We start from the raw sequence: 111582 nt of genomic DNA, 5'->3' as shown, positions 1-111582 counted from the left end.
CGAGACCGTGCGTATCGCGACGGGCGGTATAGTGCCCGAGAATGCAGACTGCATCGTGATCCAGGAAAATGTCCGGAGAAGCGAGGAGCAGATTCGTGTGGAGGTAGCGCCGACGCGGGGAGAGTTCGTTCGGCCCGCCGGCTGCGACTTTGTGGCGGGAACTGTGCTCGCCCGCAGCGGCGAGGTATTGACGCCGGCGCGGCAGGCGCTCGTGGCAGCTGCCAACGCGGGTAAAGTCGCCGTGCACCGGAAGCCGAAAGTGGTCGTCGTGCCGAGCGGAGACGAACTGCGGGAGCCTGGCGGTCCACTGGAGCCGTGGCAGATCGCGAATTCCGCCACGTATGCAATACTCGATCTGGCGCGGCGCTGGGGAGCGGATGCGCACCGCAGTGACATCTTGCCGGATGACAAGGTGGCTGCACGAGCAGCCCTGAAGAATTGGCTCGAGGCGGATGTCGTGGTGACGATCGGCGGGGCTTCGGTAGGCGATCGCGATGTCTTGCGTCCGTTGATAGTCGAACTTGGAGCTGAGCTGTTGTTCGACCGGATCGCGCTTCAGCCCGGAAAACCAGCCTGGCACGCCCGCTTTCCCGATGGGCGCCTCGTACTTGGCCTTCCTGGCAATCCCGTGTCCGCCTACGTCTGCGCGCATCTGTTGCTGAAGCCCCTTCTCCACGCACTTCTTGGCCGAAACGTCGATGCGAAGCTTGAGACGGTTCGAGCACGCCTTGGGGCTCGCCTTCCAAAAAGTGGCCCACGGGAGACCTTCGTCAGAGCTGAGCTCGCCGTTGATGCGGAAGGAAGCCTCATCGCGGCCCCAGAACCCCGCCTCGACAGCAGTTTGCTGGTTCCGCTGGCAGCCGCAAACGCGCTCGTCCATCGCAACCCGTATTCGGCCAAAGCGGAATCCGGTGAGCTCGTAGACATTCTGGTTCTAATTGAAACTTTCTGACAATCGCCGTGGCGCGCGCTCGGCGCTACAGTTCGGCGAATGGCAGACGCGCCCTGATGCGCGCGTCGCGCCGAAAGCAGGGGCACCGCTCGCGCCCCTCAGGAGAGCGCTCGCCCTCCTCGGGAGTCCGACAGCAAAAGATCGTTCCCGCTACGTACGATAAAAGAGGCCAACAGAGATTAATCTCGGAGAGCGCGGACAATCCTACAGCTACTTTAGTTAAGCAAGTCGATGCCGAGAGCTATAACTCTACGAGGCACAGATGGATTGTCTGATAGCACTTGCGTCAGAGCCCGAGCCCATCCCCGAGCCCCGGTTCGATTTTAATGCCTCCAAGCTTGGCTTGCGATGAGTTCCGTGGCCTATAATGGCCTCAAAATAGCAAAATGGCGGAGCGGGAGGGATTCGAACCCTCGATACGGTTTTGCCGTATACTCACTTTCCAGGCGAGCGCCTTCGACCACTCGGCCACCGCTCCGCATGCTCTGGAAGAAGGGCCATCTAGTGGCCCCCGAAGCGGAGGGCAAGTAAGCGGTGAAGGGCATGCGCTTTTGTCCGTGAGAGGGCGCGACGGCCCCGCCTCTGGACTCCAGGCACGGCGGCGCTAGCATCCCTCCAAAGCATAGGAGGCGGGGATGCGGCATGTGGCGATAATCGGCTCGGGTCCCGCCGGCTATTACAGCGCGGAAGGCCTGCAGAAGGAATTCGGAAGCGACATCTGCGTCGACATCATCGACCGATTGCCGGTGCCGTACGGCCTCATTCGTTTCGGCGTCGCGCCCGATCATCAGTCCATTAAAGCGGTGTCGAAGCGCTACGAGAAAGTGGCGCTGAGCGATAACGTCCGCTTCGTCGGCAATGTGATGGTGGGGCGGGACATCTCCATTGCCGAGCTGATGGACCTTTATGACGCGGTCATCCTCGCCACCGGCGCGCCCGCGGACCGCACACTCGACATTCCGGGCGGCGATCTTCCTGGGGTGATCGGCTCCGCCGCTTTCGTCGGCTGGTATAACGGCCATCCCGATTTCGCCGAATTGGATCCGCCGCTGGACGTGGAGGCGGCGGTGGTGATCGGCAACGGCAACGTCGCGCTCGACGTGGCGCGAATATTATCGAAGACGCCCCGCGAGTTCGAAGGCTCCGATATCGTGGCGCAGGCGCTGGACGCGCTTTCCAGGAGCAGCATCCGCACCATTCATGTGCTGGGGCGGCGCGGCCCGCACCAGATCGCGATGACGCCGAAGGAGCTTGGCGAACTTGGCCACCTCGAGGAGGCAGCGCCGCGGGTCGATCCCGCCGACTTCCCTCCGGAAGGCGACGATGCGCTGCTCGAGCCCGGCATGCGGAAGTCCGTCACGCATCTGCGCGACTTCGCGTCCGCGGGCGGAGCGAAGCGGAAGACGATCAACTTCGACTTTTTCGCCATGCCGGTCGCGGTAGAAGGGAATGGCGAGGTCGAGCGGGTGGTCGTGGAGCGCACCGCGCTCGATGCGGACCTGCGTTCGATCGGCACCGGAGAAACCTACGAAATTGCTTGCGGGCTGGTGGTGAGCTGCATCGGCTACAAGACGCCGCCGATCGAAGGTGTGCCGTACGAGCATGGCCGCGGCCGCTTCGCCAATTCTGAAGGCGTGATCGCCGATGGCCTCTACTGCGTCGGCTGGGCCCGCCGTGGGCCGACCGGCACGATCGGCACCAATCGTCCGGACGGGTTCGAGATGGCGGAGAAGATCGCCGCCAAATATCGCGGGGGCAGCAGCACCAAATTCGGACGGGCAGGGCTGGACAGCCTGCTGGAGGGTCGCGGTGTCGACATAGTGACGTTCCGCGACTGGCAGAAGATCGAAGCCGCCGAGGCAGCCCGCGCCCGTGCCGGCTCTCCCCGGGAAAAGTTCACCCAGATCGAAGAAATGCTGGCGGCGGTGCCGCGAACGAAAAGCTGAGCGGGAGCAGCGGATGGCGGCTTGCGCTCCTACCAAGCCCTCCCTATAGACCCGCCACCTGTCTCCCGGTTGGCGTTCGCGCCGGACGCACCGGTCGGGGAGTAGCTCAGCCTGGTAGAGCACTGTCTTCGGGAGGCAGGGGCCGGAGGTTCGAATCCTCTCTCCCCGACCATTTTCTTGCTTCATTGTCAGATTGACAGCGGCCCGCGCTTGATCGAGCCTCCCCGCAAAGGGAAGGATGATGATGCATAAGGGCAATGTGCTTCTTGCAGCAGCGGCGGTGGCGCTGATCGGGTGCGTGAGCGTGGCGGACGATGACACCCAGATCGTCTCCACCACCCCTTCCCCGGCGGAGATCGTGGCGGCGCGGCAGGCGGCCTTTCACATGTCGGGCGCGGCGATGGGCAATATCAAGGGTACGCTCGACCGCGGCGGCGATCCGACTACGCAGGCTTATGCGGCGCGGGGCGTCGCCCGCTGGGCACGGACCCTCCCCACCATGTTCCCCGAAAGCACCGCCACGATCACGCCGACGCGGGCTAGACCGGAAATCTGGAACAACAAGGCCGACTTCAACGCCAAGGCCGCCGCATACGCCGCGGCCGCAACGCAGCTGGCCGAAGCTGCCCAGAGCGGCGACAAGGCCGCTTTCTTCGCGGGTTGGGATGCGACGCGGAAGACATGCGCCGCCTGCCACGATCTTTACCAGGTTCCGCAATCCTAGTTGCCGGCGAGCTCCCTCTCTTCCAGCTGATCGAATGCAAGGCCAATCGCGTCGATAAGCACTTGGTTGGCGAATGGCTTTTCCAGAAATTCGAGAGCGCCGAGCTTCATCGACTGCACGGCCATGTCGACGTCCCCAAAGCCGGTGATAGTGATGACGGGCATCTTATTGCCGCGCGCGTTCAGGTCCGCCTGTACTTCCAGGCCGTTCTTCCGCGGCATCCGCATGTCCAGCAGGATGCATCCCGGCTGCAGCTCATCCAGCGCAGAGAGGAGATCGTCGCCGCTTTCAAAACCTCTGACAGCGAGGCCCGCATCCTCACCCACCATCACAATGAAGTCGCGCAAACCAACATCGTCATCGACGACATATACAGGAAACGGCCGTGGCACGTGGAAACTCCTTCACGAACGACCTATGCCGTAGCGGACAATCATTAAACAAATAACGTTGTTTCGCTAGCGCAATAAACCCAATTCCTGTCAAGTCACCGCAACAGGTGCTTCTGAACCTTACCTGCGGCAGTTCTCGGAAAATTCGGCACGAACGCGAAGCCTTGGGGCACCTTATAAGGTGCAAGCCGCGCGCGGCAAAATTCTTCCAGCTCCTCTCGTGAGGGTTGGGAATTGTCCTCCGCAAGCATGAGTGAGGCATACCCCACCTCGCCCCACTTTTCGTGCGGCACCGGGACCACCGCGGCCTCCACCACCGCAGGATGCGAGCAAAGGACATTCTCCACTTCTGCAGGATAGACATTCTCTCCCCCGGAGATGAACATCTCCTTCTCCCGGCCCGCGATATAGTAGAAGCCTTCGTCGTCGCGCCGCGCGAGGTCGCCTGATCGCAGCCAGCCATCTTCAGTGAAGGCTTCCCGCGTGGCCTCTTCGTTGCGCCAATAGCCCGGTGTGACGCCCGGCCCTGCAAAAAGAAGTTTGCCGACGATACCGTCCGTGACGTCCCGGCCGTCATCATCGACGATGCGAACGCTCGAAAGAAGCTGCGGCTTCCCGACAGAGCCGATCTTGTCCCATGCATCCTCGGGCGCAAGCAGGAAGGCGGTCGGGCCGGTCTCCGTCATGCCCATGCCGTTACAGACGCGAACACCGAGCTGCCGGTACCGCTCTGCAACGGCATCGGGAAGCGGGGCTCCGCCGCAGCCCCAGTGCCTTACATGGTCGAGCGGCCCGGCTGCGAAGCGGGGCTGATCGAGAAGGTCCTGATAGACGGTCGGAACGGCGAAGAAGGTGTCGAACCGCCGCTCCTCAAAGAGCGTCACCAGGGTTTCCACCTCGACACTCTCTATAAGCGTGACGCGCCCGCCTGCCATCAGTGTCGGAAGCGCGTGCAGGTTGATGCCGGCGGTATGAAAGAAAGGAAGGAAACTCGCGGTCACGTCGTTTCGGCGCAGATCGATGGCAGAGCCGATGTTGACGTAATTGGCGACCGCCATACCGAATGTGTAGATCACGCCCTTCGGCCGACCGGTCGTTCCCGATGTGTAGAGCAGGTACCAGATGTCTTCGGCCGGCCAGAACAGCCGCGGCTCCAACGGCTCCAGCGTTTCGATCCGCCGCTCATAATCTCGATCGAGTGAAATGGCCGGCGGCGGGTACATCAGTCCTTTCGACGTCCGCTCCTCCTCCCGGCCGTAGAAGAGCAATTTCGGGGTGCAGTCGGTCAGGAGCTGGTCGAGCTCGGCTGGCGGCATGCGCCAGTTGAGTGGCACGCAGATGGCCCCAACTTTGGCGCAGGCGAACAGAAGCTCAAAAAAGGCGGCGCAATTGCGGCTAAGGATCGCCACCCGGTCGCCCGCTTCGACGCCGCGCCTGTTCAGGAGTGCAGCCGCCTGCCCGGCCCGCCGGTTCAGCTCAGCATAGGTGAATGTGCGGCCGGTAGCATATTCTTCGAGCGCGATCCGCTCCGGGGCAAGCGCGGCCTGCTTGGCGGCGATATCCGGCAGGTCAGACAGCATCTAGCGCCCCTTGAGGCCTTCCGAGACGAGCGTGATCGCAATGTCAGCGACCTCCTGCGGCGAAAGATCCTTGTCCCAGACGCCGTAGCGCATGCCCAGGAAAACGCTCATGCCGATCAGCGCCCAACCCCGGGTCTCATCGGCACCGGCGACAATTTCGCCGCGCTCCGCGGCGGCGGCAAGATTGCGGCGATAACCGTCGACGAAGGTCAGGTAATGCTGCCGATATTCATCCGGCGCGACGAACTGCGCCTCCTCGATGATGCGGTAGAGTTCGGGATGCTTGCGCACGAAGGCGATGAATGCGGTGAGGCCGGTTCGCTCGGCCGCCAGCCGGTCGGGCGCGTCCTTTACGGCCTCCGCGACATGTTGCCGAACGGAATGGCTCATGTCCCTTACAAGTGCCCGGAACAGCTCCTCCTTGCTGTCGAAATAGGTGTAGAAGGTGCCAAGAGCGACACCAGCCCGCTGGGTGATGCCGGTAATCGCGGCTTCGTGATAGCCGCGCGTCCCGAATTCTGCCGCTGCGGCTTCTAGAAGGCGGCGCAGTGTGTTTTGCCCGCGCGCAGTTCTGGGCGCCTTGGCGGCTAAACCGTCTACATTCACTTGAGCCCGCTCCCATCCAAGCTACGCACCAGCCGCTTTGCTCTTACTCAGAGTGCCTTCGTCCGATGTCGAGCGCAACTTGAACATTGACTCAGGTTTCATAGGAGTGCACCTTCGCGCCAGATCTCCCGGAGAGGAGACCGCCCTCGGGGGAGGATCACTTGCGTTTTTTCACCGCACCGGATGGTGCGCGGATCACCTATTACGAGACGGGCGCCGGACGGCCGCTGCTGCTGTTGCACGGGCTGATGGCGCATGGCGGCTTCTTCCGGTTTCAGGACGAGCTTGCCGACAGCTTCCGCCTCATTAACGTCAATCTTCGCGGCCACGGCGGCTCCGAAGCGCGGCCCGAGATCACGGTAGAGCGCCTCGCATCTGACATTACCGCGCTCGTGGACGCTCTCAACCTCGAAGATGCGATCGCCGTCGGCTGGTCGCTAGGCGCCACAATCCTCTGGCATGTACTCGCCGGCTCCGCATCGCACCGGTTCGCCGGATCGATCATCGTCGACATGACGCCGAAGGTGCTGAACGAAGGCGATTGGCATCTCGGCCTTTCCGAAGACGTTTGCGCTGCGCGTAGCGCCGCCATTCGCGATGACTACCGGTCGCTCGCGCTTACTGCGGGGCAGGCCATCTTCTCGCAGCCGCTGAATGATACTACCCGGCCGCTGGCTGATTGGGCGGGCGAGGAGTTTGCCCGGAACGACCCCAAGGCGATTGGCCGTCTGTGGGAATCGCTGGTCGCTCAGGACCTTCGGCCCCTGCTTCCGCGCGTCCGGCAGAAGTCGCTCGTCCTTCGGGGCGCGCACAGCCAGCTCTATGGGCCAGGCACTGCCGGCTACCTTGCTCAAACCCTGCCGGACGCGAGCGCCATCGAGTTCAGCCGCTCCGCCCATGCCCCTCATCTCGAGGAGCCGGCGCTTTTCAACAGCATCATCCGGGAATTCGCGGCCGGCCTGCCGCACTTGCCGCACATCGAAACTGCACACTCATAGGAGAGGACCCATGGCTAAGACCAAGTTGATGACAATCCTGCATCTCGGCACCGCTGCCGCCGCCCTGGTCGCGGCAGCCCCACTTCATGCCCAAGACGCTCCGGCGGCGCCGGCGTCGGAAGAGGAGGAAGCCGCTGCCGCCAACGAAGCTGCCGATCAGGAATCGGCCGAAGGCGCTGCCGACGGCGAAATCGTCGTCACTGCGCGGAGACGCGCCGAGAACCTTCAGGATGTTCCGATTTCCGTTACCGCCCTTGATGGCGAAACATTGGAGGATCAGGGTGCCGTCGATCTCACCGCGGTGATGCAGCGGACACCGAACACCACGTTGCAGATCGCACGCGGCTCCAATTCGACGCTGATCGGCTTCATCCGCGGCGTCGGTCAGCAGGATCCGCTCTGGGGCTTCGAGCCAGGCGTCGGTCTTTACCTCGACGACGTCTACGTCGCCCGCCCGCAGGCGGCGGTGCTCGACATTTTCGACGTTGAGCGGATCGAGGTGCTGCGCGGACCGCAGGGAACGCTTTACGGCCGGAACACGATCGGCGGCGCCGTGAAATATGTGACGCGGCGGCTCGGCAACGAGTTTGAAGGCCGCGTCCGCGCCTCCTATGGTAGCTACAACCAGCTCGACCTGGTCGGATCGCTAACCGCGCCGGTTACGGACACGCTGAGCGTTGGCGGCGCGGTCGCGCGGCTCACGCGCGACGGTTATGGCGAAAATATCAACACCGGTAACGAACATTACAACAAGGAGGTGTTCGCCGCCCGACTTTCCGCCGAATATGCACCATCCCAGGATCTCTTCTTCCGCCTCGCTGGCGACTATGTTCGGGACACATCGAACGCGCGTCACGGGCATCGGGTCTCAGGCTTCAACAACCTTCCCGCCTATCAGCCGCTTGAGGATGAATACGACACGGCTGCAGGCGCGGGCGACGACAATGAAGTGGAAACCCGCGGTATTTCCTTCACCGGCGAATGGAATGCGAGCGACGCCATCACGCTGAAGTCGATCACTGCCTATCGTGATGGTGAGACCAACGGCCAAATCGATTTCGACGGGACCCCTAACCCGACGCTCGACATCCCGGCATTCTACGAAGACAATCAGTTCAGCCAGGAATTTCAGCTCATCTACGAAAGCGATCTGCTGCAGGGTGTCGCCGGTCTTTATTACCTGGATGGCTATGCGGCGGGCGCATTCGACACGGTGCTCCAGAATCTGGGCGTTACCATCCAGTCGGCGGGTAATGTCGATACGAAGAGCTATGCAGCCTTCGCCGACTTCAGCGTCAATCTGTCTGACCAATGGCGTCTGTCGGCGGGTGCCCGCTACACGATCGACAAGCGCGCTGCGGAGGTTCAGCGGCTCACTTACGCAGGCCTCATCTCACCCTTCTTCGGTGGAACCCCGCGCACGCCGATCGTCACGAATACCGACTATACAAACGACCGCACCGACAAGCAGTTCACGCCGCGAGTCAGCCTGAGCTATCTGCCTACTCCGGACATGACTCTCTACGCGTCATATTCCAAGGGCTTCAAGTCGGGCGGGTTCGATATGCGCGGCGATGCGCGGCTGACGCCTGAAACCGTCAATGGCTTCGAACCCGAGACCGTGGATGCCTATGAAGTCGGCATGAAGACCTATGCGCTGAACCGCGCCTTCTACTTCGCGCTTGCCGGCTTCTATTCGGACTACAAGGACCAGCAGGTCACCATCCAGGTGCCGACGACCACCGGCATTGCAAGCTTCGTCAACAACGCCGCCGATTCCCGCATCTGGGGCTTCGAGGCGGAAGCTCGCGCGAACATGACCGACAATTTCTCGATCAGCGGCACCTTCGGCTACACCGATGCGGACTTCAAGCGCGTCATCACCACCGACCCGATTACCCGTCAGCCGATCGACGTGTCTAATGTTTGGGATTTCCAGAACACTCCGACCGTGAACTTCTCGGTTTCGCCGAATTACGTTCACAATCTAGGCGACGGCAGCACGATCAGCTTTACGCCGACGCTTTCGCATCGTTCGGAATATCAGCAGTTCGAGGTGCCGAACGCGCTGCTCGACGAGGACGGCTATACGCTGGTGGATGCTGCGATCGTGTGGACGTCCGCAAACCGACGTTACCAGATCTCGGCGGTGGGCCGGAACCTTGCCGACGAGCGTTACCGGATCGGTGGCTACAATTTCCCGGGCGCCGTGTTTGGCAATTCGATCGTGGCGTTCTACGGCCCTCCAAGAACGTTCACCATCACCGGCGAAGTGAGATTCTGATATGAGTGAGGCGAGGAGCAGCGAAACGGTCCCGAGCGGCGGACGAGTCCTCGGGATCCTGCTCCTCGCCTACATCTTCAATTTTCTCGACCGACAGATCCTTTCCATCCTGCAGATACCGATTAAGGCGGAACTGGGGTTAAGCGACCGCCAACTCGGACTGATGGGCGGAGTCGCCTTCGCCCTTCTCTATTCCGGTCTTGCCGTACCGGTGGCCTGGCTGGCCGACCGCTACAACCGCGCGAAGATCATCGCGGTCAGCCTCGGCGTCTGGAGCGCCTTCACCGCCCTTTGCGGGGTTACGCAGAATTTCTGGCAGATCTTCCTCTTCCGGATGGGCGTCGGCGTCGGGGAAGCGGGCGGCGTCGCGCCTGCCTATGCGCTCATCTCCGATTATTTTCCGCCGGAGCGGCGCGCGCGGGCGCTGGCGATCTTCTCGCTCGGCATTCCCTTGGGTTCCGCGCTCGGCATCTTCTTCGGCGGGTGGCTGGCGAGCAGCATCAACTGGCGCGTAGCTTTCATCGTCGTCGGCCTTATGGGCCTGCTGCTCGTCCCGCTCGTTCTTCTCGGTATCAAGGAGCCGGGCCGCGGCCACTTCGATCGGGCGGAAGGCGCTGCGGCCGAGCCCGCGCCGCCGTTCAAGACGGTGGCCGGAACGGTCATGCGCAAGCCCACTTTCTGGTTCCTGGCCTTCGGCGCTTCGTCGGGGTCGATCCTCGGCTACGGCATGGGCTTCTGGGTGCCCGCCTTCCTGTCGCGGAGCCGCGGCCTCGATCTCATGGACATCTCCTGGTACGCGGGCTCGATCGTTCTGGTCGGCGGCAGCATCGGCATCTGGCTCGGGGGCGTGTTTGGCGACCGGCTCGCCCGGCTTCGGCCCGCCGGATATCCGTTGATCCCCTGCATCTGCTTCCTGCTCGCGGCGCCGGTGTTCGCGGTCGGGATCTCCGTCGAATCCCTCAGCGTCGCCTGGATCATGTTCACCATCGGCTGGGCGCTCGGCCTTGCCTGGCTCGGGCCGGTGATCGCCGCCGTCCAGCATATCGTTCCGCCGAACATGCGCGCGACGGCGTCCGCGGCCTTCCTGCTGCCGAACAATCTGATCGGCATAGGCTTCGGCATCTACATCATTGGCGAGATTTCGCAGCAGCTTGCGCCGACTTTGGGCGACGACTCATTGCAGCAGGCGATGCTCTACTGTCTAGGTTTCTACCTGCTGAGCGCCCTCTTCTACGGCCTTGCCGCCTGGCGCATCGACCGCGACTGGTACCGCCCTCCGGCCTAGGTCGCGAAGCTCGGGTCGAGGCGGTAGGCCTTCCGCAGAAGCGCCGGCCAGGCGAGCGCGCCGGCGGCGAGCTTCAGGCCCATCTTGCCTTGCTGCGCAGTCACTTCCGGCGAACCTTGCGGCGGGTTGTTGATGTTCCCCTCGCCTGCCGACAACGCATAGATCTGCGCCTCGCAGGCACGCTCCAGAAAATACATGCGGATGAAGGCTTCGCCGACCGTCTCGCCCACCGTGAGCGTGCCGTGATTGCGGAGCAGCATAGCGCCCTTATCGCCCATGTCGGCGATGATCCGCTCGCGCTCGTCGAGGTCGACCGCGACGCCCTCATATTCGTGAAAGGCGACGTCGCCGCGGATCAGCATCGCCGTCTGGGTCAGCGGCAGCAGCCCTTCGGCATGGGCGGACACCGCCTGCCCGTGCGGCGTGTGGAGATGCATCACCGCATGCGCATCCTCCCGCGCCATGTGCAGCGCGGAATGGATGGTGAAGCCTGCAGCATTGGTGATGAACGGCGTCTCGCCGACCGGGTGACCGTTCATGTCCACCTTGACGAGGCTTGAGGCAGTCACCTCCTCGAACATCAGATTGTACGGGTTTAAAAGAAAGTGATGTTCCCGCCCGGGGATGCGGGCGGAAAGGTGAGTGAAGATAAGATCGTCCCATCCGTAATAAGCCACCAGCCGGTAAGCCGCGGCGAGGTCGACGCGGATCTTCCACTCCTCTTCGCTCACCTTGCCTTCGAGGGAGGGGATCTCAACCGAACTCAGCGCGGCGACGTCCGCCATTTCCCTGCCGATCGCATCCACACGTCCCATCCGCGCGACTCCTTTACGTTTGCGTCAGCTTAGCGCCTTCAGGCAGCGGGCGCGACCCTGTCCGGGTGCGCGGCCGCGAAGGCTTCGTTCGCGGCGGCCTCGGCATCGACCCGGGTAAGCAACGGGAAATCATCGAGCGGCACATGGAAGCGTCGCGCATTGTACATTTGCGGGACGAGGCAGAGGTCGGCGAGGGTCGGCGTGTCGCCGAGCAGGAAGCGGCCAGCGCGCGGCGCGGCCATGGCTTCGAGCGCGGCGAAGCCCTCGGTAATCCAACGCGCAATCCAGCGGTTCTTCTCCGCCTCGTCCTGGCCGAGCGGCCCGGTAAGATATTTCAGCACCCGCTGGTTGTTGAGCGGGTGAATGTCGCAGGCGACGGTAAGCGCCATCGACCTAACATGCGCGGCATCGGCGGGATCGCTGGGCAGCAGCGGCGGCTCCGGCCTCGTCGCGTCGAGATAGGCGATGATTGCAAGGCTTTGCGGAATGCGAAGGCCGTCCACCTCCAGCAGCGGCACCAGGCCCTGCGGATTGACCTCTCGATAAGCGGGCTCCTTCTGCGCGCCTTCGAGCAGGTTAACCGGCACGCTTTCATAGGCGATGCCCTTGAGATTGAGCGCGATCCGCACCCGATAGCTTGCCGAGGAGCGGTAATAGTCGAACAGGCGCGGCGTCATGACGTCATCCCGATGTTGCTCTCGATCCCGCGCTAGCAAAGTCGCGGAGTTCAAGCGACCGGCAATCAGCCTAGCCGGCTGCGAACCTCGGAACCATATTTGCGGCCGACCCGGACCGCGCGCCCACATTCGAGCTGAAGATCGAGCGCCGCATAAGGGCCGCGCCGTACCGCCCGGACACGGTCCAGCCGGACGATGGCGGAACGGTGCACGCGCATGAAATGCTTGGGGTCGAGCCGCTCGGCAAGCGCGCCGATCATGCCGTGGAGCAGATAGGAGCGACCCCCCGTGTGAATGCGGACATAATCCTTCTCCGCCTCGATCCAGTCGATCTCGCCTGCGGGGATACGCACCATCTCGGAGCGCTGCTGCGCCCAGATTTCCTTTTCATAGCCATCGCTATCGTCCGTTTCGGTGCGGCGCAGCGTTGCCACGACCTGTTGCAGCTCGGCCAGCTTCCGCTCGGCATCGCGCGTCGAGATATCGCGCCGCGCCTGGGCCAACGCCGCATGCAGCCGCTCCGCAACCACCGGCTTCATCACGAAATCCACGGCACGCGCCTCGAACGCCTTCACTGCATAAGCGTCGAATGCGGTGACGAAGATCACGGCCGGCGACACATTGTCCGGCAGGTGACCAAGCAGATCGAAACCGTTGATCCCGGGCATTTCGATGTCGAGCAGCAATATGTCGGGGCGGACGGCGCCGATCGCCTCAAGCGCCTGGCGGCCGTTCTCGGCCACTCCGGCGACTTCGAAATCCGGTTCTTCCTTGATCAGACGCAGAAGACGCCGCGTCGCCAGCGGCTCGTCCTCTACGATCATGATCCGCAGTCGGCGCTGCATCCCCTTTTCCCCTCTTTGGCGAACCTAAGCAGCCAATCTTTCCGCTGGATGAACGGATTTGCTGCCCGCAGTCTATCGCTGCTAGCCGTTCGTCGAAAGTGGGGGGATTGCGGGCCCGCTTGCTTCATAGTGAGGCTGGGGCATCAGAACCAGGGAATAAAGTGACCACCGATCCACATGCGCCTTCCCAGGAAAAAGCCGCCAACCGCAGTCTGCGGATCGGCGCCTGCCTACTGATCGCGATTTTCTGGGTCGTGCATTTTCTGATGCTGAGCTTCCGCGCGAGCGTGAAGAATCTCGGCGATCCCTTTACGCTGGGTGTTCGCCGCGCCGCACTCGCCTCGTTCGGCGCGCTCATGTGCTATGGCATCTATTATGTTCTGACGCGACTGCGCGACCGGCCCTTCAGTCATCAGGCGATTGTAGCGGCATTGCTTTCCGCCGCCGCGGCAGCCGCGCACGCGGCGCTGAACACGCTCGCTTTCTATGATATTAGCCCAGCGCCCGAAATCCTCACGGACCTCAGCCACTTTCTCTATACTTCGACCTATTGGTACTGGTTCTATTTCTCCTGGACGACGGCGTTCCTCGCTCTTTCCTACAGTTTCACCGTTCGGGAACAGCAGCGGCGTGCCTCGGCCCTCCAGAGCGAGGCGCATTCGGCGCACATGCGGGCGCTCCGCTACCAGATCAATCCACACTTCCTGTTCAACACCCTGAATTCGATCGCAGCTCTCATCGAGGAGGACAAGGAACAGGCCGAACGGATGGTACTGAACCTGTCCGACTTCTTCCGCTCAAGCCTCGCCGTGGATCCGCTGGACGACGTGCGCCTCGCCGACGAGATCGGCATCCAGAAACTTTACCTGGAGATAGAGCGCGTACGTTTCCCCAACCGATTGAATTTCGAGGTCGACCTGCCTTCGGACCTAGAGGGCGCGAAAGTCCCGAGCCTGCTCCTGCAGCCGCTCGTCGAGAATGCGGTCAAGCATGGCGTCGCCCGTTCGGAGGGAGCGACGACGATAAAGATCAAGGCGCGGCAGATCAGAAGTCGGCTGTGCCTCAGCGTCACCGACGATGCGGAGGCGAACGAGATTCCCGCGATCTGCAACGGAACCGGCGTCGGCCTCAGCAATGTGCGCAACCGCCTCGCCGCGCGATATGGCGACGAATACGCCTTCGACGTTTCGAAGCCTGACCGCGGCGGCTTCGAAAACCGGATCGAAGTGCCGCTCCGCTTTTAGGCTTTGGGCGAAGCCATCCGCTACACCTGCGACATTCGTCGAATGCGCTTAGCCGCTCGTCGATTGGGAGCGGACTTCAGGCCGCTGGCGCGCTCCAGAGCAAAGCATGAAGAAGGGGAGTCATATGCGTAATCCAACACGAGCAATCCTGATGGCCGGTGCCGCCCTGATCGCAGCCCCCGCGGCGGCGCAGCGCGCCGGCGAGAATGCAGTGGCTTCGGCAGCGGACGCATTCGGTAGCAGCGTCGGTAACGAACGGGTCGGCCTTTACAATCCTGGCGGCGCTCGTGGTTTCAGTCCCATCCAGGCAGGCAACGTCCGGATTGAGGGGCTGTATTTCGACCTCCAGGCGGATTTGAACGATCGCCTCACCGATGGCTGGGCAGTCCGTGTCGGCCTCACGGCCCAGGGTTATCCTTTCCCTGCACCCACGGGTGTCGCCGATTTCTCGCTACGGCAGGCCGGAAACGAAGCCGTGCTTAGTACTTTCGTCGGCGTTGGTCCCTTTGGCGGCGTACGTCTTGAGCTGGACGGTCAGCTTCCGGTGAACGAGCAGCTCGGCCTAGCCGGAGGCATCGGCTATAATCGCGAAGAGTTCTATTACGGCGGCAGCCGACAAGTTATCTCCGCCGCGATAATCCCGCGCTGGCGACCAACGGACGGCGTCGAGATCATGCCATTCTGGAGCGTGGCAGACAGCAGCGGCGGAGAAGCGCAGCCGCTCATCCGCACCGAAGGGAATGCCTTTCTGCCCCCTCGCCTCGAGCGGAGGAAATATTTCGGGCAGTCATGGGCGGAAAACGAAAATCGGCACACAAACTACGGCCTCCTTTCCTCAGCCCGCCTCAGCGAGAACTGGATGTTGCGCGGCGGCATCTTCAGATCGCTGATCGAAAGCGACAAGAATTTCGTGGACATTTCGGACAAGACGACGCGGGAGGGCATCGCCGACCGCTACGTCCTTGCAGAAGCAGACAGGCGCTTCGGATCCGTCTCGGGCGAGGTACGCGCTTCCGGCAGTTTCGTGGAAGGCGACAGGCTGCATATCGTCCATCTTGCCGGGCGCGCACGGCAGCAGAAAAGGCGCTTTGGCGGTGGCGAACTGGTTTTCATCGGGCGGGGCCGCATCGATGAAGTCATCAAGGTGCCGGAACCTGACTTCAACTTTGGACCGCAAACCCGTGATCAGGTTCGGCAATTCACCGGCGGTATCGGATATGAAGGCAGGTGGCGGGATGTCGGGGAACTCAGCCTCGGTATTCAGAAGACGAACTATCGAAAAACGGTGGAGACGCCGACCGGACCCCGCCCCGCCAGCAAGGACAGCCCCTGGCTGATGAACGGCACGGTTTCGATCTTCGCCTCAAAAGCTCTCGTATTCTACGCCGGCTATACGAAGGGGCTGGAGGAAAGTCCGGTCGCGTCGGAGCTTGCCCGCAACAAGGACGAAGCACCGCCGGCTATCATCACCGAGCAGATGGATGCCGGTTTCCGCTACGCCTTCAACGATAACCTTCGGCTCGTGGCAGGCGTCTTCGACGTGAAGAAGCCTTATTACGCCCTCGACAATACTCTCCTTTTCAGAAACTTGGGAACGGTCCAGCACCGCGGCGTCGAACTCTCCCTGGCAGGCCAGATCGCGAAGGGCCTGAACGTCGTCGCCGGCACAGTCTTCCTAGACGCGAAGCTCAGCGGCGAGGAAGTCGAGCAAGGGAGGGTCGGCAAACGACCGATCAACGCAATCGGGCGCGTCAGTAGTGCCGCGGCCGAATATCGACTCCCCTGGATCGAGGGGCTTTCCGTCGATGTTGCCTATGAAAGCACCAGCAAGCGCACCGCCAATACCCGGAATACACTGTTCATCCCCGCGCGTTATGTGTGGTCGCCCGGCTTCCGCTACCGCTTCCGGATCGGCGACAAGCCGGCAACCCTGCGCGGGCAGATCGCAACCGCCAACAACGTCTATGGCTACAATCTGATCGGCGAAGGCTTCTACTACAACTTCCCGCGCAGATACCTGCTGAACCTGATCACGGACTTGTGAGGAAGTTGAGGAAGGTGGTGCCGCTTGGGGGACTCGAACCCACGACCCCATCATTACGAATGATGTGCTCTACCAGCTGAGCTAAAGCGGCATTCCCGAAGGAGCGGGCGCATTATCAGCGGCTTGCGGCGAAGACAAGCGCCTCTGCCGCTCCGCCTCCAGGCCGTAGCTTTTTAATCCTTTCTCAACCGTGCCCGCCCATGCTGCCGCACATGGACGGATTCCGGCGGTGGGAAGAAGAGTACGAAGGCGCTCTGCTGGCCTATGAGCCGGCTGTCGAAGCGCCGACGGGGCCTGTGCTCGACGATCGCCGCACCTATGTCCGCGCCTTCAATCAGTGGGTGGCGCGTCTCGGCGACCGCCCCTGTCCGGACATCAGGGATCTTGAGCCGGACTGCCTTGAGGGGTCAAACAGCCTTCTGCTCGATCTCCGGGGTGATGCCGAGGACCCGAAGATTAATTTCACGGGCAAGGCGCTGCGCAAGGAATGCTGGCGCGGCGGGATCGGGCGCTTGAGCCAAGTGCCAGAGGGTTCGATCCTGCGCTGCCTCGCCGCTCATTATCGCGCAGCGATGGAGACGGGGCAGCCGATCGCTTTCGACGGCGAGCATGTTCGGCCTGCGGGCCGAACGGCCATGTATCGCGGCATCCTTCTCCCCTACACATCTGGCTCCGGAGCCGTCGATCTGATCCATGGCATGATCAACTGGCGGGAAGCGGCGGATGTGGAAGTGGCCGCCGGCATTGCTTTCGAGATGGGCCGGGCTCTCGCTTCAGCCTCTCCAATCGGAAGCGGCGCGCTGCAGATGGCCCTGCCCGACGCCGCGGCTCTCGTCCGTGAAATGGCGCATCCAGAGCTGCCGCTCGCCCGATAAAGGCGGATTTCGGCTGGGCTCAAGCCTTGCCCCTCACCTCGTGCCCTGTCTATAGCCCCGGCGGAAGCTGGCGGCCTCCTCCGGCCGCGATCCTGGGAGCCAGAGATATATGACCGCGGACAGCATCGTTGCGGAAGGCGGAACCGCAGACCGGCGCATGGTGGACGCAATCGCCGCGGCCCTGGTGGGCGGCGCACTACCCGGCGAAATTGCGGACTTTTCGGACGAGAACAGGTTCGCGGCGGCCGCTTTTGTCGCCGATGCAGTAGGCCGTCGCCTGCCGGGCGACCCTCTGGTTCGGCTTGAATCGACCGGCGGCGGGGTCGGCCAGCGGCGGATGCGGCTCTGCATCGTCAACGACGACATGCCCTTCCTGGTAGATTCCGTCGCTTCGGCGATCGCGTCTCGCGACCTCATCATCCATCGGCTTCTCCACCCGGTCGTCTGCGTCGAACGCGATGCCAATGGCGACCTTCAGAAGGTCGAGCCGCTTTGCGACGACCGCCATCGCCGCGAGTCCATCATGTATATGGAGATCGACCGGGCGGATGCACGCGAGCGGCGCGAACTGGTGGCCGAACTCTACCGCGTGCTTGCCGACGTGCGCGCAGCGGTCAGCGATTGGGAAGCGCTTCAGGCGCGGATGCGCGCCGATGCGGCGCAGATGAACGAGGAAGAAGGCGCGGCCCTCCTCAACTGGTTCGCCGACGGATCGATGACGTTACTCGGCCATGAAATGCAGTGCACGGCCGACGCCGCCGAAGCGCCGCTCGGCCTGCTGAAGCTTCCGGGCGAGCCGCTCTGGACGGAAGATGCCTGCGGCAGCGCGCTTCGCTACTTCAATGACGGCAATCCGGCGCCGCTGATCATCAAGTCGGACCGTATTTCGACGGTGCATCGGCGCGTGCCGTTCGACCTCGTCATCCTGCCGGTTTACAATGGGAAGACGCTCGCCGGCCTCTCCGTTCATGCGGGGCTTTGGACGAGCCAAGCGCTGACCGCGCCAGCCGAAGACGTGCCGCTGCTCCGCCGCCGCCTGACCGCACTCGAGGAAAGCTTCGGCTTCGATCCCAAGGGTCATGCCGGCAAGGCGCTTCGCCATTCCGTGGTGTCGCTGCCGCGCGACTTGCTCGTCGGCCTGCAAGCGGACGCGGTGAAGCAGCTTGTCACGACCGCCATGTCGCTGGCCGACCGGCCGCGCCCCACGCTGATGTTGCTCCAGAGCGTGCTGAAGCGGCACGTTTTCGCCTTCGTCTGGCTGCCGCGCGATGAGCTGACGACGCAGCGGCGGATCGCCATCGGCGCCATGGTCGAGCAGGCGACGGCGGGGCAGATTACGAATTATTCGGTGGAGCTGGGCGAAGGCGACCTTGCCCTCATCCGCTACATGCTGGACGTGAAGGACGGCGCCTCCGTTCCCGACGCCACTGCGCTCGACCGGAAGCTCGTCGACATGGTGCGCGGCTGGGAGCCGGCGGTCGAAGAAGCACTGGGCGAGATGGTGGGAACGCCCCGCGCCACGCGCCTGACGCTCGGCTACCTCGAAGATTTCCCGGAAACCTACCGGACGCGCACCAGCCCGGCCGATGCGGCGCGGGACGTGCTGCGGATATCGGAGCTGCAGGGCGCCAAGGCGCGCGACGCGCGGCTCTACCATGCGGAGGGCGATGCGCCCGATCGCCTGCGCCTGAAGACGTACCGCCTTGCCGGTATCATCCCGCTGTCGGACGCGGTGCCGGTGTTCGAGAATTTCGGCTTCCGCGTGCTGGAGGAGCAGCCATTCGCGCTCGACGAGGGGCGGCTCGCCTATATTCACGACTTCGTTCTGGAAACGCCCGGCGGCATCAAGGCGGACGGCGTGCTGCAGCGCTTCGGACTGATCGAGAAGGCGATATCGGCGGTACTCGAGGGGCGGGCGGAGAACGACGTTTTCAATCAATTGCTCGTGGCGGCGGCGCTCAGCGCCCGCGACGTGGTGCTGTTCCGCGCTTGGTTCCGCTATCTGCGCCAGACCGGCGTTTCCTATTCGATGATGACCGTGGTGGACGCGCTCCGCCGTGCGCCCGAGGTGACCAAGGGTCTTATCGCCCTGTTCGATGCGCAGCACGATCCGACGGTGGAAGGGTCTCGCGCGGATGCTGCGAAAGCGGCCGAAGCGGCTATTTCGGAAGGTCTCGCACGTGTGGCCGCGATAGACGAGGACCGCATCCTCCGCCTCCTTCGCGGCGTCATCACGGCGACGCTCCGCACCAACGCATTCGCGCCCGCGGGCCGGGAGGCGCTCGCCTTCAAGCTCGATTCAAGCCTCGTCCCCGGCCTTCCGGCGCCGGTGCCATGGCGCGAAATCTGGGTCTACAGCCCTCGTGTGGAGGGTATCCACCTCCGCTCGGGTCCCGTTGCGCGTGGCGGCCTTCGCTGGTCCGATCGACGCGACGACTTCCGCACCGAAATCCTGGGTCTCATGAAGGCGCAGGTGGTGAAGAATGCGGTGATCGTTCCGACCGGAGCGAAGGGCGGCTTCTATCCGAAGCAGTTGCCCCCGAGCAGCGACCGGGACGCCTGGCTCGCCGAAGGCACCGAATCCTACCGCATCTTCATCCGGTCGCTCCTGTCGGTGACGGATAACATCGTCGAGGGCGAGATCGTACATCCGGTCGACGTCACCACCCGCGACGGCGATGATCCCTATTTCGTGGTCGCCGCCGACAAGGGCACGGCCGCTTTCTCCGACGTCGCGAACGGCATTGCCCTGTCGCGTAAGTTCTGGTTGGGTGACGCTTTCGCTTCGGGCGGAAGCCAGGGCTACGACCATAAGGCGATGGGCATCACCGCCCGCGGCGCCTGGGTGTCGGTGCAGCGCCACTTCGCCGAAATGGGCATCGACGTGCAGACCCAGCCGATCAACGTCGTCGGCTGCGGCGACATGTCCGGCGACGTGTTCGGCAACGGCATGCTGCTGTCGAAGGCGATCAGGCTGGTGGCGGCGTTCGACCACCGCCACATCTTCATCGATCCCGATCCCGACCCGGCGAAGAGCTGGGAGGAGCGGAACCGCCTCTTCAACCTCTCCCGCTCGAGCTGGGAGGATTACGACAAGGCGCTGATCTCGCAAGGCGGCGGCGTTTTTCCGCGCAGCCAGAAATTGATCCCGCTGACGCCGGAGATGAAGGCGGTGCTTGGCATCGATCTTGATGAGACCGATCCCGCCACGCTCATCAGCGCCATCCTTAAGGCGCCGGCCGACCTCGTCTGGTTCGGCGGCATCGGCACCTACATCAAGGCCAAGACGGAGAGCCATTCGGAGGTGGGCGACCCCACTAATGACGCGCTCCGCGTAAATGCGGCGGAAATCCGCGCGAAAGCGATCGGTGAGGGCGCGAACCTCGCCATCACCCAAGCCGGCCGGATCGAGTTCGCTCAAGCCGGCGGGCGCATCAACACAGACTTCATCGACAATTCGGCCGGCGTCGACTGCTCGGACAACGAGGTTAACATCAAGATCCCCCTGAACCAGGAAATGGCTGAGGGACGCCTAAGCGAGGAAGACAGGAACGCGCTGCTCCTCGAAATGACCGACGAGGTCGCGGCCATTGTACTGGAGGACAATCGTCTCCAAACGCTCGCGCTCTCCATCGCCGAACGCGGCGGGCCGCAGGCGCTTCCGTCGCAGGTGCGCGCGATCGAAATCCTCGAGGAGCTTGGCCGCCTCAACCGCTCGGTTGAGGGGCTCGATACGAACGAAGAGCTGCTGCGGCGCGCGCAAGACAATCGCGGTCTTACCCGACCCGAGCTCGCCGTTCTTCTTTCCACCAGCAAGATGGCGCTGCAGGCCGCGATCGAGAGCGGCAAGCTGACCGAGGATTCGACGCTGACGCCGGAGCTGTGCGACGCTTTCCCGAAGCGGATGCAGGAGCTCCATGGCGATGCTATCCTGAACCACCGCCTTCGTCGCGAAATCATCGCCACCAAGATTGCCAACCGCTTCGTGAACCGGCTTGGCATCACCGCCCTCTTCTCGCTTACTGAGGAAGAAGGCGCATCGATCGGTCAGGCCGCGGCGGCGTTCGTCGCCGCCGAACGGCTGTTCGGGATGGACGAATTGTGGCTGGAGCTGGACAAGGCTCCCATCCCTGAGCAGGTCCGTCTGGAACTGTTCGACCAAGCCTCGCGGTCGCTCCAGCTCCACATCGCCGACATTCTCCGCACCATGCCGGCCACGGCAAAAATCGAGGAGATCGTCGCCACCATCCGGCCCGGTCTCGCCAAGCTCAACGAAGAGGTGGAAGGGCTGCTCCGCGAGGAGGCCCGCACGCAGGCCGCGGCGATCCGCGGGCGCCTGAAGACGCTCGGAGCGCCCGACCATATCGCCGACCGGATCGTACGCCTGTACGAACTTAACGGCGGCATCGGCATCGCCGTGCTCGGCCAGAAGATCGGCATCGACGAAGTCGCCCTCACCCGTGCCTATACGAAACTCGGCGAAGCGCTCGGCCTCGACTGGGCGCAAAGCGCGGCCAATCGCTTCCAGGCGACTGACCAGTGGGAGCGACTGCTGACGGCGGGCCTCGCCCGCGACTTCGAGCAGCTCCGGCTCGACTTCCTCGAACGGCGGAAGAGCAAGGATCCAAAGGCCACAGTCGACGAATGGGTGAAGGCGCAAGGGCCGCGCATCGATCAGTTCCGCCGCATCGTCGACCGCGCGCGTACTGCTCCCGTTACCACCGCGCCTATGCTTGCGCAGATCGCCACCCAGGCGCGGGTACTGCTCGCCCGCTAGCGGAAAGAGAAAAGGCGCCCCGGCTGCTTACGCACCGGGACGCCTGTTCCGAGGGGATCTGCTTCACTTGGCGGCTTAATAACGTAGGTTAGGGGAAGCCGCTCCGTCGAAGGCGACGAGCCGGTGCAACGCGTCGGTAAAAGGCGCGTGGAAACAAGCGCTTCTGCCGATGGTTCAGCGGCCATGGCAAAGAAGACGAAGAAAGCGGCCGAAGCGGTGCTCAAGGCCGATGCGGCAGTGGCCGAAGCGGCCGAGCCCTATCGTGAGAGCCGTCTCGTCAATGCGGCGTCGCTGCTTTCAGAGGTCGGCGATCAGCCGCCGATGCGGGCGGTGTGCCTATCCACTCTGGCGCTGGGCCTCGTCGGCAAGTCGCCGCGCATGGTTCGAGCCGGCGCGCGGATGATCGTCGCGCACACGCTCGCCACATGGGCCAAGGATTTCGTGAAGACTCATGTGGATCGGACTCGACCCCGATCGAAAAAAGGTCTGAACGGCCATATGCCGAAGCCCGGCCGCCGCACGGACAAGGAATCAACCAGCTTTCCCTCGGGTCATAGCGCCGGCGCCATTGCCGTCGCGCAGGCTTATGCCCGGGAGTTTCCCGAGCATAAGACCGCTGCGCTTGCGGGGGCCGGGGCGATTGCGCTCGCCCAGATCCCCCGTTGCGCCCATTATCCAACCGACGTCGGCTCCGGGCTCGCCATCGGGCTTGCCGCCGAGGCGCTGGTCGACAGGCTGGTCGACGCGTTCCAGCTGTCCGGCGATCCGGCGGACGAATAGCTGCCAGAGCCGGTGCTGAGCGGCCGGTAGAAGAGGAGGATCTCGCGCCGGTAGTCAGCGTCGAACTCAGGTTCGTTATTGGCTTCGAAGCGCGGCGCGTTCGCCATCTCCTCCTTCGAGATGTCGAGCATGTATCCGCCCGCCCTCTCATCATAGTCGAGCACGGGCCAGGGGAGCGGGAACAGGCTTGCGCCGAACCCCATCGTTCCGCCGAAGCTCATCACGGCATAGGCGACGCGGCCTGTATATTTGTCGACCATGAAGCTGGAGATCGTGCCGATCTTCGCGCCGTCGCGGTCGACGACATTGGTGCCTTCCACCTTCGACGAGGAAATGAGGCGGAGATTCTCGTCCGTCTCCAGCCGTAGCTCGAAGTCGTCTTCCTGCCGGCCCGAGGAGCGGCGGCCGGAATTGAAGTAGCGGGTGGCGGCAAGGGCAGCGCCGGCGACGGCGGCAACGCCCAGCGCCGCAGCGGTAACGTTGCGGGACGGTGCGACCCGGTTCCAGCTCCAGGGCATGCCCTTCATGCGGCGGAGCTTCGCCTCGGTATAATCCTCGCCCAGGGTGCCAGAAATGTGATCGCCATGACTCAGCAGGGCTTCATGGCGCGTGCAGACTGCCTCGAACATTTCCATGAAGTTGCGGAATTCGGCGGTCCATTCGGCGCTGCCCTTGTTCGGGCGATCGAGCGACGAAAGCTCGCGGCGCAGCTCCTTGTGGCGCGCCTTGACGTCGGCGCAGGCATCGGCCGCATCGGGATCCTTCTTGAGCGGCGTCAGCAGCACCTCTTCGACTACGGCGAGGTGCCGGCGCATCTGGATGTCGTAAAGGTCGAACTGGTTGTCCCGCCCGGCGGCGTCGCTGCTGTCCATCGCCTTCAATATGTCCTGCCCAAGCGAGCGGAGCCCGGCATGATCGTTATGCATATGGCTCAGTACGTCCATAAGGTCCTCCTCTGTGTGAAACGGCGCTTCAACGGGAGCCTTTGCGCCTCCGTTCCGGCTGCGGAGGCGGGCCGTGCGGAACGGAGGACGCGGCGCTCCGTTGCTTCATCCGCAGCCCGTGGGTAAGCGTGGCTGGACCAATTCACAGAGGTTTGTATGTCCAAGCGTTCCCTTGCTTTCTTGCTTACCGCAGCCTTCCTGACAGCCTGCACGGCGCCGGGCGGAGAGGTAGTTCGGACAGGGGCTTCGGCCGAGCGCATGACGGCGCCGGTTCTGCTGACACCAGACGCCAAAGACGTCAGCAGCTACGCCCGCCCGGAGATCGCGCGCGTCACCCATGTGGCGCTCGAGCTCGCCGCCGACTTCGCGGCGAAGCGGATGGCAGGCACTGCGACCCTGGACGTCGCCGCGACAGGCGAGGATCTGGTGCTCGACAGCAAGGGTCTCGAAATATCGGCCATCACCGATGCGGCCGGGCGGCCGCTGCAATGGGCACTCGGCGGAGCCGACGAGGAGAAGGGCAGTCCGCTCACGATCAAGCTCGCCGGTGCAAGGAAGGTGCGCATCGCCTATCGGAGCGCGCCCAATGCCGAGGCGCTGCAGTGGCTGACGCCGGAGCAGACCGCCGGCAAGAGACAGCCCTTCCTGTTCAGCCAAGGACAGGCGATCCTCAATCGTAGCTGGATACCGACGCAGGACAGCCCCGGCATCCGCCAGACCTGGGAAGCGCGCATCACCGTTCCCGAGCCGCTGACGGCAGTGATGAGCGGCCTTCGCCTCACGCCCGAAGGCGAAGCCGCAGGCCCAGGCCGCCGCGCCTTCCGCTTCAGCATGGACAAACCGGTCGCGCCGTACCTCATCGCCATAGCGGTCGGCGATCTCGCCTTTCAGTCGCTTGGACCGCGGAGCGGCGTCTATGCCGAGCCTGCCACCATTCAGCGCGCTGCGGCCGAACTCGTCGACACGGAAAAGATGATCGACGCCGCCGAGGCGCTGTACGGTCCCTATCGCTGGGGCCGCTACGACATGATCGTTCTTCCCCCCGCCTTCCCCTATGGCGGCATGGAAAATCCGACGCTCACCTTCCTGACACCGACCTTCATCGCCGGCGACCGCAGCCTTAACGGCCTCGTTGCGCACGAGCTTGCGCACAGCTGGTCCGGCAACCTCGTCACCAACGCGGTGTGGCCGGATAGCTGGCTGAACGAAGGCATCACCTCCTATTTCGAGAACCGGATCATGGAGGCGCTTTACGGCACCGGCCGCGCCTCGCAGGAAGCGACGCTTTCCTGGGCCGACATGGAAGCCTCGTTCACCGAACTTGGCCGCGACGCGCCGGGAACCCGGCTGCACGACCCGAGCGGCGCAGATTCAAGCGGCATCGTCTACGACAAAGGCTCGGTCTTCCTTCGCACGATCGAACGCACCGTCGGGCGGGAGCGGTTTGACCGCTATCTTCGCTCCTATTTCGATCGGCACGCCTTTCAGCCGATGACCTCAGCCCGCTTCCTCGCCGACCTCCGCGCCAATCTGGTGCGCGGCGACAGGGCAATCGAAGAGCGGCTGATGCTCGACCAGTGGGTGTATCAGCCGGGCCTGCCTTCCAACGCGGCGCGGCCCGATCCGCAGGCTTTCGCCCGCGTCGATACAGCGCTGGCGGCGTTCAACGGCGGCGGCGCGGCGTCTGCTTTGCCCTATTCCGGCTGGACGACGGCGGAGCGCCTGCGTTTCCTCAATGCCTTACCGCGGGAGCTCAGCACCGCCCGCCTTCAGGAACTCGATCGCACGCTGGGCCTCACCCATAGCGGCAATTCGGAAGTGCTGTTCGCCTGGCTTCAGCTTGCCCTCGCCAACCGCTATGAGCCTGCGGTTCCGGCCGTGGAGCGCTTTCTGATGTCGATGGGCCGCCGCAAGTTCGTTGCGCCGCTGTTCGAAACATTGATGGCGGAGGGCGACTGGGGCCGCCGCATCGCGATGCGTACCTATGCCAAGGCGCGGCCGACCTATCACAGCGTCACCACCGGCACCGTCGATCGCACGATGAAAGGCGGATCCGGTAGTTAACAGGCCAGGTAAAAAATGATTCGGAGGGAGAGGCACCTAGAGACCGCTCTTTTCGCGGCTTTAACAGCATCTTAGCCGCGGAGGAGCATCGAAGCGCCTTAACCTGCGTCACAGTGCATTTTAACCGTCCATCAAGGCTCTGCGCTTACCACGATGCGCTGAGACCAGTTTGTGGATATCGATGCACTACGCGCCTGTTCAGCCTGACATTCAGGATGAGGTCCTTGAGGAGATTGCGGACGTAGAGGCCGCGGTCGACGGCGCGCATCTGAGGCTGCGCGACGCCCACCTCCATACGGGCCAGACCCGCACGCGCGCCGCCTTCGCCTCCTTCTTTGCAATTACCAACGTGCTCGCTGCCTTGCTGGTCGGGGCCGCGATGTACGGCCAATTTCCCTTTCCGCTGATCGCCGGCTGGCTTGTCGCAGTGATGGCTGCCAATTGGGCGTCCCGTGGCTACGCCGTACGCGCGGACAATGGCGACGCGCCGCGCCTCGGGCAAAAGTGGGTTGCTCCGCTCGAGTCAGTTGGCCTCGCCGTCCTTTGGTCATCGCTTCCAACCTATGCCTTCGCCGCGCAGGCGCCCCAGGCGCAGGTGGTGATTGGCGGCGCGATGGGCGTCATGATCGTGACGGCGGTTGGCCTCGCCGCGAAACCGGCGGCGTCGCTCGCTTGGATAGCCACCCTGACCGCCGCCTTCTGCATCGCGGTGTACCTCGGCAGCGAAACGTTGCCGCTGGAACTCATCCTTACTTTTGTCGGCATGGCGGCAGTCGCCGTTTATATCGTCGGCAAGATCACGCGCTGGACCTCGGAACAGCTCGAACTGAACGCTAAATTCCGGAGCGAAGCGGAGTCGGTCCGCATGCTCCTGCGCGAATATGAGCATCACGGCGTCGGGTGGCTGTGGCAGGTCGATGCCGAGAACCGCATCGTCTACATATCGTCCCGCATGAGTGCTCTGCTCGGGCGCCAGAACCGCCAGATCAAGGGTGCCTCATTCCCTTCCGTGCTCGGCGGCAGCGGCCATTTGGGTCAAACATTGCTCGCTCGCGCACCCTTTTCCAATCTGGAGCTGGAGCTTCGCACGCGGCAGGGCACGCGCTGGATGGCGCTGTCGGGCGATCCGGTCATCGATGTAGGCGGCGAATTCCAGGGCTTCCGCGGCGTCGGTACCGACATCACCGATGTTAGGAAGACGCAGGAGCGCCTTACCAATCTGGCGCAGATGGACGTTCTGTCCGGCCTTCCCAACCGCGGCAAGGTCCGCCAGCTTCTCGGGGAGGCCTTGTCAGGGGCGCAGGCCGGCGGCGCCCCTTGCGCGATCATGTTCCTCGACCTCGACAGCTTCAAGCCGGTCAACGACACGTTCGGCCATCCAAAGGGAGACGTCGTCTTGAAGGGCGTTGCCCAGCGCCTAGTGAAGGAGGTCGGCAACAGCGGCCACGTGGGACGCATGGGCGGCGACGAATTCGCCGTCGTCGTGGGCGACGTGCGCGACCGTAACACGGTCGAGATACTCGCCCGCCGCATCATCAACGCGATCGCCGAACCCTTCATGATCGACAAGGCGGAGATTCGCATCGGCGTGTCGATCGGCTGCGCCTTCGGTCCTTCGGACGGCACTACGGTCGACGATCTCATCCAGAAGGCCGACCTCGCACTCTACCAGGCCAAGGCGCAGGGCCGCAGCACCTGGTGCTGCTTCGATGCCCACATGCAGAACGAGGCCGAAGGCCGGGCACGTATGGAAAAGGACATGCGCGAAAGCCTCCGCACCGGCCAATTCCGGCTCCTCTACCAGCCGCTGGTCAATTCGAAGACGCAGACGTTGATGGGTTTCGAGGCACTCATCCGATGGCACCATCCGGTCCGCGGCATGGTCTCACCGGTCGAATTCATCCCGCTCGCCGAAGATACCGGGATCATCATCCCGATGGGCGAATGGGTGATTCAGGAGGCCTGCCGCGCCGCAGCGCAATGGCGAAGCGACATAACGGTGGCGGTCAATCTCTCCGCCCGGCAGCTTACCTCACCCTCACTTCCGGGCGCGGTCCGCGAGGCCCTTTCCAGGTACAAGCTGCCCGCCGACCGGCTGGAGATGGAAGTCACCGAAACCGTCTTCCTCGGCGACACCGACGGCGCTCTCGAGGTGCTGAAGCGGCTTCGCGCCCTTGGCCTCGGCATCGCGCTCGACGATTTCGGCACCGGCTATTCGTCATTAGGCTATTTGAACAAGGCCGTCTTCCACAAGCTGAAGATCGACGGCAGTTTCGTCCGCGAGGCCGCCAAGAACCAGGAGACGGTCGCGATCATCCAGTCGATCGTCGCGCTCGCCAAGAGCTTCCGCATGACGGTCACGGCGGAGGGCGTGGAGACAGCCGAGGATTTCGCCCGTATGCGCGATCTCGGCTGCCACCAGATCCAGGGTTATCTCTTCGGACGACCGATGAGCTTTGAGGACGCGACCGCCCTCGTTAATCGCGGCCAAGCGCAGGTCGGGGCGTAAGCGACCGAAGCCGCTCAGCTCTTTTTCGACTTGTCCTCCAGCAGCGCCCCACCCTGCTTCCTCAGCAGACTTTCGATTTGCTTACCGAAGAAGCCGAGCATGCCGGGAAGAAGCACCTCCACCCGCACGAACGTTTCTTCCACGTCGATCTTGGCGCTGACCTCCTGCCCCATCGCCTGGAGGTTGAGGTTCATCCGATCCCCCTCCCAGCCCGACTTCACGTCGGCCGATCCGCCGGGTATATGATCTTTCAGCTTGCCGACATTGTTCGCAATCCGCCGCTTCGCTTCCTCAGCGCCAAGATTGTGGGGAAGATCGACGGAGATGGAGCTGCTCATCAAGTCACTTTAGCGCTGCGGTTGGTCGGACGCCACGCCTAAACCTCGTTAACCATCTCGCCTAACTGGCGATAAACCCTGAGCGCCTATTTCCCGTCCACTGAACAGCTTTGTCTGTCGGAGGAAATAGCATGCAGCTCCTGAAGCGGCTTTACCAGGACAAAAAGGGAAACGTTTTGATGATTGGCGCGGCGGCGATGCCTCTCGTCATCGGATCGGCTGCCCTTGCCGTGGATACTATCCAGGCAAGCCTTCTCCGCCGCCACCTTCAGCGAGCGGCGGACTCCGGGGCGCTTGCAGGGGCATACGCCCAGGCTCAATCCGAAGATATCGACAGCGCCGTCGATGATGCTCTGGCTTACAATGACGCCTTTCCGCTCACAGATGAGCCTACCATCACCCTGGGAGAAGATGGAAGATCGGTTAACGTCAGCCTCAGGGCGACGCGTAGTTTGCCTTTCTGGTCCTTCTTCGGGGAGGAGCCGGATATGCAAGTGCAGGCCACTGCTGCTCTGGTCTATTCCGGAAAATACTGCATGGTCTCGTTGGACGAGAGCACCGACACGGGCATCGACTTCAGCGGTTCGGGCGAAGTCGACTTGAAGTGCGGCGTCATCGCCAATTCCAGAGGCAATGCAGCTGTTTCCGCAGGCGGCAACGGTAAAGTCATAGCGTCACCTGTAGCCGCGGGCGGCAATATTGTCGAAAATCCCGATCCAGATAAGGGCTTTATGACTCCGACCATAAAGCTTCCTTATTCTATGAAACAGGAAGATCCCTACGAGGATGTGCCAGAACCTGTTCTTCCTAATCCTTGTAGTGGCGGAGCATTGGACGCCGCGAACAGAGCTATTGTTGTCAAATATCCTGGTTGCTACTCCGCATCTACCGTTCAAGGCACACTGTTATTAAAGCCGGGAACGTACTATATCACAGGCGCCGTGAATTGGCATGCAGACGCACTGATCAAAGAAGACTCCCCGGCTGGATCGGAGCAAGGGATAACATTGATATTCATGAACCAACCATCAATATCAATCAATGCCAAAACTACAGTGAAGCTTACTCCCCCAGCAACCGGCGACTATGCCGGCCTTATCATGTACTATTATGATCCTAATCCAACGTCGGTGCAGAACTTCGGCATAAATGGATCGAGCACCTCCGCCTACACAGGTGGCATTTACTTCCCCACCCACAAGCTGACCTTTAATGGCAACGCGACGATGAATACGACTTGCATCAAGCTCGTCGCTAAGAAGTTGGTCTTTCTGGGCAACGTGAAGGTGGAGAATACCTGTCCGACCGACGATTATGACACCAGGTTCGACGCCGAATGGGTGCGGCTGGTGGCATGATATCAAGCAGCCGCCTCTTCAACCGCATTGGGCGCAACTGCCGCGGCACGAGCGCGATCGAATTCGCGCTGCTCGCCCCGGTTCTCGCAGCCATGACCGTTGGGATCGTGGATCTGGCAAATGGTCTCGCTCGCAAATACTATCTGGAACAGGCTAGTTACAGGGTCCTTGAACTTATGACGGCCGGCTCGCTTCGAACGGACTACGAGGATTATGCCGGAGACGAAGTGGCCGCCATCCTTGGCGACGACGCGGATGATGTCACTGTTACAGTCACTCCGCGTCTGTACTGTGACGACGAGGAGAAGTCGTTCTCCAGGGAATATTGCACTGACGTAGAACTGCCCATACCGGCAAACACTGATCCCGACGAAGGCGTCAAAGTGGAGAGATACGTCACTGTCACATTGGTGCAGGATTTCAGCCCGCAATTTGCCTATATCGCTGACCTGATCGGCGGAGACGACGGCAAAGTCACCTTGACCGCCCGTTCGACTTTACGGGTGAAATGACGATGCGTTGCCTGATGTCATTGATCAAGAACAGCCGCGGCGCAAGCGCGCTGGAGTTTGCGCTGGTGGTCCCGGGCCTCGTGTTCTTGCTCAATGGCATAGCGCAACTCGGCATCGTATATTTCGCAAATGCCGGCCTGAACGACGCTCTCGCGGCAGGGTCCCGCTACCTGACGTTGCACAGGTACGATAAAGACGATTTTCCCACCGCAGGCGAGCTTGAAGTCTGGATCAAGGATCGGAAATGGGGACTAGATCCTGACAATCTCACCATTTCCTCGACGTCGGTAAGCACGGCTGCGAACGGTTCGAGATTTGTGGATATCACCATGGGATACGATGTTACCCTGAACTTCATCTTCATTGACGTGGATCCGATCGAACTCAGCCAGACGCGTCGCGCCTACATCTATGCTGACAGTGCTCCGGCAGCCTGAGTAACGAACTTCACACTCTTCAGTCGTACGAGGCGCAGCCGTTTGTGCTGGCGTTGCCCGTTTGCGACGGGACCCAACAGCCTTCTTTCGCGTTGAAAATCTGCGAGGACGAGCCATGTTGTTCCTATGCAAGGAGTAAGGCGCATAGCGGCCCTGGCCGCGCTCTTTTGTACGTCGGTTCCGGCGGCGTCTCAGACCGTTGCAGAGGGGCAGGCGCGCGCCGACTATCTCGCGTGGCTTGCCCGTGAGCCCGCCGCCCGTGCGCAGGTCCTTTCCTTCAAGACCTTCCTCCAGATGAAGGATGTGGAGGACGTCGTTCCCACCTGGCAGCTCGTCCGCACCGCAAGCATGTGGCGCAACTGCTCCGGCCCCCGCTTCGAGGTCGCGCCCATCGCGGCCTGGCAGCACATCTCGGAAACGCTCGAATATGTGAAGAAGCATGTCGAGCCCGTGATCGGCGAGGTCGAGGCTTTGTCCGGCTACCGGAACGAGCGGCTCAACCAATGTTCCGGCGGCGCAAAGGCGAGCGCCCACCGCCATTTCTACGCACTCGATCTCACCCCCGTCCGCCCGCTTTCCCGCCCGCAGATGATCCGAAGCCTCTGCGCGATCCACGGCTTTCGCGGGCAGGAATACGACATCGGCATGGGCTTCTATTCCGGTATGCGGTTCCACGTGGATTCGAAAGGCTTCCGCAAATGGGGAGCGAACGGCCAAGGCGCCACCAGCCCCTGTGTCACGGGTAATTACGCCTAGTCGAGCAACTGATTGGCGTATCGCGCGGCGGGTGCTAAGCGCGCGCAAACTCTCGCAACATCGGCGCCTGTGTGACTGAATTATCCAAGATACGTAATTTTTCGATCATTGCGCATATCGACCATGGGAAGTCGACGCTGGCCGACCGGCTGATTCAGCGGACGGGCGGGCTTTCCGAGCGCGAGATGTCGGCGCAAGTGCTCGATAACATGGATATCGAGAAGGAGCGCGGGATCACGATCAAGGCGCAGACGGTGCGGCTCGATTACGCCGCGTCGGACGGCGAGACGTACGTCCTCAACCTGATGGACACGCCGGGGCATGTGGACTTTGCGTATGAGGTGTCGCGGTCGCTGGCCGCGTGCGAGGGCGCGCTGCTGGTGGTGGACGCGGCGCAGGGGGTGGAGGCGCAGACGCTCGCCAACGTCTACCAGTCGATCGAACACGACCATGAGATCGTCCCAGTCATCAACAAGATCGACCTTCCCGCCGCGGAACCGGAGCGGGTTCGGGCGGAGATCGAGGATATCGTCGGCCTGCCCGCGGACGACGCAGTGCTGACATCGGCAAAATCCGGCATCGGCATCGACGAGGTGCTGGAAGCGATCGTCGCCCGAATCCCGCCGCCGAAGGGCGACCGCGACGCGCCGCTGAAAGCGATGCTGGTCGACAGCTGGTACGACCCCTATCTCGGCGTCGTCATCCTGATCCGCGTCATCGACGGCTGCCTGAAGCGCGGCCAGCAGATCAAGTTCATGCAGGCCGGCACCACCCACCTCGTCGACCGCGTCGGCGTGTTCCGCCCCAAGATCGAGCAGTTGCCGGAGCTCGGCCCCGGCGAAGTCGGCTTCATCACCGCGCAGATCAAGGAAATCGCCGAAACCCGCGTCGGCGACACGATCACGGACGCGAAGAAGCCCGCGGCGGAGGCGCTTGCCGGCTTCAAGGAAGTGCAGCCGGTCGTCTTCTGCGGGCTCTTTCCCGTAGACGCCAACGATTTCGAGAAGCTCCGCGAAAGCATCTCCAAGCTCCGCCTCAACGACGCATCGTTCAGCTTCGAGATGGAATCGAGCGCGGCGCTCGGCTTCGGCTTCCGCTGCGGCTTCCTCGGCCTCCTCCACCTCGAGATCATCCAGGAGCGGCTGACCCGCGAATATGATCTCGACCTCATCACCACCGCGCCGTCGGTGGTCTACAAGATCTACTTCGCCCACAAGGACGCGCAGGGGCAGGAGATGATCGAGCTCCACAACCCTGCCGACATGCCGGACCCGAGCCGCATCGCGCGGATCGAGGAGCCGTGGATCGAGGCGACCATCTATGTGCCCGACGAATATCTCGGGCCCATCCTGAAGCTCTGCCAGGATCGCCGCGGCATCCAGAAGAACCTGACCTATGTCGCCGGCCGGGCCCAGCTCACCTACGAACTGCCGCTCAACGAAGTGGTGTTCGACTTTTACGACCGCCTGAAGAGCATCTCACGCGGCTATGCGTCGTTCGACTATCACCAGATCGGGCATCGTGAAGGCGACCTCGTGAAGATGAACATCCTGGTGAATGCGGAGCCCGTGGACGCGCTGTCGATGATCGTCCACCGCAGCCAGTCTGAAGCCCGCGGCCGCCACATGTGCGAGCGCCTGAAGGACCTGATCCCCCGCCACCTCTTCAAGATCCCCATCCAGGCCGCGATCGGCGGCAAGGTGATCGCCCGCGAAACCATCGCCGCGCTCCGCAAAGACGTGACCGCCAAATGCTATGGCGGCGACATCAGCCGGAAGAAGAAGCTCCTCGAGAAACAGAAAGAGGGCAAGAAGCGGATGCGCGAATATGGCTCTGTGAGCATCCCGCAGGAGGCGTTCATTGCTGCTCTAAGAATGGGGGAGGAGTGATGTGACTACGAGCTTCGGAAGACATTAGCAGCTTTCCTAGCGAGACTATCTATTCGGTCTCGCATGTCGAAAAGCGGTTCGTAGAAGTCAGTGTAATAGTTATTCGTCGCATTTTCCTGAGCAAATCCAATTGCATATTCAGTGAATGCAATTTCGTAGCTCAATCGTTTGAAATTTGGTTCATCCACCTCCGCGTCACCTTTCGCCGCCTGCACCTGGGGATGGTCAAGATTAATGAAAATTGTGCGCGTCTCCCTCTCGTAAAAGGCTCGCGCGGCTTCAGACCCGTTTTCCCTAAATTGCACAGTGAAACCGCCGGTTGGATGGCGTTTAGATGGTGCCCTTCTTTCGGTGTGACCTGTGGTGTCTGCGGCCTCGGGATCTGCAGGTTCCACCTTCGGAGTGGGTTCTCTAGGCTCCGGCCCAATTGTGTTGTCCTGCGGCTCAATCGGAACGATATCCTCGTTTACCTCTACCGCAGGTTCCTCTCCCTCGGGGAGGAATACTTCTTCACCTTCGCCATGGCTTTTCGAACTCGGTCGCAGGTCAGTAGCGCCTGATCCCCCAGTTGGCACGGGCCGAAACCGCTTACTATAATCTGCATAGTCTTGATTGATTAATCGTGCGATCTCATCAGCTTGAGCCTGCAACTTCTCCGCCTCTTCAGCGCTCTTTCGCTGCTTCTCGCTCTCCACCAGTCTTTGACGAAGAGCTTCTACGTGCCGGCTGATGCCCGCGTACGTAGCCAACACAATTTCATTTTCTGGGTTTAGTTGACCCGACCGACTCATGTCGAACGCAGCTACACCTTTATAAGGCTGTGCAAGCGCAGGGACCTCCAGTTCGCCAAATATATACTGTGACATTGGCTTACCTTTGGCCGTTCCGAGTGTAGTCTCGTGCAATGTGCCGTTTGCTAGAATAGCTACTCCCCTATCCTCCTCCAGGAGGGGCGCTTTCGAGACGTGGAGGACAAGCTCACATCCCTCAAGGTGCTCGAACTCGTCTTTGCTGAATACATGCTTTTCGGTGAACGAGATGGGAGGCACGTGAGGCTCCACCTCAAGACCATCGACTTCCACTCTGACACCACGGCCCCAGTGGCGTAGGTGGCGCTCAACAGCTTTTATGATGTCGCTCCGGTTCAACTTAGTTATGCGAAAATCTTCGATCGTCACAGTTGTGCCGTTGGGAAGTGAGACGGGCGCTTCGATCGCTAGCTCCCGTACGGGAACGGGATCTCCAGACGATGCCTCCTCAAGATCTGATCTGCGCAACTCCACGACAGACCGCTTGCCGTTTTTCACCGTCGCGATGCGCAAGACGTTCGCTATCGCGAATGCAGCGGATTTACCGGTGCCAAAGAAGCCACGACCCGGCCGCCCACTAAGCCGATCTTGATTTTCAGCATGCATCGTGAAGAATTGAACCAGTCCACCCCGGTCCATCCCCCTCCCGTTGTCGCTAATGACTACCCGTTTCGGATTGGACTGAATTGCGACACGCACGAGCGGTTGAACTCCGGAGTCGGAATATTCGAGACCGTTCGCGACGTACTCCCACACCACTCGCTCCGGATGCCGGAAGAGGTCGGCGCTTTGCAGAAGATCTCGAGCAACATGGGTTGTGACGCGTAGCCCCTTCAGTTCATTCATTGGTCAGTCTCGTTGCCAGAGCGTTGATTGTTTCGCCTAACTCAGGATCCTGCCGGAACGCAGTCGAAAACCTGCGAATTCGCTCTGCACGTTGCTCCTGAGAAATGTATTCATCTATCCTAAACAGGCGCTGGATATCTCGCATTGTCACTGCTGCGGCGCCTTCCGCCAGCGCGAGTCTAAATGCCGGCTCATTCATCAAACGGGCCCGTTCGCGGCTTTTCCACGCCCTTTGTTCATTAGAGAAGCGATTTTGCGCTTCAGTATCGGCTATGCGGGGGAGGAGGGCCTGGGCTTCTTCTATGCCTTGGACTGTAAGCAGCCAACCCTTGAGAGCACCGCCACTTACGTTGCCGATCTTCCTCGAATCCTGAAGGCCATTTCTGACTAAACCGAGGTCAATATGAGATTTAAACTTACGCCAACGGAATCTGCCCGGCGAAAGTTCATCGGCTCGGATTGCTACATCCTCGGTGTCAACTGAGGCCTTATCGCCCCCAAGGGTCAATAGCGCCACGACAGCGACTTGGTCATTCCTAAGAGTGGTCACGCGCTATCGAGCTCCTCATCAGTCTCCGCGAGGCTCTGCTTCCGGAGCTGAGTGAGTAAAGCATCACTCTTTCCATCCTGAACGGTCTGAGCCATTTCAGCCCCGCCCAGCCAGGCTTCGCATGAGCACTTAATACGATCGAACACTAGTAAGAGTGTGTCATCTTCTTCCGCTCCGAAAACACGAAAAAACTTTCGGAAGCTGAATACCGTGGCGTCTCGAACTTCCACGCCGCCAAGACTCTGCTTGCTAAATGCCAAAAGTTCAAAGCCACCTTGTAGCACATTTTGAAGAGAGGTAGGCACTCCAACGAGCCCTGAAGTCCAGACTCCCTTCGTTATCCTATAGCAAAGGAGTATCTTTGCATCAGATGTCCATCCGCTATCGATCAACGACACTGCTGTATTTCGTTTGCTACTCTTAAGGTCTTCTATGAGCCCTACTGGTATCTCCGACCCGACCAATGCGTAGAGACCCGGCGAAGGCCGCCAAAGCAGAGGTGAATAAGTTTTGTAAATGTTGAGGCTGTTCTCGTTCAGTCCTATAGCCATTCCCTCTGCAGACATGTCGTAGCTGTCAACTACAGACCCTCTTCGCCGGAATATTTCGACCAACGCGTTTTCTGAGGAGTTTAGTATTGATGACCAGTCCGCAGCAGTGTCCAAACGCCTCACTCTATCTGCTTCTACTTCTAGGAAGGGCAGTGACTTGCAAATTGCCTGAAGCACGGTGCGTGGCGGTGCCATATGGCCTGATCGCACATGACGTCGAGCAGCATCTCGCAGCTCTCGAATACTAATGGACGGGGAAACCGCCATAACTTTGATGATAGTGTTAACTAGTCGATTGCGTCCCGCCAGAGCCTTCTCAGGCCGCCACCACCACTCACCTGCGCCGGAAATCCTTGCAAAAGTGGTATCACTTTCCAAGATTGCGTGAATTACATTCAGGGTCACCTGTTTACCTGCAAGCTGGCTGCCCAATTCAACTAGGTGATCATCGACGATGCAACCCTGGCGGCCGATTTCGCGGCGGGCTTGTTGTAGCAGAAGACTTGGTAAGGCAGACAGGGAGCGGGGAAGTATAAGAGGATCAGGAACATCTCGGATCACGAACGGGAAAGTCAGCCCGAAGATTTCAGCGGCAGTCTTTATGCCGTCGATATGGAAAGGTTGAGACGCTAAACCCCTCTCTCGCATCAACGTGTCTAAGCGCGACTGACTTAGAGGAAGGCTTGTTCGAATTAGCGCCAGCGTCTGGCGGAGAGCTAGAGGCGCTAGCTGCCTTTCCTGAAGCGCACGACAGCACTTGGCCGCCACCTGACGTACTCTTTCACGCGTAACACCTTCGCGACTGCCAATTGATTCGAGGGTGCGACCCGGCTTCCCATCCCAGCCCATGTGCTCAACTGTCCATCGGGCATTTCTTTCGGATGCAGCAACGACATCCACTCGCGCCCTTAGGGCGATGGCGAGTTCTTTTGGCTCCGAATGCCGGAGGCTGTTGGGCAAGCTTGGAGTGGCAGACGTCCTAGCTTCAGCAGCCGTCCAATCGCCGACATTCGATCCCAAACTCAAACCCAGTGAGCTTAGCGCCTCCTTTAGTTCCCGAACGGTTCTCCGTCCAACGTTCGGGTGTCGCCAGATCTCCCCTTCGGTAAATTGGCAAAGTTCCCCGGCAAATAAAATTTGATGTTGCCTCAAGAAGTTTTTAGCTCTTGTCGAGAGACCCAATAACCTGAGCTGAACGTTAAGCATGTCTCGGGCGACGACCGGAAATTGGACCTGTTCTTCTTCAGGCGCTTCTTGGCGAAGTGTAAGACCAACGTCATCCAGCTTAGACTGCAGTTCATGAAGTGTTTTGCGCCCACAATTCGGCTGACGGAGTAACTCTGCTGGTGTTATCTGTGTGAGATCGCTGAGCGTTTTTAGTCCCATCCGAGCAAATAAATTGGCGGCCCTTACCGACGGCCTCAAGTGGGCCAAGGGAGCGCTGCTGAGCGGTGAGGCTACCTTCGCTTGCCTTTCGCCTTGCGAAGCTAGCTGTAACCGCTGATCGACCTCTTCGCGTAGTTGGGAGGCACGATGGGTGCTCCGGTGCCCCACTTCAGCCCGAATAGCATGCAGCGTATCGAGAGATGTGGCTACGTCGCGCGCTAGAACCTCAAGCTCGTCTATACGTTTAGAGAAGTACGGCCTCGTCAACGCCGCCCCCGCAGCCGCCCTAAAGCGTCTGTTATGCCTTACTTTTCCTCAGTGGCAACTCACAACAACATCCATCTACGTGCTTTCTCCTCCTTGGTAGAGAGGGTCATTCACTCCTCGCCTTCCTCCAGCCGCTTCCGCCACGCCTCGGCATCCTTCAGCGCTTGCGCCTCCCAGCGCACCAGCTCTTCCGCATCGCGCGCATGCCGCTCCTCGAACGCCCTTTTCTGCTCCTCCTGAAATTCCGGCGGGCCGCTGCTGTAGAATTCGAGCGGCTCGGTGCTGAAGCCGCCATGCTCCTGAAGATAGCGGCGGGGCGGGTGTTCGGGGCGGGGCGGCTCGCCGGCTTCGGCCCAATGGATGCGGCGGACCTTGTTGAGGAGGCTCGCATAGGGCGTTTCGACGATGTCGATAAGGTGCTGCCCTTTATGCCGGTAGCGGAGGAGCAGATTCCCCACGCCTTCGCTGCCGCTGAAGAGGTCCATCGCCGCTTCGATCCAGCAGATCTGCCGCAGGTAGAAATCGGCGGCGATCACCTTGCCCTCGAGCCGCGCCTGCCGTTCCTGCCGAAGCTTGATCAGATAGCGGTGGAGGAAGGTGGTGAGGATCTCCTCTTTCTGCTCATAGGTCATCCGCTCCTTTTTCTTCGGAGCGAGTTTGGGGCTGGGGTTACGAGTGGCGGCCCTTGCCCAGGGCGCTTCGGGCGGGCGCCAATCGGCCTGTTCCGCGGCGACGGTGCGGAGGCCCTCGGCCAGGCGGCGGCTGCGTTCGTCGGCGGCCATGGCGAGCGCCTCTTCGCGGGCGGCGCGGAAGCCTTCGCCGCCTTCATGCTCCAGGAGCTGGGTGACGCCGTAAGCGGACTTGCCGACCGCGCGGCAGGCGGCGCGATCGTTTCCGGTCAGCGAGAGGGCGGCGATATAGGCGCGCTGCACCTCCGCATCCCAGCCGTCGGCGCGCTTCGAATAACGGGGAACGGGGTCGAAATCGAGGAGGGCGCCGAAGGCGGCGAACGGGTCCTCGCCGGAGAGGCCGCGGGCGCGGCAGCAGTCGCAGATGACGGGGATGGGCGGTGCGGGGCGGGCGTGTGATTCTGCATGGCCCGCGGGGATTAGGCAGAAAATGGGTGTGTAGGAAAATGCTCTCGTGCCGAAGTAATGGCCGTGGATCCAAAAGCGGCTTGCGGGGCAAGCCGCGCCACGGCCATTTCGGCCCGGGTGAAGGGAAAGGAAGGTGAAGCTGGATCCCGGATCGGGTCCGGGATGACGAAGAAAATTAGTCCGGGTCGGCCGGACGAACGGCGCGGGCAAATAGCCAGACCCTAATCGCGCTGGCGAGGTTGGGGGGATCGGGCGCCTCGATCCGCTCGGCATCGATGCGGGCGACGAGGGCGTTGAGGGGCAGGCCCTCCGCCGCGGCGGCCTCGCGCAGGGCCTCCCAGAAGACGGGCTCGAGGCTGATCGAGGTGGCGTGGCCGGCGATCATCATCGAGCGCTTCACGGGGCCGGCATTGAGGGGCGACGACATGGCGCCCCCCTCAATACATATGCTGACCCCCGTTTATCGACAGCGTCGAACCCGTGATGAAACCCGCATCGTCCGAGCAGAGGAAGGCGACGCCGCGGGCGATCTCGCTTGCCTGGCCGAGGCGGCCGACGGGGATGCGGGCGACGATCTTCTGAAGCACGTCCTCCGGCACCGCGGCGACCATCTCGGTGTCGATATAGCCGGGCGCGATGGCGTTGACGGTGACGCCGCCGCGGGCCCCCTCCTGCGCAAGCGCCTTGGTGAAGCCGTGGATGCCGGACTTGGCGGCGGCGTAATTGACCTGGCCGTACTGCCCCGCCTGGCCGTTGATCGAGCCGATATTGACGATGCGGCCGAACTTGCGGCCCGTCATGCCCTCGAACACCGCCTTCGCCATGTTGAAGCAGCCGCCGAGGTTCACGTCCATGACCTCGTCCCACATCTCGCGGGTCATGCGCTTCATCGTGCCGTCGCGGGTGATGCCGGCATTGTTGACGAGGATGTCGACGGGGCCGAGCTCGCTCTCGATCTGCTGCACGGCGGCGACGCAGGCGTCATAGTCCGACACGTCCCAGCGATAGGAGCGGATGCCGCTGCGATCGGTGAAGGCGCGGGCCTTTTCCTCATTGCCGGCATAATTTGCGGCGACGGTTGCGCCTTGATCGCGGAGGGCGAGGCTGATCGCCTCACCGATGCCGCGGGTGCCCCCCGTCACGATTGCGACGCGTGCCATCCTTGTCTCCCGTTCTGTTTTTCTGCCTTCGCTCTTATGGGGAGGCGCGCCAGCCTTCAAGTTCGCGGGCCAAAATGCTGCGCAGCATTTTGAGGCCGGCGTGGCTGTCGTTGAGGCAGGGGAGATAGGCGAAATGGGTGCCGCCCGCCGCTTCGAAGGTCTCGCGGCCGCGGATGGCGAGCTCCTCCAGCGTCTCGAGGCAGTCGGCGGAGAAGCCGGGGGCGAGGATGGCGACCTTGCGGACGCCCTGGCCAGGTAGCGCGGCGAGGGTGAGGTCGGTGGCGGGCTCAAGCCACTTGGCGCGGCCGAAGCGGGACTGGAAGGTGACGATAAGCTCGCGGCCGAGGCGCTCCGACAGCAGACGCGCGGTCTTGCGGCAATGGCAGTGATAAGGGTCGCCGAGGTGAAGCGTCCGCTCCGGCATGCCGTGGAAGCTGGCGAGGATGGCGTCCGGCGCAAAGTCGAGCGCGGCGAGGCTTTCCTCCGCCGAGGCCGCCAGCGCTTCAATATAGAGAGGATCGTCATAGTAAGGCGGCAAGGCGCGGATGGCGGGCTGCCAGCGCATCTTGGCGAGCGCGGCGAAGGCTTCGTCGTTCGCGGTGGCGGTCGTTGCTGCGCAATATTGCGGGTAGAGCGGGGCGAGCAGGATGCGCTCGGCGCCGGCCTTCTTGAGAGCGCGGATGCGGTCGCCGATGGCGGGGCGGCCGTAGCGCATGGCGTAATCCACCAGCACCTCCTCTCCGAATGCGCCTTCCAGCGCCTTTGCCTGGCGGCGGGTGATCGCGGCAAGCGGTGAACCTTCTTCGGACCAGACCTGCTTGTATGCGCGGGCGGACTTCTTCGGGCGCGTGTTGAGGATGATGCCGCGGAGGATCGGCTGCCAGACGAGGCGCGGGATCTCGACGACGCGGGGGTCGGAGAGGAATTGCTTGAGGTAGATGCGGACGGCGCCGGGCTCCGGCAAATCCGGAGTGCCGAGATTGATCAGGAGCACGCCGATCTTCGAGGGTGGAATGGCGGGATGATCGGCAGGCGGCTTCATTGGGCGGTTCCGGGAACGAGGGGCAGGGAGCGGAGCCGCTGGCCGGTGAGGGCGAAAAGGGCGTTGGCGATGGCGGGGGCGACAGGCGGCACGGCAAGTTCGGTGACGCCACCAGGCTCCTCCTCGCTCGGCAGGATCTCGACCATGATCTCGGGTGTGTCGGCGAGGCGCGGAAGGCCGAGCGTGCCGAGCGTGCGCTGCGCCGGAAGGCCTTCCTCGAAGTCGATCGAAGCCCCGGTCGCGCCGGCAATCCCGTAGACGAGCCCGCCTTCGATGAGCTGCTTCACGATTTCCGGATTGATGACGCGGCCGCAATCGACCGCTGCGACGGCGCGGAGCACGCGCACCCGCTGCGCCTCGCTCACCTCCACCTCCACGACAAGCGCGATGTAAGAGCCGAAGGCGCTATGACAGGCGAGACCCATCGCGCTTCCGGCCGCGCCGCCGTCCCAGCCTCCCAAGGAAGCGGCGGTCTGGAGAACCCGCGCGAGGCGGAGGTTCTGCCCCAGCATCGGGATGCGGAAGGAGAGCGGCTCGACCGAGACGCGGCGGGCAAGCTCGTCGACGAAGCATTCGGTGAAGAAGGCGGTGTAGCTGTGCGCGCCCGAGCGCCAGAGGCCGGTCGAGAGGCCGATATCCACCGGCACATGCTCAACGGCCACGGCCGGAACGGCATAAGGCGGGACCGCTCCAGCGACGGCGAGGTGGCTTGCCTCGTGCGCGGCTTTTTCGCCGCGAAGCCGCTCCATTACCTCGTCGTCAGTTGAAGGCGCGGCGATGCGTGCGCTCCAGCCGACGATAGCGCCGTTGCTGCCGATGCGGGCGCGGAGTCGCGCTTGGGCAGGCGGGCGATGCATGTCCTGCACGATCTCTTCGGCCCGGGACCAGGTGAGCTGGACCGGCCGCTTGATGCAGAGCGCCATTTCCACCGCCTGCTCGATAGCCGCAGCTTCGATCTTGCGGCCGTAACCGCTGCCGACCAGCATAGGATAGAGCGTCACCCGCGCTTCATCGACGCCCGCCGCGCGCGCGGCGGCAGCGCGGGCCAGCGACGGCGCCTGTGTCGGCGTCCAGACTTCTATGCGCCCATCGGTGACGCGGGCGGTGGCGGTGAGCGGTTCCAGAGCGGCAGTCGGAGCGAGGCCGACTGCATAGTCAGCGGCGAAGAGGTTCGGGCCCTGGAGCGCATCGGCTATATCGCCGGTGCTGAAAATCTCCCTCCGCGGCCCTTTCTCCAGTGCTTCCGACAGCGCCGCATCGATGCCGGCCGCGCTCGCCGGCCAGCCGGTTTGGAAGACTGGCTTCATCGCCTGTACCGCCTGATCGGCGGCCCACCAATTGGTTGCGACCGCCCCCGCCCAGCGCGGATTTTCAAAGACGGCAAGGACGCCCGGCACGGCGTCGGCGGCCTTGCGGTCAACCTCCACCAGCCGGGTTGTCCGGCCGCGCGGCCCCTGCCGTACCGAGGCAAAGACCATGTCCGGCAGCCGGACGTCGGCGGCGAATTGGGCGGAGCCGTCCACCTTGGCCGGAAGATCGATGCGCGGCAGCGGCTGACCGACCAGCCGGTTGTCGATGCCGCCGCGAATGGGGAGGTTTTCAGGCAGGTCGTAATCGGCTGCTTCGGCGGCAAGCTCGGCGAAGCTCAGCCTTTCATTGCCGTTGAGGACGAAGCCTTGCGCGGTATCGAGCGTTTCCCAGTCGGCGTCCCAGCGGTCGGCGGCGGCCTTCATCAGCAGTGCCCGCGCCGCCGCGCCCGCTTCGCGGAACGGCGCTTCGAAGGCGCGTATCGAAGTCGAGCTGCCGGTCATCATGACTCCGCCGCGGCCGGCCCGCTCCTCGGCCGCCCAGCGCTCGAACCCGGCAAAAACGCTGTCCGGCACACGCTCCCCGGCCAGCAGCCGGTTGGCATAGATCGGGCTGATCGGCGCCGGCTCGACCGCCACCGTGCGCCAGTCGGCGCCGAGTTCATCGGCCAGTACCTGCGGCAGGCTCGTATAGACCCCCTGCCCGATCTCCGCCTGCGGAACGGCGACGATCACCCGCCCGTCGAGGCCGATCTTGAGATAGGCATTGAACAGGGTCTCGCCGGGCGCGGCGCGGAGGTTCGGCTTGTATGAGCGCGGCCAAAGGCCCCAGGCGACCAGCAGCCCGGCCGCAGCGCCGCCGCCGATCAGCAAGGTTCGCCTGTCGATGCCGCCTACCGCCATGCGGGCCTGATAGAAAAGTCAGGCGCGCTCCGCCACTTCCGATCGGTAGCGTTCGCGAAGTGAGACCTTGTCGATCTTGCCGGTGCCGAGCTTCGGCAGCGGATCGTCGTGAAACCAGATGCGGGCGGGAAGCTTAAACTGAGCCAGCCGCTCGGAGAGGAAGGCGGTGAGTGCCTCCTCGGTCAGCGTGCCGTCCTCCTCGCTATAAACGACTGCCGCCGGCACTTCGCCCAGCCGCTCGTCATGGATTCCGAAGACGCAGGTTTCGGAGACGGAGACGTGGCTGTAGATCGCCGCCTCCACTTCCTGGCAACTGATATTCTCGCCGCCGCGGATGATGATGTCCTTCTTCCGGTCGACGATGAAGAGATAGTCGTCCTCGTCGAGATAGCCGACGTCGCCGGTGCGGAGGAACCCGTCGGCGGTGAAGGCGGCGCGGGTAGCCTCCGGATCGCGCCAATAGCCGCGGATGTTGGCGGCAGTGCGGATACCGATCTCTCCCCGTTCATTCGGCCCCAGATGCCGGTCGCCGTCGCCGAGGATGGCCATCTCTACTATCGGCTTCGACGGCCGGCCGGTGGAAGCCGGCTTGTCGGCATAATTGGACCAGAAGTTGGAACAGCCGATGGCGTTGGTTTCGGTAAGGCCGTAACCGAGCGCGGGCTGAGCGTCGCGGAAGCTCTGCTGCAGCCGCTCCACATGGGCGACGGGACGTGGCGCCCCGCCGGCAGTGATGTCGGTGAGGCTGGAGAGGTCGTATTTGTCGCGGTCCGGATGCTGCATGAGTTCGAGGCTCATGGTCGGGACGCCGACGAAATAGGTGATCTTCTCCCGTTCGACGAGGCGAAGCGCCTCGCCCGCATCCCATTTTGCCATCAGCACCATGGTGCGGCCGATGACGAAGCTGTTCAGCATCACCGGCACTTCGCCAGTGACGTGGAAGAGCGGTACGTTGACGAGCGTCTTCGGCGGGTTGAGCGGCGGATTACCCTCGCTTTCCTTGATGCCGAGCAGGGTAAGGATGCCGAGGGTATAGCCGTAGGTGCCGGTCGTCACCGCCCGGTGCGTCGATACCGCGCCCTTGGCAGCCCCGGTCGAGCCGGAGGTGAACAGGATGGTGGCGTCGTCTTCCGGCAGGATTTCCGGAAGCGCCGCATCCTCGCCGCCCCGCTCCAGCAGCGGAGCGAGCGCTTCGTCCAGGCGCTTTTCGACTGGGAGCACCCCAAGCGGAACCGAAAGGCCGGCCGCCTCGATCCGCTTCGCACGCGGGGCATCGGCGATGACCAGCCGCGGCTCGGTAAGCGTGATGCCGTGGCGAAGCTCGTCCGTCTGCCACCAGCCGTTGACCAGCACGGCGATGCCGCCTGCCTTGACGATGGCCATGTAGGAGACGACCCAGGCCGGCGCGTTCCGCATGGCGATCGCCACCCGGTCACCTTTGTTGATTCCCCAGCCGCCGACGAGCACCCGCGCGAGCTGGTTGGCCTGTTCGTTGAGTTCGGCGAAGGTCAGCCTTTCCCCATCCGCGACCACGCCCTCCTTGTCGCCGTTGAGAGTGCAGAAGGCGTCGAACAGTCCCGGAAGCGTGGCAGGAAAATTGGCGACGATTGCGCGGCCCTGATCGTCCTTCCCGATCTGCACCCGGCCGCCCGGAGCAACGACAGCCTCCAGCACGGCATCGTACTTGCGGTCCAGCGCACTCGGCATCCAGATACTCCCAAGGCTTTTCGTTTTGTCTTGGCGTTACTATGAGGACGAAAATCCCGGGGGAAAAGCCTTGTTGCTGACGACACTCGCCGCTGTATCGATTGACGCTACGTCCGCGCTGAGATGGGAGGATTTGGGGCTCGATCCGATCGCGCTCGATTTGGGCTTTTTTCAGCTCCGCTGGTACTCGCTCGCCTATCTGGCGGGAATCATCGTCGGCTGGTGGTATCTGTTGAAGCTGCTCGCCAAGCCCGGTGCGCCGATGGCGCGGCGGCATGCCGACGACATGGTTTTCTATGCGACGCTCGGCATTCTTCTGGGCGGGCGTCTCGGTTACGTGCTGTTCTACCGGCCCGAATTCTATATCGAGAACCCGATCGAGATTTTGCAGTTATGGGACGGCGGCATGTCGTTCCACGGCGGCGTCATCGGCGTCTCGCTCGGCATCATCTATATGGCGCGGAAGCATGGGCTAAACTGGCTTCGCGTGCATGATTATGTCGCCTGCTGCGTGCCGTTCGGCCTGTTCTTCGGCCGGATCGCCAATTTCGTGAATGGTGAGCTTTGGGGGCGCGGACCGACCGACGTGCCGTGGGCGATGGTGTTTCCCACGGGAGGCGAAGTGGCGCGCCACCCGAGCCAGCTTTACGAGGCGGGGCTCGAGGGGATCGTGCTGGGGCTCATCCTTTGGTTCCTGTTCTGGAAGACTGAGGCACGGTACCAGCCGGGGAAGCTCGTCGGCACGTTCATCCTCGGCTACGGGGTTGCGCGGTTCCTCGTGGAGCTGGTGCGGCAGCCGGACAGGGGGCTCGAAAATCTGCCCTGGGGCCTCACCATGGGCCAGACCTTGACCGTGCCGATGATCCTCGGCGGCCTTTACCTCATCGCCACCGCCAAGCGGCGGCGCCAGCGCGTGGAGCCGTTCGCGGGCAGCGAGAGCGTTGCCTGACGACCTGACCGAGCGGCTCGCCCGGCTGATCGAAACGAACGGGCCGATCTCCGTCGCCCAATATATGGCGGAGGCGAACGCGCATTATTACGGCACGCGCGATCCGCTGGGGGCGGCGGGGGATTTCGTGACCGCGCCCGAGATCAGCCAGATGTTTGGGGAACTGGTCGGGCTGTGGCTCGCCGATCTGTGGCAGCGGGCGGGGGCGCCGGAGCGCGCCTGTTATGTGGAGCTTGGGCCGGGGCGGGGCACGCTTGCCGCCGATGCGCTTCGGGCGATGAAGATGGCGGGGCTGCGGCCGGAGGTGCATTTCGTCGAGACGAGCCCGGCGCTTCGCGCGGCGCAGCGGGCGCGGGTGCCGGATGCGGTGTGGCATGACGATGTTTCCACTGTGCCCGAGGACGCGCCGTTGCTGATCGTCGCCAATGAGTTTTTCGATGCACTGCCGGCGCGGCAGTTGCTGGCGAGCGAGGAAGGTTGGCACGAGCGGCTGGTGGACTGGCGCGACGGAAGGTTCGTGCCGGTGGCAGGGCCGAGAATACCGGCGCCGCTTGCGCCCGCGGAGGCGGGGACGATCGTCGAGACATCGCCCGCGTCCGTGGCGATCGTGCGGGAGCTGGCGCGGCGCCTTGCCGAGCAGGGCGGGGCGGCGCTGATCGTCGATTACGGGCATGTACGGAGCGGCACGGGCGATACGCTGCAGGCGGTGGAGAAGCATGGTTTCGCCGATCCTTGGGAGCAGCCGGGTGCGCGGGATTTGACTGTGCATGTAGATTTCGAGGCCTTGAGAAAAGCGGCAGCCGGTGTGGCATTGGCCGGGCCGACCACGCAGGGAGAGTGGCTGAAGGAGATGGGGATCGAGGTGCGGGCGGCTTTGCTCGCCAAGGCTGCGCCGGCGCGGGCGGAGGAGATAATGGCGGCGAAGGAGCGGCTCGTGGCGGCCGATCAGATGGGGGAGCTGTTCAAGGTGCTGGCGCTGCGGGCGGAGAGCTGGCCGGAGCCGGCGGGGTTCGCATGAGCATCACCTATCGCGATGCCGTGCCCGACGATGCGGAGGCTCTCGCGTCGGTCTTCGCCCGATGCTTCACCGATACGTTCGGGCACCTTTACAAAGCGGAGGATCTTGCCGCCTTCCTAGACCCCCTGGATGCGGAAGCATGGGAGCGGGAGCTTCGCGATCCAGCGCTGGCGATGCGTGTGGCGGAAGAGGATGGGCGCCTTGTCGCTTTCGGCAAGGTAGGGGCGGTCGCGCTGCCGGTGACGCCGGAGCGGCCGGCCGCGGAGCTTCGCCAGCTTTATGTGCTGAAGCCCTGGCATGGGCAGGGCATCGCCGAGGAACTGATGGACTGGGCGCTGGAGCGCGTGCGGGCGATGGGGGCGGAGGAGGTGTATCTTTCCGTCTATGTCGACAACCACCGTGCCCGGCGTTTCTACGAGCGCTATGGCTTCCGCTTCGTCCAGCCTTATGACTTCATGGTTGGCAACCACGCTGACGAGGACCACATCCTTCGCCTCGATCTTAAGGAGCGCGGGTGAGCGTAGACGTCATCAGGGCGAAGCTGCTGTACGGCGTGCGACACGGTTTTTTAGGCCGGCGCGGCGGCGTGTCGGAAGGTGTCTGCGCCGGCCTCAATGTCGGCTGGGGGTCGAGTGACGATAGGGAGCTGGTGCGCGAGAATCGCCGCCGCGCCGTCGAGGCGGTGGCGCCGGGCACGAAGCTGGTGACGGTGCATCAGGTCCATTCGCCGGTGGCGCTGGCTGCGACGGAGCCGTGGCCCGATGATGCGCGGCCGCCCGCCGACGCGATCGTCACGGACCGGCCAGGGCTGGCGCTCGGCATCCTCACGGCGGACTGCACGCCGGTATTGTTCGCCGACCGTGAAGCGGGCGTGATCGGCGCGGCGCATGCGGGCTGGAAAGGTGCGGTCGGAGGCGTGATCGGCGCGACGGTCGAGGCGATGGAGCGGCTTGGGGCGAAGCGCGAGAATGTCGTGGCGGCGGTGGGGCCGACGATCGCGCGGAAGAGCTATGAAGTGGACGAAGGCTTCTTCAGCCGATTTGCCGAACAGGACGAAGTGAACGAGCGTTTCTTCACGGACGGGAAGCCCGGGCATTATCAGTTCGACCTGGAAGGCTATGTGGTCTCGCGGCTTGCGGAGGCAGGGCTTGGCCGCGTTGAGGCGCTTGGGCTCGACACCTATTCAGATCCGGAACGCTTCTACAGCTTCCGCCGCGCAACGCATCGCGGCGAGCCCGATTACGGGCGGCAGATTTCGCTTATCGCGCTTCCTAGCTGACGGGCGCGGCGGCGGGCTTTGCCTTCCGCTTCTTCTTCGCCACGTCCCACGATGCGACCGAGTAGCCGTGCTCCGAGAGGCACTGGCTCATCGCTGCCTTCGCCTCTTTCTCACGTTTCGCCTTCTTCGATTTGGAAAGGCCCCAGGCGGCGGCGATGCCGACCACTGGCACGGCGACGATAACGGCGCTCGCGGCAGCGGCAGCGCCCGCATAGGTTGCGTAGGTACCGGCCATCGCCGCGCCAGTAACGGCGCCCGCACCTACCCCTGCGACCACGCCAGTGCCAGCCGATGCAAGGCTGTCCTTGAAGCCCGACCGCTTGCCCGCGGCGACCATGGTTTCGCAGGCCTGATATTCGGCATCATATTTCGCCTGATCAGAGGGCGCGGCGGCCAGCGTCGGCACGAACGAACGCGGCTTGGCCGAACATCCGGCGAGCGAAACGGCCGCAGCCGTGGCGATCAATATGGAACGATGCTTCATGCTTCACCCCCTTGCGCATGAGATGGAGCGGAGAAGGCTCCTAAACGCCTGAAGAGTCAAGCTGTTTTACCCCGCTTGGCGCGGACCGGCGGGTCTGGCATCACTCCTAAAAAAGGAGGGGGAGAAAACATGGCCGACTGGCAGCTCTACGGCGCGCGCGGCTGGGGCTCGACCCTCGCCGAGGGGGCGCTCGCTTGGACGGGAACAGCTTACGAGTTCGTCGACGTCAAAGGTTTCGACAAGCCAGGCGCTGCGCGCGACCGGCTGATTGCCGTGAACCCGCTCGCACGGGTGCCGACCCTGCTTACGCCGGAGGGGCTTGTTCTCACCGAAAGCGCGGCCGTCATTCTTCACCTTGCGGAGCGCTGCCCGGATAGCTGGCTTGCGCCGCAAGCCGGCGATCCACAGCGGCCGCTATTCCTGAACCGTCTGATCTGGCTCGTCTCCGCTCTCTACCCGACCTTCACCTATGCGGATTATCCGGAGCGGTGGGCGCCCGATGCGCCGAAGCAGCTCGTCCAGAACGTCGCGGCTTTTCGTAAGACATTGTGGCTCCAGTTCGAAGCGGAGATTGGCGAGGGACCTTTCGTTATGGGCGATACGCCTTCCGCGCTCGATCTTTATGTGACGGTGATGTCCCATTGGCGGCCTACGCGGAGCTGGCTCGAAGAGCATTGCCCGAAGCTTCACGCGATTGCGCTCGGCGCTGAAAAGCTCTCGGCGCTGGCGCCGGTGATGGCGCGGAACTTCCAATGACCACAGCACGCGTGGGCTTGTGGGGCGGCCTCGCCGTCTTCCTGATCTTACTGCTGCTTCCGCCGCCCGCGGCGATGCCGGTGGAGGCGTGGCGGACGACGGCGCTGGTCGTGCTGATGGCGACCTGGTGGATGACGCAGGCGCTGCCGCTCACCGCTACGGCGCTCCTTCCCTTCCTCGCCTTTCCGCTGTTCGGGATCATGGGTGCGAACGACACGGCGGCGGCTTATTATTCGCCGATCCTGTTCCTCGTTCTCGGCGGCGCGATCATCGCCCTCGCCATCGAGCGGACGCGGCTTCACTGCCGCCTCGCCCTCGCGATCGTCAGCCGAGGCGGGACGACCCCCGCGGCGATGCTGTTCGCGTTCATGGCGGCGACTGCGATCCTCAGCCTCATCGTTTCTAACACGGCGACGACTTTGATCATGATGCCGATCGCGGTGGCCGTGCTCCGGGCGGCACAAACAAAGGACGGACACACGGACGGCTTTGCGGGCGCACTCGCCATGGGCATTGCTTTCGCAGCCTCGATCGGCGGACTCGGGACACTGGTCGGCTCGCCGACCAACGCCATCGCCGCCGGCATCATCGAACGGACGACCGGCCTTCACATCAACTTCCTCACCTGGGCGCTGTACGGCATGCCGCTGGTGCTCGTGGCGATCCCGCTCTGCTGGTTCATCCTCCTTAAGGTGCAGAAGGTTCAGCCGACCGATTTCGACCCAGCCGCGGCGCGTGCCGGCATTGGCGAGGCAGGGCCTTGGTCGACGGCGGAAAAGCGGCTCGTGCCTCTGGTGGCGGCGGTGGTGCTTGCCTGGGTGCTGATCCCTTTGCTGTCGCCCTACCTGCCGAAGGACAGCGTCACCGACGGCTCCATCGCAATCCTCGGCGCCTTGCTCCTGTTCGTCATTCCCGACGGGACGGGACGACCGATCCTCAACTGGGACGAGGCGAACCGCGCGCCCTGGGGCGTGATCATGATGTTCGGCGGCGGCCTGGCGCTTGCGGCGGGGATCGGCGAATCCGGTCTTGCCGAATGGCTCGGGACGGCGCTGCAGCCGCTCCGCAACGTGCCGCCGCTCGTTATCGCTCTGGTGCTGGTCGGCATCGTCGTGGTTATCACCGAGTTCGCGTCCAACGTGGCGGCGGCGAGCGGCATCATCCCGGTGGTCGGCGCGCTCGTCCTAGCCACCGGCGTCGATCCGATCCTGCTCGCGCTTCCGGCCGCGTTCGCGGCAAGCTGGGGCTTCATGCTTCCGTCCGGCACCGGGCCCAACGCCATCGCTTGGGCGACCGGACACATCGCCCTTCCCCGCATGCTGAAGGCCGGGCTTCTGCTCGACATCGCCGGGATCCCGCTGATGGTCGGTATCGTCTGGGCGGTTGCCGCCTTGGCCGCCTGAAGCTAGGAGGGGGCGGGCAACGGACCTCACCCCCCGCCGCCGCCGCACGCGCGGCCGGTGAGCCTCTCTCCTCTTTCAGGAGCGGCTCGGTCTCCACGCAGATCCGCAAAGGAGACAGAGAATGGAAGACGAATCCGACCTGACTGGTGCCACCCCGCGCCGCCGCCCCAAGCCCGACGTTCTGGAAATCGGCGGCCGCAAGCTGAAGCCTTCGACGCTGATGATGGGGCATGGCTATGATCCGGCCCTTTCGGAAGGCTCGCTGAAGCCGCCCATCTTCCTCACCTCGACCTTCGTGTTCGAAAATGCGGCCGCGGGTAAGCGCCACTTCGAAGGCGTGACCGGCAAGCGGCCGGGCGGCGCGGAAGGCCTCGTCTATTCGCGCTTCAACGGTCCGGACCAGGAGATCCTCGAGGATCGCCTCAGCGTCTGGGAAGATGCCGAGGACGCGCTTTCCTTCTCGTCCGGCATGTCGGCCATCGCCACCCTGCTCCTCACCTTCGTCCAGCCGGGCGACGTGATCGTCCATTCCGGACCGCTTTATGCGGCGACCGAGACATTGATCGGTCGCATCCTCGGCAAGTTCGGCATCACCTGGCTCGACTTCCCGGCCGGCGCCGAGCGGAGCGAGATCGAGCAGGTGATGGAGCGCGCCAAGGCGCAGGGCCGAGTCTCGCTCATCTATCTGGAAAGCCCAGCCAACCCGACCAACCAATTGGTGGACGTGCAGGCCGTCGCCGCCGCGCGCGATGCCTTGTTCGCCAATGAAGAGGCAAAGCCGCCGATCGCGATCGACAACACGTTCCTGGGGCCGCTCTGGTCGCGGCCGCTGGATCATGGCGCCGACCTCAGCGTCTATTCGCTGACCAAATATGCGGGCGGCCATTCCGACCTGGTGGCGGGCGGCGTCGTCGGTTCGAAGGCGCTGATCAACCCGATCCGGATGATGCGGAACACGATCGGCACGATCACCGATCCGAACAGCGCGTGGATGCTGCTGCGTTCATTGGAAACGCTGGAGCTCCGCATGAGCCGCGCGGGGGAGAATGCCGCGAAGGTCTGCGCTTTCTTGCGCGATCATCCGAAGGTGGAGACGGTCGGCTATCTCGGCTTCCTGGAAGACGGGCGACAGGCGGATATCTATCGCCGCCATTGCACCGGCGCGGGTTCGACCTTCTCGCTCTACCTGAAGGGCGGCGAGCGCGAGGCCTTCGCCTTCCTCGATAGCCTGAAGATCGCCAAGCTTGCGGTGAGCCTCGGCGGCACCGAGACGCTGGCGAGCGCCCCGGCGGCGATGACGCACCTTTCGGTGCCGGATGAACGGAAGGCCGCGCTCGGCATCTCGGACAATCTGGTGCGGATCTCGATCGGCGTCGAGGACGCGGACGACCTTATCGCCGATTTCGAGCAGGCGCTCGACGCAATCTAGGCGGCTTGTCGCTCCAGTCGTGGATTTCCCAGCCCTCCGCCTCGGCGAGGCGGATGAGGCGGTCGTGCGCGTTGGTGGCGACGGGCTCGTCGGACCAGCGGTGAACGACGCTGTCGGATACATGGTCGGAATAGAAGCGGATATGGACCGCCTCGCGCTCCAGCCCCTCGCGCTGGAGCCAAGCCTGGATCATCGCCAGTTTCTCGTCGCCATAGCAATTGGCGCCGTCGATCCTGGCGATGATGCGGCCCTTCGCATCAAGCTGGGTTTCGGTCGCGATCACGTCGTTGAAGCCGAGCCGTTCGGCGATGGCGGCGGCGTAGATGCGGTAGGAGGCCGTGGCCATGACCAGCCGTCGCCCCGCGGCGCGGTCCGCCTCGATGCTGCGGCGGGCGCCCGGCATGATGTTGGAAGCGATTTGCCGGTCCGCAAAGCTTTCGATCACCGGCTCCAGCCGTTTCGGCGCGATGCCGCGCCCGATGAGGAGAGTGTAGTTGATCTCCTTCAAGCGGCCGCGATCGAGGAAGCCCAGCACGTAGGCCAGCATCGACAGGATGACGAGCGGCAGGAGCAGCAGCCGCCAGGGCGCGAGGCGCAAAGCGGCATGGATCAGGAATGGCGTGTAGGTCGCGCGCCGCGTGATCGTGCGGTCCATGTCGTAAATGGCAAGCTGGCTCTTCATGGAACTTTCGCGAAGCATAGAGCGTAGCAATTGTCCACAAATGCCTCCTGAAGCCCTTCCGCTTGCCGAAAACCCGATATTGAAGCATCCTTCGCCACCGATGAGCTCTGTTGCCACCTTCACCGAAGAGACGCAGGGCAATCGCCCCGTGCTGCGCTTCAGCGGCAATCTGACGCTCGCGCGGGTCGGCCATCTGCCTGAGCGCCTGAACGAGGTGCCCGGCGAAGGCATGCTGCTCGACCTCTCCGACGTGGGGCGGATGGACACTGTCGGTGCCTGGCTGATCTACAAATTGACTCGCGACCGCGGGGCCGAGGTCGTCAACGCCAATGAGGATCAGGCGAAGCTGCTCGAACAGGTCGCGACGGCCGACCTTCCGGTGAAAGTCCATCCCGACAAAACAAACCCCTTCCAGCGCGTGCTGATCCAGATGGGCGGCGCGGTCGCAGCGGCGGGGACTACCCTCGTCGGCCTGCTCGGCTTCTTCGGCGCGATTCTCGCCTCCGCCTGGCAGCTCATCAAGCAGCCGCGCCGCTTCCGCAGCAACGCGGTCGTCCAGCAGTTCGAGGTGGTGGGCGTGCACGCGCTCGGCATCATCGGACTGATGAGCTTCCTGGTCGGCATCGTCATTGCACAGCAGGGCGCGGTGCAGCTCCGCCAGTTCGGCGCTGAGGTCTTCACCATCAACCTGGTCGGCCGAAGCGCGGTCAAGGAACTGGGCGTGCTGATGACCGCCATCATGGTGGCGGGCCGCTCGGGCTCCGCCTTCGCCGCGCAGATTGGGTCGATGAAGCTTGCCGAGGAAGTGGACGCGATGCGGACCATCGGCGTTTCGCCGGTCGAGGCGCTGGTCATCCCGCGGGTGCTCGCAACCGTTCTGATGATGCCGTTCCTCGCCTTTTACGCCGCGATCATCGCGATCATCGGCGGCGGCATCTTCGTCTGGTTTGACCTCGATATCCCGCCGATCACCTATATCCAGCGTATCCGCGAAGTCGTGCCGATGACGGACCTTTGGCAATGCCTGATCAAGGCGCCGGTCTTCGGTCTGATCATTGCGATGGCGGGCTGCTTCCAGGGCATGCAGGTCGAGGGCAATGCGGAGTCGGTCGGCCTTCGCACCACGACCGCCGTTGTGCAGGGCATTTTTCTGGTGATTGTACTCGACGCCTTCTTCGCCGTCTTCTTCACCTCCATCGGATGGCTGTGATGCAACAACGCGGCGAACCGATCATCGAGGTGAAAGGCCTCAAAAACAGCTTCGGCGACCAGGTCGTGCACGAGGACCTCGACCTCACTGTCCGGCGCGGCGAGATTTTGGGCGTGGTCGGCGGGTCAGGCACCGGCAAGTCGGTGCTGATGCGCTCTATCATCGGCCTGCAGCGGCCGGACGCGGGAGAGGTCAACGTGTTCGGCGAGAATATGCTCGACCGGGACGAGACGGAGGCGAAGCATATCCGCCGCCGCTGGGGCATCCTGTTTCAGGGGGGCGCGCTGTTCACCACGCTTACCGTGGCCGAGAATGTGCAGGTGCCGATCCGCGAATATTTCCCGCGCATCGATGGGGCACTCCTCGATGAAATCGCGGCTTATAAGGTGGTGATGGCCGGGCTCGATCCTGAAACCGGGCCCAAATTTCCGTCCGAGCTTTCGGGCGGCATGCGGAAGCGTGCGGGCATCGCGCGAGCCCTGGCGCTGGACCCGGAACTGCTGTTCCTCGACGAGCCAACGGCGGGCTTGGATCCGATCGGCGCCGCTGCCTTCGACCAGCTCATCAAGGATCTGAGTGACGCGCTCGGCCTCACCGTCTTCCTCATCACCCACGACCTCGACACGCTCTATGCGATCTGCGACCGCGTCGCGGTGCTGGCCGACCGCAAGGTGGTGGCAATTGGAACGATTCCGGAATTATTGGCTTTGGACCATGAATGGATCCAGGAATATTTCAGGGGCCCGCGCGGGCGCGCGGCCGCAACGGTAGCAAAGGACACGTCTAGCTGATGGAGACGCGCTCCAACCATCTTCTCGTCGGCGGCGTGGTGCTCGCCATGATCGCGGCGGTCGTCGCCTTCATCATCTGGCTCTCTCAAGTGTCGGGCGACGATCAGAAGAGATACGACATCTTCTTCAAGCAGGCGGTGGACGGGCTTGCGAAGGGATCGGCGGTCAGCTTCTCGGGCGTTCCAGTCGGGCAGGTCGAGCTGATCGCGCTCGAGCCGAACAGCCCCGAATTCGTCCGTGTCCGCATTGCCGTTCGCGAGGATACGCCGGTGCTTCAGGGCACGACCGCGACGATCCAGGGCGTGGGCTTCACCGGCGTTTCGCAGATCCAGCTGGACGGCGCGACGCGGGGAGCGCCGCCGATCACGCAGAAGGGTCCTTATGGCGTGCCGGTCATCCCGACCAAGCCGGGGGCGCTCGGGCAGCTTCTGAACAGCGCACCGGAGCTTCTGGAGCGCGTGTCGACGTTAACCGAGCGGTTAAGTGAGGTGCTGGACGAGGATAATCAGCGGTCGATCAAGGGCATCCTTGCGAATACCGAGCGGGCGACCGGCGCGCTTGCCGACCGTGCTCCGGAGATCGCGGCGACGCTCGCCGAGGCGCGGATCGCGATAGCGCAGGCAGGACGCGCTGCGGCTGCGTTTGAGCAGGTGGCGGGCACCAGCAATTCGTTGCTGAACGAACAGGGCCGGCCACTGCTGAATGATCTTCGCCATACGATCCGCGCGGCGGAAGGCAGCATGCAGAATCTGGACGCCTTGCTTGGCGAAGCGCGGCCGGGCGTGCAGGCGCTCACCAAGCAGACAATTCCCGAAATCGGCCTCCTCGTTCGCGACCTTCGCGAGACGACGGAAAACCTCAACAACATCACCGAAAAGGTCGACCGGCAGGGCGTCGGCGGCCTGATCGGCGGCGAAAAGCTTCCCGAATATAAGGGTAACAGACGATGAAGACCCGCTCCCTGATCGCGGCTTCCGCCGCTTTGGCGCTGGCCGGATGCGGCCTTGGCGGCAAGACGCCCGACCTGCTTCTGAACCTCACGCCCGAAGTGACAGTGCCGGAATCCGGCCGCACCTCCAATGCGGAGAATGCGATCACCGTTGTGCGTCCGACCGTGCCGCAAGCGCTCGATACGACGCGGGTACCGGTGATGGAGGGGCAGTCCGTTACCTATTTGAAGGATGCCTTCTGGGTGGACACGCCTGACAACCTGTTCCGGCGGCTGCTCTCGGAGACGATCGGCGCACGCACGGGACGTGTGGTACTCGATCCGCTGCAGTTCAGCTTCAATCCGGGTCACCGGCTGACCGGTCAGCTCCAGAATTTCGGGCTCGACGCGACGCGGATGGAGGCGGTCGTCACCTATGACGCCGCGCTGGCCCGCGGAGCCGAGAATGTGACCACCCGCCGCTTCGAGGCGCGCGTGCCGGTCGCTGCCGCTGACCGCAACAATGTCGCGCCGGCGCTCAATGCCGCGGCGAACCGCGTCGCGACCGAAGTCGCCGGCTGGATCGGCGGCTAGGCGGCGAGGCTTTTCGAAGCCTGTTCGAACACGTCCTTGCTGAGGCCCGGCGTATCGACGATGCGCTGGAGCTCCGCCTGCATCAGCGCCTGGCGCGCTTCATCGAACCTCCGCCAGCGGCCGAGGGGCGGAACCAACCGCGCTGCGGTCTGCGGATTGAGCTTGTCGACAGCGAGGATCATGTCGGCGAGGAAGCGGTAGCCCTCCCCAGACGCCGCATGAAAAGCGCGCTGGTTGGCGGCGAGTGCGCCGACGAGGGCGCGGAGGCGATTGGGGTTCGACAGGGTGAAGTCCGGATGCTTTGCCAGCACCGTCACCTGCTGCAGCGTGTCGTCGCGGCTGGAGAGCGCCTGTACGCTGAACCACTTGTCGAGCACGAGGGGATCGCTCCGGTAGCGTTCGTAGAAGGCGTTTAGCGCCGCGGTACGCTCGGCAGCATCGCTGTTGGCAAGCATGCCGAGCGCGCCCTGGCGGTCAGTCATATTGTCGGCAGCCTCGAACTGCCGCATCGCGATCTGCGGGGCGTCCTCGGCTCTGGCGGCCATCAGATAGCCGAGCGCAACGGTGCGGAGGCGCCGTGCGCCCTTGGCGGCAGGGGAATATTCGAACCGATTGGCGGAGGTCGCCGCATAGGCGCCACGCCAGAGATTTTCGAGTTCCTCGCCGAGCCGCGCCCGCAATTTTTCGCGCGCCGCGTGGATCGCCTCCGGATTCACCTCCGCCATGTGGTCGCCAATGAAGGCTTCGCTCGGCAGCAGCACCGCTTCGCCGACGAAGGCCGGGTCGAGATCGGCATTCGACAAGGTCTGCCGGACCGCTTCCACAACTGCTTCGTCGTCCGTTGGAGCGCCGGAGATGGCGGCGGTAAGCGTGTCCAGCATCAGCTGCTGCATCGCTTCGTAGCGGGCGAAGGGATCATCGTCGTTCGCCGACAAGAAGGCGAGATCGTCGGCGCTTCGCGACGCTACGACAATCACCGGCGCTGAGAAGCCGCGGTTGATGGAGAGGATCGGCCGTTCGCTGATGCCTTCAAAAGTGAGTTCGTGCGCTTCGCTTTCCAGCATCACCAGACGGTCGGCATATTTCTCGCCTGTCTTCTCACCGAACAGAGCGACTTTCAGCGGGATCGGCATCGGCTGCTTGATCGGCTGCCCCGGCGTCGGCGGCACATGCTGGGCGAGGCGTAGGTGCGCACGACCGTCGCCGGGTGCATGGACCAGCTCCGCCTTCACCCGCGGCGTTCCGGCCTGGCTGTACCAGAGGCGGAACTGCGTGAGATCGGCTCCCGTCGCATCCTCCATCGCCTTCACGAAATCCTCGCAGGTCGCGGCTTCGCCGTCATGGCGGTCGAAATAGAGATCGGACCCGGCGCGAAATTGGTCGGGGCCGAGGATGGTGTGCATCATCCGAATGACCTCGGCGCCCTTGTTGTAGACAGTCGCCGTGTAGAAGTTCGAAATCTCGATATAGGATTCCGGCCGGATCGGATGGGCGAGCGGCCCCGCATCCTCCTGAAACTGGGCGGCGCGGAGCATCTTCACGTCCTCGATCCGCTTCACCGCTGCCGAGCCGTGGTCGGCGGAGAATTGCTGGTCGCGGAAGACGGTAAAGCCTTCCTTCAGCGAGAGCTGGAACCAGTCGCGGCAGGTGACGCGATTGCCCGACCAATTGTGGAAATATTCGTGCGCAACGACGCCCGCGACGGCATCGAAATCGGCATCCGTCGCCGTTTCCGGATCGGCGAGGATGTAGCGCGAATTGAAGATGTTGAGGCCTTTATTCTCCATCGCGCCAAAGTTGAAATCGGAGACGGCGACGATGTTGAACACGTCCAGATCATATTCGCGGCCATAGGCCTTCTCGTCCCAGGCCATGCTTGCCTTCAGCGCCTGCATCGCATGTTCGGTCTTCGGCACATCGCCATCGCGGACCCAGATGCCGAGATCGACCGTCTTCCCGCTCTTCGTGACGAAGCTGTCGCGGTTAGCGACGAGGTCACCGGCGACCAGAGCGAAGAGATAGCAGGGCTTCGGGAACGGATCGTGCCATTCGGCCCAGTGCCGGTCACCCTCTTCGCCCGAAGCGATGGGGTCCCCATTGGCCAGAAGCACGGGGTAGCGCGCCTTGTCGGCGCTCATCCGCACCCGGTAGATGCTGAGCACGTCCGGCCGGTCGACGAAGGGGGTGATGCGCCGGAAGCCCTCCGCCTCACACTGGGTGCAGAGGATGCCGCCGCTTTCGTAGAGGCCCATCAGCTGCGAATTCGCGCTGGGCGCGATTTCGACCGTGGTGGTGACGGTCGCAGCGTCGGCGGCGATCTTAACGGTCAGGATGTCGCCTTCGTAGCTGTAGTCGGCCGCCTTGCCGTCCACCTCGACCGAGAGGACGGTCAGATCCTCTGCATTGAGCCGGAGCGGCCCCTCGCCGTTCCTGACCACCTGCAGCGTCGAGCGGACGATCGTTCGGGCAGGGTCGAGATCGAACTCAAGCGCGATCTCCGGCACCAGCCATTCGGGCGGGCGATAATCTTCGCGGCGGATTGCGGGCGGGGCGGCGGGCGCGTTCATGGCATCGAGCATGATCCGCACTTAGGCGCCTGACATAGGGCGTTCAATGCACCGGCCGCCGAAGCGGGACAGGTCGTGCGGTGCTTACACTCGCCCGATCTGTTGCTATAGCGCGGCCACGAAACGCCTTTGTCGCAGGACCATCTGAATTGACCACCATCATCCGTGAGGCCGACCTCATCGAGAGCGTCGCCGATGCCCTTCAATATATCAGCTACTATCACCCGATGGATTATATTCGCGCGCTCGGCGAGGCTTACGAGGCCGAGCAGTCGCCCGCGGCCAAGGACGCCATTGCGCAAATCCTGACCAACAGCCGCATGTGCGCGGAAGGGCACCGGCCCATTTGCCAGGACACCGGCATCGTCACTGTGTTCGTGAAATGGGGGCAGCAATGCCTGCTGGACAGCGACAGGTCGCTTCAGGAGGTGGTGGATGAGGGCGTCCGCCGCGCCTACCGCAATCCGGAAAACCCCCTCCGCGCGTCGATCCTGGCCGACCCCGCCTTCACCCGCGTCAACACGAAGGACAATACGCCGTCCGTGCTGCACGTGGAGATGGTGCCGGGCAATTCCGTCGACGTGACCGTCGCGGCGAAGGGCGGCGGCAGCGAGAACAAGTCGAAGTTCATCATGATGAATCCCAGCGACAATATCGTCGATTGGGTGCTGGAGACGGTGCCGAAAATGGGCGCCGGCTGGTGCCCGCCGGGGATGCTCGGCATCGGCATCGGCGGCACCGCGGAAAAGGCGATGCTGCTCGCCAAGGAAAGCCTGATGGGCGCGATCGACATGGCGCAGCTGAAGGCGCGCGGGCCAGAAAACCGGATCGAGGAGCTGCGCATCGAGTTGTTCGACAAAGTGAACGCACTCGGCATCGGCGCGCAGGGGCTTGGCGGGCTTTCGACCATCCTCGATGTGAAGATCCTCGACTGGCCGACCCATGCCGCGTCGAAGCCGGTGGCGATGATCCCCAATTGCGCCGCGACGCGCCATGCGCATTTCGTGCTCGACGGCTCCGGTCCAGCCTATCTCGAGACGCCGAAACTGGAGGATTGGCCGGAGGTCCACTGGACGCCTGACAAGGCGGCTAAACGCGTGAACCTCGACGCGCTGACGTCGGAGCAAGTGCAGAGCTGGAAGCATGGCGACCGCCTGCTGCTGTCCGGCAAGATGCTGACGGGGCGCGACGCCGCGCATAAGCGTATCCGCGACATGCTGGACCGGGGGGAAGAGCTGCCGGTGAGCTTCCGCGGACGCGTCATCTATTATGTCGGTCCGGTCGATCCGGTTGGCGAGGAAGTGGTCGGCCCCGCGGGCCCAACCACCGCCACGCGCATGGACAAGTTCACCGACATGATGCTGGGCGAAGGGCTGCTCGCCATGGTCGGCAAGGCGGAGCGCGGGCCGATGGCGATCGAGTCCATCCGCAAGCACCGCAGCGCCTATTTGATGGCCGTGGGAGGCGCCGCCTATCTTGTCGCGCGGGCGATCAAGGGGTCGAAGGTCGTCGGGTTCGAGGATCTCGGCATGGAGGCGATCTACGAATTCGAGGTCGAGGACATGCCGGTGACCGTCGCCGTCGATGCGGAGGGGCAAAGCGTCCACCATCTCGCCCCGCTCGTCTGGTGCGAAAAGATTGCGAAGATGAAGGCGATGGAGACCGCCTGATCAAGGCGCCGCGGCGGCCTCGATAGTCCTTGCGAGATCGATATCCTTCCGAGTCAGCCCGCCAGCGCTGTGGGTGGTGAGGAGGATGTCGACCTTGTTCCAGACATTGCTCCATTCCGGGTGGTGATCGGCCTTTTCGGCGGCAAGTGCGACGCGGGTCATGAAAGCGAAGGCTTCCGAGAAGTCGCAGAAGGCGAAGCTGCGGCTTATGCCGTCGCGGGTTTCGTCCCAGCTCCAGTCGGGCAGGCCGGCGAGCGCTTCGGCGCGTTCGGCGGACCCAAGTTTCGGCACCATTGGCTTCTCCTTCGCTAAGCCTTTATGTCGCTCGAAAGATGAGCAGGGGTCAAACCTTCGCGCCCGATATCGCGGCGATCGAGCGGCTTGCGGATACGGCGATCGCCGGGCTTCCGGAGGCGTTCCGCGTTCACCTGAAGGACGTGGTGCTGCGCGTCGAGGAATTCGCCGACGATCAGGTTCTGGCGGAGCTCGGCATCGAAGATCCTTTCGACCTTTCCGGCCTCTATAGCGGGCGGCCGATGGGCGAGCAGTCGTCGATGCCGTCAGGCGAATTGCCGCCGATGATCCACCTCTATCGCCGCCCTTTACTCGACGAATGGGCGGAGAGGGGGGTGAGCCTCGAGGAGTTGGTTACCCATGTGATCGTGCATGAGGTGGGTCATCATTTCGGCTTTTCCGACGAGGACATGCACGCGATCGAAGAGGGGGCGGGTTGAGCCTGCTGGCGCTGAAAGATGTCGCCTGCGTGCGCGGCGGACGGCTGCTGTTCGAGGGGGTGAGCCTGGAGCTTGAAGCCGGGGGCACGGCGATTGTGACCGGGCGGAACGGTATTGGCAAATCTAGCCTGATCCGGATTGCGGCGGGTTTGCTGCGACCCTCGGCGGGAGACGTGCGCGGCGAGCGGTCGGCTTTGGCCGATGAGGGGCTGGCGCTGGACGAGAAGCTGACGCTTGGGCGCGCGCTCGGCTTTTGGGCGAAGCTGGACGGCGGCGATGCGGGAGCAGGCATGGAGGCGATGGGGCTGGCGCCGCTCGCTGAGGTGCCGGTGCGGATGCTTTCGACCGGGCAGAGAAAGCGTGCAGCGCTGGCGCGGGTGGTGGCGAGCGGGGCGCCATTGTGGCTGCTGGACGAGCCCGCCAACGGGCTCGACGCGGAGGGGCTGGAGCGACTTGGGACCGCGATGGCGCGGCACCGGGTGGAGGGCGGCGCGATCCTCGCGGCTTCGCACCAGGACCTGCCGCTCGCTGGTGCGCAGGAGGTTAAGCTCGGATGATGGCGCTCGTGCTTCGTGAGCTGCGGCTGGCGGCAAGCGCGGGCAATGCGCTGCTGCCGGTCATCTTCTTCCTGCTTGTGGCGACATTGTTTCCGTTTGCGGTGGGGCCGGATGCACCGCTGCTGGCGCGGACCGGCGGCGGAGCGCTGTGGATGGCGGCTTTGCTTGCGGCCTTGCTCCCGGTCGAGCGGCTGATCGAGCCGGACCGGGCGAGCGGCGTGCTCGACCAGCTTGCGGTGCGGGGGATGAGCGAGGAGGCGGTCGCGGCGGCGAAGCTGGCCGGGCACTGGCTGAGCTTCGGGCCGGCGTTGATGATCGCTGCGGTGCCGGGCGCGATGTTGTCGAAGTTGCCGCAGGACGCGCTCTTGCGGCTGGAGCTTGGATTGCTCGCGGGAACGCCGGGTTTGGCAGCTTTGAGCCTGATGACTGCGGGCTTCACAATAGGACTTCGAAAAAGCGGTGCGCTTGCCGGTCTTCTTATGCTGCCGCTGGCAGTGCCTTTGCTGATTTTTGGTGCCGGAATGGAGGCGCCGGGAGCATTCCAGCTACTTGCTTCGGTGTCGCTTCTGCTGGTCGCCTTATGCCCGTTCGTCGTTGGGGCAACAATCAGGTCTGCGCGAACCTAGCTGGCCGACCAGCGCGCGAAGATTGCGGTCGGAAGCAGGAGACCGCGCGCTTCTTCGCGAACCGCCATATCGCCGCATTCGACGCGGCCGCCGAGGTGGCGGGTAGTTTGGGCGAGCAGTTCGCCGATGGCCAGCGCGGACATGCGGACGGCATAGACGGTGAGGACGAGGAAGCGGCTGTCCTCGTCGAGCAATTTCGCGCAGTCGGCGATAAGACCAGGAAGCCCCTCTTCCAGCCGCCACACCTCGCCTGCCGGGCCGCGGCCATATTTGGGCGGATCGAGAATGATGCCGTCGTAGCGGCGGCCGCGGCGGACTTCGCGAGCGGCGAACTTCGCGGCATCGTCGACCATCCAGCGGATCGGGCGGTCCGACATTCCGGAAAGGGCGGCATTCTCCTTCCCCGCCTCGACCGATTTCTTCGAGGCATCGACATGGGTCAGGCGCGCGCCGGCGGCCGACATCGCGAGCGTGCCGACGCCGGTATAGCCGAAGAGATTGAGCGCCTCCGTCCCCTCCCCCAGCCGCTCGCGCATCCAGGCCCATTGCGGCGCCATGTCGGGGAAGAAAGCGAGGTGCCGAAAGGGGGTGGTCTGGGCGCGGAAGCGGACATCCTCCCAGCCGAGCTCCCAGCCCTCGCGCGGCACGGGCCGGGCGAATTGCCAGCGGCCGCCGCCTTCTTCATCGGAGCCGGGCAGGAACTCGCCGTCCGCGTCCCATGTGTCGAGCGCGGGCGCCCACATGGCCTGCGGCTCCGGCCGGATGAAGCTGTAGCGGCCGTAGCGTTCGAGCTTGCGGCCGTTCCCGGAATCCATGAGCCCGTAATCGGGCCAGGGCTCCGCAATCAGGGTGGAAAGGTTCACGCCGCGCGGACGGCCGGAAAGCCGATCGTGGCGCGGGCGCGCGGGCCGGCGAGCATCTTCCGGCCGGCGGCGCGCACATCCTCCGTCGTCACCGCCTCGAGCGCGGCGACGACTTCCGAGGTTTCGACGAGGCGACCGTGGAGCGCGAGCTGGCGCGCGACATAGCTTGCCTGACCCCACGGGCTTTCCAGCGACATGAGAAGCCCGGCCTTCGCCTGGGTGCGAACACGGGCAACCTCGCGGTCGGTGATCGTCTCGGTCGCGTCGGTCACGACCTCCTCGATCAGCTGCGCGGCGGCGGCGGACTGGTTACGGGCGGTCGCCGCATAGATTGAGAAGAGGCCGGTGTCCCGCCACGGCATCAGGTGCGCGTAGACGGAATAAGCGAGGCCGCGCTCCTCGCGAAGCTGCTGGAAGAGGCGCGAGGACATGCCGCCGCCGACGATGTCGGAGAAGAGCCGCGCCGCATAATAGTCCGCATCGAGCTGGGCCGGGCCGCAATAGCCGAGCGCGAGATGCGCCTGATCGCAGGCAGCGCGGCCGACCCGGTCGCCGCCGGTAAAGACCGCCCGCTCCGGCTCCGCGATGGTGCCGGAGGGGAGCGCGCCGAAGGCGTTGTCGGCAAGCTCCGTCAGCCGGTCGTGCTCGACCTTGCCGGCAGCGACCAGCATCAGGCTTTCGGCGCGGTACTGGCTGTCGCGCCACAAGCGTAGGTCAGGAACGGTGATCGCGGCGATGCTATCCTCATCCCCCAGCACCGAGCGGCCAAGCGGCTGATCGGCGAAGGCGACGGAGAGCAGGTCGTCGAAGATGATGTCGTTCGGCGTGTCCCGCGCCTCGCCAAGCTCCTGAAGCACGACGTCCTTCTCGCGCTCCAGCTCTTTGTCGCTGAAGTGCGGGCGGAGGATCATGTCGGAGATGAGTTCGATCCCGAGCGGCACATGTTCGGCCATGACCGAGGCCATGAAGCTGGTGGAATCGCGGTCCGTAGCGGCGTTGAGGTCGCCGCCGACATCCTCGATCGCCTCGCTGATCTCCCGCGCCGAACGATCGCCCGCGCCCTTGAACACCATATGTTCGAACAGGTGTGCAATGCCGTTGAGGCGCGCAGGCTCGTAGCGGGAGCCCGTGTCCGCATAGAGACCCACCGCCGCGGTCTCGACGCCAGACATTTCCCGGCTGGCGACGCGAAGGCCGTTTGGAAGAGTGGTCAGCTTCATCATGGAGAGGCGCGGTTTAGGGCCTTGGGCCCAAAGCGGCAAGTTTCCCGCCGCTTCCCGTTTGCCGCCGCTTTGCCTAAGCTTCGGAAAAGATGATCCGAACCCTTGCTTTCGCACTCCTGCTCGCTTTCGCCGCTCCCGCCCGGGCGCAGCAGGCCCTCCCGGAGGCGGTTGGCTCGGCTTGGGGCTTCGACAGGAGCGACCTGACGCCGCATCCGGGCGTGCGGTTCGGCGTGCTTCCGAACGGCATGCGCTATGCGTTAATGCGCAACGGCTCGCCCGCCGGAGCACTTTCGGTGCGCCTCCACATCGATGCCGGATCGTCGGTGGAGGGTGCGAAAGAGCAGGGCTTCATGCACATGCTGGAGCATCTGATCTTTCACGGATCGGCGAACCTGCCGGAGGGGTCGCTGCCGCTGATGCTGAAGCATCAGGGCCTTAGGCGCTGGACCGATTTCAACGCCTATACGAGCTTTGACGAGACGGTTTACCTGCTCGACCTGTCGCGGTCGGACACTCGGGCGCGGGAGACGGCGCTGACGCTGATGCACGAGATTGCGGTGAACCTCCGCTTCGATCGAAAGGCCGTCGAAGGCGCCAAGAAGATGATCAGGGACGAGATCCGCGCACGCGACGCAGTAAACGACCGGCTGACGGAGGCGCAGCAGCGCTTCTTCCTACCGGGGACATCGCTGGCCGGCGGATCAGTCGCCGGGATGGAGAAGAGCATCGCTCGAGCCAGTGGCGAGACGTTGCAGCGCCTCTACGCGCACCACTATGTGCCGGAGCGTGCGACTTTGGTGATGGTCGGCGATTTCGACCCGAACACCGCCGAAGAGGAGATCTGGGCGCGCTTTTCCGGCTGGAGCGCGCGCGCGGATGCTGCGGACCATCGCCCTATGCCGGTCTCGCTGCCCCGGCGCAGCGGCATCGAAGCCAGGCTGTTCGTCGACCCGGCCGCGCCGACCGCGGTGACGATCGCGGCGGTCGAGCCGCTTCCCGGCGGAGCAGATGCGGGCAGGCGCCGGGACCGCCAATTTCTGGAGCTTATGGCGAGCGAGATGCTGAACCGGCGGCTGGCGCGAAGGGCCGCCGATCCGAAGGCCACGCTCGTGAAGGCGGAGTCGATGATCTATAACCCTTTTCCGAACGTGCGGCTGGCGCGGGTGGAGGTGAAGGCAGCGGATCGCGATTGGCGCGGCGCGCTCGAAGCAGGATCGGACGAACTGCGCCGGGCGCTGGAGCAGGGTTTTTCCCAGGCCGAGCTGAACGAGCAACTGATCGCGATGAGACCCAAGGAACGGGGGCTAGTTCAGAGAACGCCGGCCCTCGCCGACGCCATCGTCGATGCGGTGGAGCGCCGCCTCGTCTTCACCGAACCGGCCGATCCGGCGGCGACTGTCGCTTATCTGGCACAGATAAAGCTGGAGGATGTGAACGCCGCTTTCAGAGCCGCTTGGGCAGTGCCTGGGCGGCTGATCTTCGTTTCTCATAACCGGAGAATCCCGAATGCCGCAGCCGCGGTCGCTGCCGCATTCAGCAACGGTGCAGGCGATCGGGCGTTCTAGGGGGCGGATGCCGTTACGGCTGCCGAACAAGTGGGAGTGCCCTCGGATGCTGCGTATGATGACCATGGTTTCAGTCTTTGCTCTGGCCGGAGCGGCCGCCGCGCAGCCTGCTCCGCCGCCGCCCCCGCCGCAGCCAACTGGAGTCATCCTGGGAGTCGCGCAGCCGGGCGAGCCGCTGCATGCGGTGGCGGGCACGCGGCTCGATGTGGTGGCGACTGGCGAGGTGACGCGGGTGCCAGATATCGCGCGGATCAATGCGGGCGTGCAGACGCTGGCGGCAACCGCATCCGCGGCGATCCAGGAGAATGCGGCGCGGATGCAGCGGGTGCGGGCCGCGCTGCGCCGTGCGGGCATCGCCGATCGCGATATCCAGACGAGTTCGATCAACCTCTATCCCGAATACCGTCACAGCGAGGGCGCCGCGCCGCAACTCATCGGCTACCGTGCTGGGAACGAAGTGACGGTGAGTTTCCGCGACATCGCCAACACCGGCAAGATCCTCGACGCGCTGGTCGCCGAGGGCGCCAACTCGATCAACGGGCCGATGCTAACGCTCGACAAGCCCGAGGCGGCACTGGACGAAGCGCGGACGGCCGCGATCCGCACGGCAAGGGCAAGGGCCGAACTTTACGCGCGTGCGATCGGCAAGGGCGTCGGCCGCATTCTGTCGATCAGCGAAGCGGGCGGCGGCATGCCGTACCGGCCGATGATGCGGCAGAGCGCAGGCTATGGCGAAAGTCGACCCACGAACATGATCGAACCGGGCGAGCAGACGATCGGCGTGTCCCTGCAGGTGAGCTTCGAGCTACTGTAACCAAGCGATAGCGTGAATCAGGAAGCGCGCCTTTCCGCTTTGATCCTTCTATAGAGGCGAGGTTAACCGCAGCGGTCGACGGCGTTCCATTGAACCATTGGGACGGAACTCTGCTGATAGCCGCGCTGCGTCCGCCGCAGCGACGCCGCTCCGGATCAAAGCTTCGACAAGGGCCCGTTCGGCGGGCACCGCGATGTGCGGTCCAATACCGGCACCTTCCCAGCCACGGCCTGTGGTCGGATCAAAGGTGCGGCCGATGGGCACCTGCGCAGCATAGCCGCTCCCGATATCGACTCTGGGGCTGACGTGACCTGCCCCCGCCGTGACCTCGCCAATCAGCGTAGCCCGCCCCGTACGCTTCAGGGCCAGGGCAAAATGCTCGGCAGCAGATGCGGTGCGGGCCGCCGTCAGGACAAAGATCTTCGCGTCGCTGAGGCCGCCAGATTCCTTCGCCGGAACGGCGACATGCTCTCGTCGAACGACCTCTTTCGGGCCGTCCAAACGGATCACAGTTGGGCCGTCTGGGAATACGCCGCCGCCAGCATCGTCAACGCTTCGACGGGTATCCATTTGAAGCAGGGAGGTGGGGCGCGAGAAGAAATAGGGGAACATGCGGTCCATCTCGGCAAGACCGCCGCCTGCATGCGTACGGACATCAATGACGAGCGTCCTCGCCTTCGAATGCGTACGGAGGAAATCTTCAAGTTTCGCCAATGTCGCCGGATCGCCCGGAAAGAGGCTGAAGCTGAGATAAGCAATGCCCGGCGCGATCCAGGCGCCGCGCTCAAGCGCTACGGTTGCGCCGCCCTGGCCTGCGCCGGCCTGTGCGCTACCGGTTCCGGGCGCGATAACACGCAAATGCCCGTCGGGGTGAATGCGTTGGAGATCTTGTGTGAGGGCCTCGGCGAATTCTGTGGATGTGGAGAAGCGGCTGTAGCGGCCGTCCACAAGGCCGTTACGGAGTGCGCGTGCATAACGCTCCCCCGCTTCCGGAAAAACGAAGCGCTCCGTCAGCGCTTGCGCCAATGACTCCACGATCTTTGTCGCTTCCTGCGCAGTAGGAGCCACACCAGCCTGTGGCGCGGAAGTCTGCGCGGGGAGTGCCACGGCGACAAGGGCGGCTGTGAAAACGGGCATCAGCCTGAGACAGAAATTCCGCATTGAGCTTCAAAATCCTAATGGGTGATACAGTTGATCCACGCGATGCTGCTTATTTCCACAGTTCTTCGACAAAGGTCGTCCGGCCATCGATGAACGGTAAGAGCAGTACCTTTAGGCAAGCCGCTGCCTCCGCCTTCTCAAGGCGAGAATGTAGATGATGGCCGCGGCCGCCGCGAAGAAGAACCACTGGAGCGCGTAGGCCATGTGGTTGTTCGGGATGTCGGCGGCGGTCGGAAGAGCACTCTTTTCCAGCGGAGGCAGCGGCTCTTCGAGAACGAGGATCTGGCGAGAGGCAGCTTCGCCGGCGGCATAGGTGCCGGTGAAGGTGCGGGTAAGACGCACGTGCGGCAACAGGTTCGGATGCTTCGCCCAGCCGAGGTCGATCAGGCCTTCCGTAATCGCGATTTCGTCACCGCCTGCTGTGCGCGACGAACAGGGGACAAGATAGCGATAACCGCTTTCGCCTTTGGCGCTCCGGCCGGCGCGTACTTCCGGTTTGGCGTCCACCGTGCAGGTGACGCTCTGCTGCCTGTAGTGGTCGGAGGCGTCGATCTCGGCGATCAGCCTTTCCTTCCACTCTGCCCGCTGGAGCTGCCAGACGCCGAGGCCGATCATCACGGCGACCGCCGCGGCGACGATGATTGTGGGAAGGATGGGCAGGCGCTTCATTCGCTAATCCGGGCTTCGCGGGCGCGGTGCCTGTATTCGAGCGCGAGCAGCATGGCTTTTGCAAAGCGGAGCGAGAAGACGACTGCCGCCGCCGTCAGCGGCAGCCAAAGGAGGATGTGGAGCCAGATGGGCGGCGAAGCGGCAAGCTCAAGCCAGACGGCGAGGCCTGTGATGAGCGCCCCGATGATCAGGATCAGGAAGGCGGCCGGCCCGTCACCGACGTTGAACGATGCGAAATCGAGGCCGCAGGCGCGGCAGGCGGAAGCGAAGGTCGCAACGCCGGCGAACAGGGGCCCGGCGCCGCAGCGCGGGCAAAGGCCCCTTGCCGCAGCGAGGGCCGGAGATGGCGAGGCATCGGTCATAAAGAAGAAGGGCGCCTTTCGGCGCCCTCCCCTGTCTTAGTGGAATTCGGCGCCCCACCCGCCCCAGACGTAGATGGCGAGGAAGAGGAACAGCCAGACCACGTCCACGAAATGCCAGTACCAGGCGGCGGCTTCGAAGCCAAAATGCTGGCGGGGCGTAAAGTGACCCTTATCGGCGCGGACGAGGCAGACGATCAGGAAGATCGTGCCGACGATCACGTGAAAGCCGTGAAAGCCCGTCGCCATGAAGAAGGCCGAAGTATAGATATTGTCGGCGAAGCCGAACGGCGCGTGCGCATATTCATAAGCCTGAATGGCGGAGAAGAGGAGGCCGAGACCGATCGTGAGCCAGAGGCCCTTCTTCAGCCCTTCGCGGTCGCCATGGATCAGCGAATGGTGCGCCCAGGTGACGGTCGTGCCCGAGCAGAGCAGGATGAGCGTGTTGAGGAGCGGATAGCCGAACGGATCCAGCACCTTCATGCCCGTGGGCGGCCAGGTGCCGCCAATGCTTTCCACCGGCGACGGGAAAAGGGCGGCGTTGAAGTAGGCCCAGAACCAGGCGACGAAGAACATGACTTCCGACGCGATGAAGAGGATCATCCCGTAGCGGAGGTGGAGCTGAACGATCGGCGTGTGATCGCCGGCATGCGCTTCGCGCACCACGTCGACCCACCAGCTGAACATGACAAACAGGACCGCGATGAGGCCGGCGAAGAAGACGTAGCCACCGAACGCAGCCTCATGCATCCACATGATCGCGCCCGCAGCCATTGCCAGCGCCGCCATCGAGCCCATGAACGGCCAGATGCTCGGCGGCAGAATGTGATATTCGTGGTTCTTCGCTCCGGCCATCGTCGTTCCTCTGTTCGTCTTGCCCGTCCTCTAGCTGCGAGGCTGAGGATCGTCCACGGGGTAAAAGGTGTAGCTAAGGGTGATTTCGCTGATCTTGGAAGCTTCCGGATCGTCGAGGATCTTGGGATCTACATAATAGACGACTGGCATCCGGATTTCCTCGCCCGGCTTCAGCGTCTGCTCGGTAAAGCAGAAGCACTGGACCTTGGTGAAGTACTGGCCGGCCTGAACCGGAGTCACGTTGAAGGTAGCGGTGCCGGTGACCGGCTCGCCGGAATGGTTCTTCGCGGTGTAAAAGGCCATCTTGCGGGCGCCGATTGCAGTCCGCTCAACGTTCTTCTCCGGCTCGAACTCCCAACCGAGTTCGCCGCTGACATTGGCGTCGAAGCGAACGTTGATGACCTTGCCCACCGCGCCCGGCGCCTCGCCGCCGACCTGCATCTGGGTGGTGCCGCCGAAGCCCGTCACCTGACAGAAAAGGCGGTAGAGCGGCACGCTCGCAAAGGCGAGGCCGACCATTGCCAGCGCGAGGAGAGCCGCCATCGCCGCGGTGCGGCCGTTCTTCTGCGCAACTGCCGTCATCCGTTCATCCTTACGATGGTGATGAGGTAGAGGAGGATCACGAAGGCGCCGAGCGCAAGCGCCATGACGAGGGCGCGGCTCCGCTGGCGCTTCTGGACTTCATTCTTGTGTGGGTCGGGCGTCATGCGATGAGCCACCTGTCCAGCACCAGAGCGCCGAAGATCGCGAAGAGGTAGAGGATGGAGAAAGCGAAAAGCCGCTTCTCGGGCTTCATCGCGGCAGGCTCGGTCGCCTTGTTGGCGAGCACCTGCAGCGAGAGGAGAATGAAGGCGAAGCTAAGGGCCGCGGCGGCGATGCCGTAGACCCACCCGGTGAGGCCGAGCGGCCACGGGGCTACTGCGGAGGCGGCCATCGGCAAAGTGTAGAGCATGATCTGCTGGCGCGTGACCTTCGCCCCGGAGACGACCGGAAGCATCGGCACGCCGGCGGCGGCATAGTCCGAGCGGACGAAGAGCGAGAGCGCCCAGAAATGCGGCGGCGTCCAGAGGAAGATGAGGGTGAAGAGGAGGAGCGGCAGAAGCGTGATATCGCCCGTTACCGCGGCCCAGCCGATGACCGGCGGGAAGGCGCCGGCCGCGCCGCCGATCACGATATTCTGAGGCGTCCGGCGCTTCAGCCAGATTGTGTAGACGACAACATAGAAGAGGATCGACAGCGCCAAGACCGAAGCCGCAAGCCAGTTGGTCGCGACGCCCATCAGCAGCACCGAGAAGAAGGAAAGGCCGACGCCGAAATGGAGTGCCGCTTGCCGGTCCATGCGCCCGGCGGGAAGCGGGCGGTTGGCCGTGCGCTTCATCTTCGCGTCGAGATCGGCCTCGTACCACATGTTGAGCGCCGCCGCCGCGCCCGCGCCGAGCGCGATGCAGAGGATCGCGGTAAAGCCCAGAACGGGATGGATATGGGCAGGCGCGGCAAGCAGGCCGCAGAGGCCGGTGAAGACGACGAGGCTCATCACGCGCGGCTTCGTCAGCGCGACGAAATCCCGCCAGTCGGCGGGCAGTGCGTTCGTGTCGGTCAGCGACATGGTCGTCATGATAATGAACTCTGCGCCCCATGCCGAGGGTCCGGCATGGGGCGGAAGTGTTTGCCTCAGTCGACCTTCGGCAGGGTTTCGAACTGGTGGAAGGGCGGCGGCGAGGACAGGGTCCATTCGAGCGTCGTCGCGCCTTCGCCCCACGGATTGTCCGGCGTCTTCTTGCCCGCGATCAGCGACCAGACGATGTTCACGAAGAAGAACACCATGCCGAGCGCCATGATCATGTAGCCGGTGGTCGCGACCTCGTTCCAGCCCTGGAACGCGTCCGGATAGTCCGGATAGCGCCGCGGCATGCCGTCGAGGCCGAGGAAGTGCATCGGGAAGAAGAGCACGTTCACGCCGATGAAGAAGATCCAGAAATGGAGCTGGCCGAGGATCTCGTTATAGTTCCGGCCCCACATCTTGCCGAACCAGTAATACCAGCCCGCAAAGAGCCCGAACACGGCGCCGAGCGACAGCACAGAGTGGAAGTGCGCGACGACGTAATAAGTGTCGTGCATGTAGTTATCGACGCCGCCGTTCGCGAGCACGACGCCGGTGACGCCACCCACCGTGAACATGAAGATGAAGCCCAGCGCCCACATCATCGGCGTCTGGAAGGTCATCGAGCCGCCCCACATGGTGGCGATCCAGCTGAAGATCTTGATGCCGGTCGGCACCGCGATCACCATCGTCGCCGCGGTGAAGTACATCTTCGTGTTCACGTCCATGCCGACGGTGAACATGTGGTGCGCCCAAACGATGAAGCCGACGACGCCGATCGCGACCATGGCGTAGGCCATGCCGAGATAGCCGAAGACTGGCTTGCGGCTGAAGGTCGCGACCACCTGGCTGACGATGCCGAAGCCCGGCAGAATCATGATGTAAACTTCGGGGTGGCCGAAGAACCAGAAGAGGTGCTGGTACAGGATCGGATCGCCGCCTCCGCTAGCGTCGAAGAACGACGTGCCGAAGTTCCGGTCCGTCAGAAGCATCGTGATCGCGCCGGCGAGGACGGGGAGCGACAGAAGCAGCAGGAAGGCGGTGACCAGCACCGACCATACGAACAGCGGCATCTTGTGCAGGGTCATGCCCGGCGCGCGCATGTTGAAGATGGTGGTGATGAAGTTGATCGCGCCAAGGATCGACGACGCGCCTGCAAGGTGGAGCGACAGGATCGCCATGTCGACGGCAGGCCCCTGGTGGCCGCTGGTCGAAAGCGGCGCATAGACGGTCCAGCCGGTGCCGGCGCCGTTGCCGGCCGCCGTGCCCGGCACGAAAGTCGAGCCAAGAAGCAGCAGGAACGCCGGGATCAGCAGCCAGAAGCTGATATTGTTCATGCGCGGGAAGGCCATGTCCGGCGCGCCAATCATGATCGGAACGAACCAGTTGCCGAAGCCGCCGATCATCGCCGGCATCACCATGAAGAAGACCATGATGAGGCCGTGCGCGGTGATGAGCACGTTCCAGAGGTGGAGGCCCGCGTCGAACGAAGCGGCGCCGCCGCTCATCGTTACCCAGCTTTCAAGATACTGGATGCCGGGCTCCGCGAGCTCGGCGCGCATCAGGCCCGAAATCGCGCCGCCGATGATGCCGGCAATGATCGCGAAGATCAGGTAGAGGGTGCCGATGTCCTTGTGGTTCGTGGACATGAACCACCGGGCGAAGAAGCCGGGCTTATGATCCGCATCGTGATGCGCATCATGATGGCCGTGCGCGGTCTCGAAATGGACGGCGTTTGCGGTCGTGTCGGTCATTACTGGCTATCGCCCCTCTTCGAATTCGTGGCGCCCTGCGTCGAAACGGGGGCAGTGCCGACGGCATTGACGATGTTGGACGGCTCGGGGCTCGTCTCGGTCGCGCTGCCGCCTGAAGTATTGGTCACGTCCGCGGCGGTCGCCGCGGGGTTGGTGATCGGTGAGGTTGCCGTCTCGTCGCCCGAAGCGCGCTGCGCGCCGCCCGGCATGGTGCCGCCCTTGGAGGCAACCCAGGCCGCGAATTGAGCGGGAGGAACGACCTCAACCGCGATGGGCATGTATGCGTGGCGGGCGCCGCAAAGCTCGTAGCACTGGCCGTAATAGACGCCGGGCTTGTCGGCCTTGAACCAGGTCTCGTTGAGGCGGCCGGGAACGGCGTCGAGCTTCACCCAGAAAGCGGGGACGCCGAAGGCGTGGATGACGTCGTTCGAGGTGATGATCAGCTTCACCGTGGCGCCGGCGGGCACCACCATCCGCTCGTCAACACCGAGGAGGCGGGGCTCGCCGCGCTTCTTCGCGTCCGCGTCCGATAAAACGTTCGACGTAAGCTCGAAATCGCCATGGTCCGGATACTGGTAGTTCCAATACCATTGGTTGCCGATCACCTTGACGGTAAGATCGGCCTTCGGCGGCGAATATTGATTGGCGAGAAGTTTGATCGACGGGACCGCAATCACGACGAGGATCAGCACCGGCACCAGGGTCCACACGACTTCGAGAAGCGTGTTGTGCGTGGTGCGGGACGGGATCGGATGCGCGGCGCGGCGATAGCGGATCACCACGTAGAGCAGGAGGATTAGGACGAAGATCGAGATGACGGTGATGACCGGCATCAGGATCACGTTGTGGAACCAGGCCGCTTCCTCGCCGATCGGCGTGAACTGGTCCTGGACGCCCATGCGGCCGTCGGGCTGGCCGATGCCGGGAGTGGGCTTGGTGCCGGCGCCGAGCATCGTCTGAGCAACCTGTGAATTGCTGGGTTCTTCGGCGGCCGGAGTGGCGAGCGCGGGGTCGGAAACCTCCTGCGGCTGCGCGGGCGAAGCCTGCGACTGGGCGCTGATCTGGTCGCGCGGCGCACCGGCGGACTGCGGCTGGGCCGCCAGCTCCTGCTTCGGCTGGGCGAGGTTCGCCTCCTGCGCCGCGGCGCCTGCAGGCATCAGGCCGAGCGCGGCTGCGGCGGCGAAAATCTTTATCAGAGTCTTCATCTAAACCCCTTGGACCCCTCCGGACGGAGCGGGATGGATTCGTCCCAAAACAGGCAAGTTGCGGCGCCTTATAGCAGGGGAAATGCGCGTCTCAAGTCGGATGGAACTTTTTCCCCGCGCTTGCCGAAACGCACCTCCGGACTTATCTGCTTCTAAGGTTCCAGGGGGTTTGACAGCAGGATGAGCGAAGAAGAGATTTTGGCGGAATTCCGGGCCGCGGATGCCCTTTTGGAGGGGCATTTCGTCCTTTCCTCCGGACTTCACAGCCCACGCTACCTGCAATGCGCACGGGTGCTGATGGACCCGGTTCGCGCGTCCCGCCTCGCTTCCGCGCTCGCCGCTTCGATGCCGCGCGAGGTTAGGAGCGCGATCGAGATCGTCGTTTCGCCCGCCATGGGCGGCGTCATCGCCGGCCATGAAATGGGCCGCGCGCTTGGCGTAGAAGCAGTGTTTGTCGAGCGGCCCACCGGCACGTTCGAGCTTCGCCGCGGCTTCCGCCTCAAGCCGAGGCAGAAGGTGCTGCTGATGGAGGACGTCGTCACGACGGGCCTTAGTTCCCGCGAAGCGATCAAGGCGGTGGAGGAAGCAGGCGGCGAAGTGATCGCTGCGGCCGCGCTCGTCGACAGGTCGAACGGCGAGGCCGATCTCGGCGTGCCTTTCTTCCCGCTCGTGCGCATAGCGGTGCCCACCTACGAGGCCGACAAGCTGCCGCAGGATCTGGCGGCGATACCGGCGGAGAAACCTGGGAGCCGGAAGGCGGCGTGAGCCGGCACCTCCGCTTAGGGGTCAATATCGACCATGTCGCGACGATCCGGAATGCGCGGGGCGGCGAGCATCCGGACCCGGTGCGCGCAGCCCTTGCCGCAGCGGACGCAGGCGCGGATGGCATCACTGCCCATCTTCGCGAGGACCGCCGGCATATCACCGACGACGATATCCAGCGGTTGATGGACCGGCTGACCATCCCGCTGAACCTGGAAATGGCGGCGACAGAAGAGATGCTGGAGATCGCGCTCCGCCATCGGCCGCACGCCGCCTGTATCGTTCCCGAAAAGCGCGAGGAGCGCACCACCGAGGGCGGTCTCGACGCGGCGGGCCAACATAATCATCTGGCGCCGTTCGTTGCGCGGCTTTCCGAAGCGAATATCCGTGTCAGCCTGTTCATCGAGCCGGATCCGCGGCAGATCGACGCGGCCATTCGCCTGAAGGCGCCAGTAGTTGAGTTCCACACCGGCCGCTACGCGAATCTGGAGGGCGAAGCGCAGACGACGGAGCTTCGCCGCATCGCCGATGCCGCTGCGCTTGCCGCCAAGAACGGCATCGAAGCCCATGCGGGGCATGGCCTCACCTTCGAGAATGTCGTGCCGGTGGCGGCCATCCCGCAGTTAGCCGAGCTCAACATCGGCCACTTCCTGGTCGGAGAGGCGATCTTCACCGGCTTCGAGAGCAGCGTGCGGCGGATGCGGACGCTGATGGACGAAGCGCGCGGATGACCATCATCGGCATCGGCTCCGACCTCTGCAACATCGACCGGATCCAGAATTCGTTGGACCGGTTTGGCGAGCGCTTCACCAACCGGGTCTTCACCGACGTCGAGCGGAAAAAGGCGGAGGGGCGGCCGTTCACGCGCGCCGGCACCTATGCCAAGCGCTTCGCCGCCAAGGAGGCCTTTTCCAAGGCGGTCGGCACCGGCTTCAAGCGCGGCGTGTTCATGAAGGATATAGGCGTCGTCAATAAACCGTCGGGAGAACCGACCCTCCACCTGACGGGCGGAGCCAAACAGAGGCTTGACGATATGACGCCGGAAGGCCACGCCGCAGCAATCCATCTGACGATGACGGACGATCACCCGTTCGCCCAGGCCTTCGTCATCATCACCGCGGTTCCAGTCCAAGGAGCAAAAGGGTGAGCGCCAGCGACCCCGCACTGTCCATGAAGACGACAAAGAAGAAAGAGAAGCCCGCCACCGACTGGTGGGGCGAGCTGAAGGCCATATTCTGGCTGGTGCTCGCGGTGCTGGCCTTCCACAGCTTCATCGCCAAGCCGTTCTACATTCCGTCGGAATCGATGATGCCGATCCTTCTGAAGGGCGACCGGCTAGTGGTGAGCAAATATCCTTATGGCTGGTCATGGGTGTCGCCCAGCTTCCACGTCATGCCGCCGACCGAGGGGCGCGTGCTCGGCCGGATGCCGGAGCGCGGCGACATTGTCATCGTAACCCCGCCGGGGCAGAAGGCCGATTATATCAAGCGCGTGATTGGGCTTCCGGGCGACGAGCTGGAGATGATCGAGGGGCAGCTCTTCATTAACGGCAAGCCGGTGAAGCGTGAAAAGCGCCCCGACGCGCTGTTTCCGATCGACGCCAACGTCCCCTGCACGCCGGATTTCTTCGGCGACCAGCGGACGCAGGCGAACGGCCAGGCCTACTGCCGCCTTCCCATTTATCGCGAGACGCTGCCGAACGGCCGCGCCTACGATACGATCGACATGGCCTATAATCCGGACGTCGATGATTTCGCCAAGCTTCGGGTGCCCGAAGGTCACCTGTTCCTGATGGGCGACAATCGGGATCGTTCGGCGGATAGTCGCGTGGCGCTGGAGAATCAGGGGCTCGGCGGCGCTGTGCCGTTCGAAAATATCGGCGGCCGCGCGGAATTCATTACTTTCTCGCTCGACGGCACGTCGCAATATTTGAACCCGATCAGCTGGTTCACCGCCCTCCGCGGTGGCCGGGCAGGCACGTCGCTCCATCCCGAGGAAGTATCCGCGCAATGACGGACGCCCCCGCCACACCTCACGTGGAGGAGCGGGGGCCGACGGAAATGCGCGATCCGCTTATCCGCGAGGAGCTGAAGCGGGCGAGCGTGTGGATCGGGCTGGCGCTGGCGGTAGTCGGTATTGCCTTTCTCGCCCAGCCGCTCCTCCTTATCATTGGCGGCTTCGTGTTCGCGTCGATGCTCGACGGCGGCACGCGCCTCTTAGGGAGGGTACTGCCGATCCCGCGGGGCTGGCGGCTGCTGATCGTCGCGCTCGCCTTTGTCGCGTTCCTTGTCGGCACCGTGATGCTGACGGGAAGCCAGATGGCGGCGCAGGCGGAGACCTTCCGCACTGTGATGACGCAGCAGCTCGACCGGGCGCTGGCATGGGTGGGCAGCTTCGGCATCGTGCCGGCAGACATCGAAGTCACGCAGATCATCCAGCAATTAATGGGTTCGCTCGGCCGCCTCACTTATGCGGTCACGAGCGTGCTCGGCGCCATCACCAGCTTCGTGATGATTGTCGTCATCGGCCTGTTCATCGCCGCCGAGCCCCGGCTTTACGAGCGCGGCGCGGCCTGGATGCTGCCGATCCGGATGCGGGATCCTTTCTACCGCACATCCGAGCGGATGGGCCGGACATTGCGCCACCTGATGGCGGGGCGCCTGGTCGGCATGGCAGTGGAAGGCGTCGGGACCTGGATCCTGCTGTGGATCGGCGGCGTGCCGATGGCGGCCCTGCTTGGCCTTCTTACCGGAATCCTCGCTTTCCTTCCGAATATCGGCGCGATCATTTCCGGCGTTCTGATCGTGATGGTAGGCTTTTCCGCAGGGTGGGAGACCGGCATCTGGGCAATCGCAGTTTACGCCATCGTCCAGATCGTCGACGGCTATCTGATCGTGCCTTACGTGGCGCGAAAGACAGTGGATTTGGCGCCTGCCTTGGTGCTGGGCGCGCAACTGCTGTTCGGCGCCTTGTTCGGAATATTAGGGCTGGCGCTCGCTGACCCCATCGTCGCGCTGGTCAAGGCGGCGCTTCAGCAGAAATCGATCGAGGAAAGCGGTCAGGCCGCAGGTATCGCCGAGCCGTAGAAGCGGCGCCGAAGCGCCACTTCCCTATCTTCGGTTAGGGGCTTTCGGACTCTTCATCATCGTCGTCGTCGAGGACGATCGAGAGCAGCACATAAGCGACGCCGGCGAATACCAGACCGGCCATGGCCCAGCCGATACCGTCGCCCCTGTCGTTCAGCGCCTGAGAAGGCGAGAGAGACGCCGCTGCACGGCTGGTTTCGGAAGACGGAGCGCTTGCCTGAGCAAGAGCCGGGCCGCTGGTAACGAGCGCTATCGCACTCACGATTCCTGCAAGCTTCTTCAATGACATGGTACAATACTCCTGATCGCGCCGAAGCGCTGCCATGCAATCCTGGCTATGCGGAGACCGTTCCAGATTTGTGTCCCCTCGGTACGGAGAAGGGGACGAACCGATTGGAAAGCTGCGTTAAATGGAGAGCCGCCGCGCGGCCTACTGTGCCCCCGGTGCCGCTCCGTCCCGCTGACGCATCTGTTCCTGCATCTGCTGCATCATCTGCATCTGCTGAATTTCCTGCGCAGATAGGGTGCGGAAATCGCGGAGGGTGACGTCGAATTCGAGCGTGGCGTTGGGCGGGATGACGCCGCCGGCGCCTTCGGGGCCGTAGGCAAGTTCCGGCGGAATGCGGAGGCGGTAGGTAGCGCCCTTGCTCATCAGCTGCAGGCCCTCAGCAAAGCCAGGGATGGAGCCGTTGACGGGGAGCGGTGTGGGCTGCTTGCCGTCGGTCGAATCAAAGACGGTGCCGTCTTCCAGCCGGCCGGTATAGTCGATGAGCGCGATGTCGGTGGGAGCGGGCTTCGCGCCCTCGCCTTCTTCAATCACCCTGTACTGGAGCCCGGACGGAGTGGTCGTCCAATGCTGACCAGCGGTACCTGCCCAAGCAATCCCAACCGCGACAAGGGCGAGAAGCGCCAGCGCGAACCAGAACTTAAGGAGCGAGCCCTTCTTGATCGGGCGAATCGGAACGGCGGTCACGGACATGGCAGAGCCCCGGAAAGCTTTGGCGGCGCTTCAGGCCGCCGGAGAAGGTGAAAGGCGCCGCTTCTTAGCGGACGCCGTCACGCTCCATGCGCTTCCGCTCGAGCTTGCGGGCGCGGCGGATAGCGGCGGCACGTTCGCGGGCGCGCTTTTCCGACGGCTTTTCATAGTGGCGGCGCAACTTCATCTCGCGGTAGACGCCTTCACGCTGGAGCTTCTTCTTGAGCGCTCGCAGCGCCTGGTCGACATTATTGTCGCGAACGATGATTTGCATAAAGTCTCGCCACTCTCCGATCAAAAAGCCTTGGCTCCGGCAGCGTTTAGGCCGCCTTCGCTAAGGCCGTGAAATACCATAGAAACGGGTTCGTCGCGAGCCATTCCCGCGCCGTCGCGTGGGCCCGATACCAGCGAAGCCGCCCTTTTTCAAGCCGCTAAGGCCGCTTTCATGAGCGAGACGCGGCCGGTAGAAGGCCTTCCATGCGCTTCACCATCAACGGCCAGCCAGTCGAATATAGAATGGACGCGCGAACGCCGCTCCTCTGGGCATTGCGGGACGCGTCGAACCTTACCGGCACCAAATATGGCTGCGGCACCGGCTCCTGCGGCGCTTGCACGGTGCATGTGGATGGCGAGGCGGTGCGGAGCTGCCAAGTGACCGTCGCTGCGGTCGAGGGAAGCTTTGTCACCACGATTGAGGCCTTGTCGCGCGATCGGTCGCACCCGGTGCAGCAGGCCTGGGTCGCGGAGGCGGTGCCGCAATGCGGCTATTGCCAGTCCGGCATGATCATGGCGGCGGCGGCGCTTCTGGAGAAGACGCCGAACCCCACCGACGCAGAGATTGACGCGGCGATCACCAACATCTGCCGCTGCGGCACCTATCCGCGGATCAGGGAAGCCGTACGACGCGCCGGCCGCATCAAATCGGGGCAGGAGCAGGTTGCGGCCGCGCCTCCGCCGGGCATCGATCCGAAGGATGCCGCCCGCGCCGTGCCGGCGATGCGTCCCGCCCGTCCAAACGACTGAATTCTTGCGGAGAGCTTGCGCAGCAATTCAGCAACGGCTCATCCTGCGAGTCGCACAACTCGTCCATGTCGCGGCGATGTCGCCCGGCGAGTATCAGGAGCTTACCGATGCGCAGAATGCTGATCGGATTATTGATGGCCGCCACCATGGCGACCCCTGTCGCCGTTTCGGCCCAGGAGACGAATGACACGGACCGGGCCGAACGCCGTGCGGAACGGCAGGCGGAGCGCGCCGAACGCCGGCAGGAGCGGCAGCAGCGGATCGAACGTGCCGAAGTGCCGGCCGCCGGCTGGCCTGGGCAGCGCGAGCGGACCGAGCGCGTGCTCCAGCGGGGGGCGCAGGATATGGAGCGGCGTGAACGGCGAGAAGAACGCCGTGAGGACCGTCAGGAGCGCCGCGAGGAAAGGCGTGAAGACAGGCAGGATCGCCGCGAAGATCGCAGAGACGACCGTGCTGATCGCCGCGACGACAGACGCGGTGACCGGCACGATTGGGTACGTGACCGCCGCGAAGATCGGCGTGATTGGCGGCAGGACCGGCGTGATGATCGCCGCGAGTGGCGTCAGGACCGGCGGGAATGGAACCGCGACTGGCGGCGCGACCGCCGCTACGACTGGCAGAACTGGCGCTACCGGAACCGGCTGATCTTCAGCCCCGGCTTCTACCATTCGCCTGTGTTCGGCCACCGCTACAGCCGCTTCTCAATCGGCGTGCGGCTCGGATCGCCTTTCTATTCGAGCCGCTACTGGATCAACGATCCCTGGCAGTATCGCCTGCCGCCGGCTTACGCTGGGACGCGCTGGGTGCGCTATTATGACGACGTGCTGCTGGTCGACCTCTACACCGGCGAAGTCATCGACGTGATCCACAACTTCTTCTGGTAAGCCCCAAGGCTTGCCGGGACGAAGCGGGAGCGGGAAAAGACGCCCGGAGCTTAGCGGCTCCGGGCTTTTTCCTTGTCAGCACCGGCGCGCTGAAGCAGCATGCGCCCTCTGCCTTGAAGGGTCGATGTCTTTGTCTCTCTCTTATCACGGCTCTCAGTCTGTCTTTCACCGCAGCATCACCGCCGTCGTTCAGGCGGTGGTCCGCGGCCGTACCATTCGGTAGACGGTCGCTATGGACCGGATTGCCGTCGGCCACTTCGTAGCCGAACGCCTGAAATCGACGTCGGGGGCCCTGAAGCTACCGAGTTCTTATCTCGACATTTTCGTCGTGCGGGACTTCCTGTCGCCGAAGGAATGCGAGGGGCTGATCAAGCGGATCGACGCGCACCGGCAGCCGTCCGGCGTGCTCGGCGACTATCCGGATAACGACCCGGATTATCGGACGAGCGAGAGCTGCAACATGAACCCGATGGATCCGCTGGTGATCGGCGTGGAGCAGAAGATCGCAACCCTGATGGGGATCAATCCGGAGAATGGCGAGACCATTCAGGGGCAGCGCTACGCCGTCGGGCAACAGTTCAAGCCGCACCACGATTTCTTCTACACCGACCAGCCTTATTGGGCGGACATGGAGCGGACCGGCGGCCAGCGCACCTGGACGGCGATGATGTTCCTCAACGCGCCGGAAGCCGGCGGCCAGACCGCCTTCCCCGAGGCGAACCTCAAAGTCACGCCGCGCGCGGGCAATCTCCTCGCCTGGAACAACCTGGACGCTACGGGCGCGCCAAACATGCATTCGCTGCACCAGGGCATGCCAGTGGAAGCGGGCGTCAAATATGTGATCACCAAATGGTATCGGGAGAGCCCCTGGACCTCCCTCTAGCGGCACTTGCCGCAGCCCTGCCCCTCGCCCTAGACCCGTAACATCGTTTTTGGAGCTTCTATGACCCCGATCAAAACGCGTCTCGCCGCCTCGGCAGCAATCCTCCTCCTTTCCGCCTGCGCCACAGTGGGCACAGAGTCGCAGATGGCCACGCCCGTGCCGGAGGCCGCACCGGCGCCCGCGGCGACGCAGCAGAGTGAAGGCGAGCGGCTGGCGGCGCTTTTCCGCGAAAGTGACGAAGGCAGTCTGCGGCGCAACCCGGTTAGTGCCATCTTCCGCGGCGACATGCGCTACGCCGACCGGCTCGGCGACTATATCAGCGACGAGTATCTTGCGGCGGAAAAAGCCGCTGCCGAAGCCGATCTTGCCGCGCTGGCGCGGATCGATCGGGCACGACTGAACGCCACCGACCAGATTGCCTACGACGTCTTCAAATATCAGACCGAAGACACGCTGAAGGGCTACACGCCCGAGATCATGGCGCTCTCGGTCGTGCGTCCGATCAACCATTTCAGCGGCTTCCACACCTTCTACCCGACCTTCGCATCAGGCGAGGGCGCGGCGCCGTTCAAGACGGTCGAAGACTACGAGAACAATCTGAAGCGTCACCGGGATTATGTGATCTATCACGACCGCACAATCGAACGCTTCCGCCAAGGCCTCGCCTCCGGCGTGGTGGACACGAAGCTGACGGTCCAGAACATGATCGATCAGTTCAACCTGCAGCTGAAGGAAAAGCCGGAGGATTCGCCCTTCTATCGTCCGGTTCTGAACTTCCCCGAAGGCTTTCCGGAAGCGGAGAAGGCGCGTCTCAGAACCGCTTATGCCGCATCGATCCGGAACGACATCTACCCGGTCTACACGCGGCTCCGCGACTTCCTGCAGAACGAATATCTTCCGAAGGCGCGGGAGGGCGTCGGCCTCGTCCACATGAAGGGAGGCGCGACACTTTACGATCGCCTGATCGAAAGCACGACCACGCTGCCGCTGAAGGCGGATGAGGTGCACCAGCTCGGACTTAGGGAAGTTGGGCGCATCCGAAGCCAGATGGAAGGCATCAAGAACGAGGTCGGGTTCAAGGGAACGCTGGCGCAGTTCTTCGAGCATCTCCGGACCGACGCCAAGTTCAAGCCGGCATCGCGCGACGCGCTTCGCGACGGCTATTATGCCATCGGAAAGAAGGTGGACGCGCGGATCGGTGAGCAATTCTCGACGCTCCCGAGGAGCCCGCTCGAAATCCGGCCGGTAGAGCCGTTCCGCGAGAAGACGGCGGCCGGCGGCTCCTACCAGCAGGGCACGCCGGACGGATCGCGGCCGGGCATCTTCTACTATAACGCCTACGATCTGCCGTCGCGCACCACTTACGGCATGGAGACGCTCTATCTCCACGAAGGCGCGCCGGGGCACCATTTCCAGATCAGCCTTGCTCAGGAGAATGAGGCGCTGCCCGCCTTCATGCGCTTCGGCGGCAACACGGCCTATGTGGAGGGCTGGGCGCTTTATGCGGAGACGCTGGGGCCGGAGCTCGGCCTTTTCACTGATCCCTATCAGCGCTTCGGCCATCTCGACGACGAAATGCTGAGGGCGATGCGGCTGGTGGTCGACACCGGCCTTCATGCCAAGGGTTGGACGCGTGATCAGGCGGTCGAATATATGCTCGCCAATTCCGGCATGGGCCGGACGGACGCGACCGTCGAGGTCGAGCGCTACATCGCTATCCCGAGCCAAGCGCTAGCCTATAAGATCGGCGCACTCACAATCCAGCGGCTGAAGGCGAAGGCTCGTGACCAGCTCGGCTCCGCCTTCGACCCGCGCGAGTTCCACGCGCAGGTGCTGATGACGGGTTCGCTGCCGCTGACGGTACTGGAATCGAAGATCGACGACTGGATCGCGTCGAAGAAGGGCTGATCAGGCAGCCGCCGCCAGCGCTTCGGCGATCAGGCGGCGGCTGTTTTCTACGCCGTAGAGCGCGATGAAGCTGCCCATGCGGGGGCCTTGGCTCGTGCCCAGCAGGATTTCGTAAAGCGCCTTGAACCAGTCGCGGAGGTTCTCGAAGCTGTGCGCCTTGCCCACTTCGAACACCATGTGCTGGAGTTCTTCCGCGGTGGCTTCGGGCGGCATCTGCGACAGTTGCTGGTCGAGGTCGCGGAGCGCCTCGGCTTCCCTGGCGTCCGGCGCGCGGCGGTGGAGCGAATCCTTGACGAAGTCGCGGAAGTAAGCGGCGGCATAGCCGATCAGGGCGTCGAGCTCCGGATGCGTTTCGGGCGAGGTTTCGGGCGCGTAGCGCTTTACGAACGCCCAGAGCAGGTCCTTGTCATCGGTGAGCGCAACGCCGACGAGGTTCAGGAGGATCGCGAAGGTGAGCGGCATCCGCGCCGGCGGCACCTTGCCGGCATGGACGTGGTGCACCGGATTGCCGAGGCGCTTGTCCCAGGGCTGATCGGGATAGGCGGCGAGGAATTGCTGATATTCGTCGACTGCCTTCGGGATGATGCCGAACGATAGCTGCTTCGCCTTCTTCGGCTCGCGGTAGATGTAGAAGGCGAGGCTCTCCTCCGGCGCGTAGGTCAGCCACTCATCGATGGTGACGCCGTTGCCCTTGGTCTTTGAGATCTTCTCCCCATTCTCATCGAGGAACAGCTCGTAGTTGAAGCCCTCGGGCGGCCTCGCGCCCAAGATACGCGCGATCTTCCCCGACTGGATCACGCCGTCGATATGATCCTTGCCGGACATTTCGTAGTCGACGCCAAGCGCGGCCCAGCGCGCCGCCCAGTCAACCTTCCACTGCAGCTTGGCGCCGCCGGAGAGGATCGACTGTTCGACCGTCTCGCCGGTTTCCGGCTCCACATAGCGGACCAGCCCGGCTGCCGGATCGACGACCTCGACCGGCACTTGCAGCACCTTGCCGTTGACGCGGCTGACCGGAAGCACGGGCGAATACGTCTTGCGCCGTTCCTCGCGAAGGGTCGGCAGCATCACGCCCATGATCGCGTCGAAATTCCGGAGGACCTGCCGCAGCGTCTCGTCGAACCGGCCGGATGCGTAGCACTCCGTCGAGGAGAGGAATTCATAATCGAAGCCGAAGCGGTCGAGGAATTGCCGGAGCAGGTTGTTGTTGTGCTCGGCATAGCTTCCGTGACCGCAGCCGAATGGGTCCGGCACCTTCGACAGAGGCTGGTCCAGATGCGCGTGCATCATGTCCTGGTTCGGAACGCCGGGCGGCACTTTCCGCATGCCGTCCATGTCGTCAGAAAAGGCGATGAGGCGGCTCGGCCAGTCGACCATCTCGCTGAGCGCGTGGCGCACCATCAGGGTGCGGGCGACTTCCTGAAACGTGCCGAGGTGCGGCAGACCTGAGGGACCATAGCCGGTTTCGAAAATGATTGGGCGATCGCCGGGACCGTCGGGATAGCGTTTGAGGAGCTTGCGCGCTTCCTCGTATGGCCATGCCTTGGCCACCTTCGCCGCTTCCCTAAGCTCCTGATCCACCGACAAAGTGTTGCCCTTTCGTTCCCGCTGTACCACTGATGGGGAATGGCGGCCTCTTTGCCTTATCCCGCGCTCTACGCAACCCATGGCGGCATCTGGATCGCGAATCCGGAGGGCGAGGTGCGTGCGCTCGGGCGGGGCGAGGCCATCGCGCGCGCGGCTGAGACGCCGGTCATCATGCTGAACGCGCCTTTGGTCGGGCAGAGGCTCGGCTATCCGGAGCTTTCGGGCCTCGACCTTCTGGAGCTGTTCGCCTTCGTCCATCCGGCGCAGTTCGTAGTGCCGACCTCGAAGGGGCTGGCGCACGCACTGGGGCTTGAGGCGCCGGAGAGCGATGCCGACGCCGCACCGTTTCTGATCGCCGCGTCAGCGAAGCTTCTGGACACGCTGGGGACGGAGTGGCCGGAGCGGCAGGGCGCATGGGCGTCGGCGCAGGCGCTCTACCGCCTTCGCTGGCCGTGGGGCGCGGCGGTGGCGCAAAGGCTGCGGCGGCCGGAGCGGGACGAGCCATGGCTCTTCTCGCGGCTTCCGGAATGGGAGGAAGGATCGCCGAGGCCGCAGCCGAAGACGGTGCGGGTGGATCCCGATGAAGCCGTATCGAAGCTTGAGGCGCTGACCGGACAGGGCGCGGAGACACGCGAAGGGCAAAGGGATTATGCCGCCGCCGCGGCACAAGCCTTCGCGCCGCGGCGGGCCGAGGGTCAGCCGAACATGGTGCTTGCAGAAGCCGGGACCGGGATCGGCAAGACATTGGGTTATATCGCGCCGGCCGCGCTTTGGGCGGAGAAGGCGGACGGTGCGGTGTGGGTGTCCACCTATACCAAGGCGCTGCAGCGTCAGCTCGACCGCGAAGGCGTGCGGCTGTTTCCCGATGCGGAGGAGCGGAAGCGTAAGATCGTCGTCCGCAAAGGGCGCGAGAATTATCTCTGCCTTCTGAACCTTGAAGACGCGCTGCAGGGCGGTTTTGCCGGACGCGCGGCGATCTTGGCGCAGCTGGTGGCGCGCTGGGCGGGTTACACCAAGGACGGTGACATGGTGGGCGGGGACCTGCCGGGCTGGCTCCCGACCCTGTTCCGGCGCGCGGGATCGACGGCGCTGACCGACCGGCGCGGCGAATGCGTTTATGCCGGCTGCCCGCACTACCGGAAATGCTTCATCGAGCGCTCGGCGCGGGCGAGCGCCGATGCCGACATCGTCATCGCCAATCACGCATTGGTGATGGTGAACGCAGCGCGCGGCCGCGAGACGGGCAATCCGCCGACGCGCATCGTGTTCGACGAAGGACATCATCTGTTCGACGCCGCCGATTCGACCTTTGCCGCGGCGCTGACCGGGCAGGAGACGATCGAGCTTCGCCGCTGGCTGATCGGCCCGGAAGGCAAGTCGCGCGGCCGGCGGCGCGGACTTGCCGCGCGGCTGATGGACGTTGCTTCCTATGACGAAGCGGGCGCGCTAGCTCTTGACGCCGCAGTGCAAGCGGCGGGTGCACTACCGAGCGAGGGCTGGCTTCAGCGCATTGCCGAAGGATCGCCGTTCGGCCCGATCGAGAAGCTGCTCGCGGCAGTGCGCGGCACCGTCTACGCCCGCGCCTCCGCCCAAGACGCAGGCTATGGCATCGAGACGGAGGTGGCCGAGCTCGACGCCGACATTATCGAGGCGGCGGGGCCTGCCGTCGAGGCACTGGAGCTGCTGCTCCGGCCGCTGATTGCGCTGGGCAAAAGGCTGGAGGCGGTACTGGAGGATGCGCCAGACTGGCTCGACGCCCAAGCGCGAGCGCGCATCGAGGGCGCGATCGGTGGCCTCAGCTGGCGGGCGCAGACGCTGTCGGCTTGGATAGCGCTGGCGGCAAGGCTCGGCGGGCCGGCCGATCCGGACTTTGTCGATTGGCTGGGGGTAGAGCGGGTGGAGGGGCGCGAGTTCGACATCGGCCTACATCGCCGTTGGCTCGATCCAACCCGCCCCCTCGCCGACACGGTGTTGAAGCCCGCGCATGGCGTCGTCGTCACTTCGGCCACGCTCCGCGGCGCGGAAAGCTGGGACTTGGCGGAGGCGAAGACCGGCGCCTGCCACCTGGATCAGGCGCCGATGCATTTCAGCGCGGAAAGCCCGTTCGATTATACGTCGAACAGCGAGGTGCTGATCGTGACCGACGTGAGGCGCGGAGACCTTGCCCAGCTTGCCGGCGCGTATGCGCGGCTGATCGAGGCTGCCGAAGGCGGGACTCTGGGCCTGTTCACGGCCATCCAGCGGCTGAAGGCCGTACACTCGCGTATCGCCGACCGCTGTGCGCGGGCCGGGCTGCCGCTCTACGCCCAGCATGTCGACCCGATCGACACCGGGACATTGGTGGATATCTTCCGGGACGAACCCCGCTCCTCCCTTCTCGGCACCGACGCGGTCCGGGACGGAGTGGACGTCCCCGGCCATTCGCTTCGGCTGGTGGTGATGGAGGGCGTACCCTGGCCGCGGCCGACGGTGCTTCATGCAGCGCGCCGAGCGGCGGGCGGCGGCACAGCTTATGACGACCGCGTGGTGCGGGCGCGGCTCGCGCAGGCGTTCGGCCGCCTGATTCGCCGCAAGGACGACAGGGGCATGTTTGTCCTTCTCTCGTCGGCGACGCCTTCTCGGCTGCTGACCGCCTTCCCGCTCGGCGTGCAGATCAGCCGCGTACCGCTGGACGAAGCCATTGCCCGCGTGCGTTCGCGGCTTTCAAGCGGCGGCGCTTTCGTGCATCAGGCGGCCGACGCTACGGAAGCCGAAGGACTGACATGAAGATTCTGACGCTCCTTCGCCACGCAAAGTCAACGTGGGACGATCCTGTCGCGCGCGATTTCGACCGGCCGCTCAACAAGCGGGGCCGGAAGGCTGCGCAGACGATTGGCCGCGAGATGCGGGCGCAGGGGCTGGAATTCGATGAGGTGATCGCCTCCCCCGCCGTCCGCGTGGTCGAGACGCTGGACGAAGTGTCGGAAGGCTACGGCGCTCTGCTCGACATCGACTATGACAAGAGGCTCTATCTCGCCCCTGTCTCGACCTTGCTGGAGGTGATCCGGGACGCGGACGACGAGGCCGAGCGGCTTCTGATCGTAGGCCACAATCCCGGCCTGGAGAATCTTGCGCTAGCGCTGACGCGGGAGGGGCCACTTCGGGCGGAAGTTGCCATCAAATATCCTACCGGCACTGTGGCCGAGATCAGCCTGCCGATCGAAAACTGGGTGGACATCGACGAGGGCACCGGTACGCTTACCCGGTTCATCCGCCCGCGCGATCTCGACCCGGAGCTAGGGCCGGACGAAGACAGCTAGTGTGCGATGGCGTCGGCGAGCAGGTTGCGGATCGTCCGAAGCTGCTCGACGGGAAAGTCCTGAAGACGCGGGGCGGCGGTAGCCTGAGCCGGCATTTGCACAGACGACTGCGGCGCTTCTTCTGCTGCACCGCCTTCCTTGGCGAGCAATTGCTGAACGCCGCGGACCGTATAGCCGTCCTGGTTAAGGAGCCGGTGGATGCGACGGGCGAGTGCCACGTCCGCGGGCCGATAATAGCGGCGATTGCCCGCGCGCTGCAGCGGCTTCAGCTGCGGGAAACGCGTTTCCCAATAACGAAGGATGTGCTGCGGCACGCCGAGTTCGGCGGCAAGCTCGCTGATAGTTCGGAAAGCCTGGTCGCTCTTGCCTGAGCTGTCAGCCATGAGCGGCCTCAGCCGCCCTTGGCGATCCGCTCGCGCATGATCTGGCTTGCGCGGAAGGTAAGAACACGGCGCGGAGCGATCGGCACTTCGACGCCGGTCTTCGGATTGCGTCCGATCCGCTCGCCCTTGTCGCGGAGGATGAAGCTGCCGAAGCCGGAAATCTTCACATTCTCGCCATGAGCAAGAGCGGCGCACATGTGATGCAGGATCCGCTCGACGATGTTCGCGGATTCGGCACGCGAAAGGCCAATCTCGCGATGAACGATGTCCGCGAGGTCCGCCCGCGTCATTGTCCCAGCATCGGACTGCCTAATGGTGCCAGCGTCCGCCATCTTCAATTCCTCCCCCGGAGTCTTGACGAAACTCTAGTGCAGCTTGCGCGCAAGTGCAACGAATCAGTGTCCTGCCGGTCCGGTCTTAGTACCGCACCACCGCAGCGCCCCATGTAAAACCGCCGCCCATAGCCTCGAGAACGACGAGGTCGCCCTTCTTGATGCGCCCATCTCGAACCGCCGTATCGAGCGCCAGCGGCACCGAAGCCGCGGACGTATTGGCATGCTGGTCGACCGTCACCACCACCCGCGCCGGATCGAGACCCAGCTTCTTGGCAGTGGCGTCTAGGATACGCTTGTTGGCCTGGTGCGGGACGACCCAGTCCACTTCACCAGATGTGTGGCCGGCGGCGGTCAGCACTTCGTTCAGCACGTCGGCGAGGTTGACCACCGCATGTCGGAACACTTCCTTGCCCTTCATGCGGAGCTTGCCGACCGTGCCTGTCGTAGAAACGCCGCCATCAACATAGAGAAGGTCGTTATGGCGTCCGTCGGCATGGAGCTTTGTGGCGAGGATGCCCTGATCTTCGGCCTCCTCGGCCTTCAATACCAGCGCGCCGGCGCCGTCGCCGAACAGGACGCAGGTCGTGCGGTCTTCCCAGTCGAGGATGCGGCTAAAGGTTTCGGAGCCAATGACGAGCGCATAATCGGCCATGCCGCCCTTCACCATGTTGTCGGCAACGGAGAGGGCGTAGAGAAAGCCGGTGCAGACCGCCGCCACGTCGAAGGCGATGCAGTCATCGATGCCAAGCGCGGTCTGGACGCGGGTGGCGCTGGCGGGGAAGGTCTGGTCGGGCGTTGCGGTGGCGAGGACTATGAGGCCCACCTTGTCGGCTGGTACGCCGGCAGCATCGAGCGCTTTGCGAGCCGCCTCGGTGGCAAGCGTGGCCGTCGTCTCGCCGTCGGCGGCAATATGCCGCGCTTCAATGCCGGTTCGCTCGACGATCCACTCGTGCGTGGTATCGACTCGCTCGGCGAGCTCCGCGTTAGTGACGCGGCGCGGCGGGAGCGCAGAGCCGGTGCCGACGATGACGGACCGGCGGCTCATTTCGCGCCGCCGTTCACGGCGGACGGGACGCTCTGAAGGTCTTCGGTGATCTTCCGCGTCAGATCTTCGCGCACCATACGTGCCGCGACGCGGATCGCGTTGGCGATGCCCTTCTCATTGGCGTTGCCGTGGCTCTTCACGACCAAGCCGTTGAGACCCAAGAAGACGGCGCCGTTGTGGTTGTTCGGATCGAGATGGTGACGGAGCAGCTCAGTCGCAGGGCGCGAAATGAGGAAGCCAATCTTGGAGCGAACGGAGCTGGTGAAGGCGCGCTTCAGCAGATCGACGACGAAGCGCGCGGTGCCTTCGGCGGTCTTCAACGCGATATTGCCGGAGAAGCCGTCCGTCACCACCACGTCCACATCGCCGAGCGCAATCTTGTCGCCTTCGGTGAAGCCGTCGAAGCGCATGGAGAGGTTCTCGGCACCGCGGAGAATCGCAGCCGCATCCTTCAGCTCGTCCGTACCCTTCAGCTCCTCGGTGCCGATATTGAGCAGCTTCACGCGAGGTTTCGGAACGTCGAGCACCACGCGAGCATAAGCCGCGCCCATGATCGCGAACTGAACGAGATTGCGCGTGTCACTTTCCGTGTTGGCGCCCAAGTCGAGCATGACAAGGTCGTTCTCGCCCAGCGTTGGTAGAAGAGCGGCAAGCGCCGGCCGGTCAATGCCTGGCATGGTGCGTAGCGCCAGCTTCGACATCGCCATCAGGGCGCCCGTATTGCCGGCGGAAAGGGCGGCGTCCGCCCGGCCCGACTTCACGGCCGCGATCGCCTGTCCCATCGAAGTCGTCTTGGCGCGGCGGATCGCCTGGCTGGGCTTGTCCGTCGCGGCGATGACGTCGTCGCAGTGGATGACCTCGGTCACCTTGGCGAGTTCGGGATGGTTCTGAAGCTCGGCGCGAATCAAGGCTTCGTCGCCGAACAGGAGGAAGTGCAGGTCGCCCCGGCGCTCAAGCGCACGTGCGGCCCCGGCGAGCATCACCGCTACGCCGGTATCGCCACCCATCGCGTCGATTGCGATCCGTGGCGCTTTCACCACCGGCGTCGCCTCCTGGCTCTTGTCAGCCCTTACGCCTCGACCGGCCGGACTTCGCGGCCGTTATAATGGCCACAGCCCGTGCACAGATTATGCGGGAGGCGAAGCTCACCGCAATTCGGGCATTCCTGATAGTTCACCGGCTTCAGCGCATGATGGCTGCGGCGCATGTTGCGCTTCGACGGCGAGGTTTTTCTCTTAGGGACGGCCATCCTGGCACCTGTTCCAATCGATCAAAGTTCATGATGCGGGCGAGCGGGATGCCATGGCAACGGCTGAAAGGGCCGCAGGCCTGGCGGCCGGGTGCTCGCTCTTGAGCGCTGTGCCCTATAGCGATTTCCGCCGATGTTGCAAGCGCTGCCTCGCCGTGCAAGCTGGGGAATATCGGGGAGGAAACAAGACCATGAACATATTTCCACTAACGCTGCTGATGGCGGGTGCTTCCGCACTGATCAGCATCTGGCTCGGCTTTCGGGTGAGTCAGATGCGGCTGCGGGCGCGGGTATCGATGGGTGATGGCGGCAACGAAGCGATGGTACGGCGTATGCGGACGCATGCCAATTTCGCGGAATATACGCCCTTCTTCCTGATTCTGCTCGGCTTAGTGGAGGCCGCAATCGGCGCTCAGGCATGGCTCTGGGCTGTGGCGATCCTCTTCATCGTGGCGCGGCTGGCCCACCCGTTCGGAATGGAGCGCCCCGCGCCCAACGTCCTCCGTGCCGGCAGCATGGTTGTGACTTGGCTCGTCCTTCTCGGCTTGGCGGGCTATGCCATCGCTATCGCCTATGGCGAAATCGCCAGGCCGAAGATCACTTATGCAGCGGCAGGAACAGCCGCGCTCTAGCCTGCCTTCGGTGGCGCGATTCGCGTCGCATGCGCTGAGACGGCGCGCCACCCATCCGCGGTGCGGCGATAGACGTCCGTGTAGGCGAAGCGATTGGTTTCGCTCTGCTCCCCGAGCCGCACAGTCTGACTGAAACGGCCGGTCACCACTGCGGTATCGCCATAGACGCGCACTTCGACATCCTCCGTCTCGAAGGGGTCGATCTCCACCCGGCGCGCCTTCGCGCCCGTCAGCATCTGCGGCTTTCTGGTGACGCTGCCGTCGATCCAGATGAGCATGAAATCGTCGGCGAGGATCCGGTCGAGCGCCTGAACGTCACGCTCTACGACGGCCGTATTCCATTGCCGTTCGAGCGCGAGCAGATCCTTCTTGTCCTGTTCGACACCCTGCGCGGCGACGAGCGCCACGATTGCAACAGTCGGAAAAAGCATTTGTCCCTCCCCTTTTGCCGCACCTAAGCAGGCGCCGCGGTTACAGGCAAGCGATCAGGCGCGGGCGAGGACTTGGTCGGCAACGAACGGGTTGGAGCGGCGCTCGTGGGCGAAATTGCTCATCGGGCCGTGGCCGGGCACGAAGGCGGTGTCGTCGCCGAGCGGCCAGAGCTTGGTCGTGATCGCGTCGATCAGGTCCTGGTGATTGCCCATCGGGAAATCGGTCCGGCCGATCGAGCCCTGAAACAGCACGTCCCCGACGATGGCGAGCTTCGAAGGCGCATGGTGGAAAACGACATGCCCCGGCGTGTGTCCGGGACAGTGATAAACGTCGAGCGTCAGTTCGCCCACCATCACCGTGTCGCCATTGTCCAGCCAGCGATCCGATTCGAACGGCTGGCCTAATATGCCGTAGCGGGCGCCGTCCTCCGCCAGCCGGTCGATCCAGAACTTGTCAGCGACGTGCGGCCCTTCAATCTCAACGCCAAGCTCGTCAGCGAGGATCTTGGCGGAACCGCAATGGTCGATATGGCCGTGGGTGAGGAGCAGCTTCTCGATCGTCACGCCGTGCTGGCGCGCAGCCGCCTTCAGCCGGTCGAGGTCGCCGCCGGCATCGATGAAGGCGCCCTTCATCGTCTTCGTGCACCACAGAAGCGTGCAATTCTGCTGGAGCGGCGTCACCGGGATGATGGCGGCCTTGAGCGGGGTGGTGGTCATTCCGGCGAGATGGCCGCTGGAGGTGGCGGATGCAAGCGGTGAGGGTGTCGGCCTTGCCGGCGCTCGGGCGAAGGCGCTAACCTGGGAAGGCGCAAGAGGAGACGAACCATGCGAGCGCTGATCATCACTGCCGCCTTGCTGCTATCGGCCGGCTGCTCCGAGCGCGGACTCCAGCCGACGAATGGCAACGGCGGAATGTCCGACCCTGACCGGCCCGTCTCATCACCACCGATTTCCCAGCCTGTTTCGCCGCCGCCGCCGATGCAGCCGGGCGGCAATCAATGCGGCGCCGCTTCGCTGCAATGGCTGGTCGGCAAGCAGCGGTCCGCAATCCCGGCCATTTCAGGACGTACGGTTCGTATCGCCTGCACCACCTGCCCGGTGACCGAAGATTACAGCCCGCAGCGGCTCAACATCTTCTACGACGAGCGGACGAACGTCATCAAAGAGGTGAACTGCGGCTGACGAGGATCAGAGGGAGGCGAAATCGATCGGGCCGTGCCGGTCGAGCGTGCCCGAGCGGTCTGACAGCGGGTATTTAAGACCGGTGGCGCAGTTGAACAGCACCACCTGATCGTTCTCGTTGACGAGACCTTGTCGAAGGGCTTGGCGATAAGCCGCTAGCGTTGCCCCGCCTTCAGGGCAGAGGAGCAGGCCGTCTTGCGACGCCGCATCCTCCACCGCCTGCATCAGATCGGCGTCCGACACTGCCATGGCGAAACCGCCGCTTTCGCGCACCGCGTCCAGGATCAGGAAGTCGCCCACCGCCTTCGGCACCCGAATGCCGGACGCCACGGTATGGGCATTCTCCCAGCGCTCTGCATGCCGCTCGCCTTCAGCCCAGGCTTTCACCATCGGCGCGCAGCCTTCCGCCTGCACCGCGACCATGCGCGGCCGTTCCGGGCCGATGAAGCCGATCGCCTCCAGCTCAGCAAACGCCTTCCACATGCCGATCAGGCCGGTGCCGCCGCCGGTCGGATAGAAGATAACGTCCGGCAGCTGCCAGCCGAGCTGTTCGGCAAGCTCAAGCCCCATCGTCTTCTTGCCCTCGATCCGGTAGGGCTCCTTCAGCGTCGACAGGTCGAACCAGCCGCCTTCCTTCGCCCCCTCGCCCACGATCTTACCGCAATCGTCGATAAGGCCGTTGACGCGATAGACGCGGGCGCCCTGCATCGCGATCTCTCGCACGTTCACATCCGGCGTGTCTTCGGGGCAGAAGACGATCGCCTCGATCCCAGCGCGGCTTGCATAAGCGGCAAGCGCCGCGCCGGCATTGCCGTTGGTCGGCATCGCAATGCGGGTGACGCCAAGCGCCTTCGCCATCGACACCGCCATGGCGATGCCGCGCGCTTTGAACGAGCCCGTCGGGAGACGTCCTTCGTCCTTTGCAAGCACGTTGGCGCCGCCGGAGCTCGGGAGCGGGATGAGCGGCGTCGCGATCTCGCCAAGGCTGATGATGTTCGACGCCTCCCGCACCGGCAGCATCTCGCGGTAGCGCCACATGTCGGCCGGACGGGCGGCGAGCGTCTCCTTCGTCAGCGACTTTCGAATGCCCTCAAGATCGTAGCGAACGAGGAGCGGCCGGCCGACGCTGGAGAGGCCCTGGAGCCGATCCGCCTCATATCTTTCGCCCGTCATCGAGCATTCGAGATGGGTGACGAAGCTTGGCCGCGCCTGCGTCAGGTTGAGGTCGTGCGTCATTCGCCGAGCGCGCCGTAGGTGACGAGCCGGTAGCGGTAGCGCTGCTGGGCACGCATGTTGGCAGCGATCTTCCCATGGAGATTGTCGTCCCATTTGGTCCAACGGCGGATGAAGTCGTCGGACGCGGACTGATCGCCTTTGTCTTGGATCGCCAGCACTTCGCGGAGCAGATCCTCGACCACTTTCGGGTAGCGGGCATAATCGATGCTCAGACGTTCAGTCTCTGGGTCGAAGCGGAGCACGCCTTTGTCCATGTACCAGTTCCACTGCATGAGTTGCATTGTCTGGTAGGCCTGATCGCGCCGTGGCTTGTTGTTCTGAAGCACGCGCATAATGCCGCTCGCATAGTGGGCGCGAAGCGCGGCGGCGTCGAAATAGCCGCGCCTCTGCAGCTCGGGTCCGGCGAAGAGCGAGACGAGGTCCGCCTTCATCTCCTCGATCAGGTTCGCATCGGCCCCAAGCGCGGTGTCGAGATCGCGGCCGTCGCGGGTGCGGTCGACGCCGAGATAATGGCCGACTTCATGCCAGAGCGTGCGGTTGAACTGCCCGTCGGCGGTGAGGTGAGTCGCAAATTCCGGCGCCACCGCCGCCGTCCAGCTCGAACTCGTGCCGCCGAAAATCTGCGGCGAGCGCATGATGTTGGCGCGAAGCAGGATGGTGCGGCCGTAGCGGTTGGCGAGATAGGCTTCATTGGGGAGGATGGTGGCGGTGTTGGTGCCACGCGACTGCCCGAAATCGGCAATGACGTCGTAGACACCGACAGGAATGTCTTCGCGCACCTTCTTGTGCCGGTCGTAGGGAAGCGCGTCTTCGACCGTCTGCATTCCCTCCAGCGCCTTCTTCAGCGCCTCGCCTTCGCGGCCGCGCGCGGCCAGGACGTTCAGCGCATAGAAGGCGCGGCTGCCGAGCAGCTCGTCGTCATAGGTTTCGTACGAGCCGATCTGCGCGTTCAGATTCTTGAAGCGACCGGTAATCCAGGCCGCGTCGCCCGATTCGTAATCGTCGGACAGGAGATCGCGGCTGCGGTTGCGGAGGTAGCGGGCGAACTGCCAATCGTCCGCCTCCACCGCGTCGGCGGCTTGGTTGAGCAGCCGGTGCGCCTGGATCATCTCGTCGGCCCAATTCACCGAATAAGGGAGGGCGTAGAGGCGAGCGCGGTCGGGCGCGGCGGCGAGACGCTCAAGCTTCGTCCGCAGGCCCGGATGAAGGGTGTCGAGCACAGGATGGCGGCGAAGCGTCGCGAGGTCGCGCTGCAGCGAGGCAGCGTCGGCCCGGCGGACTACCGAGCGCAGGTCGTTCAGCGATGTACTTTCGCCAGGGTTGGCCGCGATGAAGGCATCCAGCTCGGCCTTTGTCAGGTCCCACGGATAGACGTTCTTACCCGGCGGCGGCTCGTCGACCGGTAGAAAGGGCACGCGCTTGTTGTCGAGCGTGGTTGCGATCGGACCCTGGAACAGCCGGTAGAGCGTGCGCAGATTGCCGGAATGCGGATCGCTTGCCTCTACAAGGCGGGCGTTCGCCTGAAGCGCCTGCCGATGGCGCTGGTCTTCGTAAATCCTCTGGAAGATCTGGCCGACGCCGATCAGCCGCGCGACCGCCTGCCGCTCGCCCGGCGTCAGGTGTGAAATGTCGGGGGCAAGGCGGACGGTCTCCGTCTTTTCCAGGATTTCCTGCACCTGCGCCGAAGTCCATGTGCCGGCCTGCGGCGTCTGAAATGCCGCTTCGGCAGCGAGCGGCGCAGCGCTGGTGAGCGCCAAGATGGGCAGCAGCAAAAGCTTGAGACTCTTTTTCATTTTCGGAAACCCGCCTTTCTGAAGCGACTTCAGCATTCCACGACGTTGACGGCAAGGCCGCCCTGCGCGGTTTCCTTGTAGCGCTCGTTCATGTCGAGACCGGTCTTGCGCATGGTTTCGATGACTTCATCGAGGCTGACGCGGTGGGTGCCGTCGCCGACGAGGGCTAGGCGAGAGGCTTCGAGCGCCTTGATTGCGCCGACCGCGTTGCGCTCGATGCAGGGCACCTGGACGAGGCCCCCGACCGGATCGCAGGTCAGGCCGAGATTATGCTCCATGCCGATCTCTGCGGCATTCTCCACCTGTCCGGGGGTGCCGCCGAGTGCGGCAGTGAGCCCTGCCGCCGCCATCGAACAGGCGACGCCGACCTCCCCCTGACAGCCGACTTCCGCGCCGGAGATGGAAGCATTTTCCTTGAAGAGCGAGCCAATTGCGGCGGCGGTGAGGAGGAAGACCTGCACGCCTTCTTCCGACGCACCGGGAATGAAGCTCTGATAGTAGCGGAGCACCGCAGGAATGATGCCAGCCGCGCCGTTGGTTGGGGCGGTAACGACCCGGCCGCCGGCGGCATTCTCCTCATTCACCGCAAGCGCCCAGAGGTTCACCCAGTCGAGTGCCGCCAAGGGATCGACGGACGGCTCCTTCGCCCGCTCCTGAAGGAGGCGGTAGAGCCCCGGTGCGCGGCGCTTTACCTGGAGGCCCCCTGGAAGGATGCCCTCCTGGCCGATCCCCCGCTCGATACAACCGGACATGGCCCGCTCGATCGCAGCGAGGCGGCGGTTGATCTCCTCGTCAGACAAAGACGCGCGTTCGTTCGCACGCACAATATCAGCGATCGTGATCCCGTCCTTTTCGGTGAACGACAGAAGCTCATCCGCATTGCGATAATTGTAAGGGACGTCCCAGCTTCCCTCCGGCGGCGCATTTCGGGCCACTGCTCCCTCGTCCACCACGGCACCGCCGCCAACCGAATAATAGACCTTGCTGTCGAGCATGTTGCCGTCCGGCCCGTAAGCGGTGAAGCGCATGCCGTTGGAATGGTGGGGCAGCCGCTCGCGCTGAAGGAAGCTCATGTCACGCTCCTCCACAAACTCGATCTCATGCTCACCGCCGAGACGCAGGCGTGAAGTGGCACGAATGGCGGCGACAATCTCGTCAGCTTCGTCCGGGCAAAGGCTGTGCGGCCGCTGGCCGGAAAGGCCGAGCAGCACTGCCCGATCCGTGGCGTGCCCCTTCCCGGTCAGCGCCAGGGATCCGTAAAGCTCCGCCTCCACCCGCCCGACACTCTCGAGCAGCGCTTTTTCCGCCAGCATCTCGACAAAGTCGCACGCCGCCGTCATCGGTCCCATTGTGTGGGAACTGGAAGGGCCAACCCCGATCTTGAACAGATCGAAGACAGAGGAAACCAAGGAACGCTCTCCTGACGCATGCCTCTCTTCAGGAGGCGAGCCGCACATGGGCCCCTCCAGCGCCGATGGCAAGCGTTCCGCCCGTGCTTGACGCTACTGCACCCTTCCTTCTGTTCGACGATGCGCGCGCGGAAGGAGCGGGACGCGCGCGGCTGTACCAGCGGCCGATAGACATCATCGAAACACGGGATCCGGAAAAGGTCCGCGCGATGCTGGCAGGCGTGAAGGAGGCGCAGCGGCTCGGTCTGCATGCCGCCGGCTTCCTCTCGTACGAAGCGGGCTATTCGCTCGAGGAGCGGCTTCGGCCGCTGCGGAGCGCGCCGCCTGAGGACGGGCTGCCGCTGATCTGGTTTGGCCTCTTCCATAGCTTCGAAGAAGTGGTGCCAAGCGAGGTCGAGCGCCTGCTTCCGCAGCCGCAGGGCGCCCTTTCCTCACCAGCCGCGCCGCTCATCGAACGCGCAGCTTACGAAGAGGGGCTGGCGCGGGTGAAGGCGCATATCGAGGCGGGCGACATCTATCAGGCCAATCTCAGCTTCCAGGCGGAGGTGAAGGCGCTTGGGCATCCGCTCGTTCTCTACGCGAAGCTGCGGCCACGCTCGGAGGCAGGCCATGGCGGCATCGTCTTCACCGGCAGCCACTGGCTCCTTTCCTTCTCCCCCGAACTCTTCTTCACGATCGAGGACGGCCGCGTCATCGCGCGGCCCATGAAGGGCACGGCCAAGCGGCAGGCGGACAGCGCCGCGGATGCGGCCGCCGCCTCCGAGCTCCTGCAGGACCCGAAGCAGCGGGCCGAAAATCTGATGATCGTCGACCTGCTCCGGAACGACCTTTCCCGCGTGTCGAAGCCTGGCACCGTTAAGGTGCCGCGGCTCTTCGAGGTGGAAAGCTATCCGACCGTCCACCAGATGACCTCCACCGTCGTCTCAGAGCTTGAGGAGGGGTTGGGCGCCGTCGACCTGATCGCGGCCACCTTCCCCTGCGGCTCCATCACCGGCGCACCTAAGATCCGCGCGATGGAGATCATCGCGGGCATCGAGGAGGGGCCGCGCGGCGTCTACACCGGCTCGATCGGCTGGATCGAACCGGGCGGCGATGCTTCTTTTAACGTGGCGATCCGCACGTTGACGCTGACGCCGGGGGAACATCGCGCGGCTTTAGGCCTTGGTTCAGGGATCGTGGCGGATAGCGAGTCGGGCGCGGAATGGCGCGAATGCCTTGCGAAAGGAGCCTTTGTGGAGGGTGGAAGACGCTTCTACCTGATCGAGACCATGCGGTTCGATCCGCATGACGGCATTGCCGAACTCGAGCGGCACCTCGCGCGGATGAAGGCCAGCGCTGCCCAACTCGACTTTTCCTTCGACCGCCATGCCGCGCGAAACGATCTGCAGGCTGCGACCTTCCGCCTGCGGGAGCCGCGGCGGCTGAGGCTGGTACTTTCCTCAAACGGCAGTGTGGTGATCGAGGGCCGTCCGCTTCCGGAGCAGCCGGGCGGGCCTGTCGAAATAGCTGTGCGTCCACTTCCCGTTTCCTCAGAGGATTTCCGCCTGCGGCACAAGACGAGCGATCGCACCTTCTATGACGAGGCGCGAAACGGCCAATTCGAGGTGCTGTTCGAGGATGATGAAGGCTTTCTCACCGAAGGAAGCTTCACCAGCCTGTTTGTGGAACGAGAGGGGAAGCTGCTGACGCCCCCGCTCACCCGCGGGCTTCTCCCGGGCATCCTCCGCGAGAAACTGATCGAGGAGGGCGATGCCGAAGAGGCTGAGCTGACGGTTACGGATCTCGCCGACGGTTTCTATATTGGCAATATTGTTCGCGGACTGATCCCGGCAAAGCTCGCGCAGTGAAGGAGCCGCGCATGAAGATCGACAGAAGAGCCGCTTTGGGCGGCGGCGCGGCGGCCTTGCTCGGCGGCTATCTGCTGCTCGGGCAGCAGCGAAGCTCGCATGCCAAGGAAGGACGGTTCGAGGTCGCCTACAGCGAGGCCGAGTGGAAGAAGCGCCTGACGCCGCAGCAATATGCCGTGCTCCGGCAGGACAGTACCGAGCACGCTGGCTCCAGCCCGCTCAACAGGGAGAAGAGGAAGGGCGTCTATGCCTGCGCGGGCTGCGGCCTGCCGCTCTTTTCCTCCGCCACAAAATATGAAAGCGGCACCGGCTGGCCGAGCTTCTGGAAGCCGCTTCCGAACGCGATCGGCACAAGGCCGGACAATACGCTCTTCGCGGAGCGTACGGAGGTCCACTGCCGGCGCTGCGGCGGCCATATCGGCCATGTGTTCGACGACGGGCCGCGACCGACCGGCCTTCGCTACTGCATGAACGGCGTCGCGATGCGCTTCATTCCCGCCGCTTAGGCGGCGATCGGGAATTTCAGCAGCCGGTCGGCGAGCGGAACAAGCGCCTGAGCGCTGGAGCCGACGGCGCGGATGATTTCGGGATGGTTGACGTCGAGGCCGCCGGTAAGGGAGCCGAACGCCGGAAGAATGAGCTTCCGCTCCGTGGCGACGAAGCAGCGGCGGGAGACCTGCCGGCCCCGCTGGACGATCCGAAGCTTGGGGTGGAAGTGACCCGAGAGCTCAGGCCGCGTTTCGGCCGGGTCGGCCTCGTGCCGGAGCAGGAGACCTTCCACCTCCGCTTCTTTGACGATCTCGCCGCCGCAGTGATCGGCAAAGCCCGGATCGTGGTTGCCGGTAATCCAGGTCCAGCGCGTAGTGGAGGTGAGCGCCGTCAGCATCTCCCGCGCCCGCTCCGGCAGCCGGTCGCAGCCATGGCGGTCGTGGAAGCTGTCGCCGAGGCACCAGATTTCTGCGGCGCCCGTGGCTCCGCGAAGGGAGGTCAGGTCGCCGAGCGTGGCGATGGAGTCGTAAGGCGGAAGCATCTGCCCCAGCCGCGCAAACCAGCTCGCTTTCTCAAGATGCAGGTCCGCGACGAGGAGCGCCCGGCGCGCAGGCCAATAGAGCGCGCCTTGGGGGAGCGCCATTAGCTCGTGACCACAGAACGAAAAGCGAACCATGCGCCAGCTATAGACCGGCGCTTATGGCTTTCAAGGATTAGCTAATCAGGCGCCGATATTTTCAGGCAGCGCAGTGCTTTGCGCCTGGCGCGGCTGCTGAGGCGAATCGGCTTCGGCGGGGATGGTCGCGAAGAAGAGCACCGCGCCAAGGCCGAAGCCCTGCGCCACGAGCGCGAACGGATTGGTGAGCTTCTTCTTGATATTCATAGTCTTACCGCGGCCCCCGAGCCGCCTCTCTTTTCTTTGTCTGGTGGTGCCGATCCCCCCGGCAAGCGCGGCCCCTTACGCGCCCGAAAGGAAAAATGCACCCACTTTTTCGGTCTGCGCCCGAACTTCTAAACAGAAGCTGAATCAGTCCTTCGAGGCGTCGGCCTTTTCGGAAGGTAGGAACCGCTCGAACAGCTTCAAGGCTGTGAGAAGGAGGAGGGCCAGACCCGCGCCGACCAGGACGACACGATACTGACCGAGCCCGCAGGCGATGCCGATGGCGGCGGCAATCCAGATGTTGGCGGCCGTCGTCATGTTCACAACCGCCCCGCGCCGAACAAAGATCAAGCCCGCCGCAATGAAGCCGATTGCCTGCGCAAGACCCTGGATCGAGCGCAGCGGATCAGGCGCGAAATTCTCGGTCCGCAGCTCCTGATAGATGATCAGCGAAGAAACCATGATCATGGCGCTGCTAAGCGCCACCAGCGCGTGCGTGCGGATGCCCGCATCATGCCCGCGCATCTCGCGGTCGAACCCGAGAAGAAGGCCGAGAATGGAAGCCAGGCCAAGCCGAAGAAGGAGCTCGGTCCAGGTGAAATTCGCGAGCGCCGAGCCGTCGATCATGACTGTTTTGTTACAGGGACCAGCGCGACAGGCAAAGGAAATCCGGCGCCGTGCTCGCGGCGCCGGATCGTAGAGAGGTTACGCAGCCTCGGTTTCGCGCGACTGCTTCTCGATACGTTCCTGGCCATCGTTGCTGGCCTCGATCGTTTGCGAAGAGCCGCCGTTGATTGCGATCTTGCGCGGCTTCATCGCCTCCGGAATCTCCCGGACGAGCTCGATCGTCAGCAGGCCGTCGCACAGGTCGGCGCCTTCGACACGGACGAAGTCCGCAAGCTCGAAGCGGCGCTCGAAGGCGCGGGTGGCGATCCCCATGTGGAGGTAATTGCCGTCCTTGTTGCGGCCTTCTTCCTTGCGGCCCGTGATCACCAGCATGTTCTGGCGTGCGGTGATGTCGATCTCGTTCTGCCGGAATCCGGCGACTGCAAGCGTGATGCGATAGGCGTCATCGCTCACCTTCTCGATATCGAATGGCGGGTAGTTTTCCGCCTGTTCGTTCCGCGTAGCGCTCTCGAGAAAGTCGAACAGCCGGTCGAAGCCGACGGTAGTGCGGCGATAAGGTGAAAAATCGAAGCTTCTCATGATCCATGTCCTCCATTGAGCAACACAAATGATGAGGGGCATTCCAGAAGCGAAACGCCCCTGAAACAGGCCGGAAACCGTGAACGCAAGTCTTCCGACGGCAGCGATTTAGGAAAGCTTTTCAGGCCGTCAAGAGGTCCGCCCCGTCGACGTCCCATGCAGTTTTTCGGCTAAGATTTTCGTGAGATCCGCTATCGTAAACGGCTTCTTCAGCACTGCGACGTCTGGCCCCGATGCAGCATCGATTTGCTCGCTCTCTGCATAGCCCGTGACGAATATGATCGGCAGATGCGGATGCGCCGCGTGAACGGCGCGGGCCACTTCGGCACCATGCATAGCGGGCATTGCATAATCGAGCAGCACAAGGTCGGGCTTCGACTCGGCAAGCCGCTCCAGCCCCTCCTGACCGCTTCCCGCAGCCACCACGCTGTGGCCAAGGCTCTGCAGCGAGTCGGTAAGGAAATCGCGCACCTCCGGGTCGTCGTCGATCAGCAAGATGGAGGCGCCTCTGCTCACGTGGCTCGGCTCCGGCTCCGCTCGTATCACCGCGGATTTTGCCGGCCCGGCGTCCGATACTTCCGGCAACAGGATGCGGACGATCGTGCCTTTCCCCTCCTCGCTCTCTATCCGCAAGGTGCCGCCTGACTGGCGCGCGATGCCGTACACCTGCGCCAAGCCGAGGCCGGTGCCCTTGCCGAGAGGCTTGGTGGAAAAGAACGGTTCGGTGGCGCGGGCGCGAACTTCCTCGGCCATTCCTGCACCGGTGTCTGCAACGGAGACGCAGATATAGGAACCCGGCTCGACGTCCGGCCCATCGCTCAGGTCGGCGCGGTCAGTGGAGATGGTGAGCGTTCCGCCTTCCGGCATGGCATCGCGGGCGTTGATAGCAAGGTTCAGGACCGCGTTCTCAAGCTGGTTTGCATCGCAAATGCCGTGCTTCACCTCGCGACCGAGCTTCGTCTTCACGGCGATGGAGCTGCCTATCGTGTGGCGAAGCAGGTCCTTCATGTTTGCGATCACATCGTTCACGGCGACCGGCGCCATGCTGATCCGCTGGATGCGTGAGAAGGCGAGGAGCTGGCTGGTGAGCTTCGCTCCGCGGCGGGTCGATTCAAGGGCGGTTTCGGCAATCCGCTTCAACCGAGGGTCGTCCATGCGTGAGGCGATGATTTCCAGGCCGCCCAGGATCGGCGTCAGCAAATTGTTGAAATCGTGCGCGATACCGCCGGTAAGCTGTCCCACCGCCTCCATCTTCTGCGCCTGGCGGAGCGCCTCTTCGGCGCGCATCCGCTCTGAGACCTCGGCCTGAAGCCGGTCGAGCGCCGCAGTCACGTCAGCCGTCCGCTCCTCCACCCGTTTCTCAAGCGTCTCGTTCATTGCGCGAAGCGTGGCCTCCGCCTCTTTGGACTGGGTGATGTCGTTAGCAACGCCGATAAAGCCGACATGCTCACCGTTCGGCCCCCAGCGCGGCTGCGAAAGCGAGCGGAACCAGCGCCATTCGCCGCTCCCTATCTTGTAGCGCGCCTCAAGCGTGAAAGGCTTCAGCGAAGCTTCGCCCGCCACGGACTCCCTGAGGACGCGTTCCGCATCGTCAGGATGCAGGATCGTACGCCAGTCGAAATCGACGGCTTCCTCATAAGTGATGCCGAGGAAGTCCACATACGCGCGGTTGACAAAGCTGCGCTTGCGGTCGAGCCGGGTCACCCACATCGGAACCGGCGCGGAATCGGCGATCAGCCTGAACCGCTCCTCGCTCTCCCGCAGCGCCTCTTCGGCCAGGAAACGTTCTGTAACGTCGTAGCCTTCGACGAAAATGCCGGTGACCGTCCCCGCCTCGTTCGTGATCGGCTGGTAGACGAAGTCGAGCCGCCGCTCCTCCGGCGTGGCATCGGGCGTTCGCTGGACGGTCAGCGCGGCGGAATGGCCCGTGAACGGCTTCCCGCTCGCATACACGCGGTCCAAAAGCTCAAAGAAACCCTGGCCCGCGATTTCCGGCAGCGCCTGCCTGGCCGTCTTGCCGATAAGGTCCCGGTGCCCGACCAACTGAAGGTAGGATGCGTTAGCAATTTCGAAGACGTGATCGGGGCCGCGCAGAACCGCAATGAAGCCGGGCGCCGAATGGAAGAGCTGACGAAGCCGCTCCGCCTCGTCGATTCGGCGCCGTTCCGAGAGGACGGTGGCCGTCGTTTCGAAGCAGGCGCAGAACATTCCCGGAATATTGCCAGCCTCATTGAGAAGTGGGCTGTAGGAAAAGGTGAACCAGACGTCCTCGCGGAAGCCTTTTCGTTCCATAACGAGCGGGAGATTTTCCCAGTAAGTCGCTTCTCCAGCGAGCGCCCGATCCACGATCGGGCCGATATCGTCCCAGATTTCCGGCCACACATCCCGGAAGGGGCGGCCGAGCGCTCCCGGATGCTTTTCCCCGAGGATTGGCGCGTAGCCGTCATTGTAGAGGAAAGGCAGCTTCGGTCCCCACACCAGGAACATCGGGAATTTGGACGTGAGGAGAATGCTGACCGCGGTGCGAAGCGACTGCGGCCAGCCTTCGGGAGACCCGAGCGGCGTCGCCGCCCAATCGTGCGCGCGCATGAGCGCACCCATCTCGCCGCCTTCGGCCAGGAACGGATAGTCAGCGGAAGAGGAAGCGGCGGGCGCGTCCGAAGACATTAAGTGTCAGCTCCAAACTCCCGCCCCGCCGCAATACCTAACCGCGTCTGGGGCTTTTCGGAAGTCCTTCAGCCGCTCGCTTGGCTCTGGGAATATTGCTCCGCCTGGCGGAGAAGGCGGAGGACGTTGCCGCTCCAGATCTTCTGGATGTCCGCATCGCTGAAGCCTTCGCGACGGAGGCGGGCGGTGATCTTCGGAATGTAGCTGACGTCCCAAAGCCCCTGCAGGCCGCCATTGCCGTCCCAATCCGCGCCGAGCCCGACATGGTCGATGCCCATGACGCGGATGGCATGCAGCATCGCCTTCATGAACAATTCGAAGTCGGCAGGCGTGTACGGGCGCTGCGCATTGAGAGCGGCGATGTCGGCAACCAGCTGACGCCGCTCCGCGGGCGTCAGGTCCAACCACCTTTCCTGGCGGTCGTGAAGCGCGCTCCTCTCCGGCGAAGTATCGTGCGCCACGAGAAACAGCGTGTTCATCTGCATCACACCGCCTGAGCGCGCCAGCGCCCGCATGCGATCGTCGCTGATATTGCGGGGGTGATCGAACATCGCGCGCGGACCGGAATGGGAAAGGACGATCGGCGTCTTCGAAAGCCGGATGAGCTGGTCGAAGGCGGCGTCCGAGGCATGGCTGCCGTCGATGACCATGCCGAGCCGGTTCATCTCTTCCACCCAGCGCCGGCCGAGCGGACTGAGGCCGTTCCAGCGCGGCCCCTTGTCTTCCGTCGAAGGACGGCTGCTGTCGGCAAACTGGTTGTTACCGTTATGGACGGGGCCCGCCATCCGTACGCCCATCTTGTAGAAGGTCTCGAGCAAGCTAAGGTCCTGCCCAAGTGGATAGCTGTTCTCGATCGACTGATAGACGATCCGTTTTCCACTCGCATGAATGCGCGCTGCATCTTCTGCGCGGGTCGCGAAGGCGAGCTTGTCTGGATTTTGATGCACCACCCGCTGGATCGCCTGCCCCCGGAAGAGCGCGCTCTCGCGCGCCTTGGCAAAGCCTTCCGGCGTCAGCGGCCCCTGCGGCGTATAGATGACGAAGAAACCGCCATCGAGACCGCCCGCCTGCATGCGGGGGATATCGGTTTGGGTGAAATCCCAGTCATATTCATGCCAGTCGCTGAAGTCCCAGCCCGGCCGTTCGAAATGCACCGGCGTGTCGAGATGGGTGTCGAGCACCAGCATCTCCTCATGGGCCAGCCGGTCGGCGGAGCTTACGGTTTCGTGAGCGGAAGCGGGGATGGCGAGGAGGACGACGGAAGCAAGGAGGGGAAGGCGCACGCGGGGTTCTCCGGAAGGACTGCGGCTCGATCATGTAAGCGGTTGAGGCCGCTGGCAAGCCTAGTCGAGCCGCATTGCTTCTTCGGCCAAAGCTTCGGCCTCGATGAGGAGCTGATCGTCGACAGTACCCTGGGCCATCCGCTCCCGGCCGATGATAGTGAGAACCGGGACGGCCATTGGGGACACGCGCTCTAGCTGGACGTGAAGCATCGTGTCCTGTGCTCGGTCGAGTAGGCGCGCCAGGCGGCCGACATCGGTCATCTTTTCGCGCGCGTCGGCCCAGGCTGCTTTGAGGAGCAGGTGATCGGGCTCGTAGCGGCGGAGCACGTCGTAGATGAGGTCGGTTGAGAAGGTGACCTGCTTGCCTGTCTTGCGCTTTCCCGGATGGTGGCGCTCGACGAGACCACCGATCACCGCCACCTCGCGGAAAGCGCGTTTCAGGAGGTGCGAACCTTCGACCCAGTCGACAAACTCTTTCTCCAGGATGTCGGAGGAGAAGAGGGAGCCCGGGTCCAGGATCGGTTCGAGCCCGTAGCAGGCGAGCGCGTAGTCATTCGCGACGAATCCAAGAGGCTTCAGGCCTGCGTTCTCCATCCGCTTCGTGATCAGCATGCCGAGCGACTGGTGGGCGTTCCAGCCCTCGAAGCTGTAGGCGGCCATGTAGTGGACGCTTTCGTGCGGAAAGGTTTCGACGAGCAGTTGATCGGGCGCGGGAATGGCGGAGCGGTAATCCTGAACGCGCAGCCAGTCGCGCACTGCGTCGGGGAAGCGATCCCATTGCGCCCGATCATGGAGGAAGGTGCGGACGCGGTCAGCTAGGTGCGTGCTGATCGCCATGCGCGCGCCCATATAGGTCGGTATGCGTGCGGACTTGGTCGTCGCCTTTACGAACAGGTCGATGCCGTCGATCCGCTCCACTTCCAGCACCAGCCCTGAGAAGAAGAAGGTGTCGCCGGGGCTCAACGTCTCGGCGAAATTATCCTCCACCGTGCCGAGGGTGCGGCCGTTCTTGAAGCGAACATAATAAAGTGGCGTGTCTACAATGATGCCGGCGTTCATCCGGTGCTGCTGGATGAACTTTGGGTGCGAGACGCGCCAGAAGCCGTCCGCATCCTGGGTGATGCGGCGGAACCGGTCATAGGCCTTCAGTGAATAGCCGCCGCTTTCAATAAAGGAGAGGACGGCGCGGAACATCTCCTCCGTGAGACCTGCATAAGGTGCCGCTGAACGTATCTCCTCCAGCAGCTCCTCCTCCCGGAACGGCGCGGCGCAGGCCACGGCCATGATGTGCTGCGCCAGCACGTCGAGGGCACCGGGGCGAAACATTTCCTCGTCCAGCTCGCCTTCGGCAACGGCATCGAGCGCCGCGCGCGCTTCGAGATATTCGAAGCGGTTGCCGGGAACGAGGATGCCCTCCGACGGCTGGTCGATCTGGTGGTTGGCGCGGCCGATGCGTTGCACCAAGCGCGACGAGCCTTTCGGCGCCCCCATCTGGATCACGAGGTCGACATCTCCCCAATCGACGCCGAGATCGAGGCTTGCCGTGCAAACGAGGGCGCGGAGCCGCCCGTCCGCAACCGCGGCCTCCACCTTCCGCCGCGCCTCCAGCGCCAGCGAGCCGTGATGGATCCCGATCGGAAGGTGCTGCTCGTTCACCTCCCAAAGATCCTGGAAGATGAGTTCGGCGAGGGAGCGCGTGTTGCAGAAGATCAGCGTCGTCTTGTGCCGCTCGATCTCCTCCATGACGTTTTGCGCCGCCCAGCGACCCGAATGTCCCGCCCAAGGAATTTTCTCCTCTTCCGGCAACACGATCGCGATCTGCGGCTCGGCGCCAGGGTCGCCGAGCACGACATCTACGCTGTCGATATCCGCGTGCGGGGCGAGCCAGCCCTGATAGGCTTCGGGATCCGCGACGGTCGCGGAAAGGGCCACCCGGCGGAGGTCCGGTGAAAGCTTCTGAAGGCGACTCATCGCGAGGTTGAGCAGGTCGCCGCGCTTCCCCGCAGCGAAGGCGTGGACTTCGTCGACCACCATCGTGCTGAGGTTCGCGAACAGCAAGGCGCTGTCTTCGTGGGAAAGCAGCAGGCTCAGCGATTCTGGCGTCGTCAGCAGCATCTGCGGGGGCCGCACGCGCTGCCGCGCCTTCCGGTCTGCGGGCGTGTCCCCGGTGCGAGTCTCGACACGGATCGGGAGCCCCATCTCCTCGATCGGCGTCAGAAGGTTGCGCTGCACGTCCACTGCCAGTGCCTTAAGCGGCGAGACGTAGAGGGTATGAAGACCGTCCGACGGCCGCTCAGTCAGGTCGACTAGGCTCGGCAGAAATCCAGCCAGAGTCTTGCCTGCGCCCGTTGGCGCCACGAGCAAGGCATTCCGCCCCGCCCGCGCAGCGGCCAGCATCTCCAGCTGGTGCCGGCGCGGCGCCCAGCCCTTGGCTTCGAACCAGCCGGCAATGACGGGCGGAAGCGCGGATGCGCTCACCGGCCGCACCCGGTCTTAGGGAACGTTGTCATCCTCGTGGCGATGCGCGCGATCTTCTTCCTTGTACAGTTCGCGTGTCGCGATCTCCGTCTCGTCGCGGGTCGCCTTTGAGCTACGGTTCCTGAGGGCCGCCCAGAGAATGACCGCGCCGAGCAGGAATGCGCCGATGATGGTCTGCAGGCCCCAGCCAAGTCCGCCCAGATCCATTTTGCATCTCCTTCATGCTTGGAGCCGCGGCGCGTTGGAACCACGGCATCGTTTCGCCCATATAGCTCCCGATGGCCCGTCTCGGTTCCTGGATCGAGCCTTTTCCCGAAGGCATTTACGTGAAGCCCGCCGACGCGTGGGTGGATCCGTCGCAGCCGAAGCCGCGTGCGCTCGTCACGCATGGCCATGCCGACCATGCCCGCGGCGGCCATAGCGAGGTGCTGGCGACGCCCGAAACGCTCGCCATCATGGAATGCCGATATGGCCCGCAGAATGGCACACCTGTGGCGTACGGCGAGGTGACTCGGATGGGCGAGGTGGAGTTGAGCTTCGTCCCAGCCGGCCACGTCCTCGGCTCCGCCCAGATCGTGATGGAATATGGAGGAGAACGGATCGTCGTGTCGGGCGACTACAAGCGCCGCCCCGACCCCACCTGCGCCCCGTTCGAGCCGGTACCCTGCGACATCTTCATTACCGAAGCGACCTTCGGGCTCCCGGTGTTTCGGCACCCGGACACTGCGAGCGAGATGGACCGGCTGCTCCTCCGCCTCCACGAAAATCCGGACCGCTGCGTGCTGGTCGGCGCCTACGCGCTGGGCAAGGCGCAGCGCGTCATCATGGAACTGCGCGGCCGCGGCCATCACGACCCGATCTACATCCACGGCGCGCTGCAGCGGCTGTGCGAGCTTTACGCGGAACACGGCGTGCAACTCGGCGAGCTTCGTCCCGCCACCGGGGCGAAGAAAGAGGAGCTGAAGGGCAGGATCGTGCTCTGCCCGCCCGGTGCGCTCAACGACCGCTGGTCCCGCCGGCTCCCCGATCCGATCACGGCCATGGCCTCAGGCTGGATGCGCGTCCGCCAGCGCGCACGGCAGCGGAACGTCGAACTGCCCTTGATCCTGTCCGACCACGCCGATTGGGACGAACTCACCCGGACCATTCAGGAAGTCGCTCCCCGCGAGGTATGGATCACCCACGGCCGCGAGGAAGCGCTGATGCACTGGTGCATGACCCGTCAGATCAAGGCGCGGGAGCTGAACCTCGTCGGCTATGAGGATGAGAACGATTGAAACTTCATAGTTAACAACATCTTCACACCTGCCCATGTATTTCCATTGCATGCTGGGATGGATTAATCGACTTGGAGGGCTGCGAGACCGCTTCAACGCGCGGAAGCGAGCTATCTACGTTTTCGCCTTAACCCTGTTTTTCGGAGGACTGCTGTGGTCCATTGATAAGCTGGGCGGCGATATGCCGCCGTTGCAGCTTCTGCCGGCCGCTTTTCTCCTTTTCATCCTCGGCCCCGTATCGATGCTTTACGCTGCAATAGGCATCCAGCTCTCCGCGCGGGCCGTGGCAGTCAGGATCCGGCTAAGTTCCGCCGTCGGTGTCGCCGCCACGGCGAGCCTTGCCGAGGCGTT

The 111582-nt window shown here is 63.8% G+C and carries 106 protein-coding genes and 3 tRNA genes (1 of these 109 only partly in view); 53 read left to right on the top strand and 56 right to left on the bottom strand.

Annotated elements, in window-relative coordinates; genetic code table 11:
* Positions 1 to 952, top strand: the 3' portion of a protein-coding gene (gene glp / locus VGD10_RS03325) for a gephyrin-like molybdotransferase Glp (RefSeq protein WP_331039370.1). It extends 257 nt beyond the left edge of the window; the window shows 952 of its 1209 coding nt (coding positions 258–1209); the start codon falls outside the window, past its left edge; it ends in the stop codon at positions 950 to 952.
* A 387-nt stretch (positions 953 to 1339) separates the two neighbouring features.
* Here glp and VGD10_RS03320 read toward each other — a convergent pair.
* Positions 1340 to 1430 (bottom strand) — tRNA-Ser (locus VGD10_RS03320).
* Between the two features lie 157 nt (positions 1431 to 1587).
* On the opposite strand from VGD10_RS03320, the gene VGD10_RS03315 reads away from it, so the two are divergent.
* The 3 genes from VGD10_RS03315 to VGD10_RS03305 all read left to right on the top strand — a co-directional run bounded on the left by VGD10_RS03315 (position 1588) and on the right by VGD10_RS03305 (position 3622).
* A complete protein-coding gene (locus VGD10_RS03315; RefSeq protein ID WP_331039369.1) occupies positions 1588 to 2898 on the top strand; it encodes an FAD-dependent oxidoreductase in 1311 nt (436 codons plus the stop codon).
* 95 nt (positions 2899 to 2993) lie between these two features.
* Positions 2994 to 3070 (top strand) — tRNA-Pro (locus VGD10_RS03310).
* Positions 3071 to 3139: 69 nt separating this feature from the next.
* Positions 3140 to 3622, top strand: coding sequence for a cytochrome c (locus VGD10_RS03305; RefSeq protein WP_331039368.1), 483 nt, complete (start codon positions 3140 to 3142; stop codon positions 3620 to 3622).
* Here the strand turns inward: VGD10_RS03305 and VGD10_RS03300 are convergent.
* The 3 genes from VGD10_RS03300 to VGD10_RS03290 form a co-directional block, all read right to left on the bottom strand.
* On the bottom strand, positions 3619 to 4014 hold the full coding sequence (locus VGD10_RS03300) for a response regulator transcription factor (protein WP_331039367.1): 396 nt from the start codon (positions 4012 to 4014) through the stop codon (positions 3619 to 3621). The genes VGD10_RS03305 and VGD10_RS03300 overlap by 4 nt on opposite strands.
* A 95-nt stretch (positions 4015 to 4109) precedes the next feature.
* A complete protein-coding gene (locus tag VGD10_RS03295) occupies positions 4110 to 5594 on the bottom strand; it encodes a class I adenylate-forming enzyme family protein (RefSeq protein WP_331039366.1) in 1485 nt (494 codons plus the stop codon).
* Positions 5595 to 6200, bottom strand: a complete 606-nt coding sequence (locus tag VGD10_RS03290) for a TetR/AcrR family transcriptional regulator (RefSeq protein ID WP_331039365.1) — start codon at positions 6198 to 6200, stop codon at positions 5595 to 5597.
* Between the two features lie 161 nt (positions 6201 to 6361).
* Between VGD10_RS03290 and VGD10_RS03285 the strand changes: the two genes are divergently transcribed.
* Genes VGD10_RS03285 through VGD10_RS03275 form a run of 3 tightly spaced genes read left to right on the top strand, consistent with a single transcriptional unit; the run spans position 6362 to position 10767 of the window.
* Positions 6362 to 7198: an alpha/beta hydrolase gene (locus tag VGD10_RS03285; protein ID WP_331039364.1), complete on the top strand. Its 837-nt coding sequence runs from the start codon at positions 6362 to 6364 to the stop codon at positions 7196 to 7198.
* Between the two features lie 10 nt (positions 7199 to 7208).
* Positions 7209 to 9482 carry a TonB-dependent receptor gene (locus tag VGD10_RS03280; RefSeq protein WP_331039363.1) on the top strand — a complete coding sequence of 758 codons (2274 nt, stop codon included), beginning with the start codon at positions 7209 to 7211 and terminating at the stop codon, positions 9480 to 9482.
* Between the two features lies 1 nt (position 9483).
* Positions 9484 to 10767, top strand: a complete 1284-nt coding sequence (locus VGD10_RS03275; protein ID WP_331039362.1) for an MFS transporter — start codon at positions 9484 to 9486, stop codon at positions 10765 to 10767.
* Here the strand turns inward: VGD10_RS03275 and VGD10_RS03270 are convergent.
* The 3 genes from VGD10_RS03270 to VGD10_RS03260 all read right to left on the bottom strand — a co-directional run bounded on the left by VGD10_RS03270 (position 10764) and on the right by VGD10_RS03260 (position 13104).
* Positions 10764 to 11552: a class II aldolase/adducin family protein gene (locus VGD10_RS03270; protein WP_331039445.1), complete on the bottom strand. Its 789-nt coding sequence runs from the start codon at positions 11550 to 11552 to the stop codon at positions 10764 to 10766. The genes VGD10_RS03275 and VGD10_RS03270 overlap by 4 nt on opposite strands.
* A gap of 68 nt (positions 11553 to 11620) precedes the next feature.
* On the bottom strand, positions 11621 to 12259 hold the full coding sequence (gene maiA / locus VGD10_RS03265) for a maleylacetoacetate isomerase (protein ID WP_331039361.1): 639 nt from the start codon (positions 12257 to 12259) through the stop codon (positions 11621 to 11623).
* Positions 12260 to 12324: 65 nt separating this feature from the next.
* Positions 12325 to 13104 carry a LytTR family DNA-binding domain-containing protein gene (locus VGD10_RS03260; RefSeq protein ID WP_331039360.1) on the bottom strand — a complete coding sequence of 260 codons (780 nt, stop codon included), beginning with the start codon at positions 13102 to 13104 and terminating at the stop codon, positions 12325 to 12327.
* Between the two features lie 161 nt (positions 13105 to 13265).
* On the opposite strand from VGD10_RS03260, the gene VGD10_RS03255 reads away from it, so the two are divergent.
* Positions 13266 to 14348 carry a sensor histidine kinase gene (locus VGD10_RS03255; RefSeq protein ID WP_331039359.1) on the top strand — a complete coding sequence of 361 codons (1083 nt, stop codon included), beginning with the start codon at positions 13266 to 13268 and terminating at the stop codon, positions 14346 to 14348.
* Between the two features lie 124 nt (positions 14349 to 14472).
* Positions 14473 to 16392, top strand: coding sequence for a TonB-dependent receptor domain-containing protein (locus VGD10_RS03250; RefSeq protein ID WP_331039358.1), 1920 nt, complete (start codon positions 14473 to 14475; stop codon positions 16390 to 16392).
* A 15-nt stretch (positions 16393 to 16407) separates the two neighbouring features.
* Here the strand turns inward: VGD10_RS03250 and VGD10_RS03245 are convergent.
* A tRNA-Thr gene (locus tag VGD10_RS03245) sits at positions 16408 to 16483 on the bottom strand.
* A 121-nt stretch (positions 16484 to 16604) separates the two neighbouring features.
* On the opposite strand from VGD10_RS03245, the gene VGD10_RS03240 reads away from it, so the two are divergent.
* The 3 genes from VGD10_RS03240 (at position 16605) to VGD10_RS03230 (ending at position 22824) form a co-directional block, all read left to right on the top strand.
* A complete protein-coding gene (locus tag VGD10_RS03240) occupies positions 16605 to 17267 on the top strand; it encodes a hypothetical protein (protein ID WP_331039357.1) in 663 nt (220 codons plus the stop codon).
* Between the two features lie 109 nt (positions 17268 to 17376).
* Complete coding sequence (locus tag VGD10_RS03235; RefSeq protein WP_331039356.1) at positions 17377 to 22044, top strand: NAD-glutamate dehydrogenase; 4668 nt, start codon at positions 17377 to 17379, stop codon at positions 22042 to 22044.
* Between the two features lie 183 nt (positions 22045 to 22227).
* On the top strand, positions 22228 to 22824 hold the full coding sequence (locus tag VGD10_RS03230; protein ID WP_331039355.1) for a phosphatase PAP2 family protein: 597 nt from the start codon (positions 22228 to 22230) through the stop codon (positions 22822 to 22824).
* Here the strand turns inward: VGD10_RS03230 and VGD10_RS03225 are convergent.
* Positions 22716 to 23768, bottom strand: a complete 1053-nt coding sequence (locus VGD10_RS03225) for a PRC-barrel domain-containing protein (RefSeq protein WP_331039354.1) — start codon at positions 23766 to 23768, stop codon at positions 22716 to 22718. The genes VGD10_RS03230 and VGD10_RS03225 overlap by 109 nt on opposite strands.
* Before the next feature lie 156 nt (positions 23769 to 23924).
* Between VGD10_RS03225 and VGD10_RS03220 the strand changes: the two genes are divergently transcribed.
* Positions 23925 to 25832, top strand: a complete 1908-nt coding sequence (locus VGD10_RS03220) for a M1 family metallopeptidase (protein WP_331039353.1) — start codon at positions 23925 to 23927, stop codon at positions 25830 to 25832.
* Between the two features lie 181 nt (positions 25833 to 26013).
* Positions 26014 to 28341, top strand: a complete 2328-nt coding sequence (locus tag VGD10_RS03215) for a putative bifunctional diguanylate cyclase/phosphodiesterase (RefSeq protein ID WP_331039352.1) — start codon at positions 26014 to 26016, stop codon at positions 28339 to 28341.
* Positions 28342 to 28355: 14 nt separating this feature from the next.
* Here VGD10_RS03215 and VGD10_RS03210 read toward each other — a convergent pair whose 3' ends face one another.
* Entirely contained in the window at positions 28356 to 28679 is a 324-nt protein-coding gene (locus VGD10_RS03210) for a polyhydroxyalkanoic acid system family protein (RefSeq protein WP_331039351.1), read from the bottom strand.
* Positions 28680 to 28810: 131 nt separating this feature from the next.
* On the opposite strand from VGD10_RS03210, the gene VGD10_RS03205 reads away from it, so the two are divergent.
* The 5 genes from VGD10_RS03205 to lepA all read left to right on the top strand — a co-directional run bounded on the left by VGD10_RS03205 (position 28811) and on the right by lepA (position 33631).
* Positions 28811 to 30037, top strand: a complete 1227-nt coding sequence (locus VGD10_RS03205) for a pilus assembly protein TadG-related protein (RefSeq protein ID WP_331039350.1) — start codon at positions 28811 to 28813, stop codon at positions 30035 to 30037.
* Positions 30016 to 30549: a TadE/TadG family type IV pilus assembly protein gene (locus tag VGD10_RS03200; RefSeq protein ID WP_331039349.1), complete on the top strand. Its 534-nt coding sequence runs from the start codon at positions 30016 to 30018 to the stop codon at positions 30547 to 30549. Before VGD10_RS03205 ends, VGD10_RS03200 begins: the two co-directional genes overlap by 22 nt.
* Positions 30550 to 30563: 14 nt before the next feature.
* Positions 30564 to 30986, top strand: coding sequence for a TadE family protein (locus VGD10_RS03195; protein WP_331039348.1), 423 nt, complete (start codon positions 30564 to 30566; stop codon positions 30984 to 30986).
* A gap of 126 nt (positions 30987 to 31112) precedes the next feature.
* A complete protein-coding gene (locus VGD10_RS03190) occupies positions 31113 to 31742 on the top strand; it encodes a D-Ala-D-Ala carboxypeptidase family metallohydrolase (RefSeq protein ID WP_331039347.1) in 630 nt (209 codons plus the stop codon).
* 71 nt (positions 31743 to 31813) lie between these two features.
* Complete coding sequence (gene lepA, locus VGD10_RS03185) at positions 31814 to 33631, top strand: translation elongation factor 4 (protein WP_331039346.1); 1818 nt, start codon at positions 31814 to 31816, stop codon at positions 33629 to 33631.
* Between the two features lie 5 nt (positions 33632 to 33636).
* Here the strand turns inward: lepA and VGD10_RS03180 are convergent, their stop codons facing one another.
* The 9 genes from VGD10_RS03180 to VGD10_RS03140 all read right to left on the bottom strand — a co-directional run bounded on the left by VGD10_RS03180 (position 33637) and on the right by VGD10_RS03140 (position 45256).
* Positions 33637 to 35286: an ATP-binding protein gene (locus VGD10_RS03180; protein WP_331039345.1), complete on the bottom strand. Its 1650-nt coding sequence runs from the start codon at positions 35284 to 35286 to the stop codon at positions 33637 to 33639.
* Positions 35279 to 35803 (bottom strand): hypothetical protein, encoded by a 525-nt coding sequence (locus tag VGD10_RS03175; RefSeq protein WP_331039344.1) that lies wholly within the window; start codon positions 35801 to 35803, stop codon positions 35279 to 35281. Before VGD10_RS03175 ends, VGD10_RS03180 begins: the two co-directional genes overlap by 8 nt.
* 29 nt (positions 35804 to 35832) lie before the next feature.
* Complete coding sequence (locus VGD10_RS03170) at positions 35833 to 37941, bottom strand: DNA-directed RNA polymerase subunit alpha C-terminal domain-containing protein (protein ID WP_331039444.1); 2109 nt, start codon at positions 37939 to 37941, stop codon at positions 35833 to 35835.
* Between the two features lie 209 nt (positions 37942 to 38150).
* Positions 38151 to 39347 carry a hypothetical protein gene (locus VGD10_RS03165; RefSeq protein WP_331039343.1) on the bottom strand — a complete coding sequence of 399 codons (1197 nt, stop codon included), beginning with the start codon at positions 39345 to 39347 and terminating at the stop codon, positions 38151 to 38153.
* A complete protein-coding gene (locus VGD10_RS03160) occupies positions 39313 to 39564 on the bottom strand; it encodes a ribbon-helix-helix domain-containing protein (RefSeq protein WP_331039342.1) in 252 nt (83 codons plus the stop codon). The genes VGD10_RS03165 and VGD10_RS03160 overlap by 35 nt, the downstream gene beginning before the upstream one ends.
* A 10-nt stretch (positions 39565 to 39574) precedes the next feature.
* On the bottom strand, positions 39575 to 40297 hold the full coding sequence (gene phbB / locus VGD10_RS03155; RefSeq protein ID WP_331039341.1) for an acetoacetyl-CoA reductase: 723 nt from the start codon (positions 40295 to 40297) through the stop codon (positions 39575 to 39577).
* A gap of 34 nt (positions 40298 to 40331) precedes the next feature.
* Entirely contained in the window at positions 40332 to 41339 is a 1008-nt protein-coding gene (gene hemH / locus VGD10_RS03150; protein ID WP_331039340.1) for a ferrochelatase, read from the bottom strand.
* Positions 41336 to 43549, bottom strand: coding sequence for a xanthine dehydrogenase family protein molybdopterin-binding subunit (locus VGD10_RS03145; RefSeq protein ID WP_331039339.1), 2214 nt, complete (start codon positions 43547 to 43549; stop codon positions 41336 to 41338). The genes hemH and VGD10_RS03145 overlap by 4 nt, the downstream gene beginning before the upstream one ends.
* Positions 43550 to 43567: 18 nt before the next feature.
* The gene (locus VGD10_RS03140; protein WP_331039338.1) at positions 43568 to 45256 is read right to left on the bottom strand and encodes a class I adenylate-forming enzyme family protein; all 1689 of its coding nucleotides are present in this window, start codon (positions 45254 to 45256) and stop codon (positions 43568 to 43570) included.
* 70 nt (positions 45257 to 45326) lie between these two features.
* Here VGD10_RS03140 and lgt point away from each other — a divergent pair, with 70 nt between their 5' ends.
* The 4 genes from lgt to pgeF are packed head-to-tail and all read left to right on the top strand — an operon-like array spanning position 45327 to position 48502.
* Positions 45327 to 46205, top strand: a complete 879-nt coding sequence (gene lgt / locus VGD10_RS03135) for a prolipoprotein diacylglyceryl transferase (protein WP_331039337.1) — start codon at positions 45327 to 45329, stop codon at positions 46203 to 46205.
* Positions 46198 to 47223 carry a class I SAM-dependent methyltransferase gene (locus tag VGD10_RS03130; RefSeq protein ID WP_414639494.1) on the top strand — a complete coding sequence of 342 codons (1026 nt, stop codon included), beginning with the start codon at positions 46198 to 46200 and terminating at the stop codon, positions 47221 to 47223. Before lgt ends, VGD10_RS03130 begins: the two co-directional genes overlap by 8 nt.
* Positions 47220 to 47741 carry a GNAT family N-acetyltransferase gene (locus tag VGD10_RS03125; protein ID WP_331039336.1) on the top strand — a complete coding sequence of 174 codons (522 nt, stop codon included), beginning with the start codon at positions 47220 to 47222 and terminating at the stop codon, positions 47739 to 47741. Before VGD10_RS03130 ends, VGD10_RS03125 begins: the two co-directional genes overlap by 4 nt.
* Positions 47738 to 48502, top strand: coding sequence for a peptidoglycan editing factor PgeF (gene pgeF, locus VGD10_RS03120; protein WP_331039335.1), 765 nt, complete (start codon positions 47738 to 47740; stop codon positions 48500 to 48502). The genes VGD10_RS03125 and pgeF overlap by 4 nt, the downstream gene beginning before the upstream one ends.
* On the opposite strand, the gene VGD10_RS03115 is transcribed toward pgeF, so the two are convergent.
* Positions 48495 to 48986 (bottom strand): hypothetical protein, encoded by a 492-nt coding sequence (locus VGD10_RS03115; protein WP_331039334.1) that lies wholly within the window; start codon positions 48984 to 48986, stop codon positions 48495 to 48497. The genes pgeF and VGD10_RS03115 overlap by 8 nt on opposite strands.
* A 129-nt stretch (positions 48987 to 49115) precedes the next feature.
* Between VGD10_RS03115 and VGD10_RS03110 the strand changes: the two genes are divergently transcribed.
* From VGD10_RS03110 to VGD10_RS03100, 3 genes are all read left to right on the top strand, one after another.
* Entirely contained in the window at positions 49116 to 49742 is a 627-nt protein-coding gene (locus VGD10_RS03110; protein ID WP_331039333.1) for a glutathione S-transferase, read from the top strand.
* The gene (locus tag VGD10_RS03105) at positions 49739 to 51145 is read left to right on the top strand and encodes a DASS family sodium-coupled anion symporter (RefSeq protein WP_331039332.1); all 1407 of its coding nucleotides are present in this window, start codon (positions 49739 to 49741) and stop codon (positions 51143 to 51145) included. The genes VGD10_RS03110 and VGD10_RS03105 overlap by 4 nt, the downstream gene beginning before the upstream one ends.
* A gap of 121 nt (positions 51146 to 51266) precedes the next feature.
* Positions 51267 to 52574 (top strand): cystathionine gamma-synthase family protein, encoded by a 1308-nt coding sequence (locus VGD10_RS03100; protein ID WP_331039331.1) that lies wholly within the window; start codon positions 51267 to 51269, stop codon positions 52572 to 52574.
* On the opposite strand, the gene VGD10_RS03095 is transcribed toward VGD10_RS03100, so the two are convergent.
* Positions 52537 to 53256: an HAD family hydrolase gene (locus VGD10_RS03095; RefSeq protein WP_331039330.1), complete on the bottom strand. Its 720-nt coding sequence runs from the start codon at positions 53254 to 53256 to the stop codon at positions 52537 to 52539. The genes VGD10_RS03100 and VGD10_RS03095 overlap by 38 nt on opposite strands.
* Before the next feature lie 100 nt (positions 53257 to 53356).
* On the opposite strand from VGD10_RS03095, the gene VGD10_RS03090 reads away from it, so the two are divergent.
* Genes VGD10_RS03090 through VGD10_RS03075 form a run of 4 tightly spaced genes read left to right on the top strand, consistent with a single transcriptional unit; the run spans position 53357 to position 56779 of the window.
* Entirely contained in the window at positions 53357 to 54466 is a 1110-nt protein-coding gene (locus VGD10_RS03090) for an MlaE family lipid ABC transporter permease subunit (RefSeq protein ID WP_331039329.1), read from the top strand.
* The gene (locus tag VGD10_RS03085) at positions 54466 to 55257 is read left to right on the top strand and encodes an ABC transporter ATP-binding protein (RefSeq protein WP_331039328.1); all 792 of its coding nucleotides are present in this window, start codon (positions 54466 to 54468) and stop codon (positions 55255 to 55257) included. Before VGD10_RS03090 ends, VGD10_RS03085 begins: the two co-directional genes overlap by 1 nt.
* Positions 55257 to 56207, top strand: a complete 951-nt coding sequence (locus tag VGD10_RS03080; protein WP_331039327.1) for an MlaD family protein — start codon at positions 55257 to 55259, stop codon at positions 56205 to 56207. Before VGD10_RS03085 ends, VGD10_RS03080 begins: the two co-directional genes overlap by 1 nt.
* On the top strand, positions 56204 to 56779 hold the full coding sequence (locus VGD10_RS03075; RefSeq protein ID WP_331039326.1) for an ABC-type transport auxiliary lipoprotein family protein: 576 nt from the start codon (positions 56204 to 56206) through the stop codon (positions 56777 to 56779). Before VGD10_RS03080 ends, VGD10_RS03075 begins: the two co-directional genes overlap by 4 nt.
* Here the strand turns inward: VGD10_RS03075 and pepN are convergent.
* Positions 56776 to 59358 carry an aminopeptidase N gene (pepN, locus tag VGD10_RS03070; RefSeq protein WP_331039442.1) on the bottom strand — a complete coding sequence of 861 codons (2583 nt, stop codon included), beginning with the start codon at positions 59356 to 59358 and terminating at the stop codon, positions 56776 to 56778. The genes VGD10_RS03075 and pepN overlap by 4 nt on opposite strands.
* Positions 59359 to 59495: 137 nt before the next feature.
* On the opposite strand from pepN, the gene VGD10_RS03065 reads away from it, so the two are divergent.
* A complete protein-coding gene (locus tag VGD10_RS03065) occupies positions 59496 to 61016 on the top strand; it encodes a fumarate hydratase (protein WP_331039325.1) in 1521 nt (506 codons plus the stop codon).
* Here the strand turns inward: VGD10_RS03065 and VGD10_RS03060 are convergent, their stop codons facing one another.
* Positions 61017 to 61310 carry a 4a-hydroxytetrahydrobiopterin dehydratase gene (locus VGD10_RS03060; RefSeq protein ID WP_331039324.1) on the bottom strand — a complete coding sequence of 98 codons (294 nt, stop codon included), beginning with the start codon at positions 61308 to 61310 and terminating at the stop codon, positions 61017 to 61019. It abuts the gene before it with no gap.
* A gap of 38 nt (positions 61311 to 61348) precedes the next feature.
* Between VGD10_RS03060 and VGD10_RS03055 the strand changes: the two genes are divergently transcribed.
* Genes VGD10_RS03055 through VGD10_RS03045 form a run of 3 tightly spaced genes read left to right on the top strand, consistent with a single transcriptional unit; the run spans position 61349 to position 62933 of the window.
* The gene (locus tag VGD10_RS03055) at positions 61349 to 61750 is read left to right on the top strand and encodes a metallopeptidase family protein (RefSeq protein WP_331039323.1); all 402 of its coding nucleotides are present in this window, start codon (positions 61349 to 61351) and stop codon (positions 61748 to 61750) included.
* Positions 61747 to 62307, top strand: a complete 561-nt coding sequence (gene ccmA, locus VGD10_RS03050) for a heme ABC exporter ATP-binding protein CcmA (RefSeq protein ID WP_331039322.1) — start codon at positions 61747 to 61749, stop codon at positions 62305 to 62307. The genes VGD10_RS03055 and ccmA overlap by 4 nt, the downstream gene beginning before the upstream one ends.
* Positions 62304 to 62933, top strand: a complete 630-nt coding sequence (locus VGD10_RS03045; protein WP_331039321.1) for a heme exporter protein CcmB — start codon at positions 62304 to 62306, stop codon at positions 62931 to 62933. Before ccmA ends, VGD10_RS03045 begins: the two co-directional genes overlap by 4 nt.
* Here VGD10_RS03045 and VGD10_RS03040 read toward each other — a convergent pair.
* A complete protein-coding gene (locus VGD10_RS03040) occupies positions 62930 to 63796 on the bottom strand; it encodes a class I SAM-dependent methyltransferase (RefSeq protein WP_331039320.1) in 867 nt (288 codons plus the stop codon). The genes VGD10_RS03045 and VGD10_RS03040 overlap by 4 nt on opposite strands.
* Positions 63793 to 65019, bottom strand: coding sequence for a pitrilysin family protein (locus tag VGD10_RS03035; RefSeq protein WP_331039319.1), 1227 nt, complete (start codon positions 65017 to 65019; stop codon positions 63793 to 63795). Before VGD10_RS03035 ends, VGD10_RS03040 begins: the two co-directional genes overlap by 4 nt.
* Positions 65020 to 65108: 89 nt before the next feature.
* On the opposite strand from VGD10_RS03035, the gene VGD10_RS03030 reads away from it, so the two are divergent.
* Both VGD10_RS03030 and VGD10_RS03025 read left to right on the top strand, forming a co-directional pair.
* Entirely contained in the window at positions 65109 to 66584 is a 1476-nt protein-coding gene (locus VGD10_RS03030; protein ID WP_331039318.1) for a pitrilysin family protein, read from the top strand.
* A 46-nt stretch (positions 66585 to 66630) separates the two neighbouring features.
* The gene (locus tag VGD10_RS03025; RefSeq protein WP_331039317.1) at positions 66631 to 67398 is read left to right on the top strand and encodes an SIMPL domain-containing protein; all 768 of its coding nucleotides are present in this window, start codon (positions 66631 to 66633) and stop codon (positions 67396 to 67398) included.
* Between the two features lie 48 nt (positions 67399 to 67446).
* Here the strand turns inward: VGD10_RS03025 and VGD10_RS03020 are convergent, their stop codons facing one another.
* The 9 genes from VGD10_RS03020 to coxB all read right to left on the bottom strand — a co-directional run bounded on the left by VGD10_RS03020 (position 67447) and on the right by coxB (position 75001).
* Complete coding sequence (locus VGD10_RS03020) at positions 67447 to 68535, bottom strand: S41 family peptidase (RefSeq protein WP_331039316.1); 1089 nt, start codon at positions 68533 to 68535, stop codon at positions 67447 to 67449.
* A gap of 135 nt (positions 68536 to 68670) precedes the next feature.
* Positions 68671 to 69228, bottom strand: a complete 558-nt coding sequence (locus VGD10_RS03015) for an SURF1 family cytochrome oxidase biogenesis protein (RefSeq protein ID WP_331039315.1) — start codon at positions 69226 to 69228, stop codon at positions 68671 to 68673.
* On the bottom strand, positions 69225 to 69590 hold the full coding sequence (locus VGD10_RS03010) for a DUF983 domain-containing protein (RefSeq protein ID WP_331039314.1): 366 nt from the start codon (positions 69588 to 69590) through the stop codon (positions 69225 to 69227). Before VGD10_RS03010 ends, VGD10_RS03015 begins: the two co-directional genes overlap by 4 nt.
* Positions 69591 to 69626: 36 nt before the next feature.
* Positions 69627 to 70442 carry a cytochrome c oxidase subunit 3 gene (locus VGD10_RS03005; RefSeq protein WP_331039313.1) on the bottom strand — a complete coding sequence of 272 codons (816 nt, stop codon included), beginning with the start codon at positions 70440 to 70442 and terminating at the stop codon, positions 69627 to 69629.
* Positions 70443 to 70472: 30 nt separating this feature from the next.
* On the bottom strand, positions 70473 to 71024 hold the full coding sequence (locus VGD10_RS03000; protein ID WP_331039312.1) for a cytochrome c oxidase assembly protein: 552 nt from the start codon (positions 71022 to 71024) through the stop codon (positions 70473 to 70475).
* Positions 71021 to 71149, bottom strand: a complete 129-nt coding sequence (locus VGD10_RS02995; RefSeq protein WP_331039311.1) for a hypothetical protein — start codon at positions 71147 to 71149, stop codon at positions 71021 to 71023. Before VGD10_RS02995 ends, VGD10_RS03000 begins: the two co-directional genes overlap by 4 nt.
* Positions 71146 to 72057, bottom strand: coding sequence for a heme o synthase (locus VGD10_RS02990; protein ID WP_331039310.1), 912 nt, complete (start codon positions 72055 to 72057; stop codon positions 71146 to 71148). The genes VGD10_RS02995 and VGD10_RS02990 overlap by 4 nt, the downstream gene beginning before the upstream one ends.
* 56 nt (positions 72058 to 72113) lie before the next feature.
* On the bottom strand, positions 72114 to 73796 hold the full coding sequence (gene ctaD, locus VGD10_RS02985) for a cytochrome c oxidase subunit I (protein WP_331039309.1): 1683 nt from the start codon (positions 73794 to 73796) through the stop codon (positions 72114 to 72116).
* Complete coding sequence (gene coxB / locus VGD10_RS02980; protein ID WP_331039308.1) at positions 73796 to 75001, bottom strand: cytochrome c oxidase subunit II; 1206 nt, start codon at positions 74999 to 75001, stop codon at positions 73796 to 73798. Before coxB ends, ctaD begins: the two co-directional genes overlap by 1 nt.
* 180 nt (positions 75002 to 75181) lie before the next feature.
* On the opposite strand from coxB, the gene pyrE reads away from it, so the two are divergent.
* From pyrE to VGD10_RS02955, 5 genes are read left to right on the top strand one after another with little or no spacing between them, the layout of a single operon-like run.
* The gene (pyrE, locus tag VGD10_RS02975; protein ID WP_331039307.1) at positions 75182 to 75766 is read left to right on the top strand and encodes an orotate phosphoribosyltransferase; all 585 of its coding nucleotides are present in this window, start codon (positions 75182 to 75184) and stop codon (positions 75764 to 75766) included.
* Positions 75763 to 76494 carry a pyridoxine 5'-phosphate synthase gene (locus VGD10_RS02970; protein WP_331039306.1) on the top strand — a complete coding sequence of 244 codons (732 nt, stop codon included), beginning with the start codon at positions 75763 to 75765 and terminating at the stop codon, positions 76492 to 76494. Before pyrE ends, VGD10_RS02970 begins: the two co-directional genes overlap by 4 nt.
* Complete coding sequence (gene acpS, locus VGD10_RS02965; protein WP_331039305.1) at positions 76491 to 76910, top strand: holo-ACP synthase; 420 nt, start codon at positions 76491 to 76493, stop codon at positions 76908 to 76910. Before VGD10_RS02970 ends, acpS begins: the two co-directional genes overlap by 4 nt.
* A gap of 23 nt (positions 76911 to 76933) precedes the next feature.
* Positions 76934 to 77776 (top strand): signal peptidase I, encoded by an 843-nt coding sequence (lepB, locus tag VGD10_RS02960; protein ID WP_331039441.1) that lies wholly within the window; start codon positions 76934 to 76936, stop codon positions 77774 to 77776.
* Positions 77773 to 78849, top strand: coding sequence for an AI-2E family transporter (locus VGD10_RS02955; RefSeq protein ID WP_331039304.1), 1077 nt, complete (start codon positions 77773 to 77775; stop codon positions 78847 to 78849). Before lepB ends, VGD10_RS02955 begins: the two co-directional genes overlap by 4 nt.
* 34 nt (positions 78850 to 78883) lie before the next feature.
* Here the strand turns inward: VGD10_RS02955 and VGD10_RS02950 are convergent, their stop codons facing one another.
* From VGD10_RS02950 to rpsU, 3 genes are all read right to left on the bottom strand, one after another.
* The gene (locus VGD10_RS02950) at positions 78884 to 79138 is read right to left on the bottom strand and encodes a hypothetical protein (RefSeq protein ID WP_331039303.1); all 255 of its coding nucleotides are present in this window, start codon (positions 79136 to 79138) and stop codon (positions 78884 to 78886) included.
* A 141-nt stretch (positions 79139 to 79279) separates the two neighbouring features.
* Positions 79280 to 79828: an FKBP-type peptidyl-prolyl cis-trans isomerase gene (locus VGD10_RS02945; RefSeq protein ID WP_331039302.1), complete on the bottom strand. Its 549-nt coding sequence runs from the start codon at positions 79826 to 79828 to the stop codon at positions 79280 to 79282.
* Positions 79829 to 79892: 64 nt separating this feature from the next.
* On the bottom strand, positions 79893 to 80099 hold the full coding sequence (gene rpsU, locus VGD10_RS02940) for a 30S ribosomal protein S21 (protein ID WP_029548939.1): 207 nt from the start codon (positions 80097 to 80099) through the stop codon (positions 79893 to 79895).
* A gap of 203 nt (positions 80100 to 80302) precedes the next feature.
* On the opposite strand from rpsU, the gene VGD10_RS02935 reads away from it, so the two are divergent.
* The 4 genes from VGD10_RS02935 to VGD10_RS02920 all read left to right on the top strand — a co-directional run bounded on the left by VGD10_RS02935 (position 80303) and on the right by VGD10_RS02920 (position 84523).
* Complete coding sequence (locus tag VGD10_RS02935) at positions 80303 to 80848, top strand: (2Fe-2S)-binding protein (RefSeq protein WP_331039301.1); 546 nt, start codon at positions 80303 to 80305, stop codon at positions 80846 to 80848.
* Positions 80849 to 80955: 107 nt separating this feature from the next.
* Positions 80956 to 81732, top strand: coding sequence for an RcnB family protein (locus VGD10_RS02930; protein ID WP_331039300.1), 777 nt, complete (start codon positions 80956 to 80958; stop codon positions 81730 to 81732).
* 232 nt (positions 81733 to 81964) lie between these two features.
* A complete protein-coding gene (locus tag VGD10_RS02925; protein ID WP_331039299.1) occupies positions 81965 to 82615 on the top strand; it encodes a 2OG-Fe(II) oxygenase in 651 nt (216 codons plus the stop codon).
* Positions 82616 to 82675: 60 nt separating this feature from the next.
* Positions 82676 to 84523, top strand: coding sequence for a DUF885 domain-containing protein (locus tag VGD10_RS02920; protein WP_414639493.1), 1848 nt, complete (start codon positions 82676 to 82678; stop codon positions 84521 to 84523).
* On the opposite strand, the gene VGD10_RS02915 is transcribed toward VGD10_RS02920, so the two are convergent.
* Positions 84524 to 86110, bottom strand: coding sequence for a lysine--tRNA ligase (locus tag VGD10_RS02915; protein ID WP_331039298.1), 1587 nt, complete (start codon positions 86108 to 86110; stop codon positions 84524 to 84526). It lies immediately after the preceding gene.
* Between the two features lie 39 nt (positions 86111 to 86149).
* Between VGD10_RS02915 and VGD10_RS02910 the strand changes: the two genes are divergently transcribed.
* Both VGD10_RS02910 and VGD10_RS02905 read left to right on the top strand, forming a co-directional pair.
* Complete coding sequence (locus VGD10_RS02910) at positions 86150 to 88876, top strand: ATP-dependent DNA helicase (RefSeq protein WP_331039297.1); 2727 nt, start codon at positions 86150 to 86152, stop codon at positions 88874 to 88876.
* On the top strand, positions 88873 to 89409 hold the full coding sequence (locus VGD10_RS02905; RefSeq protein ID WP_331039296.1) for a histidine phosphatase family protein: 537 nt from the start codon (positions 88873 to 88875) through the stop codon (positions 89407 to 89409). Before VGD10_RS02910 ends, VGD10_RS02905 begins: the two co-directional genes overlap by 4 nt.
* Here the strand turns inward: VGD10_RS02905 and VGD10_RS02900 are convergent.
* The 5 genes from VGD10_RS02900 to rpmF all read right to left on the bottom strand — a co-directional run bounded on the left by VGD10_RS02900 (position 89406) and on the right by rpmF (position 92421).
* Entirely contained in the window at positions 89406 to 89792 is a 387-nt protein-coding gene (locus VGD10_RS02900; RefSeq protein ID WP_331039295.1) for a MerR family transcriptional regulator, read from the bottom strand. The genes VGD10_RS02905 and VGD10_RS02900 overlap by 4 nt on opposite strands.
* Before the next feature lie 8 nt (positions 89793 to 89800).
* Positions 89801 to 90124 (bottom strand): integration host factor subunit alpha, encoded by a 324-nt coding sequence (locus VGD10_RS02895; RefSeq protein ID WP_331039294.1) that lies wholly within the window; start codon positions 90122 to 90124, stop codon positions 89801 to 89803.
* An 85-nt stretch (positions 90125 to 90209) separates the two neighbouring features.
* On the bottom strand, positions 90210 to 91172 hold the full coding sequence (locus tag VGD10_RS02890; RefSeq protein ID WP_331039293.1) for a beta-ketoacyl-ACP synthase III: 963 nt from the start codon (positions 91170 to 91172) through the stop codon (positions 90210 to 90212).
* On the bottom strand, positions 91169 to 92212 hold the full coding sequence (gene plsX, locus VGD10_RS02885) for a phosphate acyltransferase PlsX (RefSeq protein WP_331039292.1): 1044 nt from the start codon (positions 92210 to 92212) through the stop codon (positions 91169 to 91171). The genes VGD10_RS02890 and plsX overlap by 4 nt, the downstream gene beginning before the upstream one ends.
* A gap of 29 nt (positions 92213 to 92241) precedes the next feature.
* Positions 92242 to 92421: a 50S ribosomal protein L32 gene (rpmF, locus tag VGD10_RS02880; RefSeq protein WP_331039291.1), complete on the bottom strand. Its 180-nt coding sequence runs from the start codon at positions 92419 to 92421 to the stop codon at positions 92242 to 92244.
* A gap of 191 nt (positions 92422 to 92612) precedes the next feature.
* On the opposite strand from rpmF, the gene VGD10_RS02875 reads away from it, so the two are divergent.
* Positions 92613 to 93053: an MAPEG family protein gene (locus VGD10_RS02875; protein ID WP_331039290.1), complete on the top strand. Its 441-nt coding sequence runs from the start codon at positions 92613 to 92615 to the stop codon at positions 93051 to 93053.
* Here the strand turns inward: VGD10_RS02875 and VGD10_RS02870 are convergent.
* Together VGD10_RS02870 and VGD10_RS02865 are read right to left on the bottom strand one after the other, a co-directional pair.
* A complete protein-coding gene (locus tag VGD10_RS02870; RefSeq protein ID WP_331039289.1) occupies positions 93050 to 93484 on the bottom strand; it encodes a nuclear transport factor 2 family protein in 435 nt (144 codons plus the stop codon). The two genes, VGD10_RS02875 and VGD10_RS02870, sit on opposite strands and share 4 nt — an antisense overlap.
* 54 nt (positions 93485 to 93538) lie before the next feature.
* A complete protein-coding gene (locus VGD10_RS02865) occupies positions 93539 to 94201 on the bottom strand; it encodes an MBL fold metallo-hydrolase (RefSeq protein WP_331039288.1) in 663 nt (220 codons plus the stop codon).
* Between the two features lie 108 nt (positions 94202 to 94309).
* On the opposite strand from VGD10_RS02865, the gene VGD10_RS02860 reads away from it, so the two are divergent.
* Positions 94310 to 94666 carry a hypothetical protein gene (locus tag VGD10_RS02860; protein WP_331039287.1) on the top strand — a complete coding sequence of 119 codons (357 nt, stop codon included), beginning with the start codon at positions 94310 to 94312 and terminating at the stop codon, positions 94664 to 94666.
* A 6-nt stretch (positions 94667 to 94672) separates the two neighbouring features.
* Here the strand turns inward: VGD10_RS02860 and VGD10_RS02855 are convergent, their stop codons facing one another.
* Genes VGD10_RS02855 through VGD10_RS02845 form a run of 3 tightly spaced genes read right to left on the bottom strand, consistent with a single transcriptional unit; the run spans position 94673 to position 99104 of the window.
* Entirely contained in the window at positions 94673 to 95902 is a 1230-nt protein-coding gene (locus VGD10_RS02855; RefSeq protein WP_331039286.1) for a threonine synthase, read from the bottom strand.
* A complete protein-coding gene (locus tag VGD10_RS02850; RefSeq protein ID WP_331039285.1) occupies positions 95899 to 97695 on the bottom strand; it encodes a hypothetical protein in 1797 nt (598 codons plus the stop codon). The genes VGD10_RS02855 and VGD10_RS02850 overlap by 4 nt, the downstream gene beginning before the upstream one ends.
* 29 nt (positions 97696 to 97724) lie before the next feature.
* Positions 97725 to 99104 carry an L-serine ammonia-lyase gene (locus VGD10_RS02845; protein WP_331039284.1) on the bottom strand — a complete coding sequence of 460 codons (1380 nt, stop codon included), beginning with the start codon at positions 99102 to 99104 and terminating at the stop codon, positions 97725 to 97727.
* An 83-nt stretch (positions 99105 to 99187) separates the two neighbouring features.
* Between VGD10_RS02845 and pabB the strand changes: the two genes are divergently transcribed.
* Positions 99188 to 100951 (top strand): aminodeoxychorismate synthase component I, encoded by a 1764-nt coding sequence (pabB, locus tag VGD10_RS02840; RefSeq protein WP_414639492.1) that lies wholly within the window; start codon positions 99188 to 99190, stop codon positions 100949 to 100951.
* An 11-nt stretch (positions 100952 to 100962) separates the two neighbouring features.
* Positions 100963 to 101457 carry a peptide-methionine (R)-S-oxide reductase MsrB gene (gene msrB, locus VGD10_RS02835; RefSeq protein WP_331039282.1) on the top strand — a complete coding sequence of 165 codons (495 nt, stop codon included), beginning with the start codon at positions 100963 to 100965 and terminating at the stop codon, positions 101455 to 101457.
* Here msrB and pdeM read toward each other — a convergent pair.
* The 8 genes from pdeM to VGD10_RS02795 all read right to left on the bottom strand — a co-directional run bounded on the left by pdeM (position 101454) and on the right by VGD10_RS02795 (position 110161).
* Positions 101454 to 102116 carry a ligase-associated DNA damage response endonuclease PdeM gene (pdeM, locus tag VGD10_RS02830; RefSeq protein ID WP_331039281.1) on the bottom strand — a complete coding sequence of 221 codons (663 nt, stop codon included), beginning with the start codon at positions 102114 to 102116 and terminating at the stop codon, positions 101454 to 101456. The two genes, msrB and pdeM, sit on opposite strands and share 4 nt — an antisense overlap.
* A gap of 45 nt (positions 102117 to 102161) precedes the next feature.
* The gene (locus tag VGD10_RS02825) at positions 102162 to 102323 is read right to left on the bottom strand and encodes a hypothetical protein (protein ID WP_331039280.1); all 162 of its coding nucleotides are present in this window, start codon (positions 102321 to 102323) and stop codon (positions 102162 to 102164) included.
* Between the two features lie 144 nt (positions 102324 to 102467).
* The gene (locus VGD10_RS02820; RefSeq protein ID WP_331039279.1) at positions 102468 to 102947 is read right to left on the bottom strand and encodes an MgtC/SapB family protein; all 480 of its coding nucleotides are present in this window, start codon (positions 102945 to 102947) and stop codon (positions 102468 to 102470) included.
* 78 nt (positions 102948 to 103025) lie between these two features.
* A complete protein-coding gene (locus VGD10_RS02815) occupies positions 103026 to 103526 on the bottom strand; it encodes an Hsp20 family protein (RefSeq protein ID WP_331039278.1) in 501 nt (166 codons plus the stop codon).
* Between the two features lie 129 nt (positions 103527 to 103655).
* Positions 103656 to 106193 (bottom strand): PAS domain-containing protein, encoded by a 2538-nt coding sequence (locus tag VGD10_RS02810; protein WP_331039277.1) that lies wholly within the window; start codon positions 106191 to 106193, stop codon positions 103656 to 103658.
* 68 nt (positions 106194 to 106261) lie between these two features.
* The gene (locus VGD10_RS02805; protein ID WP_331039276.1) at positions 106262 to 107476 is read right to left on the bottom strand and encodes a dipeptidase; all 1215 of its coding nucleotides are present in this window, start codon (positions 107474 to 107476) and stop codon (positions 106262 to 106264) included.
* Positions 107477 to 107536: 60 nt separating this feature from the next.
* On the bottom strand, positions 107537 to 109954 hold the full coding sequence (locus VGD10_RS02800; RefSeq protein WP_331039275.1) for a ligase-associated DNA damage response DEXH box helicase: 2418 nt from the start codon (positions 109952 to 109954) through the stop codon (positions 107537 to 107539).
* A gap of 15 nt (positions 109955 to 109969) precedes the next feature.
* Positions 109970 to 110161: a hypothetical protein gene (locus VGD10_RS02795; RefSeq protein ID WP_331039274.1), complete on the bottom strand. Its 192-nt coding sequence runs from the start codon at positions 110159 to 110161 to the stop codon at positions 109970 to 109972.
* 71 nt (positions 110162 to 110232) lie between these two features.
* Between VGD10_RS02795 and VGD10_RS02790 the strand changes: the two genes are divergently transcribed.
* Positions 110233 to 111231: a ligase-associated DNA damage response exonuclease gene (locus VGD10_RS02790; protein ID WP_331039273.1), complete on the top strand. Its 999-nt coding sequence runs from the start codon at positions 110233 to 110235 to the stop codon at positions 111229 to 111231.
* 49 nt (positions 111232 to 111280) lie between these two features.
* A partial coding sequence (locus VGD10_RS02785; protein ID WP_331039272.1) for a hypothetical protein occupies positions 111281 to 111582 on the top strand: 302 nt, incomplete at its 3' end.

The sequence above is a fragment of the Allosphingosinicella sp. genome, assembly GCF_036402135.1.
Taxonomy (GTDB): Bacteria; Pseudomonadota; Alphaproteobacteria; order Sphingomonadales; family Sphingomonadaceae; genus Allosphingosinicella.
Note: the sequence above shows the minus strand (reverse complement) of the source record. Positions and strands in the feature narration are given on the sequence as shown.

Excerpts from the sequence above, each read along its gene's own strand:
- msrB (WP_331039282.1), top strand. The coding sequence starts at position 100,963 with ATGAAGATCGACAGAAGAGCCGCTTTGGGCGGCGGCGCGGCGGCCTTG.
- VGD10_RS02825 (WP_331039280.1), bottom strand. The coding sequence starts at position 102,323 with ATGAATATCAAGAAGAAGCTCACCAATCCGTTCGCGCTCGTGGCGCAG.
- VGD10_RS02875 (WP_331039290.1), top strand. The coding sequence starts at position 92,613 with ATGAACATATTTCCACTAACGCTGCTGATGGCGGGTGCTTCCGCACTG.
- VGD10_RS03100 (WP_331039331.1), top strand. The coding sequence starts at position 51,267 with ATGGAAGACGAATCCGACCTGACTGGTGCCACCCCGCGCCGCCGCCCC.
- VGD10_RS03105 (WP_331039332.1), top strand. The coding sequence starts at position 49,739 with ATGACCACAGCACGCGTGGGCTTGTGGGGCGGCCTCGCCGTCTTCCTG.
- VGD10_RS03235 (WP_331039356.1), top strand. The coding sequence starts at position 17,377 with ATGACCGCGGACAGCATCGTTGCGGAAGGCGGAACCGCAGACCGGCGC.
- VGD10_RS02955 (WP_331039304.1), top strand. The coding sequence starts at position 77,773 with ATGACGGACGCCCCCGCCACACCTCACGTGGAGGAGCGGGGGCCGACG.
- VGD10_RS02900 (WP_331039295.1), bottom strand. The coding sequence starts at position 89,792 with ATGGCTGACAGCTCAGGCAAGAGCGACCAGGCTTTCCGAACTATCAGC.
- VGD10_RS02905 (WP_331039296.1), top strand. The coding sequence starts at position 88,873 with ATGAAGATTCTGACGCTCCTTCGCCACGCAAAGTCAACGTGGGACGAT.
- pepN (WP_331039442.1), bottom strand. The coding sequence starts at position 59,358 with ATGCTCGATGCCATGAACGCGCCCGCCGCCCCGCCCGCAATCCGCCGC.
- VGD10_RS03250 (WP_331039358.1), top strand. The coding sequence starts at position 14,473 with ATGCGTAATCCAACACGAGCAATCCTGATGGCCGGTGCCGCCCTGATC.
- VGD10_RS03010 (WP_331039314.1), bottom strand. The coding sequence starts at position 69,590 with ATGACCGATGCCTCGCCATCTCCGGCCCTCGCTGCGGCAAGGGGCCTT.
- phbB (WP_331039341.1), bottom strand. The coding sequence starts at position 40,297 with ATGGCACGCGTCGCAATCGTGACGGGGGGCACCCGCGGCATCGGTGAG.
- VGD10_RS03205 (WP_331039350.1), top strand. The coding sequence starts at position 28,811 with ATGCAGCTCCTGAAGCGGCTTTACCAGGACAAAAAGGGAAACGTTTTG.
- VGD10_RS02925 (WP_331039299.1), top strand. The coding sequence starts at position 81,965 with ATGGACCGGATTGCCGTCGGCCACTTCGTAGCCGAACGCCTGAAATCG.
- VGD10_RS03125 (WP_331039336.1), top strand. The coding sequence starts at position 47,220 with ATGAGCATCACCTATCGCGATGCCGTGCCCGACGATGCGGAGGCTCTC.
- VGD10_RS03005 (WP_331039313.1), bottom strand. The coding sequence starts at position 70,442 with ATGGCCGGAGCGAAGAACCACGAATATCACATTCTGCCGCCGAGCATC.
- VGD10_RS03110 (WP_331039333.1), top strand. The coding sequence starts at position 49,116 with ATGGCCGACTGGCAGCTCTACGGCGCGCGCGGCTGGGGCTCGACCCTC.
- VGD10_RS02820 (WP_331039279.1), bottom strand. The coding sequence starts at position 102,947 with ATGATCGACGGCTCGGCGCTCGCGAATTTCACCTGGACCGAGCTCCTT.
- VGD10_RS02870 (WP_331039289.1), bottom strand. The coding sequence starts at position 93,484 with ATGCTTTTTCCGACTGTTGCAATCGTGGCGCTCGTCGCCGCGCAGGGT.
- VGD10_RS02950 (WP_331039303.1), bottom strand. The coding sequence starts at position 79,138 with ATGTCATTGAAGAAGCTTGCAGGAATCGTGAGTGCGATAGCGCTCGTT.
- VGD10_RS02920 (WP_414639493.1), top strand. The coding sequence starts at position 82,676 with ATGACCCCGATCAAAACGCGTCTCGCCGCCTCGGCAGCAATCCTCCTC.
- coxB (WP_331039308.1), bottom strand. The coding sequence starts at position 75,001 with ATGAAGACTCTGATAAAGATTTTCGCCGCCGCAGCCGCGCTCGGCCTG.
- VGD10_RS03305 (WP_331039368.1), top strand. The coding sequence starts at position 3,140 with ATGATGCATAAGGGCAATGTGCTTCTTGCAGCAGCGGCGGTGGCGCTG.
- acpS (WP_331039305.1), top strand. The coding sequence starts at position 76,491 with ATGACCATCATCGGCATCGGCTCCGACCTCTGCAACATCGACCGGATC.
- lepB (WP_331039441.1), top strand. The coding sequence starts at position 76,934 with ATGAAGACGACAAAGAAGAAAGAGAAGCCCGCCACCGACTGGTGGGGC.
- VGD10_RS02790 (WP_331039273.1), top strand. The coding sequence starts at position 110,233 with ATGGCCCGTCTCGGTTCCTGGATCGAGCCTTTTCCCGAAGGCATTTAC.
- VGD10_RS03160 (WP_331039342.1), bottom strand. The coding sequence starts at position 39,564 with ATGTCGTCGCCCCTCAATGCCGGCCCCGTGAAGCGCTCGATGATGATC.
- VGD10_RS03095 (WP_331039330.1), bottom strand. The coding sequence starts at position 53,256 with ATGAAGAGCCAGCTTGCCATTTACGACATGGACCGCACGATCACGCGG.
- VGD10_RS03190 (WP_331039347.1), top strand. The coding sequence starts at position 31,113 with ATGCAAGGAGTAAGGCGCATAGCGGCCCTGGCCGCGCTCTTTTGTACG.
- VGD10_RS02860 (WP_331039287.1), top strand. The coding sequence starts at position 94,310 with ATGCGAGCGCTGATCATCACTGCCGCCTTGCTGCTATCGGCCGGCTGC.
- VGD10_RS02850 (WP_331039285.1), bottom strand. The coding sequence starts at position 97,695 with ATGAAAAAGAGTCTCAAGCTTTTGCTGCTGCCCATCTTGGCGCTCACC.
- VGD10_RS02895 (WP_331039294.1), bottom strand. The coding sequence starts at position 90,124 with ATGGCGGACGCTGGCACCATTAGGCAGTCCGATGCTGGGACAATGACG.
- VGD10_RS03280 (WP_331039363.1), top strand. The coding sequence starts at position 7,209 with ATGGCTAAGACCAAGTTGATGACAATCCTGCATCTCGGCACCGCTGCC.
- VGD10_RS03210 (WP_331039351.1), bottom strand. The coding sequence starts at position 28,679 with ATGAGCAGCTCCATCTCCGTCGATCTTCCCCACAATCTTGGCGCTGAG.
- VGD10_RS03085 (WP_331039328.1), top strand. The coding sequence starts at position 54,466 with ATGCAACAACGCGGCGAACCGATCATCGAGGTGAAAGGCCTCAAAAAC.
- ctaD (WP_331039309.1), bottom strand. The coding sequence starts at position 73,796 with ATGACCGACACGACCGCAAACGCCGTCCATTTCGAGACCGCGCACGGC.
- pdeM (WP_331039281.1), bottom strand. The coding sequence starts at position 102,116 with ATGGTTCGCTTTTCGTTCTGTGGTCACGAGCTAATGGCGCTCCCCCAA.
- VGD10_RS03315 (WP_331039369.1), top strand. The coding sequence starts at position 1,588 with ATGCGGCATGTGGCGATAATCGGCTCGGGTCCCGCCGGCTATTACAGC.
- VGD10_RS03020 (WP_331039316.1), bottom strand. The coding sequence starts at position 68,535 with ATGCCCGTTTTCACAGCCGCCCTTGTCGCCGTGGCACTCCCCGCGCAG.
- VGD10_RS03225 (WP_331039354.1), bottom strand. The coding sequence starts at position 23,768 with ATGGACGTACTGAGCCATATGCATAACGATCATGCCGGGCTCCGCTCG.
- VGD10_RS03270 (WP_331039445.1), bottom strand. The coding sequence starts at position 11,552 with ATGGCGGACGTCGCCGCGCTGAGTTCGGTTGAGATCCCCTCCCTCGAA.
- VGD10_RS03060 (WP_331039324.1), bottom strand. The coding sequence starts at position 61,310 with ATGGTGCCGAAACTTGGGTCCGCCGAACGCGCCGAAGCGCTCGCCGGC.
- VGD10_RS03025 (WP_331039317.1), top strand. The coding sequence starts at position 66,631 with ATGCTGCGTATGATGACCATGGTTTCAGTCTTTGCTCTGGCCGGAGCG.
- VGD10_RS02855 (WP_331039286.1), bottom strand. The coding sequence starts at position 95,902 with ATGACGCACGACCTCAACCTGACGCAGGCGCGGCCAAGCTTCGTCACC.
- VGD10_RS03075 (WP_331039326.1), top strand. The coding sequence starts at position 56,204 with ATGAAGACCCGCTCCCTGATCGCGGCTTCCGCCGCTTTGGCGCTGGCC.
- VGD10_RS03045 (WP_331039321.1), top strand. The coding sequence starts at position 62,304 with ATGATGGCGCTCGTGCTTCGTGAGCTGCGGCTGGCGGCAAGCGCGGGC.
- VGD10_RS03145 (WP_331039339.1), bottom strand. The coding sequence starts at position 43,549 with ATGGCGGTAGGCGGCATCGACAGGCGAACCTTGCTGATCGGCGGCGGC.
- pyrE (WP_331039307.1), top strand. The coding sequence starts at position 75,182 with ATGAGCGAAGAAGAGATTTTGGCGGAATTCCGGGCCGCGGATGCCCTT.
- VGD10_RS03140 (WP_331039338.1), bottom strand. The coding sequence starts at position 45,256 with ATGCCGAGTGCGCTGGACCGCAAGTACGATGCCGTGCTGGAGGCTGTC.
- VGD10_RS03180 (WP_331039345.1), bottom strand. The coding sequence starts at position 35,286 with ATGAATGAACTGAAGGGGCTACGCGTCACAACCCATGTTGCTCGAGAT.
- VGD10_RS02795 (WP_331039274.1), bottom strand. The coding sequence starts at position 110,161 with ATGGATCTGGGCGGACTTGGCTGGGGCCTGCAGACCATCATCGGCGCA.
- VGD10_RS02865 (WP_331039288.1), bottom strand. The coding sequence starts at position 94,201 with ATGACCACCACCCCGCTCAAGGCCGCCATCATCCCGGTGACGCCGCTC.
- VGD10_RS03195 (WP_331039348.1), top strand. The coding sequence starts at position 30,564 with ATGTCATTGATCAAGAACAGCCGCGGCGCAAGCGCGCTGGAGTTTGCG.
- VGD10_RS02890 (WP_331039293.1), bottom strand. The coding sequence starts at position 91,172 with ATGAGCCGCCGGTCCGTCATCGTCGGCACCGGCTCTGCGCTCCCGCCG.
- VGD10_RS02815 (WP_331039278.1), bottom strand. The coding sequence starts at position 103,526 with ATGAGAAGCTTCGATTTTTCACCTTATCGCCGCACTACCGTCGGCTTC.
- VGD10_RS02935 (WP_331039301.1), top strand. The coding sequence starts at position 80,303 with ATGCGCTTCACCATCAACGGCCAGCCAGTCGAATATAGAATGGACGCG.
- VGD10_RS03000 (WP_331039312.1), bottom strand. The coding sequence starts at position 71,024 with ATGACGGCAGTTGCGCAGAAGAACGGCCGCACCGCGGCGATGGCGGCT.
- VGD10_RS03295 (WP_331039366.1), bottom strand. The coding sequence starts at position 5,594 with ATGCTGTCTGACCTGCCGGATATCGCCGCCAAGCAGGCCGCGCTTGCC.
- VGD10_RS03215 (WP_331039352.1), top strand. The coding sequence starts at position 26,014 with ATGCACTACGCGCCTGTTCAGCCTGACATTCAGGATGAGGTCCTTGAG.
- maiA (WP_331039361.1), bottom strand. The coding sequence starts at position 12,259 with ATGACGCCGCGCCTGTTCGACTATTACCGCTCCTCGGCAAGCTATCGG.
- VGD10_RS03080 (WP_331039327.1), top strand. The coding sequence starts at position 55,257 with ATGGAGACGCGCTCCAACCATCTTCTCGTCGGCGGCGTGGTGCTCGCC.
- VGD10_RS03230 (WP_331039355.1), top strand. The coding sequence starts at position 22,228 with ATGGCAAAGAAGACGAAGAAAGCGGCCGAAGCGGTGCTCAAGGCCGAT.
- rpmF (WP_331039291.1), bottom strand. The coding sequence starts at position 92,421 with ATGGCCGTCCCTAAGAGAAAAACCTCGCCGTCGAAGCGCAACATGCGC.
- VGD10_RS03260 (WP_331039360.1), bottom strand. The coding sequence starts at position 13,104 with ATGCAGCGCCGACTGCGGATCATGATCGTAGAGGACGAGCCGCTGGCG.
- VGD10_RS02910 (WP_331039297.1), top strand. The coding sequence starts at position 86,150 with ATGGCGGCCTCTTTGCCTTATCCCGCGCTCTACGCAACCCATGGCGGC.
- VGD10_RS02995 (WP_331039311.1), bottom strand. The coding sequence starts at position 71,149 with ATGACGCCCGACCCACACAAGAATGAAGTCCAGAAGCGCCAGCGGAGC.
- VGD10_RS03240 (WP_331039357.1), top strand. The coding sequence starts at position 16,605 with ATGGACGGATTCCGGCGGTGGGAAGAAGAGTACGAAGGCGCTCTGCTG.
- VGD10_RS03030 (WP_331039318.1), top strand. The coding sequence starts at position 65,109 with ATGATCCGAACCCTTGCTTTCGCACTCCTGCTCGCTTTCGCCGCTCCC.
- VGD10_RS03090 (WP_331039329.1), top strand. The coding sequence starts at position 53,357 with ATGAGCTCTGTTGCCACCTTCACCGAAGAGACGCAGGGCAATCGCCCC.
- VGD10_RS03220 (WP_331039353.1), top strand. The coding sequence starts at position 23,925 with ATGTCCAAGCGTTCCCTTGCTTTCTTGCTTACCGCAGCCTTCCTGACA.
- VGD10_RS03035 (WP_331039319.1), bottom strand. The coding sequence starts at position 65,019 with ATGATGAAGCTGACCACTCTTCCAAACGGCCTTCGCGTCGCCAGCCGG.
- rpsU (WP_029548939.1), bottom strand. The coding sequence starts at position 80,099 with ATGCAAATCATCGTTCGCGACAATAATGTCGACCAGGCGCTGCGAGCG.
- VGD10_RS03015 (WP_331039315.1), bottom strand. The coding sequence starts at position 69,228 with ATGAAGCGCCTGCCCATCCTTCCCACAATCATCGTCGCCGCGGCGGTC.
- VGD10_RS03200 (WP_331039349.1), top strand. The coding sequence starts at position 30,016 with ATGGGTGCGGCTGGTGGCATGATATCAAGCAGCCGCCTCTTCAACCGC.
- VGD10_RS03275 (WP_331039362.1), top strand. The coding sequence starts at position 9,484 with ATGAGTGAGGCGAGGAGCAGCGAAACGGTCCCGAGCGGCGGACGAGTC.
- VGD10_RS02810 (WP_331039277.1), bottom strand. The coding sequence starts at position 106,193 with ATGTCTTCGGACGCGCCCGCCGCTTCCTCTTCCGCTGACTATCCGTTC.
- VGD10_RS02945 (WP_331039302.1), bottom strand. The coding sequence starts at position 79,828 with ATGTCCGTGACCGCCGTTCCGATTCGCCCGATCAAGAAGGGCTCGCTC.
- VGD10_RS02930 (WP_331039300.1), top strand. The coding sequence starts at position 80,956 with ATGCGCAGAATGCTGATCGGATTATTGATGGCCGCCACCATGGCGACC.
- VGD10_RS03115 (WP_331039334.1), bottom strand. The coding sequence starts at position 48,986 with ATGAAGCATCGTTCCATATTGATCGCCACGGCTGCGGCCGTTTCGCTC.
- VGD10_RS02990 (WP_331039310.1), bottom strand. The coding sequence starts at position 72,057 with ATGACGACCATGTCGCTGACCGACACGAACGCACTGCCCGCCGACTGG.
- VGD10_RS03055 (WP_331039323.1), top strand. The coding sequence starts at position 61,349 with ATGAGCAGGGGTCAAACCTTCGCGCCCGATATCGCGGCGATCGAGCGG.
- hemH (WP_331039340.1), bottom strand. The coding sequence starts at position 41,339 with ATGAAGCCGCCTGCCGATCATCCCGCCATTCCACCCTCGAAGATCGGC.